This window comes from Mesorhizobium sp. WSM4821 (assembly GCF_055901555.1).
Genome location: NZ_CM148371.1, coordinates 1,811,497 through 1,924,376 on the forward strand (window position 1 = coordinate 1,811,497; position 112,880 = coordinate 1,924,376).

The window sequence follows — 112,880 nt, forward strand, 5'->3', positions numbered from 1 at the left end:
TCCTCGGGGCTGCTCACCTTGCCCGACTTCTTGCCGGCGAGAACCATGTTCGGCTTCAGAATGGTGCCTTCGAGGACGACGCGGGCCGCGTAGAGCTCGGTATAAAGTTTTGTCAGCGTCGCCTTGCTGATCTCGTAGCAGGCGCCGATGTCGTGGGCGCCGTCCATCAGCACTTCCGGCTCGACGATCGGCACGATGCCGGCCTCCTGGCAGAGCGCGGCATAGCGGGCGAGCGCATGGGCGTTCGAGTCGATCGACGTGGCGGACGGCACGCCCTTGGCGACGTCGATGTCGATCACCGCGCGCCATTTGGCGAAACGGGCGCCGAGCTTGTAATAGTCGGCCAGTCGCTCGCGCAGGCCGTCGAGGCCTTCGGTGATCGTATCGCCAGGGAATCCGGCCAGAGGCTTGGCGCCGGCATCGACCTTGATGCCGGGGATGGCGCCGGTCGCCTTGATGATGTCGACCAGCGGCGTGCCGTCGGCCGCCTTCTGGCGGATGGTCTCGTCGTAGAGGATGACGCCGGATATGTATCTGGTCATCGCCTCCTTGGCGCGGAACATCATCTCGCGATAGTCGCGGCGGCTGTCGGCGGTCGATTCGACGCCGATGACGTCGAAGCGCTTCTTGATGGTGCCGGAGCTTTCGTCGGCGGCCAAAAGGCCCTTGCCGTCGGCCACCATCGCGGCGGCAATGTCCTCGAGACGTTCGCTCATTGTGCTTCTCCTGGGCCGGTTTATCCGTCCTAGCAGACCACTTGAGCAAGGCAGGTTCAAGTCGAACCATTCCGAGCGGAAAGCTCGAATCGATTGAAATGCGCAAACGCCCTCGTTCGCCTTGTCGCCTCAGTGCTTCAGCACATCGACACCCGGCAGCGGCTTGCCTTCCATCCATTCCAGGAAGGCGCCGCCGGCGGTCGAAACATAGGTGAAGTCGTCGGCGACGCCGGCATGGTTGAGGGCGGCCACCGTGTCGCCGCCGCCGGCCACCGAGATCAATTTGCCGGCCTTGGTGCGGGCCGCGGCGTGCCTGGCCGCCGCCACCGTCGCGCGGTCGAACGGCTCGATCTCGAAAGCGCCAAGCGGACCGTTCCAGACCAGCGTCGCGGCGCGGTCGATCCAGTCGGCAACGGTCTTCACGGTCTCTTCGCCGACATCGAGGATCATGCTGTCGGCGGGCACCTCCGATATGGCGACGGTTTCGCTGGCGGCGCCCGCCTTGAATTCCCTGGCGACGACACCGTCGACCGGCAGGATGATGGCGCAGCCGGCTTCGGCCGCCTCGATCATGATCTGCTTGGCGGTGTTGGCGAGATCATGCTCGCACAGCGATTTTCCGACGTCGGTGCCACGCGCGGCGAGGAAGGTGTTGGCCATGCCGCCGCCGATGACCAGCGCGTCGACCTTCTTCACCAGGTTCATCAGCAGGTCGATCTTGGTCGAGACCTTGGCGCCGCCGACGATGGCGACGAGAGGGCGGGCGGGATTGCCGAGGCCCTTTTCCAGCGCGTCGAGCTCGGCCTGCATGGTGCGGCCGGCGAAGGCCGGCAGCAGATGTGCAAGCCCCTCCGTCGACGAATGCGCGCGGTGGGCGGCGGAAAAGGCGTCGTTGACGAAGATGTCGCCATTGGCGGCAAGCTTTTCGGTGAAGGCCGGGTCGTTCTTCTCCTCGGCCTTGTAGAAGCGGGTGTTTTCGAGCAGCAGCACGTCGCCGTTGTTCATGGCGGCGACGGCGCTCGCGGCCTTGTCGCCGATGCAGTCCGGCGCAAAGCCGACAGGGCGGACGAGCACGTCCGCGGTCGCCTTGGCGATCGGCTCGAGCGAGAATTCGGGCGACGGCCCATCCTTTGGCCGGCCGAAATGGGCAAGCAGGATGACCTTGGCGCCCTTGCCGGAAAGCTCGGCGATGGTCGGCGCGATGCGCTCGATGCGGGTGGCGTCGGTGACCTTGCCCTCAGTGACGGGAACATTGAGGTCGACGCGCACCAGCACGCGCTTGCCGTCTATATTGCCGATGTCGTCCAGTGTCTTGAAGCCGGCCATGCTGTTCCCTTTCGCGAAAAATCGCGGGGACCTTAACCCGCACCAACGACGATGCAAGACCTGCAATGGTGCTACGCGGGAAATATGACCACGGCCTGCAGCGAGAGCCGTCAGCCCTCGTCGATTGCCTTTTCCACCACCGGCTGTGAAGCCGGCTCCGGGTCCGCCGGCGCCTCGGCATTCTGCTTTTTGGTCCGCTTGCGCCAGTTGCGCGCAAAGGCGACGATGCGGTCGGCGATCTCGCCGGCACTCAGGAACACAGGGACCCGTGCCACCGGCGCCGTCGGCTCGAGGGAAAGACCGAGGCCAGTGATCTTGCCCTTGTCGTCGACGTCGCGGACGATCAGCTCGATCGGGCCAAGCAATACGCGGTCGGCATATTCGGCATGGCCGCCGAGACGCTCCGTCACCAGGTCGCCGACGGTCAGCTTGCGTTCCTCCTCGGTCAGGCCCGGCGCGTAAGCAGCTTCCAGTTCCGCGGCGGAGCGCGCCGGATCGACGGCGAAGGCGCCGAAGAAGTCCGCATCCTCGGGGTCGACCACGGCACGGCTGGCGAACAGCTTGTCGAGCAGGCCTGGGTAGCGATCCGGCACGAAGATGTAAACATGGTCGCCGGCGGCGAGCCTGCCCATGTCCTGGAAGCGCATCGAGCGCCCGTCGCGCAGCACCAGCGACGGCCGTGCCCAGCGTGGGATGCGTTCACCACGCGCCACCGGGCTGCCAGGTGCTACGCGGTAGGCGAGAAGCTCGTGATGGGCGGATCCCGGCAATTCGAGTTCGACCTTGTCCAGCGGGCCAAGGCGGGCAGGCACGATCAGGCCGAGGCGGCGCGCCAGCGGTCCGACGGTCCATCCCTGAACGACCAGCGATACCAGCACGACGATGAAGGCGGTGTTGAAGATGAGGCGGCCGTTCTCAAGACCGCCCAGCAGCGGCGTGATGGCGAGCAGGATCGACACGGCGCCACGCAGGCCCACCCATGAGACGAAGGCGACTTCCGGGCGCGGCAGGCGGAACGGCACCAGGCAGAGCCAGACGGCGATTGGCCGCGCCACGAATATCAGGAACAGGCCCAACAGCACCGCCGGCAGCATGATCGCCGGAAACTGCGAGGGTGTGGCGAACAGGCCGAGGATCAGGAACATGATGATCTGTGCCAGCCACGACATGCCGTCCTGGAAGCGCTTGAGGATGGTGACGGCGCGGATGTCGGAATTGCCTGATATCAGGCCGGCGAGATAGACCGCCAGAAAGCCGGAGCCGCCAATGGCGCCGGCGGCGGCGAACACCATCAGCGACAGTGTCAGCACGAAGATCGGGAGCAGCCCGTGGTCGAGATTGAGGCGCTCGACGAGGCGCACGATAGCTAGGCCGCCGAAAATACCGACGATGGCGCCAAGCCCCATGTTGAGAAGGAAGCCGAGGGCGAGGTCAGTAGCCAGCACCCTGGCTTCGGGATTGGCGTTGATGGCGATGATCTCGACCAGCGTGATGGTCAGGAAGATGGCGATCGGGTCATTGGTGCCGGATTCCACTTCGAGCGTGGAACGCACGCGCTCTCGCAGATTGATCTCGCCTGCGCGCAACAGGAAGAAAACCGCTGCCGCGTCGGTCGAGGCGACCGCGGCGCCGAGCAGGAGAGATTCCAGCCAGCTGAGATCGAGCAGATAGTAGGCGGCGGCGCCGAACAGGCCGGTGGTCAAAAGGACGCCGACGGTCGCCAGCGACAGCGCCGGTCCGGCCGCCTGGCGCAAGGCGCTGAGCGGCGTGCCGAATCCGGAATCGAACAGGATGACCGCCAGCGCCAGCGAGCCGACAAAATAAGCCAGCCGTGCATTGTCAAACTGGATGCCGAGGCCGTCGGCTCCCGTGGCCAGGCCGATGCAGAGAAACAGCAGCAAGAGAGGGGCGCCGAAGCGGAAGGCGATCAGGCTCGAAAACGCGGCGGCTACGATCAGAGCGGCGCCGACCAGCGTCACGAGATAGATCGTATGCTCCATCCGCCAATTGCCCCCTCGAATTCGTGTTCCTCTCGCTTTGCGGGAGAGTGAGGCGAAGACATGACCAGTGCAAGGCGGGAGGGTGGTTTTTTGCCTATGCCGCTGATTCCTGGGTGTTTTGACGCGCGCTACAGTCCCGCAGGTTCAAGGCGGTGGAGCGTATCTCGACATCCATGCGCCCAAGCCGCACAACGAAAAACGCCCGGACGAAGCCGGGCGTTTCGTATCACGAGAGGATGGTTGTTCTGCAATCAGGCGATGGTCTTGCCGAAGGCGACGGCGGTGTCGCCCATGCGGTTGGAAAAACCCCATTCGTTGTCGTACCAGGACAGCACTGAAACAAAGTTGCCGTCCATGACCTTGGTCTGGTCGAGCGCCATGATCGAGGAATGCGGATCGTGGTTGAAGTCGATCGACACGTTCGGATGATGGGTGACGGCGAGAATGCCCTTCAGCTTGCCGTTGGAGGCGGCGATCACAGCCTCGTTGATCTCCTGGACCGTGGTCGCGCGCTTGGCGATGAACTTGAAATCAACGACCGAGACGTTCGGGGTCGGCACGCGGATGGAGATGCCGTCGAGCTTGCCCTTGAGGTCGGGCAGCACCAGGCCGATCGCCTTGGCCGCACCGGTCGAGGTCGGGATCTGCGACAGCGCCGCAGCGCGGGCGCGGTAGAGATCTTTGTGCATGGTGTCCAGCGTCGGCTGGTCGCCGGTGTAGGAGTGGATCGTCGTCATCATGCCCTTTTCGATGCCGACTGCCTCATGCAGGACGGCTGCCAGCGGCGCCAGGCAGTTGGTGGTGCAGGAGGCGTTGGAGATGACGATGTGGTCCTTGGTCAGCTTGTCATGGTTGATGCCAAAGACGACGGTGAGGTCGGCGCCTTCCGCAGGCGCCGAGACCAGCACCCGCTTGGCGCCGGCGGTTAGGTGCGCGGCGGCCTTGTCGCGGGCGGTGAAGATGCCGGTGCATTCGAGCGCGATGTCGATGCCAAGTTCCTTCCACGGCAGCTGCGTCGGGTCCTTGATCGCGGTGACCTTGAATTTTTCGGTGCCGACGGTGATCTGGTCGCCGTCAACCGTCACCTCATGCGGGAAGCGGCCATGCACGCTGTCGTAACGCAGCAGATGCGCATTGGTTTCGACCGGGCCGAGGTCGTTGACCGCGACGACGTCGATATCCTTGCGGCCGGATTCGTGGATGGCGCGCAGGATGTTGCGGCCGATGCGGCCGAATCCGTTGATGGCAACTCTGACGGTCATTTGTCTCTCCCTGGGAGTTGGTGCCCGCAGTTTCATAGCGGCGGACACGAAAAGAATCCAGCCATCGGCGACTGGAGCTAAATCGATTAAGCCCGGACTAGCCCCGCGACATCATGTCCGCGGTTTCGCCGCCCGAGCAAAGGGATCACTCGCCGTGCAGGCGGGCTTCCGCAGCCTTCACCGTCGCTTCGGCGGTGATGCCGAAATGCGGATAGAGCTGTTCGATCGTACCGGAGGCGCCGAAACCAGTCATACCGATGAAGATGCCGTCGGTGCCGATGAAATGATCCCAGCCCTGGCGGATGCCGGCTTCGATGGCGATCTTGACCGGCGCGTTGCCGATCGTCTTCTTGCGATAGTCGGCGCTCTGCTTATCGAACAATTCGAAGCACGGCACAGAGACGACGCGGGTCGGATGCCCGTGCTTCTCCAGTGCTTCGCGCGCCGCCAGCGCGATCTCGACCTCGGAGCCCGAAGCGAAGATCGCCACCGCGGCGTCGCCATTGGCGGCAGCCAACTCATAGGCGCCCTGGCGGCTGAGGTTTTCCGCGACGAAGTCGTTGCGCACCATCGGCAGGTTCTGCCGGGTCAGCGCCAGCGTCGAAGGCGTCTTTTCCTGCTCGATGGCCAGTTGCCAGCATTCGGCGGTCTCGACCGCGTCGGCGGGGCGGAAGACATTGTGGTTCGGAATGGCGCGCAATGCGGCCAGATGCTCCACCGGTTGATGGGTCGGGCCGTCTTCGCCGAGACCGATGGAATCATGGGTCATGACGAAGATCGAGCGGATGCCCATCAACGAGGCAAGCCGCATCGACGGACGGGCGTAGTCGGAAAAGCACATGAACGTGCCGCCATAGGGGATGATGCCGCCATGCAGCGTCAGCCCGTTGAGCGCGGCCGCCATGCCGTGCTCGCGGATGCCGTAGTGAACGTAGCGCTGGCCGTAGTCGCCTGATGTGATGTTCTTGGTCTGGCTGGTCTTGGTGTTGTTGGAGCCGGTCAGGTCGGCCGAGCCGCCGACGGTTTCCGGCACGGCGCCGTTGATGATTTCGAGCGCCATTTCCGACGATTTGCGGGTGGCGACCTTCGGCTTGTCCTGGCTGAGCTTCTTCTTGTAGTCGGTGATGACGGCGTCGAAATTCGCCGGCAGCGTGCCACTGACGCGACGTTCGAACTCGCTGCGCAATTTGGCATCGGCCTTGGCGAGGCGACCTTCCCACTCGGTGCGCGCCTCGACGCTGGTCTTGCCGGCGGCGCGCCAGGCGTCGAGGATGTCGGCCGGAACCTCGAAGGGGGGCGAATCCCAACCGAAGAATTTTCTTGCCCCGGCGATTTCCTCGGCGCCGAGCGGCGAGCCGTGCGCCTTGTTTGTGCCTGCTTTGGTCGGGGCGCCGAAGCCGATGGTCGTCTTGCAGGCGATCATCGTCGGCTTGTCCGAATGGCGAGCCGCCTCGATGGCATAGGCGATCGCTTCCGGATCCTGGCCGTCGATGTGGCTGGCGTTCCAGCCGGAGGCCTGGAAGCGCGCGACCTGGTCGGTGTTGTCGGCCAGCGACACCGGCCCGTCGATCGAAATGTTGTTGTTGTCCCAGAAGACGATCAGCTTGTTCAGCTTGAGATGTCCCGCCAGCGCGATGGCTTCCTGGGAAACGCCCTCCATCAGGCAGCCGTCACCGGCCAGTACATAGGTGTAATGATCGACGAGGTCGTTGCCGAAGGCGGCGTTCATGATGCGCTCGCCGAGTGCGAAGCCGACCGAATTGGCAAGGCCCTGGCCGAGCGGGCCGGTCGTCGTCTCGATGCCGGCGGCATGGCCATATTCGGGATGACCCGCCGTCCTCGATCCCAACTGGCGGAAATGCTTGATCTGGTCGAGGGTGATGTCCTCGTAGCCGGTCAGATAGAGCAGCGAATAGAGCAGCATCGAACCGTGGCCGGCCGACAGGATGAAACGGTCGCGATCGGGCCAGTGCGGGTTCTTCGGATCGTATTTCAGGAAGCGCGTGAACAGCACCGTGGCGATGTCGGCGCAGCCCATGGGCAGGCCGGGGTGGCCGGACTGGGCCCTCTCGACGGCGTCCATGGAAAGAAAACGGATCGCATTGGCCATCCGGTCATGTTGTTCACGCGAGGTCATGCTTCCTCCAATGTGGGGGTTCGGGGCCTTGGGAGAGCCCTTGAAAAGGTGCGGGACACATAGCAGGCGCGGCTTTTTAGTCAATAAACCGGCGCGCTTTTGCCGGCCTCGTGATGGCGCCAGAGCGGGCCTTGAAAGCCCTACATTAGCGTTAGCGGGGGACAGTCGCGAGAGCTTTGTTGACGTCGGCTTCACACGGCGCGTAATCTTTCAAGGGTAACGCGTTATGAACGTGGATGATTCGGTGATGGGCAGGGCGCAGGACGAAAGCCATGACCGGGGAGACGACACTCAGGGAAGTCATCGCCAGGCTGGGCAAGGCCATCGAGGGGCTGGAGAATGCCGTCGCGGCCAAGCTTGAGCACGAGCGGGACTATACGGAAGCCGAGGCGGAGGTGCAGCGCATGAACGCCGACCGCTCGCGGCTGGCGCAGGAACTCGACAATTCCGAAGCGCGCGCCGAACGGCTGGAGGATGCCAACAAGGAAGTCTCGCGCCGGCTGGTGACCGCCATGGAAACCATCCGCGCCGTGTTGGACAGATAGGGGCTGGCCCAATGGCACAAGTCACGGTTTCCATCGACGGCAAGCAGTATCGCATGGCTTGCGACGAGGGCCAGGAAGAGCATCTGATCGACCTTGCCGAGCGCTTCGACCGCTATGTCTCGCATCTGAAGGATTCCTTCGGCGAGATCGGCGACCAGCGCCTGACCGTGATGGCCGGGATCATGGTCATGGACGAGCTTTCGGAACTGCAAAAACGCGTCAAGGGCATGGAAAGCGAAGTGCTGACGCTGCGCAAGACGCGTGACGACGCGCTGACCAAGGCCGACAAGAACGACAGCGTGCTGACCGACGCCCTGGGCGCGCTGGCGCAACGCATGGAAAATCTAGCGACGACGCTGGCAGTGAACAAAGCCTGAGCCAGCGCAGCGAGTTCCCGCCGCATTTGCCGAGAAGCAATGAACATTTTTCGCCGCCGACCTCAATGTCGGCGGCAACAGGCGTTTGAAGGATGACGCCGGAGTGGTAGAAAGGCCAAAGCAGCGCCAGTCAATGCCGGCTGCAATCACAGGGTAGGGACACGCCATGAGCCTTCGTATCAACGATATCGCGCCTGATTTCACGGCTGAAACCACGCAAGGGACGATCAGCTTCCACGAATGGATCGGTGACGGCTGGGCGGTGCTTTTCAGCCATCCGAAGAATTTCACGCCGGTCTGCACGACCGAACTCGGCACGATGGCCGGGCTGGAAGGCGAGTTCAACAAGCGCAACGTCAAGATCATCGGCATTTCCGTCGATCCGGTCGAAAGCCATGGAAAATGGCAGGACGATATCAAGACGGCGACCGGCCATTCGGTGAAATATCCGCTGATCGGCGACAAGGACCTCAAGGTCGCCAAGCTTTACGAGATGCTGCCGGCCGGTGCCGGCGAAACCTCGGAAGGCCGCACGCCCGCCGACAATGCGACGGTGCGTTCGGTCTACGTCATCGGTCCCGACAAGAAGATCAAGCTGGTTCTCACCTATCCGATGACGACCGGCCGCAACTTCGATGAGATCCTGCGCGCGGTCGATTCGATGCAGCTGACCGCCAAGCACCAGGTGGCGACGCCGGCGAACTGGAAGCAGGGCGAGGATGTCATCATCACCGCCGCGGTTTCCAACGAGGATGCGATCAAGCGTTTCGGCGCCTACGAGACGATCCTGCCCTATCTCAGGAAGACCAAGCAGCCTTCCACCTGAGCGGCAGGGCCAGCATAGGAGAATTTTCGGTTCTCGCGCCTGCGCGAGCATGCGGTGCTTGACGGTGCCGCATGCGCGGACGATCATGCTCTTCTTTCGTCACGGCAGAGAAAAACATTCCTGCCTCAATGCGAGTTGAGGAGCCCGGGATTGGACGCATCATCGGTCAAGCCGCAGGTCACAGGCTTTTACGACTCGCCGAGCGGGTCCATCCAATATGTCGTTGCCGATCCGCAGACGCGGCGATGCGCGATCATCGACCCGATCCTTGATTTCGACGAGAAGTCCGGCGCAACGGCAACGAAAAATGCCGACGCGGTACTGACCTTCATCAGGGAAAGCGGGCTGGAGATCGAATGGATCCTCGACACGCATCCCCATGCCGACCATTTCTCGGCGGCGCATCATCTCAGCAAAAGGACAGGGGCGCCCACGGCGATCGGCGAGAAGGTCGTTGACGTCCAGAAATTGTGGAAGGTGATCTACAACTGGCCGGATTTTCCCGCGGACGGTTCGCAATGGGACAGGCTGTTCGCCGATGGAGAGCGCTTTTCTGTCGGCAACATTCCGGCGAGGGTACTGTTTTCGCCCGGCCATACGCTGGCTTCGGTCACTTATGTGATCGGCGATGCGGCCTTCGTCCACGATACGCTGTTCATGCCGGACAGCGGCACGGCGAGAGCGGACTTTCCCGGCGGCAGTGCCGTGCGGCTCTGGCGCTCGATCCAGAATATCCTCGCGCTACCGGACGAGACCCGTCTTTTCGTCGGCCATGACTACCAGGCGGAAGGGCGCGAACCCTTGTGGGAGAGCACGGTTGCCGAACAGAAATCCAAAAACATCCATGTTGCCGCCTGCCGGACGGAGGCCGATTTCGTGGCGTTGCGGGAGGAGCGCGACAGGACGCTGCCGATGCCCAGGCTGATCCTGCACGCGCTGCAGGTCAACATGAATGGCGGGCGCCTGCCGGCGCCGGAATCCAACGGGCGCCGGTATCTCAAGTTTCCGTTGGATTGCCTTTGAGAGGCCGGTTTCGCGGCGAGTAGGCGCGCCATCGGTGAAGCTGCCGATCTCTCCCAACGCTGGAAGGCGGAAGAACGGCTCCGCAGCAATTTGCCAAACCCATAAAAACAAACGGCGGCGCCAGTTTCCCGGCGCCGCCGTCGCATATGCTACCGGAAGCCTTTACGCCGCCGGCTGCGCCTCGATGGTGCGCAGGGCCTGCATCTGGCGCTTGGCAGCGGCCTTGACCGCGTCCTGCACCTTCTCGAAGGCGCGCACCTCGATCTGGCGCACGCGCTCGCGGCTGATGTCGAACTCGGCCGACAGCTCTTCCAGCGTCAGCGGCTCATCGGCCAGGCGGCGCGCCTCGAAGATGCGCCGCTCGCGCTCGTTGAGCACGGCAAGAGCGCCGGACAGCATGCCGCGCCGGTTTTCCAACTCGTCCTGCTCGATCAGCATCTCTTCCTGGCTTTCATGGTCGTCAACCAGCCAGTCCTGCCATTCGCCGGACTCGCCTTCGCTCGCCCGGATCGGTGCGTTGAGCGAAGCGTCGCCCGACAGGCGGCGGTTCATCGACACCACTTCCGCTTCGGAGACGTTGAGGCGGGTGGCGATCTCGGCGATCTGGTCGGGCTTCAAGTCGCCGTCGTCGAGCGCCTGGATCTTGCCCTTCACCTTGCGCAGGTTGAAGAACAGGCGCTTCTGGTTGGCGGTCGTGCCCATCTTGACCAGGCTCCACGAGCGCAGGATGTATTCCTGGATCGAGGCCTTGATCCACCACATGGCATAGGTGGCGAGCCGGAAGCCGCGCTCCGGTTCGAATTTCTTGACGGCCTGCATCAGGCCGACATTGCCTTCCGAGATCACCTCGCCGATCGGCAGGCCGTAGCCGCGATAGCCCATGGCGATCTTGGCGACGAGCCTGAGGTGGCTGGTGACCAGCTTGTGCGCAGCCGTGGTGTCCTCATGCTCGGCGTAGCGCTTGGCGAGCATGTACTCTTCCTGCGGCTGAAGCATCGGAAAGCGACGGATTTCTTCCAGGTAGCGGCTGAGGCCGCCTTCGCCGGAAACGATACTGGGTAATGACTGGGCCATGATAGCGCCCCTCTCTTTGGAGTGGTGCCCCCGAAACGCGGCGGGCATACGAAGCGAACGCCAAAGGCTCGTTCGCGACAACCGGTGTATATAGGAACAAAACCAGAAAGGACAGCATTTGGTTCAACACGAAACAGTGTGTCACGTCAAAGTGAACAACGCCGGTCAGGTTTTTGCAGATCAGGTTTTGAATGGATGGAAGGCGGTTCAGAGTCTGCGAAAGCCGTCGACGAGTTCCTCCATATCACTCGGTATCGCTGCCTCGAAACTCATGGTTAGATGGGTGGTCGGATGCCGAAATTCAAGGAGGCGGGCATGCAGTGCCTGTCGCGGAAATGCCTTCACCCGGCCTTTCAGCGGCTCGGGCAGCCGGTTCGCCTTGGTGCGGAAGGCCTGGCCGTAATCGGGATCGCCGACGACTGGGTGGCCGATATGGGCCATGTGGACGCGGATCTGGTGCGTGCGGCCGGTCTCGAGCCGGCATTCGACCAGGCTGGCCGTGGCAAAGTCCTTCTGCTGTTCGCCGAAGCGCTCGATCACGGTGAAATGCGTGACGGCATGGCGGGCATCGTCGCGGCCCTCAGGCACCACGGCGCGGCGCACGCGGTCGGCGGCGCGGCCAAGCGGCTCGTCGACCGTGCCTGTCGGTCTCGTCGGTATGCCCCAGACCAGCGCCAGATAGGCGCGTTTGAGATCGCCGGCCAGGCCATGGTCGGCAAAGGCCTCCGACAATGATTTGTGGGCGTGGTCGGTCTTGGCGACGACCATGACGCCGCTGGTCTCCTTGTCCAGGCGGTGGACGATGCCCGGCCGCCGCACACCGCCGATGCCGGAGAGACTGTCGCCGCAATGGTGGATCAGCGCGTTGACCAGCGTGCCGGTCCAGTTGCCGGCGCCGGGATGGACGACAAGCCCCGGCGGCTTGTTGATGACGATCAATTCACTATCCTCATAGAGGACGTCGAGCGGGATGTTCTCGCCTTGCGGCTCCGCCGGCTCCGGCTCCGGCATGTCGACCGAGACGCGGTCGCCGGCCGCCATCTTGCGCTTGGTCTCGTTGACCGGCTGGCCGCCGACCTTGACGGCGCCCTGCCTGATCAGCATCTGCACCCGGCTGCGCGACATGTCCGGGCCGAGCTTGCCCGCCAGCCATTGGTCGAGGCGCTGGCCGGCCGCACCCGGACCCGCTTCCAGCATGAGCGATCCCCCGTTTGGCGATCCGCCTTCCATCAATCCATCCCCTGTCAAACCATCCTCTATCAATATGGGGGCCTGTTCGTTATGAGCGCTCATCGAAAAAAGTTCCGGAATTTCTGCCATGGCTGTTGCCGACGAAGACGAGGAAAAGCCGCTCGACCCCGAAGTCGAAAAGGTGCGCAGGAAGCTCGTCCGCTTCGTCGCCATCAATCTCGGCCTGCTGTTCCTCGCCCTTATGGTGGTGATCGCAGCCCTTGTCTACAAAACGCGCACCGCGCCGCCGCCGCCCGCCAACCCATCACTTGCCGGCGACATCCAGGTGCCATCAGGCGAGCCGCTGACCGGCGACATCGTGCTGCCGGTCGGCGCCAAGGTCGTGAGCCAGTCGCTCTCGGGCAACCGCCTCTCCATCGATGCCGAGCTTGCCGACGGCAGCCGCGCCATCTTTGTCTACGACATCACCGAGCGCCGTATCGTCGGGCGCTTCGCGATCCGCAACCAATGACTGCGTTTGCGGAAAATCGACGCGTCGCCACTGTTGCGCTCGTCGTTCGAAACTACGATGAGGCGATCTTCTGGTATGTCGACCGGCTGGGCTTTTCGCTCACCGAGGACGTCGATCTCGGCGGCGGCAAGCGCTGGGTCACGGTGGCGCCGGCGAACGGGCAAGGCGCGCGGCTGCTGCTGGCCGAAGCGGCCGGCGAGATGCAGGAATGCCGCATCGGCAACCAGACCGGCGGCCGGGTGTTTCTGTTCCTCGAAACCGACGACTTTGCCCGCGACCACGTGACGATGCTTGAGAAGGGCGTCGAGTTTCGCGAAGCACCCCGCGTCGAGCCCTACGGCACTGTGGCGGTTTTCGCCGATCTCCACGGCAATCTCTGGGACCTGATCGAGCCAAAACGATAGGCTTGCGACGGATATTTCTCCGGCAACATCGACTGCCTGAAGCCCAGTTGCTTTTTCCCAGCCGTCAGCCTATATCGCCGGTTCTTGAACGCGCCCATCGTCTAGCGGTCAGGACACCGCCCTCTCACGGCGGGAACAGGGGTTCGATTCCCCTTGGGCGTACCAAGGAAATCAATGACTTAGCGCGCTTGCGGTCTGTTGGATCGAATATGAACGGCCATGTACGGCCGCGAATGATGGCAGACCTGGAGGTCTGGAGGCGTTGCACGCATCCGTGAGCAATATCCATAGGCCCCCCGCGCGTGCGATAAATGTCCGAGACCCTTCTCGGAAGAATCCTATCCTTTGATCGAACATGACCATTTGAAAGGCTGACTTTCACTTTTTGTTGCATCTTTCGCAATTGGTGTGTATTTATACACATGAAAAATGCAGACGTGATCAGAGCCCTAAAGGCCGACGGTGGTACGAAGTCGCTCGTGGGCAGTCACGCACAATTCAAACACAAGAAGAAAACCGGCAGAGTCACGGTTCCGCACCCCAAAAGGGATATCCCTTTGGGGACTTTGCGGAGCATTGAACGTCAATCCGGTCTAAAGCTGAGGTAGAGACAATGAAGCAGTATATCGGATTGATCCATAAGGATGCCGATAGCGACTTCGGCGTGTCCTTTCCTGATTTTCCCGGCGTTGTCACCGCCGGCACCGATCTAGACGACGCTCGTGCTATGGCTGAGGAAGCCCTTGCCTTTCACATCGAAGGGCTTTTGGAAGATGGCAAGGCCATTCCAGAACCTTCCAGCTTGGAAGATGTCATGGCCGACGCCACTAATCGAGACGGCGTTGCAATCTTGGTTGCGATGAAGACCGAGGCCAAGAAGGCTGTCCGCGTGAACGTCACGCTCCCTGAAGATATTCTGAGCCAGATTGATGCCTTTGCCGAGGCGCACGGTTATACCCGGTCCGGCTTTCTCGCGAAGGCGGCTCAAAGGGCCATGGAGCTTGAGGCGCCTAAATGATCGCGAGACGCCAGCGCCTAGCTACCGCGCGCAAGCTTTGCGCGGCGAGGCATTTTTCAGCCTCAATGCGAACATCTTTGCCAAAGCCGCATTGCCCGCTTACCGCAATTGCGGCATCCTCTCTGCCATGAGAGTTCAGCGCGTTTTGGGCGAAACCTGGATAAACCAATATGGCAGCAGATAGACCGACCCAATGGGTCGAGCAACAGCAGGTCACGCCGCGGCGGGATTTATTTTCATTGCCGGGGGCCTTATCGTCGCGCTATTTTCGATACACGGCCATGACGCCTGGTGGGTCGATCCAATGGGCACCGGCATAGCCATCTGGTTGGGAAATATGGCCTACCATCGGGTAAACTTGTAGCCAAGTAAACGCTCGCAAAGCCGAAGGCTTGAGGAGTCTTCCGAAACAAGTGCTCCGCTTCGCCATTGCAGGGGCGGCTGTGGCCACTTCAGCCTGTCGGCGGGTCAATGCTCTTCCCAGAAATCCTGCAACGAGGCGTGCCGACTGTCGCCGCTGACTTCCCGCAAGTCGGCAGTGGCCTTTCGCCGCTTCTGGCGCAGCGCGGCCGATTGAATTAGCATCGCCTCATTAAGCCCTTGGGCCAGCCGAGTACATCCGGTGCCAATCAAGCTCGGTGGATGCGCAGTCGAACCGGTTCGGCATAGAGGCGGGAAACCTTGGGAGGCGGGAACCAATGCAAAAACTTCAATCGCAGGGCGTCCATCACATCACGCTGGTCGGCGCCGGGCGCCAGACCTCGATCGATTTCTGGGAAGGCGTGCTTGGCATGCCTTTCATCTTCGAGCAGCCCAATCTCGACAAGGCAAGCGAAAGCCATCTCTATTTCGATCCTGGCGATGGCCGGCTCATCACCGTCTTCACCGATGAGAGCCGTACGCCGGAGAAACGGCGCACGCCGACCGATATCGGCTGCGTGCACCACATCGCGTTTGCGGTGTCGCGCGTCACCTTCCTGCAGGCGGTTGCCAGGCTCGACGAGCGCGCCATCAAGCACAGCGGCGTCAAGGATCGCGGTTTTATGGATTCGATCTATTTCGAGGATCCGCTCGGCCTTTTGATCGAACTCGCCTCCTACCGTTTCGAGCCGCCGGCGGGCTTCAGCCATGCCGACGTGCTGATGGAAGCGCACAAGGTCCGCGTCGCGCGCGGAGACTACGCAATCGCCGAAGTGCATCTCGCCGACGCGATCCAGACGCTGGTCGAGCGCTCGCGTGCGACCTTGTCGGACGACCGGGCGCCCAAGAATCCATACTGACGACAACCGAGGGAAGACCACAATGGCAAAGACAACAACAAAGAGCGCGAAGAAGCCGGCTGCCAAGGCAGCCACGAAACCGGCGGCCAAGGCCGCGACAAAGCCTGCAGCAAGGGCCTCGAAAGCTGCCGCCAAGCCGACGATGAAAGCCGCCGCAAAACCCGCTGCCAAGGCATCGGCCAAGAAGTCCGCGCCGAAGGCCAAACCGGCGAAGGCCGGCAAAAGCGGGCTGAGTCTCAGCATGCTGAAGCCGAGCGTCAACAACATGACCGTCCGGGTGTTTGCCCGTGCGGCCGGGCTCGACCATTCCGAGGCCGACGTCTGGGGCCACACGCGCTCGCCCGAATACATGGCGCGAAACCCGGCCCATCTGACGCCGATGATCGAGGAGAAGGGCCTGCCGCGCGGCGTCCTGTGGGAAAGCTGCGCCATCATGCAGTATCTCTCCAACAAGCACGGGCTGGAGAAATTCTACCCGAAGGCGCCCGCCAAACGGGCGATGATCGACAGCGCCATGTTCTACCTAATCGGCACGCTCTACCCCTATGTCGCGCGCGCCACCTATCCCGCACTGAACTTTCCGCAATATGCCGGCGAGGTCGGCCATAGCGACGCTCACCCCGACAAGAAATCGGAAGCCCAGAAGGCCGCCATGGCCGCGATTGCCGAGCCGCTGGAGGTCTTTCACTCCTTCTTCAGGAACGGCAAGCCGTTCATCGGCGGCAAGAACCCGTCGATCGCCGATATCCGCCTGGCGGCTACGCTCGAATTCCTGGCCGTCATCGACTATGCGCTGCCCAATTGGGCAAAGGAGTACATGGCGGCGATGGAGAAGAAGCTTGGCAAGGCCTATGCCGAGCCGGCCGGCGACGTGCGCGGCTATATCGCCTATGTGAAATCGCAGGCCAAGGCGTGAGGCGTTTCGCGCCAACGGTTGCTTCCCCTTAGGCCGACTTGAAGCGAGGTCAAAGGCAGGGAACGGCGCCTTTCGCCCGACGCCCTGATCGGGTGGCTATATACTGGGGCGGCCGGGCGAGCGGCCGCTCCGGTGCTCGCGAAAACGTGACTGTCGCGGCGATGGCCATCATGATTGCTGGCGCTATCGTGGCATGAGCGCGCCAGGCCTGCCACGGGAGACAGCCATGCTCCGCCTATCCGCCGCCGTTCTGCTGTCCCTGGCTTTTTGGCCGCTCGCCGCTTCGGCCCAGGGCGAGCCGCCGCCGTCGAGATGCGTTGCGATCGCTGAAGCGCTGCCGTCGGCCACCTATGCCAGTTTCACGATGCCACAGGCGCGGATGCCTCTGCTGGCCGAGGCCGTCGCCGACGGCGACGTTACGATCACCTATGCCGGTCATTCGACCTACATCATCGAGACGCCCGCCGGCGTCAGGATCGCCACCGACTTTTCCGGCGTCTACGGCACTGACCCGCTGCCGCGCGTGGTGACCATGAACAAGGCTCATCGCACCCACTATTCGGACCTTCCGGATCCCGGCATCGAATATGTGCTGCGCGGTTGGAATCCGGACGGCGGTCCGGCGCGCCACGCCCTCGTCGTGGATGACGTCTACATCCGCAACGTGCCGACTGACATTCGCAATGGCGGCGATCTCGGCAAGGATGGCAATTCCATCTTCATCTTCGAAGTGGCGGGCCTCTGCATCGGCCATCTCGGCCATCTGCACCACCGGCTGGAGGACGCGCATTACGGCGCCATCGGCCGGCTCGACATCCTCATGGTGCCTATCGACGGCGGCATGACGCTGTCGCTAGACCGGATGACCGAAATCACTGCGCGGCTCTATTCCTCGATGATCCTGCCGATGCATCGCCATTCGACTCCAATCGCCGAATTCACAGGTAGGATGGGCGACGATTTCGCGGTGGAATTCCTCTCCGGCCGGTCGCTGACGGTCTCGCTGAAGACGCTGCCCGACCGGCCGACGATCGTCATCCTCGAAGGCGTTTGACCGCTTCGCCCGATCGTTCCGCCGCGCGCAAACTCTTCGTTCCACCTGACCGCGATCAGGCATATTCCGGAGGAGTATTATGCCAATGGTCGGAGACGATTTTGAAATCAAATGCAAGTTCTCGAATTGGCTACATGGCTCATCCGCTGCGAGCGCTGACAAGTTATTCTCATAATCAACTGCAAAGCGGCAGCCTCGACCAGCCCGCTGCTTTTTACTGGACGTAAGAATGTTTGATGCGCCGACGAAGAGGCGACGGTTGACCTGTCGGGCACCGGTCCCGATGATGACGCCTGCGCGGGTGGCGTCCATGGAAGGGACCGTATATGACCCGCAAACTGCCCTTATTCGCCGCGTCCGCCCTGGCGCTTGCTACCCTGGCGGCGTGTAGCCAAACTCAAACAGGAGGAACGCCGGCGACGACCGCCGGCCAGCTGCCGCCACCTCCAACCGATACGATGACGCCGGCTCAGACCGCCCCTGCTCAGTAGCGGATCGTAGTTTCAAAATATGGAACCCTCGCCCGGGGGCGCGGGTTCGCTTGATGTTGCGCCTTCGTTCAGGGACCGAACAGCACAAGCTCGGTGAACGTCAGATCTCCGAGCGAGGGTGGTCTGGGACCCTTGAAGTATTTCAGCCCCCTGTTGGGGCGGTACCACCCGTACAGACCTGCAATCGGCTCCTTGGCGTCGACGACGCAAAGCAGGATCCCGCGTCGCAAGAGAAAGCGCCCCAGAGCACCGGCGCACCGGGCCAAATTCGTGAGAGAGCGGCAATAGACGATCTGAAAGCATGGGATAAGGCCGCGCAGTGTTCGGCGCGGCATCAGCACCAAGGGAAACGCCTCGCCGTCGCAAATGCAGATCAATGACAGGCATCCCAGCGCGGCATGTTCCGAGAGGATGTATCTCTCACTGTCGGACAGCATCGCCATTTCCTCGAGATCGGGACGAACTTCGAGCACGCGACATGACCGCGGCGCCGAATTCAAAGCCGGCAGAAAGGCAAATTGTCCGGTGGAAAAGGGGCGAAAGCCGAGCGCCCAGTTGGCCTTTAACGTCGCGGGCGCCGGCGAAATGTTCGTGTAGGTCACATCCCTTCGCCTGAGAACCTTCGAAACCAACATGGCGGCATAGGGACGGAATTCCGCGTCGACGGACCAGCTTGAAAGGTTGCAGCGGATTTCGTCGCCGTCCTGCCCCCGGTAACGGCTGTAAAGGGTCAGCACGACGCCGACGATCCGATCGGCCTTCTCCAAAGCAAAGCCGTATCGTTGGAATTCGGCGACGGCGGGCCGCTGCGACAAACGGGTCAGCGCCTGTATCCAGTAACTCCGATCACGCTCCGGAAAGCCCCTGCGCAGGCAGTCGACCACTCCTTCCCAATCAGCTTCGCAAATTGGTCGACAGCGAAGATCGGAAGGCAGAGTGCCAAGTACGGCCATATCAACTCTAGGATTTTACTTAGACATGCTTCGTGCGCACACATATTGGTTGGCAACGATTAATAATCTGTACCGCTTTTGAAGACGACTTTCGCAGTCATCGGATCGCGTGATGCGTCGCCGATATGCTTCCCCGTCAGCTAAGGATTCGTTAACCAAATCCCTATCTACTGATCGGCAATTCACCTCCAACTCGCGACCACGGATGTACTGGCGCGGATGCCGAGGTGGAACGAAAGGTCGGCCATGTGCCGGCCTTTTCGCTTTCAGGGGCTGTTATGCCCCGGAAATCGCGGCCTGACTTCGCGTTGTCGTTGGGCATCGCCCTTTGCAAAACATATTGTCATCGCCGCCATTGTCCGTACCATATTATTGTGCGGGCAAGGCGGAAGGACGAGGAACTGCAATGAGACGCGCAGCGGGGCTGTCGGCGATTGCGGGCGCGATGTTGGCAGGCGCCACCTGTCAATCGAATGCCGCGACGCTCAACACCATGGACGATGTCGGGGCTGCGATCCAGGCGTGCTGGACCCCGCCGGAGGATGCCGGGAATTCCACCGTCACGTTGAGCTTCAGCTTCAAGCGCGACGGCACGCTGATCGGCCCGCCCAGGCCGACCGCCATCAATGTGACCGGCGACGCGAAGGCACGGCAATCCTTTGTCGATGCCGCGATCGCCGCCCTGGAAGACTGCTTGCCGCTGAGCTTTTCGCCGGCGCTTGCCAAAGGGATTGCAGGCAGCGTCTTCACCTTGCAATTCGGCTCGCCCAAACAATAGCTGGACGCTATCCCCAGGCAAAGTCCGCTCGGATGGCCGCCCAGCGTAGCCCGGCGGCGTCATCAAGCGATCGGACCGATCCCGGTTCACGAGACGTCAATGTTGCCCGCGCCTCGCATCGACATGGCGTGCCAGTTCCGGCGTCTCGAAGACGTAGTCGCTCCAGGCCGATTCCGGAATCTGGCCGGCCAGATAGCATTCCAGCAGAAGACTTTGCTCAGGACTGAGAGGCCTCGGCGCGCGCTCATGGTCCAGTCCAAGCGAGTGAAACAGATTTCTGGTCAGGTCCGAGACATTGAAGTGGATCGACATTTGCGGTGTCCTTTGACCATCCAGCGCACGATCCCGAAAATCGATTTCGATTTCTCGGAAAGCGCAAAATCAAACCTACCTTTGCGCATCCCGACGACGCACGGCGCTGTAATGGCCATTCAACGCCGAAGGCAGGATAAAGGTTTCAGCGTGGATCTGGCGGTAACGACGGATTGATCGATGGCGGCCGGTCGATCGAGCGATGCGCAGCAAAGGTTTTAGGACGGACCAATCGTCGTTTGAACGCCGGTTGGCCTATTCACAGACCATCCGGACCCGTTTTCCGGGTTGGCTGACGTTCTTGCAGGTGAGTGGTTTTGCCGGCTCGGACGACACAGGCGAATTGTTGGACGACCTCGTGATTCGTCTTCTCTGCGTGACAGGCGGTGTCGCTCTGCGGGCCGCCACTCCCTTCGGGACTTCGGGCGCCTCCGGAAAAACATCGGTCCACACCTGCGGCTGTTCGGCTTGCGCCTGCGGCGGCCGGTCCCAGACCCGCCGGACATCGAGCGGCCTTGGAATGATGACGGTGCCGTCGTAGCTGCGCGAGCAACCGCTCCCGAGCAGCAGCATCGGGCACAGGAAAAAAGGCAGGATCCGTCCCAACATCAGCAACACCTTGCATGATCTATAACGCGACTTCGGTTATGCCGACAACCGGCGGAACGCCGCGGGCAAGGCTAGCGCATGCCCCCGAAAATCGGAATCGATTTTCGCTGGGCATCATGCGCAAAATTCAAGCGCTGCGACGTCCGTTGTGTGTCTGAAAGGACGCGCGGCGCTGGCATGGGGCGAATCCGAATTCGTCCAGGTTTGGAGCGGTGCAACGGGCGAGTTCCAAGCCCACCGCACCAGTGCCGATCCGTTAAGGTTAGCGGAACGTTAATGCTTGTTGGGGCACATTCCGCCAGCGAACCGCGGAGGGAGGGGTTCGGCCTTTACTCTCGGGTTTGGACGGCATGGCGGAAGCGGACGGACCAGTTGGAAAACGCGGCAAGCGCGCTCCCCGCAAACGGGTTGCGCGCGGGGGCGACGCACCGTCGTCCGCCGGGTATCCCGGTTCGGCGGAAGCGCTTCGCGAACTGGTCGAGGCTGGCTCGGACTGGATCTGGGAGAGCGACGCCGAGCTGCGCTTTTCCTGGCTTTCGGAAAACTATCGTGCCGCAACCGGCATCGATCCGGCGAGCGTTCTCGGCCGGTTCCGCTTCGACTTCCTCAAGCAGGTTGTGAGCGGCAGCCGGAGTGCGGCCGCGCATCTGGAAGACCTGCAGGCACATCGACCGTTTCGCGATTTCGTCTACGAACTGAAGGGTGGCCGCCCCGGCTGCCGCTGGGTTTCGATCACCGGCTTTCCGCGCTTCGACGCCGAGGGAAGATTTGGCGGCTATCGCGGTATCGGTCGCAACGTCACGATGCTAGCCGGTGCGTTCGATGAATTGAGGCAGAGCGATCCATCGGCCGGCGGCGAGACCGCGCGAGATCTGGCCGATATCGAGCGAAAAACCTTCGACAACCTTCGCACGATGGTCGATTCGATGCCGATCGGTATCGTCGTCGTCGACGCCGAACTGCGCGCGGAAGTGATCAATCGCGCCTTCTACGATTTCTGGAGGATCGACCCCCGGCGGGCAGAGGTCGGCTGCCGTTTTCGCGACCTGATGGAAGCCAGCCGGGATGCCGACCCCTATGGTCGCGATGACGGGGCGTGGCAGCGGCACGTCGCCGAGCGCGAGGCGGAAATCAGGGCGGGTACGATTGGATCGAGGCAGCTGCCGCGCAACGATGGCCGGACGCTGATCGCATCCATGGCGCCGCTTGCCGGGGGCAAGCGGCTCATTTCCTATGTCGATGTCACCGCCATGAAGGACCGCGAGGCGGAACTTGCCGAAGCGCTGGAAAAATCGCGGCTGGCCGAGGCGGTGATCAACAACGTCAAGGATCCGATCTTCGTCAAGGACGACAATCTGCGCTTCGTGTTCGTCAACGAGGCGTTCGCCGCGCTGTACGGACGGCGACCGCGGGCAATGCTGGGCAAGCTCTGCGGCGATTTCGCCACGCCCGACGAGGCCATGCGCTTCGAAGAAAGCGAAAAGCAGGTTCTGGCAAGCGGCCGGCCCTACGAGGTGGAAGAAGACTTCGCCTTCTCCGGTATCGGCCGCTCCCGCATCGTCAGGAAAAACCGCGTCAGCATGGCAAGCGGCCGCAACTATGTTGCCGGTTTCATCTTCGACATTTCCGACATGAAGCGCCGCGAGACGGAAGCCGAGGATGCGCGCAGGCAACTCGTCACCGTGCTGGATTCGCTGCCAGCCGGCGTGATCATCTACGGCCGCGACGACAAATTCATCTTTGCCAATCGCAAGCTGCGCGACACGTTGCCGGCACTCAAGCCGGCATGGCAGGCCGGGCGCGCATTCCGCGAGGCGTTGGCGCTCGGCCACTCGGTCGGGTATTTCCGGCTCAGTGGCGATCCCCAACTCGACCGGCTCTACGACAGCGATCCCGAGCGCTGGCTCGACGGCATGCTGGCCCGCTACCGCTCGCCCAAGGCGCCCTACGAACGCGTCAATCCCGATGGCCGCTGGTACCAGGTCCACGACATGCGGACCGACGACGGCACGTTCATTGGCGTGCGCGTCGATATTTCCGAGATCAAGAGCCGTGAAAAGGCACTGCATGACAGCATGCGCGAAAACGAGGTGTTCCGCAGCCTCATCGATAACGTGCCGGTATCGATCTACGCAAAGCGATCCGACCTCAGGCTGTTTTACGTCAACAAGCGCTGGTGCGATCTCACCGGTTTCAGCAAGGAAGACGCGATCGGCAAGACCGACATCGAGATTTTCGGGGCGGATGGCGAAGCCTTCGTAAAAGGCGATCTTGCCGTGCTGCGCAGCGGCGAGACCCAGGAGATCGAGGAGACCGCAACCCTGGCCGACGGCAGCGTCCGCCATCAGTTCGCGCGCAAGGGCGCAATGGTCGCTTCCGACGGTTCGCTCTATCTGATCGGCTCGACCACCGACATCACCGAACTGAAGCAGCGCGAGGCCGAACTGCGCGAGGCGCGGCAGCGGGCCGTGCTCGCCGACCGCGCCAAGTCGGAATTCCTGGCCAATATGAGCCATGAGATCCGCACGCCGATGAACGGCGTGCTCGGCATGGCCGAACTCCTTGCCAAATCGGAGCTCGACCCGAAGCAGAAGACCTTCACCGACATCATCGTGAAATCGGGAAACGCGCTTCTCACCATCATCAACGACATCCTGGATTTCTCCAAGATCGATGCCGGCCAGCTTGTGCTCGACCCGGCGCCCTTCAACCTCCCCGAGGCGATCGAGGATGTGGCGACGCTGGTGTCGACACGCGCCAAGGAGAAGGATATCGAACTCATCGTGCGCATCGAGCCCGGCCTCGAAAGTCTGTTCGTCGGCGACGTCGGCCGTGTCAGGCAGATCGTCACCAATCTGCTCGGCAACGCGGTGAAGTTCACCGACGAAGGCTACGTTCTGGTCGACGTGACCGGCGAAAAGGGTCCGACGGGAACGAAGCTCACCATCTCGGTCACCGATACCGGCATCGGCATTCCGCAGGACAAGCTGCAGCTTGTCTTCGAGAAATTCAGCCAGGTCGACACGTCGTCGACGAGGCGGCATGAAGGCACCGGGCTCGGCCTCGCAATCACCTCGCGGCTCGTCGACCTCATGGGTGGCGAGATCGGCGTCGACAGCGCCGAAGGCAGGGGCTCGACCTTCTGGTTCACCGTGACGCTGCCAAGGGCTGCGCCGTCGACCAGGCAACGCATCACGCCTGTGGACGTGACCGGCGCCCGGGTGCTGATCGTCGACGACAATGCCGTCAACCGTTCGATCCTGACCGAGCAAATGACGTCATGGACCTTCGATTCCTGCGCGGCCGAAAGCGGCGCCGAGGGGTTGAAAGTGCTTATCGCCGCCGCTGCCTACGGCGTGCCGGTCGACTGCGTCGTGCTCGACTATCAGATGCCCGGCATGAACGGGGCTGAGATGGCCCGGATCGTGCGCAACACTGCCAGTCTCGCCGATACGCCGATCATCATGCTGACATCCGTCGATCAGTCGCTGGCCACCACCGGCCATCATGATCTCCAGGTCGACGCCCAACTGATCAAGCCAGCGCGCTCTTCGGTGCTGCTGGAAACACTGGTCGCCACCATCCAGCGGCACCGTCACAGCACGATGGGCACCGGCGCGCAGCCGGCGGCGGACGGCTCCAAGAGGGACATGTCGCGTTCCTCGCCGTTGCCGACATATGGAGCCGCATCCGGACGGACGCTGCTGCAGCCGCCACCGGTTCGTCCCCGCACCGGCGCGTTGGCCGGCGCCGGGTATCGGCTGGACGTCCTCGTGGCCGAGGACAACGAGGTGAACCAGATGGTTTTCACCCAGATTCTCGGCGAAACCAGCTACGGCTTCGAGATCGTCGGCAATGGCCGCAAGGCGCTTGATGCCTTCGGCAGGCTCAATCCGCGCATGATCCTGATGGATGTTTCGATGCCTGAGATGAACGGCCACGAAGCGACCGCCGCAATTCGCCGGCTGGAAGAGGAGACCGGCACGCATGTCCCGATCGTGGGCGTCACCGCGCACGCGCTGAAGGGCGATCGCGAACGGTGCCTGGAGGCGGGCATGGACGATTACCTGTCGAAGCCCATCAGCCCCAGGGCGTTGCTGGAAAAGGTCGAGCGCTGGCTCGGCGCCGACGGCGAAAACCAGCGTAACGCGGGATAGGGTTTCTCATCGGGCTGTGGCGTTCAGCCGAGATTCGGCAATGCGCTGCGGACAAGACTATGGCGCGATCGCACCATACCAAAGCGTGCGCCCGGTTGGGACAATAAGCGCATTCGAGTTCCGCTCTCCAGTTACGGGCGGGAGCAGCGACCGCCGGCAAGAAACAGGGTCAGATCTACCCCAACGGACCTGTTTCGGGCGATGGCGCGGCCTTGATATAGTCTGGCCGCATGCAACGCGCTCCCGCCCGGATTTTCTTTTCGACGCCAATTGCTCCGACTGTCGAGGGGAAATGCCGGCCGGAAATCGCGCAAGCTGCTGATTCCAGCGGCAAACCACGGCTCTGCCGACAGGGCCAGCGGTCATCCCTCTTCGCCTTGGCTGTGCGGCGTTACCGGGGTGACATGAAACTGTCATGTGACTGTAATAATCGGGGGCTATGGCCTCACCGGGCGCCAACAGACAATGGCGCCGAGAGACCATCTTCCGAACAGGAGCAGGCACATGAACAAATTCATCCTTACGGCGTCGGCCGCGGCGCTCGCGCTCGCCGCGTCGGCTGGTTACGCCGCCGCGCGCGACCAGATTCAAATCGTCGGTTCGTCCACAGTGTTCCCCTTCACGACGGCTGTCGCTGAGAAGCTCGGCCAGAGCGGAAAGATCAAGACCCCGGTCGTCGAATCGACCGGGACCGGTGGCGGCATGAAGCTGTTTTGCCAGGGCGTCGGCGAAAATACCGCTGACTTCACCAATGCCTCGCGCGCCATCAAGGACAGCGAACTTGAAACCTGCAAGGCAAATGGCGTGACGCCGGTCGAGATCAAGGTCGGCTTCGACGGGATCGTGCTCGCCAACTCGAAGGCAGGGGCTGTAGTCGATCTGACCAAGGACCAGGTTTTCAAGGCGCTCGCCAAGAACGTCGCCATCGACGGAAAGGTCGTCCCCAATCCCTACAAGAACTGGTCGGATGTCGATGCGTCGCTTCCCGCGACAAAGATCGAGGTGCTTGGCCCGCCGCCCACGTCCGGCACGCGCGACGCGTTCGTTGAGCTCGTCATGGACGCGGCCTGCCAGGAAGAAGTGAAGGCGGCAAATGAAAAGGGCTGCGGCGAAATCCGCGAAGACGGCGCTTTTGTCGAGGCCGGCGAAAACGACAATCTGATCGTCCAGAAGCTGGGAGCCAACCCCAATGCCTTCGGTGTCTTTGGCTTTTCGTTCCTTGACCAGAACGCCGACAAGCTGCAGGGCCACAAGGTCGATGGCGTCGAGCCGACCTTCGAGAACATCGCATCGGGCGACTATGGCGTTTCCCGCTCGCTCTTTATCTATGCCAAGAAAGAGCATGTCGGCGTCATTCCCGGCATGCAAGAGTTCATCGCCGAGTACACCTCGGAGGGCGCATGGGGTCCTGAGGGTTATCTGGCCGACAAGGGCCTGATACCGCTGCCGGATGCCGAGCGCGCTACGTGGGCCGAAAACGCCAAGGCCTTGAAGGGCATGGGCTCCTGATGTTTCGGGGTCCGGGCAAATATCCGCTCTGACCCTCATGCTCTAATGCCCAAAGCGCGGGACCAATGTCCCGTGCTTTGAGCCGGTGAATGACCGGCGGTCGAGGGGACGTCCTGAATCATGGTCGGTTATCTCGTTGTTCTGCTCTTGGTTTTGGCCGCCGCGGCCTATTGGATAGGCCGGACACGTGCTGTTGCCAGTGTCAATGGCGACGTCGCGCGGCTGCATTCGCTGCCTGGCCAGCATGGCATGTTTCTGGCGCTTTTTGCCGCCGGTCCCGCGCTGCTTGCAATCGTTTTGTGGTCGATGGTGACGCCGGGAATTGAATCGTCAATCATTGCCGACCGCTTCTCCGCCGAGTTGTCGGGAATGGGCATTCCGCAAGTCGAAGCTTTCATCCGCGACGCTCGCGCCATGGCCTTTGGCGGGCTTGTCGGCTTCGCCGATCCCACGAAAGAGGCGGCCGCTGCCGTCTACAAATCAATCCACGCGACCAGCACCTGGATCATCTGGGCCGTCGCGCTGATGCTTTCCGCGTCCGGATTTTACTGGGCCTATTCGCGTATCGCGCAGGCCTACCGGGCGCGCCATGTGGTCGAGCGCGTTCTTCGCGCATTCTTGATCGCCTGCTCGGTGGTCGCGATCCTGACGACGATCGGCATCGTCCTGTCGCTGATCTTTGAATCGCTGCGGTTCTTCCAACAGGTGCCGTTCTACAAGTTCCTGTTCGGTACGCACTGGTCGCCGCAGAGCGCCTTTACCGGCGCGGGAACGGAAGCCGGCGACGTCAACCAGGACATTTTTGGCGCGGTGCCGCTCTTTGCAGGCACGTTGCTCATCACCTTCATCGCCATGCTGGTGGCCGCGCCTATCGGGCTGATGGCTGCGATCTATCTTTCGGATTACGCTTCCAAAAGCGTCCGCGCGGTCGCAAAGCCGGTGCTGGAAATCCTCGCCGGCATTCCGACAGTCGTCTATGGCTTCTTCGCCGCACTGACGGTTGCACCCTACTTTCGCGGTATCGGCGAAAGTCTGGGTCTAAGCGTTGCGTCCGAATCCGCGCTCGCCGCAGGCGTGGTCATGGGCATCATGATCATTCCCTTCGTTTCCTCGCTTTCCGATGACGTGATCAACGCCGTTCCGCAATCCCTCAGAGACGGTTCCGCCGGCCTCGGCGCGACCAAGTCGGAAACCATCCGCAAGGTGATCCTTCCCGCCGCCCTTCCGGGCATCGTTTCGGCGATGCTGCTCGCCGTCAGCCGCGCCATCGGCGAAACAATGATCGTGGTCATGGCGGCGGGGCTGGCGGCAAACCTCACGGCCAACCCGCTCGAAGCGGTCACCACCGTGACGGTTCAGATCGTGACGCTGCTTGTGGGCGATCAGGAATTCGACAGCGCCAAGACGCTTGCAGCCTTCGCACTTGGCCTGGTGCTGTTCTGCATCACGCTCACCCTCAACATCGTCGCTTTGCGCGTCGTCCAGAAATACCGAGAGCAATATGACTGATGCGATCGCGTCATTTGGCGCCGGCGGACGGCCGGTCAGCATTCATACCGACGATGCCGCCAAGGCGCGGCTGAAGGGCCGTTACCGTGCGGAAGCGTGGTTCAAGTGGCTCGGCGCCGGAGCCGTCGCGTTGGCTGGGTTGTTCCTCGTGTTGCTCCTGTCGACCGTCGTCACGCAGGCGATTCCGGCGCTGCGGCTGAACTATCTGACGCTGCCGATCGATCTTTCGTCGGCTAAGGTCGACCCAGCGAAACTCGGTGACGTAAACTATGATTCCATCGCCCAGGAAGCGCTTGCGGCAAAATTTCCGGATGTGAAGAGCCGTCAGGACAAGCGCCTGTTGCGCGGGCTGATTTCCAGCGGCACGGGCGTCTTCCTGCGCAAGGATATTGCGGCTGATGCGGGGATGCTCGGAAGAACGGTGGACTATGCGGTTCCACTGGACGATTTTGCCGACCTCTATCTCAAGGGTTTGCTTGCTGACGTCGGTTCGGACGAACCCATTTCAACGAGCGTCACGCCTTCGGGAACCAGCGGCGACATCGACCTGACCTTCGGCGACGATGGCTTGCTGGCGCTGGCGCGCGGCCATGGTGCGACCGAGGGCGAAAACGGCATGCTGACGCTGACGAGCGGCGCATCGTCGCTGCTGGTCGTGTTCAACGGCGGTACGGTCAAGCTGACCGCGCTGTCGCCGGGGGGCAACGGGACGGCGATCGCAAAGGGCACGGTGATCGAGGCGCTGGACAGCACGGCGCCCGCCGCGAGCGGTCAGGCATCCCTGCGCGTCATCGATACGCCGGAAGCATCGCGAAAGATTTCGGACAAGGAAATCGTGTGGCTCGACACGTTGAAGAGCGACGGCTTGATCGAAAGCCGGTTCAACTCGATCTTCTTCTTCACCGGCGCCAGCCGCGAGCCGGAACTGGCCGGCGTCTGGGGCGCGGTCGTCGGATCGTTCCTGACCATGATCGTAACGCTCGCCATCGCCTTCCCGATCGGCGTTTCGGCGGCGATCTATCTTGAGGAATTTGCGCCCAAGAACCGGCTGACGACGATCATCGAAGTGAATATCAACAATCTGGCGGCGGTGCCTTCGATCGTCTTCGGCCTGCTTGGACTTGCCGTATTCCTGAATTTCTTCGGCCTGCCGCGCTCGGCCCCGGTGGTCGGCGGCATGGTGCTGGCGCTGATGACGCTGCCGATCATCATTATCGCCTCACGCGCTTCGCTACGCGCCGTGCCACCATCCATCCGCGAGGCGGCGCTTGGCATCGGAGCGTCCAAGGTCCAAACCGTATTCCATCACGTCCTGCCGCTGGCGATGCCGGGTATCATGACCGGCACCATCCTCGGAATGGCGCATGCGCTGGGCGAGACCGCGCCGTTGCTGATGATCGGCATGGTCGCCTTCATCGTCGACATCCCCGGCGGCTTCACCGATCCCGCGACGATCCTTCCCGTGCAGATATTCATGTGGGCCGATTTCCCGGAAGCCGGGTTCCAGCAGAAGACTTCGGCGGCGATTTTGATCTTGCTGCTGTTTTTGGTCATCATGAATGCCATTGCGGTGATACTGCGCAGGCGCTTCGAGCGGCGCTGGTAAGGAGTAGAGGATATGAACATCATGACGGAAGCCAGCGTCGAACAGAAACTGGGTAGCGGGACCAACGAACCTTCGATCAAGATGAAGGGCGCAAAGGTCTCCGTTCATTACGGCGAGAAGCGAGCCCTGTTCGACGTGGATCTCGATGTCCGTGAAAACCAGGTGACGGCGTTGATCGGCCCATCGGGCTGCGGCAAGTCGACCTTTCTGCGCTGCCTGAACCGGATGAACGACACGATCCCGATCGCCCGGGTCACCGGCAAGATCACGCTCGACAGCGAGGATATCTACGACCCGAAAATCGACGTCGTCGAACTCAGGGCTCGCGTCGGCATGGTGTTCCAGAAGCCGAACCCGTTTCCGAAGTCGATCTACGAAAACGTCGCCTACGGTCCACGCATTCACGGCCTGGCTAGGAGTAAGGCGGAGTTGGACGGCATCGTCGAATCGAGCCTGAAGAAGGCCGGCCTGTTCAACGAGGTCAAGGATCGCCTGCTCGAGTCGGGCACTGGTCTCTCCGGCGGACAGCAGCAGCGCCTGTGCATCGCGCGCGCCATCGCGGTGTCGCCGGAGGTGATCCTGATGGACGAGCCGTGTTCGGCGCTTGATCCGATCGCCACCGCCCGCGTCGAGGAACTGATCGACGAACTGCGCCAGAACTACACGATCGTCATCGTCACTCATTCGATGCAGCAGGCAGCGCGCGTGTCGCAGCGCACGGCCATGTTCCACCTCGGCTATCTGGTCGAGGAGGGCGCGACCGACAAGATGTTCACCAATCCCGACGACAAACGCACCCAGGACTACATCACCGGCCGGTTCGGTTGAGCGGCGGCGAATTTCGAACACGAGGACAGTATCATGGGTGAACACACCGTCGCATCTTTCGACGAGGAATTGGAGCACATCGACCGGCTGCTCCGCGACATGGACGAGCTAGCCGCCGCGATGGTCGCGGCGTCAATCCGCGCGTTGCTAGCTTCGGACAATGCGATGGCGCAGCGCGTCGTCTCGGACGACACGATCATGGATGCGCGGCAGCGCGAACTCGACGATAGCGCGATCACGCTGATCGCCAAGCGGCAGCCGATGGCGCAGGATCTGCGTGCCGTGGTCGGCGCAATCCGCATGGCGGGCGATCTCGAGCGGATCGGCGACCTGGCCAAGAACATAGCCAAGCGGGTCAGCGCCGTCGGACAGAGCGCCACGCCACGCAATCTCTCGCACGGTATCGACGCCATGGCGGATCTCGTTCTCGAGCAGCTCCGCGGCGTGGTCGAGCACTATGTCTCGCGCAACGCCGACGCGTTGAAGGAACTGCGCGCCGCCGACGAGAGGATCGACGTGAAATACACGGCGGTGTTTCGCGAGCTCCTGACCTACATGATGGAGGATCCGCGTAACATAACCGCCTGCACGCACCTTCTATTCTGCGCCAAGAATCTCGAGCGTATCGGTGATCATGTCACCAACGTTGCCGAAAACGCCTACTATGTCGTGACCGGGAATCAATTGCCGGCGGACCGCCCGAAGCTCGACGAGACGACAATGTCGGCGCCGGCGACATGACAGGGGTAACCGGCCGATGATCGCGCCGCGCATCATGGTGGTGGAGGATGAAGAGCCTCTAGGCGTCCTCCTCCGCTACAATCTCGAATCCGAAGGCTATCAAGTCGAGGTGGTGACACGCGGCGACGAGGCCGAGATCCGGCTGCAGGAGAACGTGCCCGATCTTCTGGTGCTGGACTGGATGGTGCCGGCGATTTCCGGCATCGAGCTTTGCCGGCGTCTTCGGGTGCGTCCCGAAACCGAGCGGCTGCCGATCATCATGCTGACCGCCCGCGGGGAGGAGAGCGACCGGGTGCGCGGCCTTTCCACCGGAGCGGACGACTATCTGGTCAAGCCCTTCTCGACACCGGAATTCATGGCCAGGGTCAAGGCGCTGCTGCGTCGCGCCAAGCCGGAAGTGCTGTCCAGCGTTCTCAAGGTCGGCGACATCGTGCTCGATCGCGAATCGCACCGGGTCTATCGCAAGAAGAGTGAGATCCGGCTCGGACCGACCGAGTTCCGGCTGCTCGAATTCATGATGCGGCATCCCGGCCGCGTGTTCTCGCGCAGCCAGCTGCTCGACAATGTCTGGGGCGAGACGATCTACATCGACGAACGCACGGTGGACGTCCATGTCGGCCGGCTGCGCAAGGCGGTCAACAATGGTCGCATGCCTGATGTCATCCGCACCATCCGCGGTGCCGGCTACGCGATCAGGGAAGACTAGCTCCACGGCGCGAAGGTTCTGACAGTCGGATGTGCTGCGTTGGCGGATCGCATGTCTTGGCGGCTATCGAAAACGCCCATTGCTTCGCCCAGGGATGACGAAGTTGGGCCTCCCGCGCTCTTCGGTCAAACTCAAGCCACGTTCTTCCCCGCTGAGCCTCCTCTCGCCTGCACGCCCGGCGCGAAAATCTCCTGGTCGACGAAGCTTAGCGCCCGCATGGCGCAGCCTTCGCGGATCAGCGGCAGCTCGTTCGGCTCGGTGTCGAAGGAAATCGAACCCGAATGCTGGCCGCCGGCGGTCTGGGCGATGGCTTCGCGCAGGGCCGGCTCGATCAGGTCGAAAGCGGCGGCACTGGCGCCGACCATGGCGACCGGCGCCGGATCGATCAGTGCGAACAGGCTGCCGAGCCCAAAGCCGAGCGCTTCGCCGGCCTTGCGGTAGGCTTCGCGCTCCGGTCCGTCCGTCTCGCGCGCCCGGGCGGCGAGCGCCCGCATGTCGGCATCGCTGACATCGGCGACCGGCTCGGTGTTTTCGCTCAACTGCCTAGCGTTGCGCCAGATGGCGTAGTTGCCGGCATAGGCCTCGACGCAGCCGCGCCGCCCGCAGCGGCAGAGCGCGCCGCCCGGGCGATGGATCATGTGGCCGAATTCGCCGCCCGAGGAATGAGTGCCGGTGAACAGTTCGCCTTTCAGCACCAGCCCCATACCGATGCCGTGCGAGAGCAGGATGGCGATAAAATCGTCGCGGTAACGATCCGGGTCGCGCCAGCGCAGCGCCACGGCCATCATGTTGCAGTCGTTCTCCATGGTGGCCGGGATGCCGAACTGGTCTTCCAGAATGTCGGCGAAAGCGATGTTCGTCTGCGGCGTGATCGGCGACCACAGCATGGCTCGCGCATGGGAATCGGTGATGCCCTGGATCGCCAGCGCGATGCGCGCGACGCTTTGGACATCGAGGTCGGGATCCTTGAGCCGGCGCCGGACGATGGCGACGCATTCGCCGATCAGTGCGTCGCGCGACATGGTCAGCGTGTCCAGCCGGCGCTGTTCCTCGGCGACCACTTGCCCGGCATAATCGATGACGGCGACCGAAAGGAAATTCAACGACAACACGACGGCCAATACCTTAGCCGCTTCCGGATTGAGGCTGAGGCCGACCTGCGGCCGGCCGCGTTTCAGCGAAACGGTCTCGCTTGCCCTGCTCTCGGCAAGGATGCCCTCGTGGATAAGGTCGGAAGAGATCGCCGATATCGTCGAATGGCTGAGGCCGGTAGTCGCCGCGATCTCAGTTCGCGACGGATGGCCGGCCCGGCGCACGGCCGAAATCACCATCCCCCGGTTGCGCCGGCGCAAATCGTCGTGGCGGATTCCGACCGACATGTCTTGCGTTCCTCCCGGTCGTCCTCGCGGCCTCTCGTGATGCGAAGGCCGTCGGCGACACCAGGCAAATATTGGCAGAAGCCGACAGCCCTGTCATTATTTATTCCGAGACTCGAAAAAACGCCGGGCAGGACATCAAAATCCATCAGAATTGATGTTGACAGCGCTTCGGCGTTCGACCAGTATTTTTTCGAGGCTCGAAAAAATAGAGCCTTTTGTGCCGGCCTTTGGGCCAGTTTGGTCGCGCCGTACGTGGCGCAGGGAGGAATACCATGAAGAGATTCACAGCCGTCATCCTGGCGGGGGTCGCCATGTCGCTGACGCTCGCGTCGGTCGCGCAGGCGAAGGACAAGGTCATTGGCGTTTCGTGGTCCAACTTCCAGGAAGAGCGTTGGAAGACCGACGAGGCCGCCATGAAGGCAGCGATCGAGGCCGCCGGCGACAAGTATATTTCCGCCGATGCGCAATCCAATCCCGGCAAGCAGTTGACCGATGTCGAGAGCCTGATCTCGCAAGGCGCCAACGCGCTGATCATCCTTGCGCAGGATGCCTCGGCCATCGGACCTGCGGTGCAGAAGGCGCTGGACGAAGGCATTCCGGTCGTCGGCTATGACCGGCTGATCGAGAACAAGGACGTCTTCTATCTGACCTTCGACAATCAGGAAGTCGGGCGCATGCAGGCCCGCGAAGTGTTCAAAGTGGCGCCGGAAGGCAATTACGTCTTCATCAAGGGCTCGGGCGCCGACCCGAATGCCGATTTTCTGTTCGCCGGCTCCATGGAAGTGCTCAAGGAGGCCATCGACAGCGGCAAGATCAAGAATGTCGGCGAAGCCTATACGGACGGCTGGCTTCCCGCCAACGCCCAGAAGAACATGGAACAGTTCCTGACCGCCAACGACAATAAGGTCGATGCGGTGGTTGCCGCCAATGACGGCACCGCCGGCGGCGTCGTCGCCGCGCTGACGGCGCAGGGCCTGGCCGGATCCGTCCCGGTGTCGGGCCAGGACGGCGATCACGCGGCGCTGAACCGCATCGCGCTCGGCACACAGACCGTATCGGTGTGGAAGGATGCGCGCGAACTCGGCAAGAACGCTGCCGAGATCGCCTCGCAACTTGCCGACGGCAAGCAGATGACCGACATTGCGGCCGCAAAGGACTTCACCACGCCGGGCGGCAATGCCGTCAAGTCGCTGTTCCTGACGCCGATTGCTATCACCAAGGACAATCTCAACGTCGTCATCGACGCCGGCTGGATCACCAAGGACGCGGTTTGCGCGGGCGTCGCCGCCGGCAGCGTGGCGGTCTGCAACTGATCTCGATCACTTCGCAAGGAAACGAACGCCGCGGCTGTCAGTCGCGGCGTTTTCAAAAGGGCTTTCCGCTTCAAATGGCTTCCGCTTCAAATGATTGGGGAAAGCCGGTGGCATCGTGTTCCGGCATCCGCGCCAGACGGCAACCCGGTGGGAGGACTTCATGACCGACACGGCATCCAACCCACCGGCCGCCAGAACGGCCGAAGACCGGGCGCGTGATTCCGAACTCAGCGCCGTCGGACGGTTCCTCAAGGCAACCGAGCTCGATATACGCATGCTCGGCATGGTCGGCGCGCTGCTGGTCATCTGGTTTGGAATCCACATCCTGTCGGGCGGGCTTTTCCTCACGCCGCGCAATCTCTGGAACCTGTCGGTGCAAACCTCCTCGGTCGCGATCATGGCGACCGGCATGGTGCTGGTCATCGTGATGCGCAACATCGATCTTTCAGTCGGCTCCGTCGAAGGCGTGATTGGCATGGTGATGGGCGTGGCGCAGGCCGAATTCCTCATCCGCGTCATGGGATTCCAGCTTGGAAGTCCCTGGATATGGGTCGTCGCACTGGCTGCCGGTGTGGCGCTCGGCCTCATGATCGGCGCGCTCCAGGGCTTCATCATCGCCTATCTCGAGGTTCCGGCCTTCATCGTGACACTGGGCGGGCTGCTGATCTGGCGCGGCATGGCGTGGCTGATGACGAGCGGGCGCACCGTCGCGCCGCTGGACGCCACCTTCCAGCTCATGGGTGGCGGGCCGCGTGGCTCGATCGGGGCGACCGCGAGCTGGATCGTCGGTGCTCTCGCCTGTGTGGCCGTCGCCTTCATGCTGCTCAACGGCCGGTCGCAGCGCAAACGGTTCAAATTTCCACTGCGCCCCATCTGGGCGGAAATCTTTCTCGGCGTGGTTGCTTGCGCCGCCATTCTTGGCGCCGTCCGGATCGCCAATTCCTATCCGTGGCCGGTCGGCATCGTGCGCCGCTACGCCCAGCAGAACGGCATCACCATCCCCGAAGGCGGCCTGTTCATCGCCCATGGCATCGCCATACCGGTACTGATGGCGGTCACCGTTGGCATCGTCATGACCTTCATCACCCGGCGCACCCGTTTCGGCCGTTACGTCTTTGCCATCGGCGGCAATCCGGAAGCGGCGGAACTCGCCGGCATCAACACGCGCTGGGTTACCATGAAGGTGTTCATGATCATGGGCGTGCTGGCCGCAATCAGCGCGGCGATTGCGTCGGCCCGCCTCAATGCGTCGACCAATGCACTCGGTACGCTGGACGAACTCTTGGTCATCGCGGCGGCGGTCATTGGCGGCACGTCGCTTGCCGGCGGCTCCGGCACGGTGCTCGGCGCCATGCTGGGCGCGCTCCTGATGCAGTCGCTGCAGTCCGGCATGGTGTTGCTCGGCATCGATTCACCGCTTCAGAGCGTGGTCGTCGGCGCTGTCCTGGTTGTCGCCGTCTGGCTCGACACCGTCTACCGCAAGCGGGTCTAGCATGGCCCCCAACCGAAGGCTCGCGTCGGCGAAAAGTGGATACCGGTATACGGACAATCAAGCCCAAGCAAAAACCATAGGGAGGAACGATCATGGCTGACACGACTGCTCCCACGCCACTGATCGATATGCGCAACATTTCGATTGCCTTCGGTGGCATTCGCGCCGTCGACGATGCGTCGATCGACCTTTTCCCGGGCGAGGTCGTGGCGCTGCTCGGCCACAACGGCGCTGGCAAGTCGACGCTGATCAAGATCCTGTCCGGCGCCTACAAGCGCGATGCGGGCCAGATCTTCGTCAACGGCGAAGAGGCTTCGATCTCCAATCCGCGCGACGCCAAGAAATACGGCATCGAGACGATCTACCAGACGCTGGCGCTCGCCGACAATGTCGACGCCGCCGCCAACCTCTTCCTTGGCCGCGAACTGATGACCGGCTGGGGCACGCTCGACGATGGCGCCATGGAGGCCGAGGCGCGCAAGGTGATGGGCAGGCTCAATCCCCGGTTCCAGCGCTTCAAGGAACCGGTGATCAAGCTTTCTGGCGGCCAGCGGCAGTCGGTGGCGATCGCGCGCGCCATCCTCTTCAACGCCCGCATCCTGATCATGGACGAGCCGACGGCGGCACTGGGGCCGCAGGAGACGGCGCAGGTCGGCGAATTGGTCATGCAGCTCAAGGCCGACGGCATCGGCATTTTCCTGATCAGCCACGATATCCATGATGTGTTCGAGCTTGCCGACCGCGTCTGCGTGATGAAGAACGGTCAGGTCGTCGGCACGGCGCGCACGAGCGACGTCACCCAGGACGAGGTGCTCGGCATGATCATCCTGGGCAAGTGCCCGCCTGGCGCCATTCCGGGACCAGGTGCACTGAAGATCGCCGCCTGAAGCTTTAAATAAGCCGGCTAAATAACAGCCAGGTGACCGGCCTTGTGATATGCCAGCCATCATGATGGTTTGGCCGCGCCATTGTGTTGACGCGGGGAGTTGCCCATAAAGGTTTGGAAACCGTTCACAGGCCGCGGCAGCAATTGAAGAAGTTTTTTCCGATCGTCGCTTTCATCGCCGTCGCGCTGATCAGCCTGACGATGGCGGGATTCGCCTATTTCGCCACGCAGGAAGCGGCGCGCATCAAGTTCGCGGCGACGGCGGACGACGCGCTCAACCGGATCGATAGCCGCATCGACCTGCATCTGTCGCTGCTGCGATCGACGCAGGCGCTGTTCAACGCCCGCAATGGCGGCATTTCGCGAAGCGAGTTCAAGGCATTCTTCAGCGCGCTCGATATCGACGGCAATTTCGCCGGCTTGCGCGGCATCGGCTTTCTCCGGCTGGTGAAAGCCGGCGACGAGGCAACGGTCGAGCGTGCCATCCTGCGCGACTATGGAGCCAGCCATGTGATCTATCCGGCTACGACGACGCTGCCGTGGCGCACGCCCATCGTGCAGTTCGAGCCGCTCGACACGTCGAGCCAATCCAGCATCGGCTACGACATGTTCACCGAACCGGTGCGGCGCGAGGCGATCGAAAAAGCGATGGCCGACGATCAGCAGCATGCGAGCGGGCGCGTGCAGCTTGGCCAGGAAACGGGAGCTGCGCAGACCTTCACCGGCTTCCTGGTCTTCGTGCGGCTCAACATCGATACCGCGCCGGACGGCATCAATGCATCCATGTCCTCGGCATCAGGCTTTCTCTATGCGGCCTTCCGCGCCCGCGACCTGTTCCAGACCGCGCTCAGCCGGACGCCGCTGCTGCCGGTCAACATTGAAATCTACGACGGCAAGGTGGATGCCGACAATCTCTTGTTCCGGTCGGAGACGCCGCCGGTGTCGACCTTCGGCGAAAGGCTGCTGGTTACCCGCGAGATCACCGTCGCCGGCCGTCCGTGGACCGTCTTGTTCAGGCCGACAAGTGCCTTCTCGCAACCCTCTTCGCGCGCCATTCCGGTGATGCTTGGCCTGTTCGGGCTTATGCTCGCGGGCGCCATTGCGCTGGTGGCGCGCTATCAGGAGCGGGCTTATGACGCGGTCTCCCTGCTTCACGAGACGACGGAAAAGAGCCTGCTCGAAAAAGACCTGATGCTGCAGGAGATGAAGCACCGCATCAAGAACTCGATCACGCGAGTGTTGGCGATCGCGCGCCAAACGGCGTCGCACGCCACCGACGTCCACGAGTTCTCATCGTCTTTTTCGGCCCGGCTGCAGGCGATGGCGGCTTCCCAGGACATGCTGACGCGCTCGCGCTGGCAGAAGGCCGATCTTGGCGACCTGTTGCGCATCGAGCTTGGCCAGGTGTTCGGCAAGGAGCTTCCCGATGGGATATTGTTGGGGCCGGAGGTGTTGCTCGACGAGACCACCACGCAAGCGCTCGGCCTGACCTTTCACGAGCTGGCGACGAACGCGCTGAAATATGGCGAAGCCGGCAATTCGGCCAATAACAAAAAGGGCGACTGGGCGCTCAAGGTCGACTGGTCGGTCGAAGGCCGCAGGCGCGACAAGACGCTGGTTCTCAACTGGCGCGAAGCAGGCCAGACAAAGCTCGAAGCACCTGTCAAAACCGGGTTTGGCACCAAGCTGATCGATTTGAACGTCACGCGCGAATTGCGCGGTACGATCAATCGCGATTTTCACAATGGCGGGTTGAACGTGGAAATCAGGATTCCACTATCGGACTGAAATGCTGCCGCGAACCGGCAGTTTTCGAATGCACTAAGCGGAGTCCAGACCAGCCGGTCCCCGCTTATATTGCTCCCCGCGTTTGACGGGAATCAGCAGCGAGCCGTATAGAGGCGGCCACGGTTGTCGCGGTACTGGCAATAGCCATTGCGCAGGTTGCGCACCAGCAGGCCGGAACCGGCACCGACGGCTGCCCCGACGAGCGCACCCCTGCCGCCGCCAATCAGGCCGCCGGCCAGAGCGCCGACACCGGCGCCGACGCCGACATCCTGCTCGGTAGTGCTGCAACCGCTGACCGCGACCACGGCAACCATCGCAATAATAATCTTCCGCATAAAGTTACTCCTCGCTTTTGTCCTCACTTGTAGTCCGATCATTTATCATGCGGAAAAGGGTTTTGCCTGTTCGATTTCACTGTTGGCTAAGAGAATCTTTAGCGCGCGCGCCGTTCGAGGCAACCACAAGATTGGAAATCTCCACGGAGGCGTCGAGCGTGCCCTCCGGACGCACATTCCAGACGATCCGGTCGTAGTCATCCTCCAGCGCCGGATCGACGGAAAGGCACTCGGCAATTACACGCGGAGCCTGACCTTGGACATCGCCCAAGGCGAACGGGCGTTCGGCGGTGCATTCCTGAGCGGTTTCGAAGACGCTCACCGATACGGGCAGTTCACGGCATTCGGTCATCGTGTTCGAACAGCCGATGACCAGCAACACGGCAGCAATGTGTTCCATGGCGACGATCCTTTCGCCGTAGGAACGGGCCACATCCGCCAAAGTTCCTGCGCCCAGGCTGGCGCGTGATCAATTGGAGAAACACGTCGACATGAAGCCAGCCGCAGGTCATTTTGGGTGCTCTAAAATTAGCTCAACTGGAGCGCGACGATCAGGGCTGTCAGCGCGACCAACGCAAAGGCGGCAAAGCGGAGGAACGGCTGAGAAGCAATATGCGACGGCATGGCGGATGCTTCGAGGTCCTGAAACCCGCCCATCGAAATACGTGCGGCCTGTTCCAGCCTGTTGATATCGGCGACTGTCAAAGCCATTCCCCCCGTACTGCGCAGCGAACTGCGACCGAAAACGTCATGTGGAGCGGTCTGGGAAAAACAGCATCGGACTTTATGGTGAACAGGTGGTTAAAGCCGGCGCGGCCGGTATCGATCCCGGACCCTTAAAGCGCGTCGCGTTTGAACGGATTCATGCGATGCGCTTTAAGTTCTTGTTTTTATGCGTGTCGTTATCCCAAAACCGCTGCGCACTTTTGGGCGACATGCATTAGTTCTCGGCTGTTGTCCGTTCAATCCGTCTCGAAATTGCCGCGAGGAACGACAAGGCGATACTCCACACGGCCCCCGGTGATTTCAAGTGTCGCCGTACCGTTCAACGACGCAGGCACCACGCGCTCGAGCGCGACACTGCCAAAACGCTTCTCGCTGGGCTGATTGTCGTTGGTTCCGATGGCTTCGGCCCAAACCAGTGACAGGGCGGTCTCGCCAGCGGAAGCGGCCGTGAGATCGGCCGTCACCTCGACGAATCCGTCGGCTCGCGACAGAGCGCCGTAGCTGACCGAATTGACGGCGAGCTCGTGCATGGCCAAGCCGATATGCAGGGCGGCATTGGGGTTGAGGTACGGATTTGCACCCCGGAAACGCAGGCTGCGCAGCGGATCGGCCCCATAGCGGCCGACCTGGCCGGACACCAGTTCGCGCAGTGCCGCTCCCCGCCAGTTGGACGAAGTCACCAAATCCTGGGACGAGGCAAGCGACTGCAGCCGGCCGCGAAAGCGTGTCAGGAAGTCGGTGAGCGTGTCCGAATAACGGCTGGTCTGGGTGGCGATGCTCTGGATGATGGCCAAAAGGTTCTTCGAACGGTGGCTGACCTCGCGCAGCAGCGCCTTCAGGGTCTGCTCGCGACGTTTCTGCTCGGTCGTTTCGACCATGGTGGTGACGATGCCCTGCACGGCGCCGCCGTCGTCGTGATCCGCGTCTACCCACACCTGGAACCAGCGAACGCCATCGTCGGCGGGAATGCTGAGCTCAAGATGTTCCGGATTGCCGGATGCGACGACGTTGCGTTTGGCCGTACCGATGCGCTCGGCCTGCGCCGGCGGCAAGATGCCGCTGTCGGCCGTGTCGGAAGCCCATGGCGGGCGCATGTTGCGGGCCCAGACGGTCTTCATCTCGCGATCCTGATACAGAACCGAAATGCCGGCATTGTGCAGCGCATGGAGAAGGGCCCGGCCAAGCTGCATTCCGCTCTCAGTGGAATGCGGGGCGATGATCTCATCGCTCCGTCCGCTGCCTTTCATGTCTCCAGCTTTGGATTGCATCGGTCACTTCACCCACCCAATCTAGGCTGAACGGCTGACGGAAAAATGGGTTCCCAAAAGAGGTCCGCCGAGCGACGTCCGTGGAGGGACATCGCCCGGCGGTAGCTGGAAACCGCTTGAGGGGTGCGGCTCCCAGTGTTCGATCGCACCTGGGTTCACGATGCCCGTTTGAACAGGCCAGCGATAAGTGAAATGACCAGGAAAGCGAGAAAGACGAAAAACAATATCTGCGCTATACCGGCCGAGGTGCCAGCAATGCCGCCGAAACCGAGAGCGCCGGCAATGATCGCTACGACGAGAAATACGAGCGCCCAGTAAAGCATGATCCATCTCCTTCAAATGGTACGGCAAAAACGCCGTTCGCTGCCGTTTGTTCCACCATTTGCCGAAAAAGACGATCCCTGGAAAGCTCTCCGACCCGAATTGAATCGTCACTCGCAGGGGCGCAAAGAGCGTGCGCCGGCCGCAAAGGACCAGCGTCATTCGTTCCATGGAAAACGGGCGATCCCCTGGAAGCGAGCGATCTGCGAAAACCGGGCGGCCGGTGAGGTTGGGCCTACCCCGGTTTGCCCGACCTCCGTTTGCTATGCAGCGGCTTTCGCATGCCGGTCGAAGAACAGCGCCTGGCTGATCAGAGCCTTGACCATGTCCGGATTGAACGGCTTGGTGACTAGAAAAGCCGGCTCCGGCCGTTCGCCGGTCAGAAGGCGCTCGGGAAAGGCAGTGATGAAGATCACCGGCACCGGCGTGGACGACAGGATCTCGTTCACGGCTTCGATGCCCGAACTGCCGTCGGCAAGCTGGATGTCGGCCAGCACCATCCTTGGGCGCGTCTTTGCGAACATCGCCACCGCCTCGGCGTGGGTGCGCGCAGTTCCGACGACACGATGGCCCAGGCTTTCGACCATCTGTTCGATGTCCATGGCGATCAGCGGCTCGTCCTCGATGACCAGGACATCGGTTGCCACCTGACGGGAAATCTCATTGCTGGCCTCGGCGAGAAGTTCGGAGAACTCCTGGTCGTCGACGTCGAGAATTTCCGCCGCCTCGCCTTCGCTGAAACCTTCGACGGCGACCAGCAGGAAGGCTTGGCGGGGGCGGGGTGAGATCGCGTTCAGGTTGGCGGCGGCGCGCTGTTCCCACGCCGACTGGGGTTGCTCTTGCGGAACGCGGATGGCGACCGAGGTGAACAGCCTGGCGAAGACCTTGTAGAGCGCGATGCGATCGTTCGACGCGTCCGGAAAGATGTCGACGTCGGCAATGATGGCTTCGAGCATCGCGGCGACCAACGCGTCGCCGCTCTCCTGCGATCCGGAAACGGCCCGCGAGAAGCGGCGCAGGAACGGCAGGTGCGGAGCGATGGTTGCGGATAGGCTCATGGTGGACGTCTCCCTCTGACGTGATTGGATGGATTGCTGACCAAGCCGATTGCTAGACCCGAAATAAACCCTGAAAACAAAAACGCCGGCTTTCCGAAAAAGTTCCGATGTCGTGGAACTAATATAAGGGGACGGCGTTTGAGGGTCGGGATGGGCAACCAGACGAGGGTGCCGCTTGCTTTGCGTCGTGTGTTGATGGGGCGGCAGGGGTGCTGGGAACAAAAGGGCGAAATGAAGACATGACGAAAGATAACACGGCTGGCGCTGTAAACGGGCGCCGGGCCGTTTCCGGCGACCCGCTCGGGCCAAACTCGGAAATCGGCCGCAAACTTAAACAATATTATGACGAGCTGGTCTCCGACAATGTGCCGGATCGCTTCGCCCAATTGCTCAGCCAGTTGGAACAGGCCCAACCTGCGCGGAAAAAGGACTGAGGCATGGCGGCCGTCTCCCAGAGCTTCAAGACCGATCTGCTCGCCTCGATTCCGAGCCTGCGGGCCTTTGCCGTGTCGTTGACGCAAAACGCCGACAAGGCTGACGATCTTGTGCAGGAAACGCTGGTCAAGGCCTGGGACAAGCATGAAAGTTTCGAGCCGGGGACCAATCTAAAGGCATGGCTGTTTACCATCCTGCGCAATGAATTCTATTCGCAAATGCGCAAGCGCGGCCGCGAGGTGCAGGATAGCGACGGCATCATGACGGCCAGGCTAGCCGTCCATCCGGCCCAGCACGGCCAGCTCGACCTCAAGGATTTTCGCGGCGCGCTCGAGCAATTACCCGAGGACCAGCGCGAGGCCATCATCCTCATCGGCGCTTCGGGCTTTTCCTACGAGGAAGCCGCCGAGATCTGCGGCTGCGCGGTCGGAACGATCAAGAGCCGCGTCAGCCGCGCCCGCACCCGGCTGCAGGAAATCCTGAAGATTTCCGGCGAAGACGAGTTTGGCCCGGACGCGATCTCGGCTCAGGTGACGGGCTCGAATGCCGCCTGAATACGGACCGGTTTCGGGACCTTAAACACCGGGTCCACGTCCGCACGCCGCCGCTACCGCCTCCACGAGATCGTCTCCCGAATAGGGCTTGGTGACCAATCTGATATTCGGAAAGGACACCTTGATTTCATCCATGTCCGAATAGCCCGAGGCGAAGACGAAAGGCACGCCCGATTCGTGCAAGCGCGAGGCGAAATCGAGCGTCGAAGCGCCGCCCAGCATGAGGTCGACTATGGCCGCATCGAATTGCGAGGCAACGCTCTTGCGATCGATCTCAGCCAGATCGCGGGCGATAACCACGTCGCCGGCGCCATAGTCGCGGCAAAGCTGCTCGACATCCATGGCGATCAGGAATTCATCCTCCAGAACAAGAATCCGCAATCCGTCAAGCAATCGGGGCACGTGGCAATGTCTCCTTGAAGCGCTGGGGGAAGCGCAGGGCATGGAGGAGTCATGATCTCTATTTAGCGTCCTGTCATTTAAAGTTATTTGGCATCCTGTCATTTAAAAAAGACATGCCCATCGCGGATGGCGGAACCTCGACGCCTGCAGGGCGTTTGCTATCGCCCGCCCGGGAGGGCAACGCTTTCGAAGAGGGGATCGAAATGCCTGGCCAGAACGGCCGTTCTTCTCCCAGTCGCCGATATTCATGCGGGGACTGTCCGTTGCGGCCGTTGCCGGCGTTCCGGGCGTTCGAGAAGCAGGAACTCGTCTTCGTCGACGCGTTCAAGAAAGGCGAACTGGCCGTCGACAAGGGGGCCACGGTTCTGGTGGAAGGGAACCACAGCGCACACCTCTATACGGTGCTGTCGGGTTGGGCTTTCCGCTACAAATTGCTATCCGACGGGCGCCGCCAAATTCTGAACTATTCCATGCCAGGCGATCTCATCGGTTTGCAAGGCAGCCTGATGGGCGAAATGCAACACTCGGTCGAAGCGCTGTCGCCGATGCTGCTCTGCGTCTTCGAGCGGGAGGCCCTTCCCGATCTCTACCGCAGCCATCCGGGCCTCGCCTATGACATCACCTGGATCGCTTCGCGTGAGGAGCGCATGCTGGACGAGAACCTGCTCAGTATCGGCAGACGCACCGCGCTCGAGCGTGCAGCCTATCTCATCGCCTTCATATCAAGCCGTGCCAAGGCGGTCCGGCTCAATGGCGGGACGCCTGTGCGGATTCCGATCACGCAGCAGCATATCGCCGATACGCTCGGCCTGTCGCTGGTCCACACCAACAAGACGATCCGGAAGCTGATGGACCGCAAGCTTATCTTCTGGCGCGACGGAGGCTGCGAGGTGGTCGACAACGAAAGGCTCAAGGAACTCGCCCGCTGGGAGGGGTTGAGAGAAGATCGCCGACCACTGATTTGAAAGCCCGGCCAAATACGTCCGCGCCGGGCTGGACTCGCCTGCGAAAACACCCTTTCATGGATCGTGTTCCGATTTAGGAACCTTGCCGTGTATCGGGCGTTTGAAATCAAGCAAACGCAAGGAGTTAAGCAATGGCGACTGCCGCAGGAAAGACCGCAAACGAAACCCGGGCGAATTCGGACCTCGAGGCCGACATAAGGCAATTGAAGGCCGATATCGAAAAGCTCACCAAGCAATTGGCCAAAACCGGTGAACATGGCTATGGGACGGCCCGCCGGGCCGCCGTTGAAGGCGTCGAGCAATTGCGCGCCCAGGGCGAAGCAGCCTTCGACACCGTGCGCAGCAACGCCAAGGATATCGAGGAGCAATTAGCGGCGAGCGTACGCGAGAAGCCGGTGACGTCGCTGGCGATTGCGGCCGGCGTCGGCTTTCTGTTCGCCCTTCTCGCGCGCCGCTAGCCCTAACCCAGATGGCAATGCTGGCATCGCTGATCTCGGGCCTGGCCTCGGGTGAAATTGTTGCAGCCGTGCACCGCGCGCGCACGGCAGCAATCGTTTATATGCTCGCGGCACTTGCAGCGCTGTGCGGCCTCGGTTTCCTCGTCGGAGCGGCCTATGTCTGGGTGGCGGGCCGCTATGGGCCGATGGCGGCCTGCATCGGTTTCGGGGTCGGCTTTCTTGTGATCGCAGGGGTCATTGTACTCATCCATCGCCTATCGGCCGGCGCGCGTGCGCGGCGCCGGGCGCAGTTGCGCAATGCCGACATCAAAGTAGCCGGCATCGCGGCCGCGTTCGCCGTGCTGCCGTTGCTGCTCAAGGGGAAAGGCGGCCTGGGCACCATCCTCGGCCCCGCGATTGCACTCGCCGCCTACGCCATTTACCGCGAGAACATGAAGCCCGGCGCCAACGTTCCGGATGACGGCGAAGCGAAGTAACTCGAAACTGTTCTTGATCTTGCCCGAAAATCCGGGCGCCACTTTTTGCTGCGCCTGAAGGCGTCATGCGACGCGCTTTAAGTTCCGGTCTCGATGCATACCCAAGACCGCTGCGCCGTCATTTCGACAGGTCCTCCAGCGGCATCGATATTTCGGCGAACACGCCTTCCGGCCGGAATTCATGGGTCACTTCGCTGGAGATGATCTTGGCCAGGCTGCGGCGGATCAGGATCGAGCCGAAGCCATAGCGTTCGGGCGAAGCAACTTCGGGCCCGCCGCTTTCGCGCCAGGTCAGCACCAGCCGCCGTGCGCCTTTCGGGCCCCGTGCCTTCCAGTCGAGATCGACCTTACCCGCAGCCGCCGACAGCGATCCGTATTGCAGCGCGTTGCTGGCCAGTTCATGCAGGATCAGCCCAAGCCCGACGGCCTGGTCGGGTGAAAGCAGGAGATCGGCGCCTGAGATCGTCATGCGCGGCTGTTCGGCGGTGTCGAACGGTCTGACCTCGACCTGCACCAGTTCGCGAATGCCGATGCCGCGCCACTCGCGGTCGGACAGCAGGCTGTGGGCGGCGCCCAGCGCCTGAAGCCTGGCGCTGAAGGCTTCGAGGAACTCGCTCGGTTGTCGAGCATGGCGAACGGTCTGCGTCGCCAGCGCCTGCACGGTCGCCAGCGTGTTCTTGACGCGATGGTTCAGCTCGCGCAGCAAGAGCCGTTGCCGCTCGTCGCCGAGCTTGCGTTCGGTGACGTCGTAATTGACGCCGAAGATCAGCGTCGGCTTGCCGTCGCCGTCACGCTCGATGACACGGCCGCGCGTAGCGACCCATCGCGGCGGGCTGAAGCCCTTGACGCGGTATTCGCCAAAATAGTCGTCGCCGCTGGCCAGCGCGTCGCGAAAGTGCGTCTCGGTCTGGTAGACATCGCGCGGGTCGATGGCGGCAAGAATATCGCGTGCCCTCAGCCGGTTCGAGCGCGGCAGGTCGAACAACTCGGACAACCGGACGTCGCATTCGATTATGTCGGTATGGATATCCCATGCCCAGCTGGCGAGCGAGGCGGCATCGAGCGCGATGCCGCGCCGCTTTTCCTCGCGCGCCAGCGCGGCAGCGGCGTTGGCGCCGTTGCGGGTGGCGTCCTTCAATGCGAACAGGCTGGCGGCGAGGCTGGCGAGCGCGGTCAACTGTCCGAGCTCGGCGGCAGACGGAGACGCGCGCGGCTTCCGATCGAAGACGCAGAGGGTGCCGATCCGGGCACCGGCCACCACAATCGCAGCACCCGCATAGAAACGGACATGGCGCTTGCCGGTGACCAGCGGGCTGGCGCTGAAACGTGAATCCGCGGCCGCGTCGGTCACCACCATCGGCTCGTCGCCGGCGGCAATGGCGTAGGCGCAGAAAGATGTATCGGCGGCGGCCTCGGTCTCATCCAGGCCGACACAGGATTTGAACCATTGCCGTTCGACGTCCAACAGCGTCACGAGCGCGATGGGCGCCTGCATGACCGCGGCGGCGAGCCCGCTGATATGGTCGAAGTCGGGATCGGCCGCCGTGTCGAGCGCATCGAGACCATGGAGTACGGCAAGCCGGTCCTGCGCCCTCAGCACGCTAAGGACATCGACCGGCAGGTTCGGCTTTTTCTCTACCCGGCTATCCACAAGGCCCCCAAATTCATCGGCTTGCAGCAATTCGCGCCAGGACGGCTGCCTGGCTCCGAAACCGGAACCTTCGCCTTGAGGAACCGTTACCCAACCATGTTTTGCCAGCCGCGCCCGCCGGCGCCAAACGACATGCCAGCGCTAAACGATATGGAGGCCGATCATGCCCAAGATCGTTCCTGAAGACAAAGCCCGCCAGGGACGGTGGGGGTGGCACACACTCCGTATCCTGATCGCAGCGCTGCTTTTGGCGTTTATCGCCTGGGGCATCGCGGAGATCTACGGCAATATGATAGACCAGACGCCGACCGAACAGGGCGAGCTCCCCAGGAACGAACAGGGTGAGCTTCCCCAAGGCTGAAGCCCGTCGATCGACCGTGCCGGGCCGCATCATGCGGCCTTCGCTTGGGCAGCGCGCGCCGGGACGAGAACATTCAGCGCGCCAGGATGGATTTCAACCGTCGTTTCGCGGTCAAGCCTGATCAGTTCGCCATCCAGGACGGCACGGAATCTCTTGGCTGCCGAGTGAATTTTCAAAACGACCCGGTCGGCCTGGTGGATTTCGACATGCCCGCTATCTCGCCATTTGCCGCGCGCCATATCGAAGAGGAACCGGATCAGTTCGCCACGCTGCCGCGCCACCGTGATATAGATGCCGAGCACGCCGCCGGCGGGATTGTCGGCATAGGGCAGGTGACCTTCACCGAAAAGATTGTTGGTGACGCCGATGCCGGGGGTGCGCGTCACAATTTCGGTTTCGCCGATTGTCAGCGTCACCTTCATTGCCGACGGGTTCTTGATCGCCGCCCAGGCAGCCCGCGCAGAGGCCCGCATCTTTCCCAGCCGCGAGCCAAACTCCATGTGCTGGCGAAGCTGCACCATCCTGGCATGCATGCCGATCGAAAACTGATGCACGAAGGGACGGCCGTTGGCGGTTGCCATATCGACTGCGATGATCTCGCCGTCGGCAAATGACTTCACCGCCGCGTCAAGAGTCTGCGGGATACCGAGCCCGCGCGCGAACAGGTTCATCGTGCCGGCCGGCAATATGGCAAGCGCTGTTTTCCTGCCCATCAACCGGGCCGCCGCGGCCGAAATGGTGCCGTCGCCACCGCCGGCCAGCACGATATCGATGCCAGGCTTCGAAGCGACGCTGTCCAGCGCTGCGACGATATCCCTGCCGGCAACGACATCGATGTCGATGGAGTGACCACCTGCCTCCAACGTCCGGCGCATCTGGTCCGAGAAGGCGAAAAGGTCAATTGTTCGCAAGGTGCCGCCCTCCTGGTTCAGCACCGCCGCAAATCGCATGCCCCCTCTCCGCTTTTTCGTGGCAACCATGGGCAACCATTACCCAGGACAGACCCAGCCACAGGCTGAAACGGGGCGGTTAAAAAAAGGTTCCGTAAGCTCTGACGAATACAGGAGCCCGATTTACCGGCGGAACGCATGCATAAGCGCGATTAACACGGATTTTTACGGCATTCGCCATGGTGTTTCGGAACAACGGCGTGGTCACAACGTTGTGACATGTGAAGACGCTGCGTCCGATCTTTCCATGGCTCAAATTAGGCGCGGCGTACACGAAATCACGAGGAGAGATGATCATGGTACGCACCCTTTTAGCCACGACCGCACTCACAATGCTGATTACAACAGGCGCTTATGCGCAGTCGCAGACAACCCCGGCGCCAGCGCCGCCTGCCGCTCAGGAAGCCGCACCAGTCGTGCAACGCGCCGAGGGTAGCCTTGTCACCAACATTATCGGTGAATCGGTCTATAATGGCACAAGCGACGATGCTGAGAACATCGGCGACGTCAGCGATGTGGTCTTCGACGAAAACGGCCAGGTGAAATCCGTCGTCATCGGCGTCGGCGGCTTTCTCGGTGTCGGTGCCAAGAATGTCGCTTTCGACTACAACCAGCTGGAGTGGGCCGAACGGAATGGCGACCGTTGGCTGATTGCCAAGACGACAAAGGATGAGTTGACGGCTCAGCCGGACTTCGACCGCAAACCTTTCGACCCGGCTCCTGCGGCCAATGACAGCGCGGCCACGGCTCCTGCCACCCCGTCTGGCTCGACCGATACGACCGCACAGAACGCTCCGGCGGCTCCGGCCGAACCAGTGAAGCGCGCCGACGGCAATCTCGCCACCAATATCATCGGTGAAACCGTCTACAACGGCACTGGGGACGACGCCGAGAACATCGGCGACGTGAACGACATCGTCCTGGCCAAGGATGGCAAGGCCGAGTCGTTGATCATTGGCGTCGGCGGCTTTCTCGACGTCGGCGAAAAGAACGTAGCCTATCAGTTCGACAAGGCTCAGTGGGCAGAGAGGGACGGCGATCGCTGGCTGGTGGCTGAGACCACGAAGGAAGATCTGGAGGCGTTGCCAGAGTTCAACCGCGAGGCCTATGATCCCGCCCCGGCGACCACCGCATCCAACGACGCCGCGGCGCCTCAGCCGGTGACGACAACCCCGGCTGTCACCCCGACGGATCAGAAGACGGCGGAGGCCCCCGCGGCAACGCCTGACACCGCTGCTCCGGCCCCAATGGACAAGACAGCCGAGGCTCCGGCTCCAGCGCCGGCGGATAAGACGGCGCAGGCTCCGGCGGCAATGCCCGATCCTGCTGCTCCGGCCCCAACGGACCAGACAGCCGAGGCTCCGGCTGCCGAAACGCCTGACGCCCCCGACCAGACGCAGACCGCGGCGATCGACAAATCGGCGCTGACCGAAGTGCCGGTCAACGAAATCCGGTCCGAGGATCTGGTTGGAACCACTGTCTATGGCGCCAATGATGTCAATGTCGGCGAGATTGGTGACGTCGTACTGACGGGCGACAAGAAGGTCGATGCCGTCATCATCGATGTCGGGGGTTTGCTCGGCGTTGGCGAGAAGGAAGTGGCGGTCGGCATGGATAATCTCAAGTTCATGACCGACAAGGACGGCAACCGCTACCTCTACACGAACTTCACCAAGGAGCAGCTCGAGGCGCAGGTCGCCTACGATAAGGGCAGCTATGCCGAAAAGCGCGACGAGCAGCGCATGATCATGCGCTAGTTCGCTCAACCGACGAAGAAAGGCCCGCGCCGGCAACGGCGCGGGCCTTTTTCACGTCAGGAAAGACGGCGGGCCTGCGGCATGGCCTGCGACACCGTCCTCGGTCAGTTCGGCAAGCGCCAGTGACTGGTCGAGATGTTCGGCACGCCAGGCAAGCAGCCTTTCGGCAAGCTCCAGCCGGACGCGCAGATAGGTCGGGTCTGCAGCGACATTGGTCAGTTCGTCTCGATCATTCTCAAGGTCGAAAAGCAGCGGCGGCAGGCCGCCGCCGAAATGGACATACTTGAATTCTTTCGTGCGGGTGACGGCGAGATTGCACTGGCGCGGACCGATGCCGAAATGGCGCTCGGCGTGACCGTCGGCGACCGAGCGGAAATCGAACTCCCAATGCGCGGCCTCGCGCCAGCTGTCCGGCTCCCTGGCGTCCAGGAACGGCTTCAGCGATTGTCCGTCAAGATGCGGCGGCGTTTCCTCGCCAAGCAAATCGAGCAGTGTCGGCGCTATGTCCACCGCTTCGGTGAAGCGGTCGACGCCGGCGCCGGCCGCTGTGAGGCGACGCGGGTCGCGGATGATCAGCGGGATATGAAAACTGCCGTCGAAGAAGCCGCCCTTGCCCAGCATGAAATGGTCGCCCATCATCTCGGCATGGTCGGAGGTCAGTACGACGATGGTGTCGTCCCAGGCATCGGCTGCCTTGACCGCTTGCCAGATGCGGCCAAGCTGCGCATCGACCTCCGAGATCATGCCGTAATAGAGCGCGCGGATGCGGCGAAGATCGTCGTCGCTCCAGTCGCGCACCTTGCCTTCGGCTCCCGGCCGGAATTTTGCCCGCTCCTGCTGGTCAAGATCATAGGCAAGGTAGGGGTGGCTCTCGGCCTCGGCCTGCCAGCTCACAGCGCGGCGGAAGGCCGTACCGTCGACCGGATCATACATTGTGTTGTAGGGCTCCGGCACGATGAAAGGCGGGTGCGGGCTGATGAAGGAGAGATGCGCGAACCATGGCAAGTCGCGCTCCTGTTCGCCAAGCCAGCGAACGAATTCGCCGGTCAGGAAAGCGGCGGGGGTTTCGTCCTTCGAATAGACGGGCGGCGCGGTGGTCACCGCGCTGTCGGTCCTGCCGCCAAACTCGCCCGCTGGACGATGGATGTCGGGAAAGCCGGCGCCGGTATCGACGCCGCGCGCCTTAAGCCAGGACAGCCATGGTCTCTGGTGCTCCGGCAGGAATTGGCGCACGGTGAAGCCGGGCAGCACGCCTTCGTAGCTTTTCAGCCGCGGGTCGCCTGGCGCCAAAGCGCGCGGATCGAGCGACACGTCGGTGTAGCCGAACAGCGTCGGATCATAGCCGAGGCCGCGCAACGAGAGCGCGATGTTGCCGTGGCGGGCGTCCAGTGGCGTGCCGTTGCGGCAAACGCGGTTGTTCATCTGGTAAAGGCCGGTATAGAGGCAGGCGCGCGCCGGCGAGCAGGGCGCCGCCCCGCCATAATGTTTTCTGAACAGTACGCCCTCCGCAGCGAGCGCGTCGACGTTCGGAGTCCGCACCACCGGATGACCGACAGCCGACAGGCAGTCGCCGCGCCACTGGTCGCACGTGATCAGGAGAATGTTCGGGCGTCTGCCTTTTCCAGCCAATCGCTGTATCCTTGATCTAGCGTGCCGCTCATGGAGCCGAATTTTTGCGGCGACGCAAGCCAGAGGGTTTTGCAAGTTGGTGAACAAAGGTCATTCTATCGTTCACCTATAGAGCACAGTCCATTCTGTGTTTGCGGCCTTTGCCGGCAATGGCTGTATCCTCATATTGGCGTGGACAGCGGCATGGGCCGCACAGGACAAGGAAGGAGCAGGAAATGCTCGACCAGATCAAAGGCTTGCATCACGTCACCTCGATGGCCAGGGATGCGCGCCAGAACGATGAATTTTTCACAAAAAAACTCGGCCTGCGCCGGGTCAAGAAAACCGTCAATTTCGACGCACCGGATGTCTACCATCTCTATTATGCCGACGAGATCGGCACGCCCGGTTCGGTGATGACCTATTTTCCGTTCCCCAACATCGGCAAGGGCCGCCACGGCGTTGGCGAAGTCGGCACCACGGTCTATTCGGTCCCCGAAGGCACGCTCGCCTATTGGGAAAAGCGTTTTGCCGATGAGGGCGTGGCCGGCCTCTCGCGCGAAGAGAGCTTCGGCGAGAAGCGTCTCGCCTTCTCCGGCCCCGACGGCGATGGTTTTGCGCTGGTCGAGGACAAGGCGGACACCAGAGCGCCATGGGCGAAGGGCGGCGTGCCCTCCGACGAGGCGATCCGTGGCTTTCATTCGGTATCGCTCAGATTGAGGGATGGCGGCGCTACGGAAGAGTTGCTGAAATTCATGGGCTATGAGGAAGCCGACACATCCGGCAATGTAAAACGGCTAGCGGTGAAGAACGGCAATGGCGCCGATGTCGTCGACATCGAATCGCTGCCGGGCGCTGCTTTTGCCGATCTAGGTGCCGGCTCCGTTCACCACGTCGCCTTCGCCGTCGAAAATCGCGCCAAGCAGCTCGAAGTGCGCAAGGCGCTGATGGAGACGGGTTATCAGGTGACGCCGGTGATCGACCGCGATTATTTCTGGGCGATCTATTTCCGCACACCGGGCGGCGTGCTGTTCGAAGTCGCCACCAACGAACCTGGCTTCGACCGCGACGAAGACACCGCCCATCTCGGCGAGGCGCTGAAGCTGCCGTCGCAGCACCAGCATCTCAGGCCCTATCTCGAACAGCATCTGCAGAAGCTGGAAGACTGAAAGCGCATCGCGTTTGATGAGATTGGGCGACGCGCTTCAGTTTACTTTTGTGCATATCGTTATCGCAACCGCTGCGCACTTTGGGCGGCGTGCATTAAGGATCAGGTCATGAGCAAGGACGCTTACATCCACAAGGTGCTGCCCGGTTCGCCGAGCGGCGCGCTGCTCTTCGTCTTCCACGGCACCGGGGCCGACGAGAGCCAGCTTCTGTCGCTCGGGCGCGATCTCGCGCCGCAAGCGACCATCGTCTCGCCGCGCGGCGATGTCTCGGAACACGGTGCCGCGCGCTTCTTCCGCCGCACCGGCGAGGGCGTCTACGATTTGGACGACCTGGCGCGCGCGACAGACAAGATGGTTGGCTTCGTCAAATCGCATGTCGAGGCGGCAAAGCCTTCGTCGGTGCTTGGCCTCGGCTATTCCAACGGTGCCAACATCCTGGCCTCGGTGGTGTTCGCGGCACCCGCGCTGTTCGACGCGGCGGTGCTGATGCACCCGCTGATCCCGTTCGAGCCGGAGATCGGGGGAAGTCTTGCCGGCCACCGCATCCTGGTCACAGCAGGCAGGCGCGATCCGATCTGCCCGCCCGACCTGACGTCGCGGCTGGAGGCCTATTTGCGTGCCGATGGTGCCGATGTCACAGTGGAGTGGCACGACGGCGGCCATGAGGTGCAGTCGAACGAGATCGAGGCAGCGCGGCGATTCCTGTCCGCCACGCCGGTAGAAGGAGCGTAAGCAATGCTTGACAGATTGCCGGAGATCGAACTGGAGGATCGCGGTTCAAAGGGCCGTTATCTCTTGCGTGGGCCCGACGGCGCCGAGGCGGAGATGACCTTCACCAAGATCGGCGAGCATCAGATCATCATCGACCACACCGAGGTGCCGGATGCGTTTCGCGGCCAGGGCGCGGGGCTTCGCCTCGTCACCCGCGCCGTCGAGGACGCGCGCGCGGCGGGCAAGAAGATCATCCCGCTCTGCCCGTTCGCCAACGCCCAGTTCCGTCGTCACCAGGAATGGGCCGACGTGCTGAAGCAATAGGGCTGGATCCTACCCACGTTCCTTGGCGCGATGACGGTTAGGGCGGCGGCCACAGAGATGCATCGCTGTCTTGCCTAGTGGGCATTGTCTTGCCTAAGTAGGTGTGTTGCCCGTAGCCGGCTCGCCATCGGCCGCCCCACCAATCGAACCGAATGATCCCCTGATGACCGAAACCGATCGCGTTCCCGTCTTCGACGGCCATAACGACACGCTGCTCAGGCTTTATCAGTCAAAAGACGCGGATGTCGAAAAGCTGTTCATCGAGGGAACGCCGGGTGGCCACATCGACCTGCCGCGGGCGAAAAAGGGTGGCTTTGCGGGCGGCATGTTCGCAGTTTTCCCGCCGCCGATCGAGAAATCCAGGCGCGGCGCGGTGCCACCGGCGCCAAGCGACAACGAGCCCTTGCCGTCCGAACTTGCCCGCACCGACGCGCTTCCCTCCACCATCGCCATGGCCTCGATCCTGTTCAGGCTGGAGCGAGCGTCGGCGCTCACCGTCTGCCGGAGCGCCGGCGACGTGCGCAACGCGATGGCGCAAGGGTCGATCGCGGCGGTGTTCCACATCGAAGGCGTCGAGGCGATCGATCCAGAGCTGACGATGCTCGACGTGCTGCACGCTGCGGGACTGCGCTCGCTTGGCATCGTCTGGAGTCGTCCGAATGTCTTCGGCCACGGCGTGCCGTTCCGCTTTCCGTCGACGCCCGACACCGGGCCGGGCCTGACCGACGCCGGCAAGGCACTGGTCAAGGCCTGCAACCGGCTCAGGATCATGATCGATCTTTCGCACCTCAACGAAAAGGGGTTCCGCGACGTCGCCGCAATCAGCGACGCGCCACTGGTCGCGACCCATTCCAATGTCCATGCGATCTGCGGGCATTCCCGCAATCTCACCGACTGGCAGCTCGGTGCGATCCGCGAGTCTGGTGGCATGGTCGGGTTGAATTTTGCCACTGGGTTCCTGCGCGAAGATGGCAGGATGAATGCCGATACCAGTCTCGACATCATGGTGCGGCATGTTGATTCCCTGCTGCAGGCACTGGGCGAAGACGGCGTCGGCCTCGGATCCGATTTCGACGGCGCCATGATCCCGGCCGTCATCGGCGATGTCGCCGGCCTGCCGAAGCTGCTCGATGCGTTAGCCAAGCGCGGCTTCGGTCGCGCGCTTATCGAGAAGATCGCCTATCGCAACTGGATCAGCATGCTGGAGAAATCGATCGGGTAGGCCTGTTGATATTCAGGTGAGGCCGGCCTGCAAACTATGGCTTCCTGCGCTTCCGGTGCTCACGTACTTAAGTGCGCTCCGCTCCGGTTCTCGGAAACCACCGTTTTCGACTCGGACTGACCTGAATCTCAACGGGACTAAGTGGAAATTACTGGAAGCCCATACGCCTCAGCCAGTCCTGGCCGACGCCGCGGTCACGGATGATCGGCAGCGGATTTTCCGAATCCAGCCTGGCGCATATACGGTAGACTTCCAACGCTTCGGCACCCATCTCGCCGCGCTTGTAGAAGAACATGGCGGCGGCGTAGCGCGTGCGACCCGACCATTTTTCGCCAAGCGGCGTGTTGATCAGTTCCCACTGTTCGATGGCCTCCCCATCGACGTCGGACCTATCCGTCTCGTCGGTCATGGTCAGAAATCCGCCGGTGGATTGGCGGTGCGGCGATCGAGCCTGATGAAGGGCCGCGGCACAACCTTGGCCCGCTTCATCAGCTTCTGGTACTGCAACTCGCGCATGGCGTAGATTTCGACCCAGAGATCGTCGAAGATCGTATCGCCGAACGGCCGCGCCAGCGAGGCGATGGCGATGTTGCGCTTGGCCATCGGCGACCACATGGCGGCGCTGATCAGCCCGACCTCCTGGTTCTTCCTATGGTAGACGATGGCATGCTCGGCGGGAATGTTGCCTTCGATTTCCAGCCCGACCAGCACATGCCGCAGCCTGCGCCTGGCGCGAGCTTCGATAATGGCGCGGCGGCCGTTGAAATGGCCCTTTTCGAGGTCGACCATGAAACCGAGACCGATCTCGTCCGGCATGCGCAAGCGGTCGGGCCGAACCGCATGCCCTGAGGTGATGAAGTCGGAATTGGCGACGATCAAGCCGGCTTCGAGCCGGGCGCGGTTCAGCGCGGTGTAGCCGATGGCACGGATGCCGCGCAATTCGCCAGCCGCCATCAGCCGGTCCCAGAGGCTCAGCGCCTGCTCGCACGGCACGAACAGCTCGTAACCGAGATCGCCGGTGAATCCGGTGCGCGAGATGGTGACTTGGCTGTTTCCCTGGGGGCCGCCATCATGTGGGAAGTCGGCGAGGTCGAGAACCTTCAGATTCTCGACGCCAGCAAAACCGGCATCGCGCAGCACGGCGAAGGCGGTCGGTCCTTGCAATGCCAGACCGGCGACAGCTTCGGTTTCTTCTTCGACCGTCACGTCGAAACCTATGGCGCTGTCGAGCAGCCAGGGCAGATGCCGTTCCTGCGAGCACAGCCGGAACCGAGTCGGCGACAGGCGGAACAGCGTGCCGTCGTCAAGGACGAAACCTTCGTCGTCGCACCAGGCCGTGTAGTGGACACGGCCCGACTTCAGCTTGGCCACGTCGCGCAGCGTAACGCGATTGAGGAAGGCCTCGGCATCCAGGCCCTCGATGCGGTACTTCGTCATCGGCGATATGTCGAACAGCGCAGCCTGGCTGCGGATGGCGAAATATTCGAGCTCCTCGTCCCAGAGCGAATGCGGCGCCCGGTAGCCGGCCCAATTGTACCAGTCGTTGGTCCTGGCCAGCGCATCGATGCGTGGCTGAAACGGCGTGCCGCGCCGCAAGGTGCGAAAGTGCGATTGCGCTGTGGTGCGGGCGGTGTCGATGCTCGGTTGAGGGGGAGCCTCGTAGCGCAGGGCCTTAGCTCTTTGGATCATCATATCATCCCTTCGTCGCGATGATGCGCCGCGCGGCATTCAGCCCTGGCGCGCCTGAGACACCACCGCCCGGATGCGAGCCGGCGCCGGCGAGGAAAAGCCCCTCAACCGGCGTGTCGTAGCCCGACCAGCCGGTGACAGGGCGCGACATCAGCATCTGGTCGGCCTGCAGTTCGCCGTGGTGCCAGTGGCCGCCCGGCATCCGATAGCGCGCCTCGATGTCGGCCGGTGTCAGCAATTCGGCATGGAGCACTGTCTTGCCGATCCCCGGCGCATAGGCCTCGAGCTGAGCCATGATCGCCTCGAGGAACTTCGGCTTGCCGTCGCTCCAGCCTTCCCTGAGTGCATAAGGCGCGTATTGCACCACCGCCGACAGCACACAGGCCCCGTCGGGTGCCAGCGACGGATCGGCAAGGCTGGGCAGCGTGATCTCCATTACCGGTTCGGGAGAGAACGCGCCGTACTTCGATGGATTGAAGGCGCGCTCGACATGATCGGGCGAGGGCGCGATGACCAGTCGCCCATTGTGGTCCGCGGCATCGACACTGGCGAATAGCGGTGGCCTGTCGAGCGCGAGATGCAACTTTGCCGCATCGCCCGTCATGCGGATATTCCCGACTTTACGCACGAAGCCGGTGTCGATCTCACGCGGCCCGACGAGGTCGAAAAAAGTGGTCGCCGGATTGATGGCGGAGACGAACGTTTTCGCCCGGATTTCTTCGCCGCTGTCGAGTGCGACGCCAACGGCGCGGCCTTTCTCGACGATTATCCTTGCCACTGGTGTCGACGTGCGGATGGCCACGCCGGCTTTTTCCGCCGCTGCGCGGATGGCTGAAATGACCGCGCCCATGCCGCCTTTCGGCAGCGTCTGGGCAGCAGCGACACCACCCGTTTCCCCGGCCAGCCGATAGTAGAGGCCGAGCAGCGAGGTCGGCGAACGCGGGCCGAGATGGCTGCCAAGTGTGGCATCGAAGGCGAGCAGGCCCTTCAGCCGGTCGTCGGCAAGCTGCTCATCGAGCAGGTCGGCGACGTTCATCAACAGGACGCGCAGGAAGTCGCGCATGTCCTCCTTGCCGAGCCTCTTCAACGCCAAAGCCGTCTGGGCGAGCGACGCCGTCTCAAGCAGCGACATGCCGCCAGGATCGGGCGGGCGGCGCGCGAGAAGCGGCTTCAGGAAGCCGGCGTAGCGCAGCAGCTGGGCGCGCAACCCCTTCCAAGCGGTCTGCTCGGAAGAGTTCGCACCGGTCAGCACCTCGCCATAGGCGCCGTGCAGGACAAGTGGCGGACCGTCTTTCGACAGCGCCACGGATGGCACGAGGCCGCTGCGCGCAATGTCCAGTCCGTGCTTTTCCAGCTCCAGCGTCTTCACTACATCGGGATGCAGGCGGTTCAGCACATGGGCGATGGATGAGACGCGAAAGCCCGGTGCGAACGCCTCGGTGCGCGCCGCGCCGCCGACATCGTCGGCGGCTTCCAGCACCAGCACCTTGCGGCCGCTCTTAGCCAGAACGGCGGCCGAGACGAGGCCATTGTGGCCTCCGCCAATGACGATTGCGTCAAATGACATCATGGGCCGGGCTCATATGGATGGTTGGCCTAGCGAGGTCGCGCAGGATTTCAGCTGCCGCATTGCGGCCAGGCGCCCCCATGACGCCACCGCCGGGATGGGTCGAGGAGCCGCACATATAAAGCCCATCGACCGGCGAACGATATTGCGCGTAGCCTGGCACCGGGCGATTGAACAGAAGCTGATCGAAGGTCAGTTCGCCCTGGAAGATATTGCCTTCGGTGAGACCGACTTCCGCCTCGATCTCGCGCGGCGTGCGCACCTCCATATGGACGATGCGATCGCGAAAGCCGGGCGAGTAATCTGAAATCTGCGCGACCACGCTTTCGGCGAAACCATCGCGGTCGGCGTCGGTCCACTCGCGGCCGTTCACCTTCGGCGGCGCATATTGCACGAAGCAGCTCATGAAGTGCTTGCCGGGCGGCGCCATGGTCGGGTCGAGCGTCGTCGGGATCACCATGTCGAGGAAAGGGTCGGCCGACCATTGCCCGGCCTTCCAGTCGTCATAGGCGCGCTCCATGCGTTCCATCGAGTCGGTGAAATGCATATCGCCGCGATAGACCGGCGAATCCTTCGACAGCCCCGGGAATTCGGGCAGCGAATCCAGCGCGATGTTGACCTTGCCCGACGAGCCGCGGATCTTAAAGTTCCTGACCCGGCGCAGGAAGATGTCGGGCAGTTCCTTTTCCTCGACCAGTTTGAGGAAGGTGCGTTTCACGTCGGCATTGGAAACGACGAGCTTTCCGGAAATCTCCTCGCCGCCGGCCAGCACCACACCCCTGGCTTTGCCGCGCCGGACCAGCACATGGTCGACCTCGGCGCCGGTGCGGATGGTTCCGCCGCAGGCCTGGAAGGACGCCGCCAGCGCCTTGGTGACGGCGCCCATGCCGCCGCGCGCATAGCCCCAGGCGCCGACCGAACCGTCGACCTCGCCCATATAGTGATGAAGCAGCACATAGGCGGTGCCCGGCGACATCGGGCCAAGCGCGGTGCCGATGATGCCGGACAGCGCGAAGTTCGCCTTAATGACGTCGGTCTCGAAGTACTCGTCGAGGAAGTCCGAGATCGACATGGTCCAGAAGCGCAGCGTCAGCGCCATTTCCTCGGCCGACAGCCCGGCGAATTTCTTGCCGAGATAGAGAAGCTCGCCAAGGTCGCGTGGCCGGAAACTGGTCGGGTCGGGTGCCGTGCGCATCAGCAGCGGCTGGATGAAGCGGCATTGCCGTGTCACATCGCGGGAATAGCGGTCATAGGCTTCGGCGTCGCGCCTGGAGAAGCGGGCGAATTCGCGCCGGTGGGCATCGTGATCGCGGTAGTTGGCGAGATAGTCGCCGCCGCGGGTGAACACCGCGCCGCCTTCATAGGAGATCACCTGCAGCCCGAAACGCGGCAGTTCGAGGTCGCGCATGATCTCGGGACGGAACAAGGAGCAGACGTAGGAGCAGTTGGAATAGAGGAAACCGGGCGTCAATTCCCTGCTGGTGGCAGCGCCGCCGACCCAGCCGTTCTTTTCGACGACCAGCACGTCGAGCCCGGCGCGCTGCAGGTAGCAGGCATTGACCAGCCCGTTATGCCCGCCGCCGATGACGATCGCATCCCATGTCTTCATTTTGGTCCAACCGTCGTTTCCGCCCGCCCCTCATTTGCGCGCGATCCGCCGCGAAGCGCATGAAATTTCGCATGGCAGCGGCCACCATGTCCAGTCATATTGAATGAATGTTCAACAAACGATGTTGCGTTTTCCCTGACATGCGCTAGGCTTTGCCGACATTCGGTATGGGCTTGAGAACTGAGGTCTGATGGTCGAAACAGCGGACGCCGAGCCGGAATATGACGACACCGCCATCCGCTTCCTCGAGGCGTTGTGGGGTGAAGGCTATCTGTCGCCCGGCGGGCCGGATGAGGTCGACCGGGTGGTCGAAGGGCTTGCGCTCAACGGCAAGACGATCCTCGATATAGGCTGCGGCTCCGGCGGCATCACGCTGCATCTGGTCGAGCGTCACGGTGCTGCCCACGCCACCGGCTTCGATGTCGAGCGACCGGTGATCGAGACGGCCAGGCAAAGGGCGGCCGCGCGCGGGCTTTCCGGTCGCGCGAACTTCGTCCAGTCGCCGCCGGGACCGCTGCCCTTCGCCGACAGCTCCTACGATGTCGTGTTCTCCAAGGATGCGCTGCTGCACGTGCCCGATAAGGATGCCTTGTTTGCCGAGATCTTCCGGGTGCTGAAGCCGGGCGGTGTCTTCGCTGCATCGAACTGGATGATCTCGCATGATGGCGAACCTTCACCTGACATGAAGGCCTATATCGCCGCCGAGGGCCTTTCCTTCGCCATGGCGTCGCCGGCGCGCTATACACAAGCAATGCGCCAGGCAGGTTTTGCCGACGTCACCGTGGGTGACCGCAATCCCTGGTATCGCGACGTCGCGCGGGAGGAATTGAGCCGCCTCAAAGGACCGCTCTATGCGACGGTCGCGGCTGCGGTCGGAGCGGCCTATGTCGACAAGAACATACGAACCTGGGAAGCCATGCAGAAGGTTCTTGACAGCGGCGAGCACCGTCCCACTCATCTTCGCGGTCGAAAGCCGGTTGGATAGCCGGCGATGCTGGAGACCATCACGCCCATGAAAGCAGAAGCCAGGGACGCCCTCTTTGAATCAAGGCGGAAAAACGAGCCCGAAAAACGCGGCCGCAAGGCGTCGAAGGAAGTCAGGCAGCTTCAGCTGATCGAGGCGACAATCGATTCGCTGGCCAAGCGCGGCTATTCGGAGACGACGATGGCCGATGTCGCCGATGGCGCCGGCCTGTCGCGCGGGATCGTCAATTTCCACTTCGAGAGCAAGGAGAAGCTGCTCGTCGCCACACTGCAATATATGGCCGATGAGTATGCCGCACACTGGCGCGCAGCACTTACCAAGGCTGGCGATGATCCCGCCCGCCAGTTGAGGGCTCTGGTCGCCGCCGATTTCGACCGTTCAATCTGCAACAAGCGCAAGCTGGCCGCCTGGTGCGCCTTCTGGGGCGAGGCCAAGTCGCGCCCGACCTATCAGGCGCTGTGCGGTGCGCGCGACGCGGCCTATCAGAACGTCTTCATCGACCTTTGCGCGACGCTCAAGCAAAGCGGCGGCTATGCCTTCGAGCCGCAAGTCATGGCGCTGGCGCTCTGTGCCTTGCTGGAGGGGCTGTGGCTGCGCCTGATGATGGGCACCGAGGACACCACTCGCGAGACTGCGCTGCAGGCGGCCAACGAATTCCTGTCGGCTGCATTTCCAAGGCATTATTCGTGAGCCAGCGGCCCCAAGACGGCATAAAACAACCAAAAAAAGAGGATGGAACAGCAATGAAGACCATGACCCGACGCCTGACATTGACATTGGCGCTGGCAGGAACGCTGGCGCCCTCAGTCGCAGCGCTTGCGGTTGCCGCGGACAAGGACCTGATCGTGTTCGACTGGTCCGGCTACGAGGACGCCGGTTTCCACCCGAAATACGTCGAGAAAAACGGCGACTCGCCGACCTTCACCTTCTTTGGCGACGAGGACGAGGCATTCGAAAAAGCCCGCTCAGGTTTCAAGGCCGATCTCGGACATCCCTGCTCGCAGAGCGTGGTGAAATGGCGCGAGGCGGGTCTGCTGCAGCCGCTCGACACCTCGAAAATCACCGGTTGGGGCGACCTCAATCCCGGCATTCTGGCAATGAAGGATCTCGCCACCACCGCTGACGGCAAGGCCTGGTTCATGCCCTGGGACTGGGGCAACACGCAGCTCACCTACAATTCCGACAAGGTCGACGAAAAGGACGTCCGTTCGCTGAAGGCCTTCGCCGATCCCAAGTTCGAGGGCAGGGTCTCCATCGGCGACAATGTCGACGACGCCTATGCGCTGGCCTCGCTGGCGATCGGGCTCAAGGACTGGACCAAGATGACGGACGACCAGTTCAAACAGGCGTCCGACTTCCTGCGCCAGGTGCACAAGAATGTCCGCGCCTACTGGACCGACAGCACCGACATCGTCCAGCAATTGGGCGGCGGCGAAGTCGACCTTGCCTGGGCATGGAACGACGCGACGGTGCAGTCGGTCGCCGCCGGCGTGCCGATCAAGGCCAAGAAGGACACCGACGAAGGCATTTCGACCTGGGTCTGCGGCTACGTGCTGTTCAAGGATGCGCCGGGTAATACCGACAAGGCCTATGATTATCTGAACGCAATCAACGATCCCGAAGTCGCCAAGGTCCTGGTTACGGACTGGGGCTACGGCCAGGCCAACGCCAAGGGCATGGCCGGTGTCGACCAGGCCGTGCTGAAGGAAAAGGGCTATGACGACGTGCAGAAATTCATCGACAAGACGCTGTTCCAGGCGCCGGTTCCCTCGGATCTCAAGCAGCGGATGATCGAGGAGTTCGAGAAGATCAAGGCCGGATATTGAAGGGCGGAATCGAAAGAACCGACGTCGTCATCATCGGAGCCGGCTTCACCGGCCTGTCGGCTGCGCATGAACTGAGCAAGGCCGGTATCGATTTCGTGCTGCTCGAAGCGCGCGATCGTGTCGGTGGGCGCGTGGAGTCCGGGCGGAACGGGCTCGGCGAACCGATCGACAGCGGCGGCCAGTTCCTGTGCGAGGACATGCCAGAACTGGTGGGGCTGCTGCAGGCGCGCGGCAAGACACTGGTCGAGACCTATGTCGAGGGGGAATTCGTCACCCAGCCGTGGATGAGCGCGCAGCAGGCCGAGCTTACCTACGACGCCTCCTTGGCGATCCGCGGTCGCATGAACGCGATTGCTCCGGACGATCCGGCCGTCGCCGGATTGACCGTCGCGGCCTGGCTCGATCGCCAGGCCGATCCTGACGAGGCCAAGGCTGCTTTCCGTTCGATGATCGAAGGCCTGTGGTGCCAAGGACTCGAAAAACTGCCGCTGTGGCACCTGATCGACAATGATCGCCGCATCACCAACGACGGGTCGGAGCTGCAATATTTCGTGCGCGAAACCATGCAGTCGCTGGCGGACGACCTGGCCAGCGATCTCGGCGATCGTGTGCAGCTGAGCACGCCGGTTGAGACCATCGAGCACCGGCCGGAAGGGGTTCGCCTGGTAACGGCGACGGGTTCGACCGAAGCACGGATGGCACTGGTCGCCGTGCCGCCGATGACGGCCTCGAAACTGGATTTTGCACCGCCGCTGCCGGCTGCCCTGGGAAGGGCGCTCCGTGCCTGGCAAAGCGGCGCGGTGATCAAGGCGCTGGCGCGTTATCCCAGCGCCTTCTGGCGCGGCAAGGGCCTGAGCGGCGTGGTGATGTGGCGCGATCTGCCAGGGCTGTTTGCCTGCGACGTGAGCAAGGACAGCGACCATGCCGCGCTGGTCGTCTTCGTCGGCGGGCCTCTGGCCTTGCGCTGGCGTGAGCTCGGCGACGCGGCGTTACGCGCTGAGGTGACGACGAGGCTGGAGGATGCGCTCGGTGCGGAGGCCGCCAACATGCTCGATTTCGGCTATAGTGACTGGACGCATGATCGCTGGAGCGGCGGCGGCTACAGCGATCTTATCGTCGATGCGACCGCGACCGACGCCGAACGCATCATCCTGGCCGGCGCACCGCCAGTGCATTTCGCCGCGTCCGAACTGTCGCCGTCATTCCCGGGCTACATCGAAGGCGCTGTTGTGGCTGGGCGCATCGCTGCACGAAAGATCATCCACGGATTTCAATCCGCCATCGCCACCAGCGCATCGGGATCGTAGGCGAGGCGGATCGAGGTGCCGACGGGGATGTCGTCGGCGCCGAAATCGTTGGTTTCGGTTACCGACAGCGGCTTTTCAAGCCCCGGTATCTCGACGATCAGATGGGTGATCTCGCCAAAATAATGGCGCTCGACCACCTTGCCGGCGACCTCGAATTTCGCTGTGGCGTTGTCCCACAACACGCGCAGACGCTCCGGACGGATGCCGAGCGTGGCGGCCCCGCCATTGCGGACGAAAGCCTTCGGCTTGTCGGTCTTGACGCGGCCGAAGCCCAGCGTGTCGACGACGAGCGAAGCGCCGTTCTCCTCGACGATCTCGGCCTTGACGAAATTCATGCCGCCGAGGAAGTCGGCCACCTGGCGGTTGACCGGCCGCTGGTAGATCTCCTTGGGCGAGGCGACCTGCGCGATCCTGCCGCCGAACATCACGGCGATGCGGTCCGACATCGCCAGTGCTTCATACTGGTCGTGCGTGACCAGGACGAAGGTGATGCCGACCGCCTGCTGCAGGCGGCGCAGCTCGACCTGCATCTGCTCGCGCAGCTTCTTGTCGAGCGCCGACAGCGGCTCATCGAGCAGAAGCACTTTGGGGCGCATCACGAGCGCGCGGGCCAGCGCCACGCGCTGCCGCTGGCCGCCGGAAAGCTCGGTGGCGAGGCGTTTACCAAGGCCGGTCAGCGAGACCTGGGCCAGCGCCTCCTCGACGCGGCGTTTTTCCTCCGATCCTGCCAGCTTCAGGCGCTTCAGCCCATAGGCCACATTCTGCTCGACATTGAGATGCGGGAATATGGCGTAGCTCTGGAATACCATGTTGGTCGGCCGGCGATTGGCCGGGATGCCCTGCATCGACTGGCCATCGACCGAGATGAAACCGCTGGTCGGATTGTCGAAGCCGGCGATCATGCGCAACAGCGTGGTCTTGCCGCATCCGGACGGGCCAAGCAGCGAAAAGAATTCGCCCTCCTTGATGGTGAGCGAGGTGTCGTCCAGCGCCTTGAATGAACCATAGCTGCGGGTGACGTTGCAGATCTCGATCATTGACCGTTCGAGTTGGGGCCGCTCGGATCGGGGCCGATCAGGCATGGAGGCTTCCCTCGTTCTGGGTGCGTCTGGCCGCGCGGCGGCGCAGGATTTCGGCGATGGTCAACAGCAGGAAAGAGGCAACCAGCAAGAGCGTGCCCAGCGCCAGCACGCCGGGCAGCTTCGAGGCGAAGCGCAATTGGCCCCAGATGTAGATCGGCAGCGTCGCGTCAGTGCCGGTCAGGAAGAAAGCGATGATGAATTCATCGAGCGAAATGGTGAAGCAGACGAGCAGGCTGGAAACGATCGCCGGCGCCACCATCGGCAGCGTCACGCGCCGAAAGGTGCCGAAGGCGCTCTCGCCGAGATCGGCGGAGGCCTCCTCGAGGCTGCGGTCGAAGCCCTCGAAGCCGGCGGTCAGCACGGTGATCGAATAGGGAATGCAGACCAGGACATGACCGAGCACGATGGTGAACAGCGACAGGCTTAAACCCAGTTGCAGTATCACCAGAAGCAGGGAGATGGCGACGATGATCTCGGGCAGCACCAGCGGCGCCATGATCAGGCCGTTGATGGCGCGGCGACCGGGGTAGCGGTAGCGGGTGATCGAGCGGGCGGCGAGGATGCCAAGCACGGTGGAGAGGATGGAGGCCGACACGCCGACGACCAGGCTGTTCCAGGTCGCGTCAAGCAGTGCCGGCGTGCGCGGCAGGTCCTCGTACCATTTGAGCGTGAAGCCGGAGAGCGGGAATTTCGGCGTCGCGGCGGTGTTGACCGAAAAGATCGGCAGGAAGACGACCGGCAGATAGAGGAATACGATATAGAGGAACGCATAGGCCGACAGCCAGCTGCTGGCCAGGAAGCGCCGCATCGCAATCATCGCGCCAGCCTCATCGCGCCAGCCTCTGTGCCGCGCGGATGATCACCACGGTGGCGCCAGCCATCAGCGTCACGATCAGCATGGTGGTGACGGAAAGTGCTGCACCCAGCGGCCAGTTCGAGGCCTTGCCGAACTGCGCCTGGATGGCATTGGCGATCATGACGCCGTCCTTGCCGCCGACAAGTTTCGGCGTGACATAGTCGCCGACCGTCGGGATCATGACGATCAGCGCCGCCGCAATTATGCCGGGCGCCGACAGCGGCAGGGTCACGCGCAGGAAGGAACGGATGGGACCGTCGCCGAGGTCCGTGGCCGCCTCGACCAGCGTGCGGTCGACCTTTTCCAGCGACACGAAGATCGGCAGGATGGCGAAGGCCGCCCAGGCATGGGTCAGGGTGATGATGACGGCGCTCGAATTGTAAAGCAGCGCCGTCGACGGCTCGTCGATCACGCCAAGGCCCATCAGGCCGGAATTGAGCACGCCGTTGTAGCCGAGGATGACCTTCCACGACATTACGCGCAGCAGGTAGCTGGTCCAGAACGGGATGGTGATCAGGAACAGCCACAGGCTCTTGTGGCGGCCGCCATGGAACGAAATGAAGTAGGCGATCGGATAGGCGAGGACCACGGTGAAGAAGCTCACCATCAGCGAGATGTAGAGCGAGCGCCAGAGCAGGTCGCGATAGATCGGCTCGGTCAGCGCGGCGCGGTAGTTTTCCAGCGTGAAGGTGCGATCGATGGTAAGGTAGTTCTGTGTCCAGAAGGAATGCGCGATGACCAACAGGATCGGCAGGACCAGAAGTATGAGCGCATAGAGAAAGGTCGGGCTGATCAGGGCAAAGCCTTGGACGGGTTCGGACTGCAGAAGGGCGTTTCGCCTGGCCCGCGTCATGCCGAACGCGGGCGACCCTTCCGCCGCCGCCGTCATTGCAGGCCCTCGGGCAGGGCTCCGGGCGTGGTCTCGGCTGCTGGCACGGATTGTCCTGCCATGCGACGTCCCATTGGCTAGCGCATCGGCCCGAAAAGCACGATGCGTAGATCAAAATGCCGGAGCGTACTTTGTGCGTCCAATTGGACGCACGTCGCTCCAGTGCCGGCGCTTGTTTCCGATTTCATGCCTGGAGTGCGATCCAACGCAAAGCCGATGATAACTTTGCCGATCGCTCTCCGTGCTTGCCAGCTTTCTTTCATCATGCGCGCATCAGCCGATTGAAATCAAGCGCTATTTCTGTAATATTGATTGAACGGACATTCAAAATGACGCGAAGAAAGCCAACTTTTCCGGTCTTTGGCGCCATGCTTCCTGTCCGATGAAATCTGATGCGAGGCGACGATGGCGGCTGCAAGAGATATGAGGGCGACTGAAGCGGCTGCGCTTGGCGATGCCGATGCCGTCGAGCTGGCCAAGCGCCACCTCGTTCAGCCCTGGCCGTTCGCCGGTTCGGTCGGCAACGAAGCGCGCACCCTGATCGGCGAAGGCGACGGCATCTACATCACGGATGGCACCGGCAAAAGGCTGATCGACGGGCCGGCCGGCATGTGGTGCATCAATATCGGCCACCGCCGCGAGGAGCTCGCGAAGGTGATGTACGACCAGTCGATGGCGCTGTCCTACAACACGCCGTGGTATACGATGAACGCGCCATCCGCGGAACTCGCCATGCGCATCGCCGGCCATGCGCCCGGTGACCTCAGCCATGTCTTCTTCACCACGGGCGGCTCCTCGGCCGTGGAGACAGCGCTGCGCTTCATGCAGTTCTACAACAATGTGCGCGGCCGTCCGGAGAAGAAGCTGATTGTGAGCAGGGGCGGCGCCTATCATGGCTCGACCTATCTGTCGGCCTCGCTCAACGGGCGTCCGCGCGATCGCGACTGGATGGACGGCGCCGACGATCTGGTGGTCAAGCTATCGTCGCCCGATCCGTTCCGCCGCCCGAAAGGCACGAGTATTGCCGCTTTCACCGATGCCCTGGTCGATCAATTCCGCGATACGGTCGCCCGCGTCGGCGCCGACAGGATCGGCGCCTTCGTCGGTGAGCCGGTGCAGGCGTCGGGAGGCGTCATCGTGCCCCCGGACGGCTACCTCAAGCGGATTCGCGAGGTCTGCCGCGACAACGACATTCTCTATATTTCCGACGAGGTGGTGACCGCCTTCGGCCGGCTCGGCCATGTCTTTGCTTCCGGCGATATGTTTGGCATCGAACCGGATATGATCACCTTCGCCAAGGGCGTCACGTCGGGCTATTTCCCGCTTGGCGGCGTCATCATTTCGGAACGGCTGCTCGAGGAGCTGCGCCGTTCCAATCATCCGGACGCCATGTTCGGCCACGGGCTGACCTACACCAGCCATCCGGTCGGCTGCGCGGTGGCGCTGAAGAATCTCGACATCCTGGAAGAAAGCGTGCTGACCCACACGCGCGAAGTCGCGCCCTATTTCCAGGCGCAACTGAAGACGCTGGAGGAACTGCCGCTGGTGGGCGAGGTGCGCGGCTTGGGGCTGATGGGCTGTATCGAATGCGTCGCCGATCGCGAAAGCAAGGACCCGCTGCAGCTCGACAAGGATGTCGGCAAGCGCATCGACGCGCATTGCCACGAGCTTGGCCTGCTGGTCCGGCCGCTGATCAACATGTGCGTGATGTCGCCGCCGCTGATCATCACGCGCGACCAGATCGACGACATGGTGTCGATCTTGCGCGAGGGCATTTCGCGGACGATGGACGATCTGAGGAGAGAGGGTGTGTGGCGGGGGTGAGACGGCGGCCGGTCTCCCCTTGAGGGAGGCCGGCAGCTTCGCCGTCTCGCATTACGACCTCGACCGCAGCGCGTCGTTCAGCGCCCACATGTCCTTTTCCTCCGGTGCCGTTTCTAACCCGAGCACGGGGATTTGCTTGCGCAAATGGTCGTGGTGGGTGCGTACGCCATATTCGAGGTCCGAGAGATAGAAACCCTCAAAGGCTTCGGACAGCATGGATTCGTTCGACCACACGGAAAGCTGCACGTCCTCGTTCATGGTTTCGCGATCGATACGGTAGGAGAGATAGCGTGCCGCCGCCTGCTCCCGGGTTTCGTCGCGATAGCGGTAAATGGCGCCGCGCAACAGCGTCTCGCCGGTCGACAGCGGGAACTCCTGATAGAACTGCACGGATTCCGGCATGACCGACAGCACGTTGTTCGGAAAAATGCCGTAGTAGATCCACGCCTTGCGCAGGTGCTGCGGCAGGTGCGCGGCCTCGGGCGCGATCTTGACGTACTGCCTGACGCTCCAGCGCCGACCGGCATGTGGGTTGTAGGTGGCGAAGGAGCGTGACACGCCGTTGACGAACGGCTCGTCGAAATAGGTCGCGCCGTAAAGATCCTGCAAGGCGGGATGCGCCATGGCGACGTGGTAGCCTTCATTGTCGACGTCGCGCACCGATTTCCAATTGACCGGGCTCTTCTGGGTCCAGACGCCCCAGGACGGCACCATCCCGGCGACACCATAATGGGCAATCTCGGCCTCGATCGGCTTCAAGAGCTCGGCCACCGACGGCTGCGGGCTGCCCTTGCGGAAGCGGATGAAGATGAGGCCCATCCAGAGTTCGAGATCGAGCGGCGTCAGGCCGAATTCGGTCTTGTCGAGATCGGGGAAGGAGCGTGGACGGGCAGCACCGCGAAGCGTGCCGTCGAGGTTGTAGACCCAGCCATGGAAAGGACAGACCAGAGCGTTCGTGCAGGTGCCCTGGATGCCGGCGACGACGCGGCTGCCGCGATGGCGGCACATGTTGTTGAAGGCGCGCACAACGCCGTCCTTGCCGCGTACGATCAGCGCCCGCTCGCCGACCACATCCATGGTCAGATAGTCGCCGGCATTCGGCAGGTCGGAAACATGGCCGGCGATCTGCCAGTGGTTGCGGAAGACGAATTCTTTCTCGAGTTCGAGCAAGGCGTCGGAATGATAACTCCAGCCCGGCAGACCCCGCCGGTCCCATTCGTTAGGGATCGCAACGTCACGGAAGTGCGGGTTCATGAGTCGTCTTCTCTTGTTGAATACTCATTCAATAAAGTCACATTTCCTATTTAAATGCAATGGCTTGTTGACGTATGAATGATTCTTTGAGCAAACTCGTCAAGCGCCTTTGGTCGGAGTCCAGGATGCTTAGGGCCTGAGAAATCCCCAAAAATTCCGTGTGTTAGCCAAGGTTCGCATTTGGCGTCTCATTTCGACTTGAGCCTTGGAAGGCTGCGTGGAAACAGAACTCTCAGGTGGAAAACAAACGCGGGCCGATGCGCGAGCCGGCCCGCTTTCCCCGTCACAGTCAGCGAGGCACGGTCGTCCCCTTGCCCGAATTGTGACCGGTTTTGACCGAGAGCTCCGCAAAAAGTCGGTTTCCTGCCTGTTACATGCCTGGATACGCAGCATCGCTGGCCTGTTACAAGGTGCGACTAAGTTCGTTTCAAGTGCAAAAGAAAGCGAACGAAGGGGACGGTGATGTATACAAAGACTCAGACTGCCTACAATGACCGCCGCCTGCAGGCGCCTGAGCGCAACGACCGGCGGCCGAGGCTGGCGCTGCGCCAGAGCGTAAACGACCATCCGATGGCGTTGTTCGTGGCGCTGGGTGCCGCCGCATTTGTCGGCATGGCATTCGCGCCGACGGTTGGTCCAGCTTTCGTTTCATTGAATCCGCCGGCCAACATCGTCGACGGCGCGCCGACCACGACCAAGACCGCGCGCCTGCCTATGCCGGAGATCGATTTTGTCTGCAAGGGCCAAGCCTGGGGCGCCGAGAGCGCGGAATGCCTGCGCGTCATCGCCGAGCAATCCGGCATTCACAAGGCTCGTGCGATCCGCACCATCGCCAACGCCGCACCGCTGACCGATACGCCGAACGTTTTTTGAGACTTTCCCGAGCGTCCTCCAGCGCTGGGTCAGGCTCCCGCCGCATCGTCGGTCGGGAGCCTTTTCTTTGGGCTCTACCCGCCCAACGCGACCTGGTCGGCAATGGCCGAGAGCACGCCGCGCACGTCCAACGTGCTGAACGGCTTTTCCAGGATCTGCGGCCGTTGCGGCGCGGGCAATGCCTCGATCTCGGCTTTCGCGCCGATCAGATCGCCGGTGACCAGCACGAAGCGCCGCGCCAGATCCGGCTTTTCGGCGAGCAGTTCGTGATAAATGGCGATGCCGCTGGTGCCGGGCATGCGCAGATCGGAAAAGACGATGTCCGGCGGCATGTGGCCGGTCAAGGTTGCTGCAGCCGATTCCCAAGCCGGCACGATCCGTGACTTGATGCCCATCAACTCCAAAATGTCGGAGAGTGACGCGGCAACATCCGGCTCATCGTCGATGATCAGCGCGTGACGCAATCCGCTCGAGCGTACCGGGCTGTCGCCGGCGGTGGCGGCGCCGGCAGGGATCGCCGGTAACTGGACGACGAAACGCGCGCCCCGCGGCAGAACCTCCTCGAACCAGACATTGCCGTTGTGCCGTTCGATGATCGATTTCGAGATCGACAGGCCGATGCCTGTGCCGACGCCAACCGGCTTAGTGGTGAAGTAGGACTCGAAGATGCGGGAGCGTATCGCTTCCGGCACGCCCGGCCCATTGTCCTCGACCGAGAATCCGGGGTTGCCCCGGTCGCTGCGAAACGTACGGACCTTGATCAGCCGGTCGCCGGCAACCCCGGCCAAGGCGTGCTGGCTGTTGATGAGGAAATTGGCGGCCACCTGCGTCACATGGTCGGCATCGGCCAGGGCCAGCAGCGGACCGCTGGCGAAATCGGTGTCGATGATGATACCGCTCGACCTGGCGCCGTAGGCGGTCACTTCGAGCGCCGCGCGGACCACGTGGTTGAGGTCGGTCTCGGCCTGCGTGGCGGGATGCAGGCGGACCATCGAGAGGAAGCTCTTGACGATGCGGCCGCAGCGCTCGGCTGCAGCGCGGACCTTTTCGGCGCGCACCTTGGTCTGCGGGTCGGAAGCGAATTCATGCAACAGCGTCGATTGAGCGACGACCACCGCAAGCGGGTTGTTGAGTTCATGTGACACGCCGGCGAGCAGCGAGCCCATAGCGGCCATCTTCTCGTTCTGGTGCAGCTTTTCGCGCTGGCGGCCGATCTCCTCTTCGGCGCGGAGCTTGTCGCGCAGGTCGCGGATCGAGCCGAAGATCAGGCGGCGGTCGGCGACCCGCATCTCGGTCGCCGTCAGTTCGATCGGAAAGACCTCGCCGGCCGCATTCTGGGTGACAGTCTCCAGCCTCTGGCCAACCATCGGCGCGCCGCGGCCCGACATGTATTCAGCACCGGACACATAGCCCTTGCGATAATATTCCGGAACGACGGTGTCGAGCAGGTCCTTGCCGAGGATGTCGCTGCGCTGGTAGCCGAACATCTTTTCGGCAGCGGGATTGAATTCGATGATCGAGCCTGTCTCGTCGATGACGATGATCGCATCGAGCGAAGCCTGCAGCATGGTGCGGCGAATGACTTCACTGGCATGGGCGTCGGAAAGCGATCGTTCGATAGCGTCGCCGATGGCCAGTGCCACGATGTGCAGGGTCGCCTCTTCCTCGTCGGTCCATTCACGCTCGTTCACGCAATCATTGACCGCCAACGTGCCCCACAGATGGCCATGCGCAAATACCGATACCGACAGGAACGACTTGATGTGCTGCTTTTCGAAGTCGGTTCTCAGGAAGCCTTCGAGGTCGCGCGTGTGTCCGGCGAAGATCTTGCCTTGCCGCTCGTCCTCCGCCAACCGTTCCAGCAGCGGATCCGAATTGACGACCGACTGCATGATGACCGTCGGCGATGCCAACTCGCCGCCAAATCTGGGGTCGATCCAGTGGGCCGCGACAGACTGGGCAAAGCCCTGACCGGCTAGCTCGCGTAGCCGAAACAGGATGCCGCGCTGGCAAGCCATGGCCCCGCAGAGCGTCTCAAGGATGCTCTCCATCTCGCGCTGCCAGTCGCCAGCTTGCCGGAGCTGGCGAACGATACGGACGGCCGCCATCGCCGCGCCCTGCCTGACGCTCTGCATATCGGTGGGTGTTGCTTCAGCCGTCATGATCACCGTTATTTCAGAGTCGTACCAAGCCAGAGTGACACCTGGACTGGGCCGATACCGGGCGGTCGCGCGGCTCAGTTACTTTCGCCGGTGGGCAGCGAGAAGATATAGCCTTCGCCGCGCACCGTGCGCAGGAATTTCGGATTGGCCGGGTCCGTCTCGATCTTCTTTCTCAGCCGCATGATGCGGATGTCGACGGCGCGCGACGATTCAGAGTCTTCCACGAAGCCGATCGCCTCGGAGATCGCCGTGCGCGTCAACAGCCGGTTGGCGCGCGTCAGGAAAACCTCCAGCACGTCGAATTCGCTCTTGGCCATGTCGACGACCGTCCCGTCGGCGCCGGTCACAAACCTGCCGTCGAGATCGGCGTGGAAGGAGCCGAAGCTCATGAAACGGCGCTTGGCAGTTTCGACCTTGGCGCCCTGCGGCTCGGTTGGCTGCGGAACGCGACGCAATACGCTGCGGACCCTCGCCAGCACCTCGCGCAATTCGTAAGGCTTGACGATGTAGTCGTCGGCGCCAAGCTCCAGCCCGACGATACGGTCGAGCGCGGTGCCGGCGGCCGTGGCATAGATGATGCCGATCGGCATTTTCGAGCGCAGCCAGCGGCCGAGCGACAGGCCGTCCTCGCCGGGCATCGCAATGTCGAGGATGGCCAAATGGAAGGACTGCGTTTCCAGCAAGGTTCGCGCGGCGGCGGCACTTTCGGCCGTCGCGACGTCGTAGCCGCTGGCACCGAGATACTCGGCGACCGCGTCCCTCAGATCGGGCTCGTCCTCGACGACGACAATTCGTGCCTGCACTATGCTCTCGCTCCCGCTTTCAGCGGAAAGTAGATTGGGTATAAACATCATGTCCAGCACTCATCTTGGGTTGCCGGTTGCAGGGGATGGAAAAGATGGCTGCACGATCCGTCATCGCGCTTATTTCGGTCGCCGAAGTGGTCGCGGCCGATCTCGCCGACCATCTCGAACGGCGCGGTCATGACGTGCGCGCGGTGCGACAGCCGTGGGAGGCCGAATCCCTGCTTTCCGAAAAGGGTATCGATGTCGTCGTCGTTGGCGATAGCCTCAGTCAGGCGGAAGGGCGTGACCTGCTCAGGCGCCATGGCGGCGAGGGTGGGCCAGATTTCATCCTGATCTGCCGGCCGGCAGATCTCGTCGACAAGGTGCTGGCGCTCGAACTCGGCGCCGCCGACGTCGTCGAGAGCCCGCTCAACGTCAGGGAACTCGCCGCCCGTATCGGCGGCCTGCTGACACGGCGCGGCAGGAATGCCGGGGAGTTGGTGGTGCTGGAGAATGCGACGGTCGACCTGCGGTCGGCCATGGTCATGCATCGCTCCGGTACGGAAGAACAGTTGTCGCCGGGCCAGGTGGCGCTGCTCAGATTGTTCCTGGCGAGTCCGCGAAAGGTCTTGACGCGCGACGACATCATCGCGGCCGCGCCCGCCGAAAATGCCGATGCCTTCGATCGCTCGATCGATTCGCGTATTGTGCGGCTGCGCCGCAAGCTCGACACCGAAACCATCACCACCATACGAGGTGCGGGCTATCGGTTCGATCCGCCGACGCAGTTCACCGACTGACGGCTGGGCCGTCACTGTACTGTCCACCTGCCCAGGCGCTCAACGCACCACGAGAAGCGATGGGCCTGACGGCATTTCGCTGGCCCCCATTTCGCTGGCCGTGACGAGTTCGCTTGCATGGGCACGGTCCCTGAGAAGCATGGTGGCGAGGCCGGCAAAGCCGAGCAAGCCCTGTGCGTAGAGCAGTGCGGTAAGCACCGAAGCTGCAAATTTCGTGTTCATCCGATCCGCTCCCCAAATTCAGATATGCTGCGTGTGGCCCGTTTTTGGGCATGGTCCTGTTCCGAAAACCAGTACCGACTTGTCGTTACGCGATGTTCCGGTTCGGGAGCATGTCCTCCAGGACACCCCCGAAGTGCCCGCGCCGCCAGCGGAGCCCCCCGTCGCGGCGCGGGCCTTCGGTCCTCTCGGCTGCAAGTTGCCGGAGGGGCCGCGCATCCTCTTCAGCCCAAAACCGACCCGCCAGAAGGTCTTGAACCGGTAGATGCGCAGGCTGGACACAATCCAGACCGTGGCGAAAAACAGTGCGGCATGCAGGGTCGAACCCTCGCTTGAAGTCATTCCCGCGAGCCTCGTCACCGGAGCGCCAGCGGCGGTGCGGACATCGCCAATGATCGCTGCGGTCATGCTTGCCCTGAGAAGCCAGCACGTCGAGCTCGATTGCATGTTCATCTTCGTTTGGTGCCGGCTGCTTTCGTTGGGTCAACTCTGCGATTGGCCTGTATCCAGAGCATGCCGCTAGGCCCAGCGCTTTGTTGCAGATTGGTTTCGAAGCAAAGCCAAATTCTTTCATATGCGGGACGATCGCACTTTCGTTTTGGACCATGGCTTGGGACTTTCGCCGGCCCTGTTCTGTAAGTTGACCCGTCATGTCTTGGTCTTGCCCCGAGGTTCCGCCCGGGACGCCTTCCCCGGTTGTTAACTGGAGGAAACGGGTTCGAAACGAAAGCGCGCTCTCTGCGAAATACATTCGAAACATGACGCAACGATAAGCAGGCCATCGCGTTGGAGCCGGCCATATCCGGCAGACAGGGGGATCACAATGTACACTGCCATTTCCACCAAGCTCATCAACATCGCTGCCGCCGCCCTCACGGGTGCGGTGGTTCTGTTCTGCCTCGACAATGGTGCCGCTCATGCCGGCAATCAGATCGTGGCGCGGGTTTCGCTCTCGCAGCAGACCATGGAAGTTCTGGTCGACGGGCGACCGACCTTCGCGTGGAAGGTCTCGACCGGCGGCAAGGGGCATGTCACCCCGACCGGCTCGTTCAAGCCGACCCGCATGCATCAAATGTGGTATTCGAGGAAGTACGACAACGCGCCGATGCCGCATTCGGTGTTCTTCAAGGGCGGCTACGCCGTGCATGCTACCAATTTCGTCAAGCGCCTCGGCCGGCCGGCCTCGCATGGCTGCGTGCGGCTGCATCCGGACAATGCCGCCGATTTCTACCAGCTTGTCGAGATTTTCGGCCCCGCCAACACCAGGATCGTTATCGTCAAATAGGTCACCAAAGACGATCCGCCTGCCGAATATGAATACATTCCGGGGTCTGATATCACCGCCCAAGAAAAAGGCCGGAAATTTCCGGCCTTTTTCTCGATCAATCGGTCGGCACCGGCATTAGCTTCGGATCCGGCTTCTCGGCATGATGCGGCAGGTCTTTGCTGGCGATGAAGGTGTAGAACATCGGCACCACGAACAGGGTGAACATGGTTCCCACCAGAATGCCGGTGAAGATCACCAGGCCCATCGAATAGCGTGCCGCGGCACCCGCGCCGCTGGAGATGATCAGCGGCACCACGCCGAGCGCCATCGCCGCCGTAGTCATCAGGATCGGCCGCAGCCGCACCCTGGCCGAGGCGACGATCGCATCGCGCCGCCGCATCCCGTGGAGCTCGCGCTGCTGGTTGGCGAATTCGACCAGAAGGATGCCGTGCTTGGTGATCAGACCGATCAGTGTGATCAGGCCGACCTGCGTGTAGATGTTGAGCGTTCCCAACCCCAGATTGAGCGGCACGATCGCGCCGAAGATCGACAGCGGCACCGACATCATAATGATCAGCGGATCGCGGAAGCTTTCGAACTGCGCCGCCAGCACCAGATAGATGACGAGAACGGCTGCCGCGAAGGCGATGATGATCGTGTAGCCCTGTTCCTTCTCTTGCCTGGACTGGCCGGTATAGTCGATGAAGAATGTGTCGGGCAGGCTTTCCCTGGCGATATCCTCGATGGTCTTCAGCCCGTCGCCGGTGGTGACGGTGGGCAATGGCAGAGCGGAAATCGTGGCGGAGTTCAACTGGTTGAACTGCTCGATCGCCGCCGGCGAGGCATTGGTCGAGATATTCACCACCGCCGAGAGCGGCACCATCTCTCCCGATGCGCTACGCACGAAATACTCGGCCAGCTTTTCAGGGTTGTCGCGGAAGTTCTGCGGCACCTGCGGGATGATGTCGTAGCTGTTGGATTCACGGTCGAATTGCGCCACTTTGGCGTCGCCGACCAACAGGGTCAGTGTCCGGCCGATATCGGCGATCGGCAGGTTGAGCGCTGCGGCGCGGTCGCGGTCGATCGTCACCGTCACTTGCGGCGCGTCGAAGGACATCGAATTCTGCACGGCGAGGAAGCGACCGGAGGCCTGCGCCTTGTTCTTGATGTCCTCGGCCGCCTCGTAAACCTGGGAGGCGTCGCCGGTCGAGCGCACGACCATCGTGATCGGCAGGCCGCCGCCGGAGCCGGGCAGCGTCGGTGGGGCGAAGACGAAAGCCTCGACGCCCGCCACCTTGGCAAGGCGGGCGGTGATGTCCTCCTGAAGTTCCTTCGAGCTGCGCTCGCGCTCGGCCCAGTCCTTGAATGCGAAACCGACGAAGGCGTTGTTCGTCGGGCCTTGGAACGCGACGGCGGAGAACCGCGCCCTGGTTTCGGGGATATCATTCACCAGCCCGAGAATCTGGTTCACATAGGTCTCGGTGTAGTCCGACGTTGCGTAGCGCGGCGCGTTCACAATAGACAGCAAGAAGCCCTGGTCTTCTTCGGGCGCCAGTTCGCTCGCGGTCTTGGTGAACATGAAACCGGTCGTGGCGACCAGTGCGATGACGATCATCAGCGTCACCGGGCGATATTTCAACGAGCCGCTGACCAGCCGCTCATAGGTGTTTTCGACGCGCCCGAACGTGTTGTCGACGATGCGCTGGAAGCGACTGTGCGAGCCGGCCCTCAGGATGCGTGCCGACATCATCGGCGTGATGGTGAGGGCGACGACACCCGAAAGCACCACCGAGCCGGCAAGCGTCACCGCGAACTCGCGAAACAGCGCGCCGGTCAGGCCGCCGGTGAAGGCCAGCGGCGCGAACACGGCGGCCAGCGTTATCGTCATGGCGACGACGGCGGACGAGATCTCCCGCATGCCGTTGAAGGCCGCCTGCATCGGCGACAGACCGTCTTCCTCCATGTGGCGGTGAATGTTTTCTACCACCACGATAGCGTCGTCAACGACGAGGCCGATCGCCAGCACCATGGCCAGCAACGACAGAAGGTTGATCGAATAGCCCAGCGAAAACAGCAGGAAACAGACGCCGATAAGCGACAGCGGGATGGTCACGATCGGCATCAGCACCGAGCGGAACGAGCCGAGGAAGAGCAGGATGACGACGATGACGATGGCGACAGCCTCACCGATGGTCTTGAACACCTCCTCGATCGACGCGCTGATCTGCTCGGTCGAATCGTAGACGATCTCGATCGTCATGCCGAGCGGCAGCGTCTCCTGGATCGTCGGCACGATTTCGTGGATCGCCTGCGCTGTCGTCAGCGGATTAGCGGCGGGCGTCGGGAAGATGGCGAGAAAGATGCCGGGCTTGCCGTTGAAGGTGACCCTGGTGTCGGTGTTCGCCGCGCCGAGCTCGACGCGCGCCACGTCGCGCAGTCTCACCACATTTCCGTCCTTCGAACGGAGTGGAAGGGCGGCGAAAGCCTCCGGCGTCTGCAACGTCGAGCGAACGGTGATCGAGGAAACCACATATTCGTTTTCGGTATTGCCCGGCGCGGAGAGGAAATTCGACTCGTTGATGGCGGTCAGCACTTCCGCCGCCGTCACGCCGCGCGCCGCCAGCTTGATCGGGTCGATCCAGACGCGCATCGAATATTCGGCGGCGCCGAAGATCTGAACGTCGGCGACACCCTCGACCGTCGACATGCGCGGCCGCACGACGCGCTCGATATACTCGGTGAGCTGTTCCGGCGTCATGTTCGGATTCTGCATCGAGATATACATCATCGCGAACTGCTCGCCGGTGCCCTTGACGATCACTGGGTCTTCGGCCTCGCTCGGCAGGTCGCCGCGCACGCCTTGCACCTTCGACAAGACTTCGTTCAGCGCGACGTCGGGGTTGGAGCCGAGTTTCATCTGCACCGTTACGGTGCTGGATGACGGCCGGCTCGCCGACGTGACATAATCGATGTTTTCGGTCGAAGCGACGGCACGGGCGATCGGCGCGGAAATGAACCCCTGGATCAGGTCGGCGCTGGCGCCGGGATAGGCCGTGGTGATCGTGATGGCGGTTTCTTCAACCTCCGGATACTGCCGGATCGAAAGGTTGAAGATGCCCTGGAAACCCAGAAGCAGGATCATCAAGGCGAGCACGGTCGAAAGGACCGGACGGCGGATGAAAATGTCGGAAAAGCTCATTTCTGGGCTGCCTGCTGGTTCGCCGGCTTGGTCGGGTCGATCGTGTTGTCGACGGCAACGGACATGCCGTTGGAGAGCCGGTTTTGGCCTGCGGTAACGACTTCGTCGCCGGGTGCGAGGCCTTCCAGGATCTCAACCAGGCCGCCGTTGCGGCGGCCGGGCTTGACGAAAACCTGGGCGAGCACGAGTTGCGGCTTCTGCTCTTCCGCCCTCGGTTGGGCCGGGGCGGGGGCCGGCTTTTCCTCGGATTTTGCCGCGGTCGCTTCGGCCGCGGTATCCGTGGCTGGCTTTTCTTCCGGCTTCGCTCCAGCATCGGGGGCCGCGCCCTTGGCGGCGGCAGGCTTCGCCGGACGCACCACAAAGACGAAGTCGCCGTACAGGCTGGAGGTCAGCGCGGTCTGCGGTACCGTCAGTACGTTGTTTTCCTCGGGCAATTCGACGCGCACCTGCACGAACTGGCCAGGGGTCAGCTTGCCTTCGGGGTTGGCGAGCTCGGCCCTGACCGTCACCAGCCGGCTGGTCGGGTCGATCTTCGGGTCGATACCGCGGATGGTGCCCGAGAACGGCAGCTCGCCGTCTCCAACGCCCAGCCGCACCTTCTGGTCGATCTTCAGCAGCGGAAGCTGCTGTTCGGGCACCGAGAAATCAACCCGCATCGTGTCCAGATCCTGCAGGGTCGCCACGGAAGTGCCGGGTGTCAGATACTGGCCGAGATCGATCCTCGGGATCCCCACGGTGCCGCCGAAGGGTGCCGTCAGTAGCTTCTGATCGAGCACTGCCTGCAGCCTGTTGACCCGTGAGGTGGAAGCCGATGCGGTTGCCCGCGCCGTGTCAAGCGTCGATTCAGAGCCGACACCGCGTTTCTGCAATTCAAGGGCGCGTGTCAACGCCGTCTGGTCGAGCGCTGCTTGCGCCTTCGTTGCAGCTAGATCGGCGCGCTCGGCGGCATCGTCGAGCTGAAGGAGAACTGCGTTGGCTTCAACCTTCTGATTGGCGTGAAACAGGATGTCCTTGACGATGCCGGCGGTCTCGACGGTCAGGTCGACGCCGCGTACCGCGCTGACCGTGCCGATCGCCTCGATGCCCGGCGTCCAGTCCGTCGGCTTGACGATCGTCGTCGACACGGTCGCCGCCGGCGGCTTCATGGTGGCGAAAAACTGCTGCATCGCATTGTCGCGAAACAGATTGAAGCCGACGATGCCGCCGCACACCAGTACGAGCAGAATGAAGGCGATGATGAAGCGCTTGATCACGAACAATCCCCTCGGCCGGCAATCGGCATAACGGTTGGATATCGGGACTCATATCGATGGCAGGTCCCGATTTCAAATGGCGGCGGTCTTACTGTACCGTCTGGACGGTCTTGTCAATTGTGCCTAGGCTAATGTAATGGGAGGGATTGATGAAAGCTCGCAGGGCAAATTCGCGCGACAGGATACTCGCGGCCGCCGCCGACGTGGCGCGCGAGACGGGTCCCGGCAGCCTGTCGCTGGACGCCGTCGCCAGCCGCGCCGGCGTGTCTAAAGGCGGCTTGTTGTACAATTTCCCGACCAAGGCGAAACTGATGCAGGCGCTGGTGGAGGATTACCTGCGCGCCTTCGAGCAGGCTTTGGAGTCCGCCCGCACGGCCGGCGCCAGCGGCGAAAGCCCGCTTGCGACCTATATCAAGCTTTCCGCCGAACATGCCGAGGAATCGAAACCGTCGGCCTCCTGGATATTTTCGGCGATCGCCGAGGATCCCGATTTCCTGACACCGATAAAATCGTTCAGGCGGGAGGTTTTCGAGCGGCTCAAGGAAGAGACGCCGGACCTAAAGGCGCTGCTTGTCTGCTATCTCGCCATCGAAGGGCTTCGCAGTATGAACCTCTTCGACTCGGACGTCCTTTCACAGGACGAACGTCGGTTGCTGGTATCCTCCTTGCTAGAGATTGCGGGATAGATTGCCGCGAGCGCCTGGGCCGGCGCTTCAGGCCGGCCAAGGCGCGCTTTCGTTGACCTGCTGGTGGCGGCAGGTGTACGAAAGCGCGTAGCTCCATCCGGCCTGATTGCCACGACTGGCCGGCCATCGGGTTGAGCGGTTGCCCAAGGCGCCGCTCAGGGAACTTTTGTCCGGCTGGCGCTTTTGGATGTATAGTGGGAATCTGAATGGCCAGGAGGGGTTGCATATGACGAGAAAAAGCTTCGCGATCCGCGCCCTTGTTTTCGGGGTGGTCTTGAGCATGTCCGCGTCGGCTTTCGCTGGAAGTCGCGACGACAAGGCCCAATCCGAACGCTATGTTCCTGCCGATGGCGATATCATCGACATCCTGTTCGGCGGACCGCGCTACTATGACCAGCAATTGGTCACCACGGCCGCGGGAGCCTGCTCCTACCACAGGGTCGGGCCTGACGCGAACGCGTTGAACAAGATCAACGATCATCATTGCGGCAAATAGGGGCTAGACTGAGCGCCTGCGAGCCTCCTTCATCCGCGCGATGATCTCGGCCATCAGGGCGAGGTCGCGGCGAGAGTCCGCGAGGTCCGTCAGCGGCTTCGTGCCGTCGGTGATGTGGCGGTGGAAGGTTGCGAGTTCATTCGAGAAGGCATCGCCATAGAGCGGCCCGAAGGTCCTGGTTGCCGGGCCGAGCGGTCCGGCTTCCGTCACTTCGAGCCGTGTCGGCAGGCTGCGGATGTAGGGCGTATCATAGATGATGCGGACGCGTTTGGTGTTCGAGCGCACCTCGATCATGGCGTCGAACAGGCCGAGATCGTCGACGACCGCGTCGTAGCAGCAGGCGAAATGGCCATAGTCGAAGGTCACGCTGGTGTTGGCGCCGCCATTGGTGCGGTGCGCGGCTAGCACGCGGACCGGTTCGCCGATGAGCCCTCGCATCGCTGAGATGTGGTGCGACGACAGCGCGGTCAGGCCACGATAGGCGCGCACGAGGTCGGCCGGCGCATCGGCGCCGACGACCTCGCGGATGAGCGCGTCGCGCTCGCTGGCGCCGCGCTCCAGCAGCGCCGGGTCAATGTCGGTAGGATAAAGGATGTTCTGGCTTTTCTTCAGGAAATGCCGGCCCTCGGAGATCAGGTCGAAGATGCGCACATGGGTGATGTCGGCAGCATCGGGCAGTTCGTCCCTGGCCGCCAGATAGGCCGGCGCATAGCGGCGCATGTAGCCGACGAAGATCGTCCTGGCGTAGTTCGTCGTCAGCGCCAGCAATTCGTCGATCTCGCGCACCGTCAGGCAAGCGGGCTTCTCCAGCAGGATGTGCTTGTTGGCTGCCACGGCGGCGCGGACGAATCGGCTGTGGGTGTCGTCGGACGACAGCACGAAGACCGCGTCGATGTCGGGCGAATTGATCAGCGCCTCGGCCGTGTCGAAGGCCCTGGCGGTTGGATATTCGGAGGTGCAGAGCGCCACCAGGCTTGGCGAGACGTCATGGACGCCCGCTATCACCCAGCGGTCACGCTGGTCGGCCAAGACAGGCAGATGGATCGACTGCGCGACCTCGCCAAGGCCCACAAGTCCGACACGGATTACCGCCACGGCATACTCCTTCGCAACTTCATCATTTCATGCTGCACCGGTGACAAGCGCGACGAGCTCGTTGCCCGATGTCTCCGACGAACGCACTGTCGCCACCATCCGTCCAGCCCGCATGACCCAGATCTGGTCGGACAGGCGCCGCACCTGATCGAAATTGTGGCTGACCAGGATGACGCTAACCGCCTGCTCGCGCAGGCGCCGGATCAGCGCCTCGACATTGGCGGTTTCCTGTACGCCGAGCGCCGCGGTTGGCTCGTCCATCACCACCAGCTTGGCGCCGGAGCCAGCGGCGCGGCAGATCGAGATCGCCTGCCGCTGTCCGCCCGAGAGGCGGCGCACGCGCTGGTTGACCGAGGGCATGTTGATCGACAGACGCGACAGCATGGCGCGCGCCTGCTCTCGCATCGCCTTGCGGTCGAGCAAGGCGATCGGGCCGATCCGGCGCACGATCTCGCGGTTGAGGAACAGGTTCTGCGCCACGGTCAGTTCGTCGATCAACGCCAAGTTCTGGTGCACCGTCTCGATGCCGGCCTTGCGCGCCTCGTCGGGATTGGCGAAGGGGCGCGGCCGGCCGTCGAAGAAGATCTCGCCGCTATCCGGCACATGCACGCCGACCAGGCAGCGGATCAGCGTCGACTTGCCGGCGCCGTTGTCGCCGATGACCGCGGTGACCTCGCCGCGGCGGGCCTGGAAGGCGACGTCGGTAAAGGCGCGGATGCCGCCGAAATGCTTGCTCAATCCTTCGCAGGCGAGGATCGCATCCGACGACGGGATGTGATGAACGGCGCTCATTTCTGGTACCGCATGATCAAGGCGGCCAGCACCACGATGGCGCCCACGGCGAGCGGTTGGTAGAAGGCCGAAACACTGAGCAACGTCAGCCCGTTGACGAGAGCGGTGAGCATCAGCGCCCCGATCGCCGGGCCGAGAATGCTGGCACGTCCGCCGAACAGGCTGACGCCTCCCAGGACCACCGCCGCCACCGAATTCAGCAGAAGGCTGGTGTTGATCTGCGGTTCGGCCGAGCCGATGCGCGCCACCAGAAGCACCGAGGCGATGCCGGCGCAGAAGCCTGAAATCGTATAGGCGGCGATCTTGACCCGGTTGGTGCGGATGCCAAGCGCGCCGGCGCTTTCGACCTGGCCGCCGGTGGCCAGCAGATGCACACCGAAGCGGGTGTGGTAGAGCGCGATATGGGCGACGATGACGGCCGCGATCGCCACCCAGACGGGATAGCCGAACGGTCCGAAGGAGCCGGACGCGAGCCGCAGCAGGAAGGTCGAGCCAACCATCGTCGGCTCGCCGCCCGACAGGATGAGGCCAAGCCCGGTGATGCCCGAAAGCGTGCCGAGCGTCACCACGAAGTCTGGAATTTTCCCGGCGGTGATGAGGACGCCGTTGAGAAAGCCCACCGCGCTGGTGGCAAGAACAGCCAAGACACAGGCGAGGAAGGTGCCATAGCCGGCGGCGTTGACGAGGCCGAGGATGATCGCACCGAGCATGACCGCGGCAGCCAGCGAGAGATCGATCCCGGCGGTCGCCACGACGAAGGTTTGGCCGATCGACAGCACGACCAGGATCGCTGCCGCCAGGAGCAGGGCCTGCAAATTGGCGACGCTGAGAAAGACCGGCTGGGCGATGCCGAAGACGATGACGAGGCCGACCAGGCCGACGACCGATGCCCAGTCGGCCCAGAAGGAAGGATCCAGGAGGAGAGCCGACAGGGAGGGGCGGCTCTCCTCCGCCGCGCCCGCGGTATGCACGGGCGCGTTTTGTTCAGGAGTGCTCACTTCAACATCTCGCGGAAGGGGTCGGGATAGTCGCCGCCCGGGCGCGGGAAGTTCTTCAGCGAGGCTTCGGCATTGTCCTTGTTGATCAGAAGCACCGGCGCCGGCACGTTGGCCGGCAGTTCCTTGCCCATGGCCGCTGCCTTGCAGGCCTCCACGCCCATGGCGCCGACGACATAGGGATATTGGGCGACGGTGGCGGAGAGTTCGCCGGCCGCGACCGATTTCAGCGCGTCGACGATGCCGTCGAGGCCGATCACCTTGACGTCCTTGCCCGAGGTCTGCACGGCGCGCTGGATGCCGAGCGCCATGATGTCGTTGGCGGCGAAGAAGCCGGCGAGATCGGGATGCGCGGCCAGGATATCGGTGGCCGCGGTCAGGGCCTTCTCGCGGTCCCAGTCGGCGCTGACCATCACCACGACGTCGAGCTTGCCTTCGACCGCCTGCTTGAAGCCCTTGATGCGGGCATTGCTGCCGACATCGCCGACGATGCCGGCCACCAGGGCGACCTTGGAGCCGTTCGGCACCAGCTTCAGCATCTCCTCGCCGGCCAGCACGCCGGCGGCGACATTGTCGGTACCGATATAGGTCGAGATGGCGAAGCCCGCCGCCTTGGCCTGCTCGGCGTCGATGGTGCTGTCGATGTTGACGATCGGCTTGCTCTTCTGCGCGACAGGCACCAGTGCCTGCACGAGATTGCTGACGCTGATCGGATTGACCAGATAGCAATCGAAATCCTGCATGGCCATGGCGGTCAGACGGTCTGCCTGCCCGGTCGCATCGCCCATATTGGCTGCTGCCTGGACGGTAACGCCGACGCCATCGGCCTTGGCCTGCTCTTCGATGCCCTTCTGCATGTATTGAAAGAAGGGGTTGTCGAGGCCCTTGACGATGGCAGCGACCTTCGCCGCGTCTTCGGCATGGGCCGGCATTGAAATCGCGGTTGCAAACAGTCCTGCGCCAAGCGACAGGCAATTGAACATGCGCATGCTTCGTCCTCCTCCTAATTGTTGGTTATGTCGCAATTGATCCGTTTTTCGGCGAACGGAATTGTGCCGACGTTGGCCAGCCCGCCGCTTGCGATGACAGGCTGCCGACCGGTTGGCGATTGCCATGCGGCTCGCCGGTTCAGGACCCGTTCCGGGCCATACCTCGTGTCAGGCATTTCTCCTCCCAGAGCGCTGACCGATGCCTGTCAGCATTTCCGCATGTTTTATAAAAATTTGACACGCGTCAAGATTTAAAATGGTATGCAGCGAGTTTTGATGTGCTGCGGGGTGCGGTGGCAAGACAAAGGGGGCGCTGTCCAGCCAACGTCTCTCAAATGTCGGGAAACTCAGTCGGAAGTCAGCCGCATCAGCGCCGGGCCATCGGTGCGAAACAGGTGGCAAGCCGAGGGAGAGATGTCGAGCGCGACCGGGCTGTGCAACGGCGTCCTGTCGCCGCCTTCGGCCTGGACGACCAGCGTGATGTCGGGGGCGATCTCGACATGCAGGATGGTCAGGCTGCCCAGCCGTTCCGCCAACACGGCTTGCCCCCTGAACCGTCCGCCGGCCGAGATGTGGAGATGCTCCGGCCGCATGCCGAGCAGCAGCTCGTCGCCGGCTCTGGTTGCGCCCGCTGCGACTGGCACCGTCAGCGCCTGGCCGTTCGGCAAGATGACGGAAACGCCATCGGAGCTTGCGGACTCTACCTTCAGCGTCAGCAGGTTCATCTTCGGCGAGCCGATGAAGCCGGCGACGAAGATGTTTGCCGGCCTGTTGTAGAGTTCAAGCGGCGAGCCGACCTGCTCGATCGAGCCGCTGTTCAGCACCACGATCTTGTCGGCCATGATCATGGCCTCGGTCTGGTCGTGGGTGACATAGATCATGGTCGCATTGAGATGTTCGTGCAAGCGCATCAGCTCGAGCCGCATGCTGACCCGCAAGGCGGCGTCGAGATTGGACAAGGGCTCGTCGAACAGGAAGACCTTGGGATTGCGCACGATGGCGCGGCCGATGGCGACACGCTGGCGCTGGCCGCCCGAAAGCGCCTTCGGCCGCCGGTCGAGAAGATGCGAAAGCTGCAGCACCTCGGCGGCTTCTCGCACCTTGCGTTCCTTTTGCGCGGTGGAAACGCCGGCGATCTTCAGGGCAAATCCCATGTTCTCGGCCACCGTCATGTGCGGATAGAGCGCGTAGGACTGGAACACCATGGCGAGCCCACGCTCGGACGGATCGATGTCGTTGGCGCGCACGCCATCGATCAGAAGGTCGCCGGCGGTGATCTTTTCCAGCCCGGCGATCATGCGCAGCAGCGTGGATTTGCCGCAGCCGGACGGGCCGACGAAGACCACGAATTCGCGATCCGCGACGTCGAGATCGATCCCCTTGATGATCTCGACGGATCCGTAGGACTTGCGCGCACCGCGCAGCTTGAGCTCAGCCATGACCTACTTTCCCCTGGCATCGGCGCGCTCAGTCGCGCCGTTGTCTTCGTCTTGCGCCATCGCCAGCGGCGCGCCCGGTTCGCCTTCCCACAGGATCAGACTTGCCGCGCCGACCAGTCCGGCCCGGTCGCCGAGTTGTGCCTGAACGATCGGTACGTCGCGGTAGGCCGCCATCGCCCGCTGCTCGACGGTGGCCCTGATCCCTGGTGCCAGGAGGTCGAAGCCGTTGGCGAGGCCGCCGCCCATGACGATCAGGTCCGGCGAATAGAGGTGAAGCAGGTTGGTGAAGCCGATGCCGAGCCACTTCGCCTCGGCGTCGACCAGTTCGAGTGCGTTGACGTCACCGGCACGCGCGGCTTCGATGACGTGCCTGGCCGAAACGTCGCGGCCGCCGGAATGGCGCCTGAGCAGCGAGCCGTCGCCCGGTGCGGTCAGCCGCGTGGCGCGACGTCCGAGTGCGGTGCCCGAGGCGACGGCCTCGAAGCAGCCGACGGCGCCGCAGAAACAGCGGTCGCCTTCACCAGTGATGGTCATGTGGCCGATCTCGGCCGCCAGCCCGCGTCGGCCGTGATAGATATGGCCGTCGGCGACCACGCCGCCGCCAATGCCGGTCGAGACGGTGACGAACACCAGCGAGCCGCTGCCACGGCCGGCGCCGAAACGCCATTCGCCGAGAGCAGCCGCGTTGGCGTCGTTCTCCAGCCGTACCGGCAGACCGAATTGCCGGCTGAGAATGTCGATCAACGGCACGTCGTGCCAGCCGGCGAGCGTCGGCGGACCGATGACGATCCCGGCTTTGGGATCGAGCGGTCCCGGCGCGCACATGCCGATGCCGGCGACCTTTGCCTGCGGGCGCTGTGTCAGAAGAGCTCCAGCCAGTGCGATGATCTGGCCGATCACCGCATCCGATCCTGCTATCGCCATCGTGGGCGCCGAAACCTGAGCAACAACGCGGCCGCCGCGCTCGACCAGCGCGCCGCGCAGCTCCGTGCCGCCAAGATCGAAGGCGAGGGCCAGTCTTGTCATCAGGCGGCGACCTTCAGCCCATGCAGCCAGGCCATCCGCTGGGCGAGCTCGGGGTCGCCGAAGGCCAGCGACCCAAGCACCACCGTCTCGGCCCCGGCGGCACGCAAGCGCGGCACCGTCCCGTGACGGATGCCGCCATCGGCAGCCAGGATGATGTCGGCCTCGCGCCCCGCCTTTCTCATCAGCGCGCGTGCCTCGATCAGGCGCGGGCAAGCCTGGTCGGAAAGGCTCTGACCCTTGACGCCGATGGATGTGCCGAGAAGTGTCACGAACGCCACTTGCGACAGGAAAGGTGTGACTGCGGCGACCGGCGTTTCCAGCCTCAGCACGACGCCGGCCTCGGCGCCAAGCGCATGCGCCAATCGCACGGCTCGCAGTCCGGCTTCGCCGTTTTCGGCATGGACGCTGACCAGGTCGGCGCCGGCCTCGATGAACTGCCGTGTCTGCTCCTCGACGATCTCGGCTTCGACCATCAGATGGACATGGATCGGCCTTGCCGTCAGCTTGGCGATCCGCGCCACCAGATCCGGAAAAAACAGAAAGCCGGGGGTGAAGCGGGCATCGGCGACGTCGATGTGATGCAGGTCGACATAAGCGTCTATGCGCTTCAGGTCGCGCTCCATATTGGCAAGGTCCGCCGACCAGAGTGAAAATTCACCGAGCAACCGGTTGCGCGGCAGGGCGGCGATGGCGGCAGGGCCGGACGGCGATTTGGTCGTCATGACGGAATGAGGCTCCGGAAATTGGCGTGGGCGTGAAGGAAATCGGTGATCGCGGCCTGCAGCTCGGCGAAATGCCTGGCGCTGTCGAGCGCCTTGGGAGTGATTTCTACAAAGGCCGCGCCGGGAATAGTGGCGGCTAATTTGTGGGCGACCGACAAGGGATGCACCGCATCCACGGCGTTGCCGACGACCAGCGTGGGAACGTTGAGGCCAGCGGCGTCGCTTTCGGAAATGCCGGAGCCATCGGCGGCGATGTCGGCAAGAACTTGCGCGAAAGCGGCGGCATCGGGCCGGTCGAGATAGCCGAGCAGCGAACTGAGATTGTCGGGCGCCTCGTCCAGGAGCCGCGCGGCGGTCCCCGATTGCGCGAAGACCGCCCTGGCCTTGTCAGGGCCGTGGTCGAGGATGAGGCCGGCGACCTCGGCGATCGGTTGCATGTTTACCGGCGCGCCGTGGAAAATCCAGGCTGGACGCACGAGAAGCAGACCGGCCACGCGGTCCGGGTGGCGGCAGGCGAGGCGCAAGGCGATCGCGGCGCCCATCGAAATACCGCCGGCGATGAAACGGTCGAGGCCGGCCTGATCGGCGGCGGCCAGGACATCGTCGGCGAACATTTTCAGGGAAAACGGCCGGCTGCTGCCGAGCCCTGAAGCGCCGTGCCCACGGCCTTCCAGCGTGATGCGCCGACAGCCTGCGTCGGCAGGGAAGGCCTGGACGACCTGCGCCTCGCTGCCGCCCAACCCGTGCTGAAAGACGACCGCCAGCCCATCGCCCATATCGGAAACGCATAGCGTGGCGTCATTACGGAGCAAGGTTGTCGGGCGTGCCATCAAGCCAACCCCTTCAGGAAACGGGCAACCCCGGGCGCTTCTTCAGCCGAAAGTCCGTGCGTCACCAGCGGCCCGTCAAAGCCTGACGCTTTGAGGCTGGCGACGAAATCCGGAAAGTCGACGACGCCATGGCCGGCGGTGGCGAAACGGCCGTCGGCAAAGCGGTCCTTGGCGTGCGCCATGGCGACATGGCCCGCCGTGCGTTCGACCGCGGCAGCCACGATTGCGCGGGCTTGCGCCTCGCTCGCCTGCTCGAACAGGTTGGCCGGATCGAGCACGACGCGCAGCCGCTTCGACTCCATTTCGGCAATCAGGCGCATCGCGTCATCAGCCGAGGTGACAATGTTGGCCTGCTCGGGTTCGATGCCGAGGTCGACGCCGTGGCGCTCGGCGAGATCGAGCGCCTTTCCCATCTCGGCCGCCATGTCGGCCCATGCCGAGGGGTCTGCATTGTCGGGGTGGTGCGCCCACTGGTCGTCGCGGTTGCGCGTTCCCGTGCACAGCGTGACCTGCGGAACGGAAAGATCCGCCGCGGCTTCGATGATGACGGCAAGCCGGCGCAGGCCGTCGTCGCGCACCGCTTTGTCGGGGTGCGCCATATTGTAGGTGCCGGAGAGCGCCACCAAGGTGACGCCGGTGGCATCGGATGCGGCCGCGATGGAGCGGATGGCGTCACCGGGCACCGCATTCGGCATCGATGGCAGGCCGGCGCAGGCCAGGTTGAACTGGGTGACGGCAAATCCGGCGGCGCGGACCGCTGCCAGCACGCCGCCCGGCTCGCTGCCCGGAAAGGTCTTGGCGAACACCCCGACCTGCATCAGACCGCTCCCGTCGCGCTGGCGATCTCGATGCGCTCGCCGCTCTCGACCGAGCGGGCGATCGCCACCATGGCGCGGATCGAGGCAAGGCCGTCCTCGACGTTGGCGCCGCGCATCGGCTTGCCGTCGAGGATTGTCTCAGCCAGGCCTTCGAGCTGGCGTCTGAAGAAATGGCCGTCAGCGCCAAGCGGCTTGCGCGACGTCGCGTCCTTCTCATGGAAAATGTCGACCTCGCTCGCGCGGAAATACCAGGGGTTGAAGGTCTTGGCGATCACCGAGCCGTTCTCGCCATAGAGCTGGAAGCCCTCGTGCCAGTCCATGCGGACAGCCACGGTGAGGTCGAGATGGCCAAGCGCCCCGTTGGCGAATTCGGTTTCGACGAACCAGCAATAGGCGCCGAAACGCTCGTTGAGCCGGGCGCGCACCGCAACGATCTCGCCGCACAGGAAACGCGCGGTATCGACCAAATGCGAGCCATGCGCGAGCATGAAATACTGCCTGAGATTGGCCTTCGGATTGCCGGCGGGCTTTCTCGCCAGCTTGCTGGTGACGGGCAGCGGCTGTACCGCGTCGGTGTTGGTGTAGCGGTGGGTGGAGTCGCAATACCAGGCCTTCAGCGCCAGTATTTCGCCCATCTCGTCGCGGACAAAATCGCGCGTCGCTTCCAGTGCTGGATCGAAGCGCTTCATATGGCCGACTTGCAGCACCTTGCCGGAGCGCCTGACCGCATCGGCGAGTTTTTGGCCCTCTTCGACCGAGACGCCGATCGGCTTTTCGCACAGCACGTGCTTGCCGGCTTCCAGTGCTCTGATCGACATCGGTACGTGATAGGCGTCCGAGGTTGCGACGATCACCGCCTCCAGTTGCTGGTCGGCGAGCATATCATCGTAGTCGCCATACATCTTTTCCGGCTCATAGGTGGCGCCCATGCGCGCCAAAAGGTCAGGGGCGGCATCGCAGATCGCATATAGATCGGCATTCTTGGCCTTCACGCAGGATTCGAGATGCGCGAATTGCGCGATCGGCCCGCAGCCGAGTACGCCGACACGAAGGCGACGGTCTTGCTTCCGGATCATGGTTTCTTCCTCACGCGCCGTGGCCGCGCATCGTCTGGCGGTTGGTCTTGACCGCTGCGGCCGGATCGGCGGCGGCGGTCTCGGATTCCTCCTCCAGCACCAGCCAGCCGTTGAAATGCGGCGCGGCGCTGGCGATCTCGATCACCTTAGCCGTATCGCATACACCCCTACCGAGCATCGCCCAGGTGCCGCCGGCATCGACGTCCTTCAGATGCACATAGCGGATGCGGTCGCGGTAGGTGGTGAGCGTGTCCGCCATGTCCTTATGGCCGCGCAGGATGTGGCCGGTGTCCGGCACCCAGCCCACCAGCGACGGATCGAGCAGTCCGAAGATCCGGTCGTAGTCGGCGCGGTCGAAGAGCAGCGTGTTGTGGTGCGAGCTCGGATGAACCGCGACCTGGACGCCTGCCTGGCGGCCGAGTTCGCCGGCCTTGTTGTAGACCTCTGCGGCGACGGCGAACTTGTCGTCGCGCGGTCCGTCGGAGACGACGGTTGCCGATCCCATCGACACCAACGCGCCTGGAAAGGCGGCGGCGAAATCGATCCAGCGCTGCGCCGTTTCGAGGTCGGCGCCGATCTGATCCTTGAGGGTAAAGCCGCTCTTCGAGCCGAAGGCGAAGGAGACGAGCGTCAGCCCGGACGACTTCAGCGCGGTGGCGAATTCCGCCGGCTTGCCGGCATAGCGGCCGATCATCGTGTCGGTGATCTCGATGCCGGCATAGCCGCCGTCGGCGATCGCCTTCAGGAGTTCGTCGGGACCGCCGGTAAAACGGTCTCCCAGCATTTCCCAGGTAAAGGTCTGGCAACCGACTTTCAGGTCTTTCACGATCGTCCTTTCATTCCTTAATGCCACCCTGGGTCAGCCCTTCGATGATGTGCCGCTGGAAGAACAGCACCAGCACGATCAAAGGGACGGTGACGACGGCCGACGCCGCGGCGATGTCGCCCCAGGGCACGTAATATTGGTTGGTGAAATTGGCGATACCGACGGGGATCGTCTGGCGATCGATGTTGGAGGTGAAGGCGAGGGCGAAGAGGAATTCGTTCCAGGCGGTGATGAAGGCGAGCAGGCCTGTGGTCACCAGGCTCGGCAGCGACATCGGCAGGATGATGTGCCAGAGCAGGCCGGGAACGCTGACGCCGTCCATACGCGCCGCCTCGTCGATCTCGCGCGGCAGCGTCTCGAAATAGCCGAACAGCACCCAGGTGACGAGCGGCAGCCCGAGCGCCAGATAGGTGATGATCAGCGCCGTGTAGGTATCGAGCAGGCCGAGATTGGTTGCCACCAGATAGAGCGGCCCGACCAGCGCGATCTGCGGAAACATCGACACCGAAAGGATGACCATCAGGATGCCGAAGCGGCCCTTGACGTTGAGCCGCGACAGCGCGAAGGCGGCCAGCGACCCGACGAACAGGCACAGGAACGTCGTCGCCAGCGAGACCACGAGCGAATTCCAGACATATCGGTGCAGATCTTTCTCGATGAAGGCGTTGTAGTAGTGCTCGAGGGTGAAGGGCGCGGGGATCAGCGACGGCGAGCCCGATGTCAGCGCCCTGTCGAGCTGGAACGAGGTCGAGAATTGCCAGATGAACGGGCCGCCGGACCAGACGAGGATCAGCAGCGCGCCAAGATAGATCGCGATGGTCTGCAGCGGCGAGCGCGTGTCCTTCATTGCGCCCTCCTGATTTGCCTGATGAGATAGAGGCAGAAGACAATAGCGATGATGCCTTCGGTGACGAACATGGCCGTCGAGACGGCCGAGCCGTAGCCGAATTGCAGCGTCGAGAAGAGCACCTTGTAGGAGAGCGTCGACAACGTCTCGGTCGAATCGGCCGGACCGCCGCCGGTCAGCACATAGACGAGGTCGAAGACGCGAAAGGCGTCGAGCGCACGAAACAGGCCGGCGATCAGCAAGGTCGGCATCAACAGCGGCAGGCGGATATACCAGAAGGTGATCCAGCCTTTCGCGCCATCCATGCGCGCCGCCTCGATCAGCGAATTGGGCACCGTCTGCAGCCCGGTCAAAAGCAATAGCGCCATGAAGGGCGTGGTCTTCCAGACGTCGGCGATGATGATGGTCGTCATCGCCGTATCGGGCGAGCCGTACCAGTTGACGTTCTGGTCGATCAGCCCGGCATGCAGCAGGATGTAGTTGATTATGCCGTTCTGGCCATCGAACAGCCAACCGAACATCTTGGAGGTGACGACGGTGGGCATCGCCCAGGGAACCAGCATGGCGGCGCGAACCAGGCCGCGTCCCTTGAACGCTTCGCACAGGATGAGGGCCATGCCGAGCCCAATGACCGTCTCCAGTATCGTGGATGCCGTGGTGAACCACATCGTGTGCCACCAGGCATTCCAGAACTGTGCGTCACGCCATAGCTGCACATAGTTGGATAAGCCCGAGAACTCGTTTTCCTGGGTGATCAGCGATGTGTTGGTGAGCGACAGATACAATCCGTTGACGATCGGGTAGAAGGAAACCGACGCCAGAGACACGAAGGCCGGCGCCAGCAGGAGCAAGGCCCAGACGGCGCCGGGAAGCGCCTTGCCAAGCCGCGGCCGGCCAATGCCAGAAACAGTGGCCGCCGCGGTCATGGTTCAGCCGACGATCTGGTCGATTTGCGCAGCCAGCGCGTCCATCTCGGCCTGCACGTTGCCCGACACCAGCGCCTTGGAGATGCCCGACTGCAAGGCCAGCGTCACCTTCGCATATTCGGGCGTGATCGGCCGGGCGGTGGCGCCGGTGAACACGTTCTCGAGGCTCGCCATGAACGGCTGTTCGGCCTTGATCTTCTCGTCCTGGAACAATGCAGGGCGCGTCGGCGCCAGGCCGAAGTTCAAGGCGATGCGATGCTGGGTTTCGGTCGACGACAGCCAGGTCAGCAGCTCGATCGCGGCTTCGCGCTGCTTCGAGTTGGCGTTGACGCCGAGCTGGTAGCCGCCGAGACAGGCTGAACTCTTGCCACCGGGGAAGGACGGCAGCGGCGCGACACCGACCTTGTCCACCACCTGGGAGGCCTTGGCATCCTGGGCGATCGGGTAGACGTAGGACCAGTTGCGCATGAACATCGCCTTGCCCGAGGTGAAGGGCTGGCGCGACGGCTCCTCGTCCCAGGACAGGACGTCCTGCGGGCTGATCTTGGTCGCGTTGATGGTGTCGTGCAGGAACTGGATCGCATCGACCGCCGCCTTCTGGTTGATCAGCGACGTCTTGCCGTCAGGCGCAAGGATCGCGCCGTTGTTGGAGGTGATGATCTCGACCGCGTCGCAGACCAGAACCTCGGCCTGCTTGCCCTGCCAGAGATAGCCGAAATCGACATCGCCGGCCTTCTGCGCGGTTGCGGCGATGGTCGCCATGTCGGCCCAGTTTCCCGGCACCTTGCCGCCATGCTTTTCCAGCACGTCCTTGCGGTAATAGAACATGCCCGAATCCATGAACCAAGGAAGGGCGGTCAGCTTGCCGTCATAGGTACAGGCATTGAGGGTTCCGGAGAAGTAGGCGCTGCGCTTGTCCGCCGGAAAATACTCGTCGAGCGGCAGCGCCCAGCCGGCGGCGGCAAAGCCGGCGATCCAGATCACGTCCTGGCTGAAAACGTCGGGCGTTCCGGTGCGTCGGGCGAGCTGCTGGACGAGGCCCTGGTAGACCTCGGTCGAGGAACTCGGCGGCGGCAGCTCGATATTCTTGACCAGAACGCGATCCTGCGATTCGTTGAAGGCCTTGATCAGATCGCCGAAGGTCTCCTTGCCGAAGAAGGCAGCGCTGGCGAAGCTGATTTCGGCCCGCGATTGCGCGCGCGCCCGGCGAACGCCCAGTCCCGTGCCGAGGCCAAGTGTCGCCGCGCCCAGAAGTCCGGCGCTGCCGACGAGAAACTGCCTGCGGTCAGCGATCGTCACATGCGCAACAGGTTTCGAGCCGGAGACCGGCCCTTTTTTGATGTCAGTCATTTTCTCCTCCTTGGGCCGGCGGCCTCCCGATGTTGCGCCAGCATTTCCGCATGTTCCATAAAAATTTTACGCGCGTCAATATTTAAAATCCTGTATTGCGGCTTTCAAGTATGATCCGTTGCTGGTGCAAGGGTTCAGCCAGGACGTTGCGGCGTTGGGAGGCGAAATAGGAAATGCAAGGAAAAACAGGCGCTAAGCTTGGCATCGGCGTTATCGGGTGCGGCAACATCTCGATGACCTATTTGCGCAACGCGGCTCTGTTCGGGGAGGTGGAGCTTCGCGCCTGCGCCGACATTTCGGCCGACATGGCGGACCTGCGCGCCAGCGAATATGGCATCCGGGCGGTCAGCGTCGATGCGCTTCTGGCCGATCCTGAGATCGACCTTGTCCTCAACCTGACCATCCCGGCGGCGCATTTCGAGATTTCGCTTTCAGCGCTTTCGGCGGGAAAGCACGTCTTCACCGAAAAGCCGCTGGCGACCTCGGCCAGGGACGGCCGCCGCCTCGTCGCCGAGGCTGCGGAGCGAAGGCTGCTGCTGGGCTCGGCCCCGGACACCTTCCTCGGCGCCGCCGGACGGCGTGCGCGCCGCCTCATGGACGAGGGCGCGATCGGCCGCGCGGTGACGGGCACAGCCTTCATGATGGGGCGCGGCATGGAGCATTGGCATCCCAATCCGCAATTCTACTATCAGCCGGGCGGCGGCCCTGTCTTCGACATGGGCCCATACTATCTGACGATGCTCGTCAATTTGCTCGGGCCGGTCGCCCGCGTGATGGCGATGGCGACGCGGGGCCAGGAAGAACGGCTGATCACCGCCGAAGGTCCTTATAGGAACACCAGTTTCAAGGTCGGCACGCCGACCAATATCCTGTCGCTGCTGGAGTTCCGCTCGGGCGCAACCGTCACTTTCGGTGCCTCCTGGGACGTCTTCAGACATTCCAACCACCCGATCGAGCTGCATGGCACCGAAGGCTCGCTCAGGCTGCCCGATCCGGACACGTTCGGTGGCACCGTCTCGCTTTCGGAGCGGGGCGCCGACTGGGCCGACTTCCCCAGCGAGAGCGAACTCTACGGCGCGCGCAACTGGCCCTTTGCCGCGCCCGACCGCGCGAATTACCGCATGCTCGGCGTCGCCGATCTTTCGCGCTCGCTGATATCAGGAAGAAAGCCGCGTGCCTCCGGCGAGCTTGCGCTTCATGTGCTGGAGATCATGGAGGCGATCCTCGCTTCGGGAGAAGGCTACGAGTCGGTTGCCGTCAACGGGACAGTTGACCAACCGCCGCTTCTTGGCGAAGACGAGGCGGCAAGCCTGCTTGCCTGACAGGCACGAGGGTACTTCCACGATGATATCGCTTTCACCCTTGCTCGACCGGGAAGCCCGGCACGTACTCGACCTTGGCCGGGAGGCGGCAGCCCCGCCATTCGAGACCGGCACGCCTGCAGAAGCGCGCCGCGCCTATGAAGAGGGCTTTCCGGCACTGCAAGGCGAGCGCGAACCGGTCGGCTTACTGACCGAGCGCGCCATCGCCGGTCCCGGTGGTCCGCTGACGCTCAGAGTCTATCGCGGACAGGGCGCAGGCGGGGCCGATGCCCCGGCGCTGCTCTATCTGCATGGCGGCGGCTGGGTGATCGGCAATCTCGACTCCCATGATGAGATCTGCCGGTGGCTCGCCAACATGGCGGGCTGTGTGGTCGTCTGTCCCGACTACCGGCTAGCGCCGGAGCACAAGTTTCCGGCGGCGATCGGGGACTGCCTTGCTGTGCTTTCCTTCATGCACGACGATGCGAGCGATCTCGGCATCGACGCGAGGCGGATTGCCGTTGCGGGCGACAGTGCCGGCGGCAATCTCGCTGCCGTCCTTTGTCTGCTTGCGCGCCGCGACAAGAACCCGCCGATCGCGCAGCTTCTGTTCTATCCGAACACCGACGCCTCCCAGGCGGCGGACAGCTATAGCCGCTTTGCCGACGGTTATGGTCTCAGCGCGGCGACCATGGCCTGGTTCCGGGACCACTACATCCGCGATGTCAGTGACATCGGCGACTGGCGCGTTTCGCCGCTCAAGGCCGCGAACCTTGCAGGTGTGGCGCCGGCCTTTGTCGCTATCGCCGGTCATGACATCCTCGTCGACGAAGGCGAGGCCTACGCGAAACGTCTCCAAGATGACGGCGTGCCGGTCGTCCTGCGGCGCTGGCCCGGCCAGATCCACGGCTTCGTCTCGATGGGACGCCATGCCCCGGCGGCGCGGCAGGCGGTTGCTGCTGCGGTTGCCGCATGGCGCGGCTTCGATCATGGCTTTGGAGACGCTCAGGCCGACTGACGCATGACCAGCGTTGCGTCGAGATTGACCTTGGAGGCAACCGATGCGTCGTCCTCGTCCAGCAAGGCCAACAGCGTCTCCACGCTGCGTCCCGCCATCGAAGCGAAGTCCTGCGCCATGGTGGTGAGGGCAGGGCAGGTGTAGCGGCTCAGCGGATGATCGTCGTGGGCCGCGACGCGCAGGTCGCAATCAGCCTTGCGGCCGACCTTGCGGCCTTGCGAGTAGGCGGCAGCCATCACGCCGAAGGCGAGACGGTCGTTGGCGCACAGAATGGTCTTGCCCGGCAGGCCGCCATTGCCGAGCATCGCTTCCATCTGCTCGTAGCCGATCCGTTCGAAATCCCAGGTGTAGTCATCGGTATCGCCGATAACCACGGGCTCATGCCCGAGCCGCTGCATGGCGCCGACATAGCTGTTCAGGCGTTCGCGCGAATTGTGGTTGACGTGCGGGATGTCGAAATAGACCGGGGCATCGCCGGAGCGGCAGAGATAGTCGACGATGGTCGAGACGCTCTGGCTGTTGTTGTTGCCGACGAACGGCGTATCACCCTCCAGATAGGTGTCGAAATAGACGACCGGTATGGCCTGCGTCAGCTTCTCAAGCGCGCGACAGTCGGAGCGCAGGCCGAGCGGCGCGATCAGCGCGCCGGAGACTTTCAGCGAAAGGATGGTTCGCGTCGCTTCCACTTCGAGCTCGCGCGAGCCGTGCGAGGAGATCACGATCGGCCAGTAGCCTTCGTCGCGCAGCCTGAGTTCGATGCGGCTGACCATCTCGGAATAGAAGGGATCGGCGACCGTCGGCACCACGATGCCGATGCTGCGGGTCCGCTTGCGGTTCAGGTTGCGCGCAAAGAGATTGGGCTGGTAGTCGGACGAGCGCAGCGCCACTTCGATCCGCTGTCGTGTCGCCGGCTTGACGCTGGTGGGATCGTCGAAATATTTCGACAGTGTCGGCCTGGAGACGCCGCAAGAGCGGGCGAAATCCTCCATCGTCTTGTGCGTCATCGGCATTGAATCCCTCGCGCTGTTTCTTAGCGCTGCCCGGTTCCCTACATACGGTGCGCGAGCGTGCAGCTGCAAGGCAAAATTTTACAGATAATTTTGACAGTTTTCATGCGTAAATTTATTAATTGACGCGAAAAAGCACAAGCCGTAATCACTTCCAGTGGGCGAAATCGAAATTCGTATCCCCCGGAAAAATGCTCGCGCGGTTGATCCGAAGCGAGGCCGGGGCGCAACGCCGGGAGGGATTGCGCGAGATGAAGAAACTGGTCAGCGCCGGCGAGATCCTGGTCGAGATCATGGCCGAACGGATCGGCCAGAGTTTTCTTGAGCCTGGTCCGCTGCTTGGGCCCTACCCGTCAGGAGCGCCCGCCATCTTCATCGGCCAGGCGGCGGCGCTCGGCCAGCCGGCCGGCCTCATCGGCGCCGTCGGCGATGACGATTTCGGCAGGCTGAACATCGAGCGGCTGCGAGCGCTGGGCGCCGACGTGTCGGCGATCGCAGTTCACAAGGACCATGCGACGGGCACGGCCTTCGTCACCTACCGAGCCGACGCCAGCCGGTACTTCGTCTTCAATATCCGCAACAGCGCCTCCGGCCTGATCGAGACCGACGCGGCGGCGACAAAGCTGTTGGCCGGTGCCGATCACGTCCATGTCATGGGCTCGTCGCTGTTTTCCAACCGCGCCATCGCGGTGGCGCTGTCGGCGATCGAGACTGTCAAGGCCAAAGGCGGAACCGTCTCCTTCGATCCGAATATCCGCCGGGAGATCATGCAGGCGTCCGGCATGCGCGCGGCGCTCGATTGCGTGCTGTCGCGAGCCGACATCTTCCTGCCGAGTGGCGAAGAACTCTTCCTGTTCTCATCCGCGAAGGACGAGAAGAGCGCGGTCGAGGAATTGCTAGCCCGTGGCCTGTCCTGCATCGTCCTGAAGAAGGGCGCCGCAGGCGCCGCCTATCATGACCGCCACGGTGCGGTAGCCTCGTCGGCCTTTGCCGTCGACGAGGTCGATCCGACTGGCGCGGGTGATTGTTTCGGTGCTGCTTTCGTCTCGTTCTGGCTGCGCGGGGCGGCGCCCGCGCAGGCGCTGCGGATCGCCAATGCCTGCGGTGCGCTTGCCGTCACCCGCAAGGGTCCTATGGAGGGCATTTTCCCGCTTGCCGCGGTCGAGGCCTTCATTGCCACAGGGAAGAACGCGCAGTGAGTGCCGCGACGCGGAGGTTTGCGAACATTGCGGCCAGGCGTGCCGCAGGCGAGAGAGGCGGCATCACTTCGGTCTGCTCTGCGCATCCGCTGGTCATCGAGGCCGCCCTGCGCCACGGCGTGGCGCGAAATGCAGATGTGCTGATCGAGGCCACCTGCAATCAGGTGAACCATGAGGGCGGCTATACCGGGATGACGCCCGCCGACTTCCGCGACTTCGTAGAGGCACGTGCGCAGAAAGTCGGATTCCCCGTCGATCGCCTGATCCTCGGCGGCGATCATCTCGGGCCTAATCCGTGGAAGCACATGGCGGCTACCGCCGCCATGAAGAACGCTGTGGCGATGATCGATGCCTATGCGAGCGCCGGCTTCAACAAGATGCATCTGGATACGAGCATCGCCTGCGCCGACGATCCAGCCGTGCTTGCCGATGAAACCATCGCCGCGCGCGCTGCCGAACTTGCGGCAGTCGCCGAGGCGGCGGTCGAGCGGGCCGGCGGCGAGAAACCGGTCTACGTCATCGGCACCGAGGTGCCAGTGCCGGGCGGTGCGCTGGAGGGATTGGAACATTTGCATGTGACGGCGCCCGACGATGCACAGCACACCGTGGAGATTCACGCCCGAGCCTTTTCCCGGGTCCGCCTCGAAGCCGCTTTTGCCCGTGTAGTGGGCGTCGTCGTCCAGCCGGGTGTGGAGTTCGGCAACACCGAGGTCGTCTCCTATGCGCCGGACAAGGCGGCGGGGCTGGTGGCGGTGCTCGACCGCATGCCAGAGGTCGTTTTTGAAGCGCATTCGACGGATTACCAAACGGCCGAGGCGCTCAATGCTCTCGTTCGCGATGGTTTTGCCATCCTCAAGGTCGGCCCCTGGCTGACCTTCGCACTTCGCGAGGCATTGTACGGGCTTAGCCACATCGCCGATGTGCTCGCGCCGGACCCTTCGCGCGAAAGCCTGCCTGTCGCGATGGAGCGCATCATGCTGGCGTCGCCGGACAATTGGCAGAAATACTATCCAGGCAGGCCGGACGAGCAGCGCGTGCAGCGGCATTTCTCCTTCAGCGACCGCATCCGCTACTACTGGCCGACGCCGGAGGCGCAGCACGCAACACGGAACCTGCTGAAGGTGCTGGGCGACAAGGACCTCCCTGGCCCCCTGATCAGCCAACATCTGGGGCAGTTCGATACCGAAATTGCGGCAGGCCGGGTCAAGCCCCTCGCGCATGACCTTCTGATCGGCAGCGTCACCCGTGTTCTCGATATCTACGCGGATGCGACGGGGCAATAGGGGTCGCGCTGCCGGAGATATGGCACTCGTTCGCCTCGCAAATGTCCGTTGCCATCGCCGTTTTGAAAAAAGCATCCGCTGCAATTTACAGCTAACATGTTAGTGTGTTAGTACTGCGCGCAAATTGATGTTGGAGAGCATGGCATTGGCTTCGCGTTTTGGTCTTTCGGTCGCCCTCACCACGCCTTTTGATGCGTCCGGACAAATCGCCATCTCTCCGATGGTCGCGCAGGCCCAGGCTTGCCTGGGCACCGGCTGCAGCAGCGCAACGCTCTTCGGAACCACCGGGGAAGGCGCCTCCGTGGGCACGGGAGAGCGGCGGATCGTCACCGAAGCCATGCTGGCCGCCGGCATTCCGGCACATCAGCTCGTCGCCGGCGTGCTGGTCGATGCGGCAGAAGACGCCGCCGAACAGGCGCGACATGCCTTGCAGTGCGGCGTCCGCAATATCCTGCTGGCTCCGCCGAGCTACTTCAAAAATGTCGGCGAGGACGGGCTGTTCGGATGGTTTTCCGCTGTCTTCGCGGCACTCGGCCCGCTGGCTCGCGGCGTCCTCCTTTACAATATCCCCTCTGTCACCATGGTGCCGCTCCCGCTTGCCCTGATTGGCCGGCTGCGTGCCGCCTTTCCCGCGGTGGTCGCCGGTGTCAAGGATTCAGGTGGCGACTGGAGCTATAGCGAGGCGCTGCTAAGAGCCCATGGCGACCTGGTGATCCTGATAGGCGACGAGCGGCATTTGGCGAGAAGCGTGCGCCAGGGCGGGCAGGGCGCCATCTCCGGCATGGCCAATTTCGTCACCAGCGAAATCCGCGCCATGGCCGAGGACGGGCGCGACGATGCCCGCGTCGAGGGCTTCGTGCTCGAATTGCTCAAATATCCGGTCACTCCAGCGGTGAAGGTCATGGTGGCGCGCAAGACCGGCGACGAGTGCTGGCTGGCGGTCCGCCCACCGCTGGAGCCGATCGCTGCGCAGGGGCGACAACAGCTTGCCGCCGCCTATGACAGGCTGTTTGTGACAGAGCCGGCCTGACCGGCAAGGGAAGCGCGCTGAAATGGACGACAGCACCGGACCGGCAACCCTCAGGGAAAAAGCTTATGCCAGCTTCACGCGGCATTTGCTGGCCCGCGATCTGCGGCCGGGACAGTTCGTGTCGCAGCGTGAACTGGTAGCCTTTACCGGGCTGCCGCTAGGCGCCATCCGCGAGATCGTGCCGCGTCTCGAAGCCGAGGGGCTTTTGACGACGATCCCGCAGCGCGGCATGCAGATCGCCCATATCGACATCAGCCTGATTCGCGAGGCCTTCCAGTTTCGCCTGTTCATGGAGCGCGAAGCGGTGGCGCTGTTCACCGTCAATGCGTCCGACGCCGAACTCGCCCGCCTGCGGCGCGAACATGAGGATATGCTGGCTCAAGCATTGTTGCAGGCGCCGACGCCGGAAATGGAAGCCAAGGCCCAGAACATCGATTGGTCGATGCACGACACGTTCATCGATGCGCTGGGCAATGAAATCATCGCCAAGGCCTATCTGGTCAATTCTGTAAAGATCCGCTTGATCCATCAGGAACGTTTCCGCATCGACGGGCGTGTCGTGCCGGTGATGCACGAGCACCTGGCTGTGATCGAAGCGCTGGAAAGCCGCGACCCGCAAAAGGCGGTCGAGGCGATCAGCCGGCATATCGACAATGCGCGCCGGTTGGCGCTCCAGATCTGAGGACGTAGGGTTCGCGGCCACCGCGACGCAAAGCATAACGACAGTAAACCCAAGGGAGGAAGAAATGTCGTCCAATCCGTTCAAGCCAACAAGAAGGCAGGTTCTTGCAGGGACCACGGCGTTCGCCGCAGCGGGCCTGGCCGGCCTTCGCCCGAGTTTTTCCGCCGGCGTCGACTGGAAGCGCTTTGCCGGCACGACGCTCGACGTCAATCTGGTGAAAAGCCCGCGCAGCGACACCATCCTGAAATATATCGCCGAGTTCGAGGAATTGACCGGCATCAAGGTCAATGCCGAGGCGACGCCGGAACAACAGCAACGGCAGAAGACGGTGATCGAGTTGAGCTCCGGCAGGCCGAGCTTCGATGTCGTGCATCTGAGCTACCATGTGCAGAAGCGCCAGTTCGAAAAAGGTGGCTGGCTGGCCGACATATCAGGTTATCTCGCCGACCCGACGCTGACCGATCCTGGGCTGGTCGAAGGCGATTTCGCCGAGGCCGGCATGCTTTTCGCCAAGGACAGCCAGGGCGTGCTGCGCTCACTGCCTTTCTCGGTGGACTACTGGATCGTCTACTGGAACAAGGAGCTGTTCGAGGCCAAGGGCCTCAAATACCCTGAAACGTTCGAACAGTTGGTGGCCGCCGCAGAAGCGCTGACCGACCCATCGACCAACACTTTCGGCTTCGTCGCCCGCGGCCTCAAGAATGCCAACACCCCGGTGTGGACATCGTTGATGCTCGGTTACGACATGACGCCGCTCGACGACCAGGGAAAGCTGCGCACCGAAACGCCCGAAGCGATCGAGGCCGCCGCCCTCTATCAGAGGCTGATGACCAAGTCCGCCCCTCCGGGCGTCACCGGCTTCAATTGGGCTGAAGCGCAGTCCGCCTTCCTGCAAGGCAAGATCGGCATGTGGTTCGATGGCGTGGGTTTTGCCCCGCCGATGGAAAATCCCGAAAAGTCGCGCGTGGTCGGCAAGGTCGGCTATGGCGTCATGCCCAAGGGGCCCAAGGCGCACGCCTCCGGGACGTTTGGCGACGGGCTCGGCGTGACCGCCTCCAGCGAAAAGAAGGAAGCCGCCTATCTGTTCTGTCAGTGGGCGGTGTCCCCGGCCATGGGCGCGCGCCTGCTCCAGGCCGGCGCCGGCGTGCCTTTCCGCAAGTCGGTGCTGGAAGACCCCAAGGTGCGCGAAGGCGTCACCATGCCGGCAAGCTGGCTCGATGCCGTGGTTCAGTCCGGCGATATCAGCAGGCTGGCGTTGCCGGTGATCATTCCCGTCACAGAGTTCCGCGACGTCTATGGTGTGGCGCTGACCAACATGATTGCCGGTGCCGATCCTGCCGAAGAACTGAAGAAGGCCACCGCGCAATTCCAGCCGGTTCTCGACAGGAGCGAGCAAGGCTGATGTCCACCATCGCCCCCGAACGCGCCGGGGTGACGACAGATCGCACCGCGGTGACGATGCAGGCCATAGAGGAGAGCCAGACAATCCGGCTGGCTCCCAATTACTGGCCTTTCGTCGTTCCGGCGCTCGTCGTCGTTGGCGCCGTGATCGTCTTTCCCTGGGCTTTCACGCTCTGGATGAGCGTCAACCGCTGGACGCTCGGCCAGTCGCGGAGCTTCGCCGGGATGGAAAACTATCTCCGTCTGGCCAGCGACCCGCGGTTTTGGGAATCCCTTGTTCATACGTTGACCTACACCTCCCTGTCGGTGGCGGCGCCGATGCTCTTCGGCACTGTCGCCGCCCTGATCTTCGACGCCAGGTTTCCGCTGCGCGGCCTGCTGCGCGGCGTCTTCGTGATGCCGATGATGGCGACGCCCGTGGCCGTAGCGCTGGTCTGGACCATGATGTTCCATCCCCAGCTCGGCGTGCTCAACTACCTTCTGTCGCTGATCGGCATCCCGGCGCAGGAATGGATATTCAACCCCAAAACGGTCATCCCTTCGCTGGTTGCGGTCGAGACCTGGCAGTGGACGCCGCTGGTGATGCTGATCGTGCTGGGCGGGCTGGCCTCGGTACCGCGCGAGCCGTTCGAGAGCGCCGAGATCGACGGCGCCAATGCCTGGCAGCAATTCCGCTACCTCACCTTGCCGATGATCGCGCCGTTCCTGATGATCGCGTTGATCATCCGCACCATCGATGCGCTGAAGAGCTTCGACATCATCTATGCGATGACCCAGGGCGGGCCGGGCACGGCGTCCGAAACCATCAACATCTACCTCTACAACACCGCCTTCTCCTACTACGACATCGGCTACGGCTCGGCGATGGCCGTGGTGTTCTTCATCGTCATCGTGGCGCTGTCCTTCATCTTGCTGATGCTGCGCCAGCGCTCCCAGTGGATCGACGCGGAGGGCAAATAAATGAGCTCACGTCTGCTCAACCAGATCGGCCTGTTTTTCGCGGCCCTGGTCATCGTCTCGCCGGCGATCCTGTTCTTCCTCTGGATGATCTCGCTTTCGCTGAAATTCGAGATCGACAACGGCGCCTATCCGCCGATCCTGATCCCCGAGAATTTCGCCTGGTCGAACTATGTAAAGGTGTTCGAAGAGAACAACTTCCTGCTCTATCTCTGGAATTCGGTTCTGGTGACCGGCACGGCAACATTGTTGGCGCTGCTGATCGGCGTACCGGCCGGTTATGGCATAGCGCGGCTCAAGGCTGAAAGATCGGCGGTCGTCATCATGATCGCCCGCATGACGCCCGGGCTGTCCTATCTCATCCCGCTGTTTTTGCTGTTCCAATGGATCGGGATCCTCGGCACGCTCTGGCCGCAGATCATCATCCATCTGGTGGTGACGGTGCCAATCGTGGTCTGGGTGATGATCGGCTATTTCGAGACCACGCCGATGGAGCTGGAAGAGGCGGCCAACATCGACGGCGCCAGCTCCTGGCAGGTGTTCCGGCTGGTCGCCCTGCCCATAGCCAAGCCGGGCATCGTTGTGGCCTTCATCCTGTCCGTCATCTTTTCGTGGAACAATTTCGTCTTCGGCGTGGTGCTCGCCAGCCGCGAGACGCGCACGCTGCCGGTCGCCGTCTACAACATGCTTTCCTATGAGCAGGTGAGCTGGGGGCCGCTCGCCGCCGCGGCACTTGTGGTGACGCTGCCGGTGCTGGTCCTGACCATGTTCGCGCAAAAGCAGATCGTCGCCGGGCTGACCGCAGGCGCGGTCAAGGGCGGCTGAAGTCGCCTAGCTGGACATCACTCTTTTCTCCTGGAGAAATCCAATGGCATCGGTAACAATCAACAACGTGCAGAAGGCTTTCGGAGCCACCAAGATCATTCACGACGTCAGCGTCGATATTGCCGACGGCGAGTTCGTCATCCTGGTCGGCCCCTCGGGATGCGGAAAATCGACGCTGCTGCGCATGATTGCGGGGCTCGAAACGATCTCGGGCGGGAAGATCGCCATCGGCGAGCGTATGGTCAACAATCTGCGGGCGCGAGACCGGAACATCGCCATGGTGTTCCAAAACTACGCGCTCTATCCGCATATGACGGTGGCCGACAATATGGGCTTTGCGCTGAAGATCAAGAAAGCCGATCCAGCCGACACCGCGGGCCGCGTCAGGAATGCCGCTAACATCCTCGGCCTGGAAAAGCTGCTTGAGCGCTATCCGCGTCAGCTCTCCGGCGGCCAGCGCCAACGCGTCGCGATGGGCCGCGCCATCGTGCGCGACCCGCAGGTCTTCCTGTTCGACGAGCCGCTTTCCAATCTCGACGCCAAGCTGCGCGTCCAGATGCGCGGCGAGATCAAGGCGCTGCACCAGCGGCTGGGCACCACCACCATCTATGTCACTCATGACCAGATCGAGGCCATGACCATGGCCGACAAGATCGTCGTGCTGCATGACGGCCTGGTCGAGCAGATCGGCGCGCCGCTCGACCTCTACGACCATCCGGCCAATCTCTTCGTTGCCGGCTTCATCGGCTCGCCCGCGATGAACTTCATTGCCGGCCGCATCGAGGAGGGCGTGTTCCGCAGCGCCGGCGGGCTGATCCTGCCGCTGCCGGAGGATGCCCGCCCGGCTGACGCCGCTGGACGCGAACTTGTCTACGGCATTCGCCCCGAACATATCCGCGCGACTGCCCAGGGCATGCCAGGCACGGTCACGCTTCTGGAAGCCACGGGTTCGGAAATCTTCGCCAAGGTCGACTGCGCCGGCGAGGAAATCTCCTGCCTTTTCCGCGAGCGGCTTCCGCTCAGGCAGGGCGCGCAGGTACGGATCGAGGTCGATCGCGCCTGCGCCCACCTGTTCGACGCGAAAACCGGCCGGCGTATCTGATCGGTGCGGCGGCAACCGCGCAAGAGCGGCTGCAATATTCCTCACGCGCTACAATGACGTGGCCTGGAACGGTTCGTTAAAGCGCGATGCGCAGTTCAATTTGAACGCATCCCGCTCCAGGAGTTGACAACCCAGCCATCGCGCGCCAGTTCGACCCTTGCCGTTTAATACGACTGCCGGTTGATCGCCATGAACGATACGTCTCCTATGCGCGTGCCCTCCACCGAACTTGCCGCGTCGGCCATCTCCGCCCGTGGCCTGGTCAAGACGTTCGGCACGCTGCGTGCCGTCGATGGTGTCGATCTCGATGTGCCGCGCGGCATGATTTTCGCCATTCTGGGTCCGAACGGCGCCGGCAAGACAACGCTGATGCGGATGCTGGCGACGCTGTCGCGCCCCGACGCCGGCTCCGCGACAGTGATGGGCCACGATCTCATGCAGGCCCCGCATGAAGTCCGTGCGGCAATCGCGATGACCGGGCAGTTCGCTTCGCTCGACGAGGACCTGACGGGCCGCGAGAACCTCGTCCTGCTCGCCCGACTCTGGGGTTTTCGCGGTCGCGCCGCGAAAGCCCGCGCGGATGACCTGCTCGCGGCTTTCGGCTTGTCCGAAGCGGCGACGAAGCAGGTGAAGGACTATTCGGGCGGCATGCGAAGGAGGCTCGATATAGCTGCCTCGCTGATCGTTACTCCGGGCGTGCTGTTCCTCGACGAGCCGACCACAGGCCTCGATCCGAATGCCCGCAAGGATGTCTGGGCCATGATCCGCGGCCTGGCCGAGGCTGGCGTCACCATCCTGCTCACCACGCAATATCTCGAGGAGGCCGATCAACTCGCGGCGCGCATCGCCGTCATCGACCACGGCAGGAAAATCGCCGAGGGCACCAGCCGCGAATTGAAGGCGGCCACCGGCTCCGGCTTTCTCCATGTCGCGCTCGCCGACGTTGCGCGCTTGGACGAAGCGGCGACCATGCTGGAACGACGGCTGGAACATCCCGTCCAACGCAGCACCGAGGGCGCCGAACTCTCCGTCCTTGCCGGCACGGCGAGGGCCGCCAACGAGGCGCTGGCCGATCTGGTCGCCGGCGGCATCGAGCTGTCGGATTTCTCCATGGGGCAGCCCAGCCTCGAAGAGGTCTTCTTCGCGCTGACGGGCCAGCCGGGCCCGGGTGAAAGCCGAAAGGACGACAAGCCATGATCGACACGACATCCCTGCAGCGGTTGCAAAGGGTCGCCCGGCCCGGCACCCCATCAGCCCTGTCCAACGCGCTCGTCTTCGGGTGGCGCGCGGTGCTGAAATTCAAGCATGTGCCGGAGCAGCTCTTCGATCTGGTGATGACGCCGATCATGTTCACACTGCTCTTCACCTTCGTCTTCGGCGGCGCGCTAGCCGGCTCGCCTCGGGAATACCTGCAGTTCTTCCTACCTGGCATCCTGGTTCAGACCGTGGTGTTCAACGCGGTCTATTCGGGCATGGGATTGTCGACCGACCTCGGCAAGGGCTTGTTCGACCGCTTCCGGTCGCTGCCGATCTGGTCGCTCTCTCCGTTCGCCGGCCTGATGGTGGGTGACATCCTGCGCCATTTGATTGCCGCCTCGATCATCCTCACGATCGGGCTGATCCTGGGCTACCGGCCTGAAGCGGGCATCCTCGGCGTGCTTGCAGCCTTCGCCATGCTGATCGCCATCGGGTTCGGCATGGGCTGGGTATTCATCGTGCTCGGCCTGCTGATCCGCACGCCAACCACGGTGATGACGCTCGGCTTTACCTTCCTGTTTCCCCTCGTCTTTGCCTCCAACATCATGGTCGACCCCGGCACCATGCCGGACTGGCTACGAGCCTTCGTCGACGTCAATCCGGTGTCGCTGATGACGACGGCGCTGCGCGGTCTGATGGGTGACGGGGCGACGCTCGGTCAGATCGTCCTCGCGCTGATCGCGCCGGTGGCGCTGACCGCGATTCTGGCGCCGACGACGCTATGGCTGTATCTCAGAAGGTGAGCGGAGCCAGGACGGATCGAGATCCTTGCTGATCGCCCGAGCGTCCGCGGACCAGGGCCGAATAGCGTAGCGGCCGTCGATGCCGCGCTGGCCGGAAGTCGACGGCGGCTATGCGGAGTAAGCGTTGTTGCCGAACTCGGTGCTGATGCCGGCCACTGCCACATACCGCGCCCTTGATACACCAGAGGCATCCTCTACTTTCCTGCGTGGGCGTGTTGATCGTGAGTTTGCCTGGGGGCAGCGGCGGTTGCGCCGTTCGGACCGCATGCCGCGGAAAGACGGTTAGACCGACGTACTTATGGAGGTTGCCGTGCGTCAATCCCCTGGATCCAGCTGGGTACGTTTCGCATTCGCGTGTTCGATCGCGGTAGCTTGCGCAGGAGCTGCAGCCGGCGCCCAGGGCGGCGGAGGGCATGGCGCTGGCGGCCAGAACGGCGGAGGCCATGGCGCTGGCAGCGATAAGGGCGGAGGCCATGGCGCTGGCGGCCAGCGCGGCAAAGGCGGCGCGCACAAAGGAGCTGGCGACGACGGGACCAGCACTTCGGCCGCCACTGCCGTCAGTGTCGTCCCGTCCGTAGAGGCCGGACAGTCGCCGGGCCTCCCGCCCGCGCTCCAGCCTCCTGGGAACAGTCCGTCAACTGTCAGCCCAATCAAAGCGCTGCCGGGCGTCCCGGATGAGGTCGTTCGCGCCTGCCGCGATGCGATCGAGGTGGCCGCCGCCCCGTTTGGCGCGACCAGTGTGCGCGTCAGCAGCGCAGGTTTCTTACGTCAGGTGAGCCCAGATATGATCTCGGCTCCCATCAAGGTCAGCATCGACTATGGACGGCAAGGCAATGTGGAGACGCGGCAGGCGCCGATCAAATGCGAATTGAATGCGAAAGGCAGCGTGATCGGGCTGACATAGCAGATCGCGCAAACTCCTCCGACGAGAGCAGGAGGAATTCGAATGGGTGGTTCATCCCGGCCTAACGCGCGTCGCGTTTGAACGGATTCATGCGACGCGCTTAGGCTCCTGTTTTTATGCATATCGTTATCGCAAAACCGCTGCACACTTTTGCGCGACATGCATTAATGCCTTGTTTTGCCCGAAGTGACCGCGGCGCCGTGATCTCCTCTTGCCTTAGCTCTGTATTGCGAGAGGGTGCGAGGCAATGATCTCAAGGAACATGAGCGTTCGACAGGAGGATTGCGCAGCCGTTCACTCCAACGTCGCGTATCTTGGCCTGAGGGAATAGGGAAGCGGGATGGAACCTACTCGGGCAACCCGCGTCGGGTTGCGAACCTTGCTGCGTGCAGTCTTCTGGCTGGCAACCTTCATCCGGCCGGTAGCGGCTGCAGCGCGGCCAGAGCGCGGCTTCCGCGGCGTCTCAATCTGCGCGCTGCGACGCTCAGCCCTGAGCCTGTCATTGTCCGCGCGCGCGGCGGCCAACTCGCGGGCAAGAGAAACAGTGGCTTCACGTTGCTTGTCCAGAGCCTTCTCCAGGCTGGCGACCTCTATCAAAAGTGCTCGGGCGGCGTCGCGCTCGAGGCGAGCTTTGTTGAGGTCCTCATGGGCCGAGACTGCTGCAGCGCGTTCTCGTGCCAGAGCCTGCGCCGTCTCGGTTGCAGTCTGCTCGGCACGCTTTCTCGCTATGACTGCTCTGGCTTGTTCCCGTTCAGCCGTGTCGCGCTCGAGGCGAGCTTTTTTCAGCTCGTCACGAGCCGACGCTGCTGCAGCGCGTTCTCGCGCCTGCGCCCGCTCCGTCCCGGCTGTGGTCTGCTCCACGCGCTTTCTCGCTATGACTGCTCTGGCTTGTTCCCGTTCAGCCGCGTCCGCGCGCTCCACGAGCGCGGCATTGGCAAGTTTCATTTCGGCGAGATCGCGACGAAGGTCCTCTGACTTCCGGCGTTCGTCGTCGAGCATTCCGCCCGTTTGCGCCAGCGAAGCTTCGGCCTTGACCCGTTCCCGTTCAGCCGCGTCGCGCTCGAGGAGCGCTTTTCTCAGCTCGTCACGAGTCGACGCTGCCGCAGCGCGTTCCTGGGCCAGTGCCCACTCCGTCCCGGCTGTGGTCTGCTCCAGGCGTTCTCTCGCGGTCCGTTCCTGCTCGGCCGCGTCCGCGCGCTCCACCAGCGCGGCATTGGCCAGTTTCATTTCCGCGCGATCGCGACGAAGGTCCTCCGACTTTCGGCGCTCGTCATCGAGCATTCCGCTCGCTTGCGCCAGCGAAGCCTTGGCCTTGGCGCGATCCTTGGCGGCCTCTGCCTCAAGCTGCTCAATTTGTGCCCGCGCTCGCGATAGATCGCCTATCAGCCGGTCGGCTCGCTGACGTTGCAGATAAGCAGCGGGCATCTCCGCAAAGACATAGTTGGTGGCTTCGCGCAGCAGCGTGCGGGCATCTCCCGCAATGCGCCGCAACGCGTCAAGCGTGCGGGCTGCGTCGAGTTCGTTGCGCAATCGCTCCTCGCGTGACTTGTCGGCGGCTGCCATGCTGGTCCTCAGCGCATCGATCTGCTTGCGCGACTCGAGGAGCGCCCTCTGCAGAGCGGCGCTCCTCGCGCGCTCGTCTTCCGTCGCCCGGTGCTCCAGGCTGGCCAATTCCCTCTCACCAACTGCCTGAGCACCGGCTATCCCCAATTGCACCCGGGAAGCCGTGAGATCCGGGCTGAGCAATTCGACATTCGTGCGCCCGCCTTCCGTCGCCCGGTGCTCCAGGGCGGCCAATTCCCTCTCACCAACTGCCTGAGCACCGGCTGTCCCCAATTGCACCCGGGAAGCCGTGAGATCCGGGCTGAGCAATTCGACATTCGTGCGCCCGCTTCCGTGGGCTGGTCTGTCCAATGCAGCACTCGCCTGAAGCTCGAAGAGTCGCGAAAGGCCCCGATGAGCGTAGTCTTGAGCCTGCGAAATGGCAGGGGCGATTTCGACCCAGTTTTGTCTTGTCATCGCATAGCCAAGCGGCACGGCCAGACAGATTGCGGCGACGCCCAAGCGGGACACAAGGCCGATCGGCCTGCCAGCCGCCACCTGCCTATAAGCATAGTCAGCGATTTCTCTGATCGATGTCGCAAGCGGGCCGGGTTGCGGTATCTTCCTCGCGGAAGCGACAGCGTCGGTCTGCGCCGCCGGCGAGCTCTCGCAAGGTTCGGAGATTACGTCGAAATACTCGATTCGCACCCCGAACCGGAGGTAATTGGCATGCTGAGGCCGAACATCCGGATCTACCGTGTCTGAGGCCACGGCAACCTGAGAAGAAGACGCTGGCTCGGTA

At 62.9% G+C, this 112,880-nt stretch carries 107 protein-coding genes and 1 tRNA gene (1 of these 108 running past the window's edge); 59 read left to right on the forward strand and 49 right to left on the reverse strand.

Going from position 1 to position 112,880, the window contains the following annotated elements:
* The 5 genes from AC0NID_RS08690 to tkt all read right to left on the reverse strand — a co-directional run.
* Nucleotides 1–716 carry the 5' portion of a class I fructose-bisphosphate aldolase gene (locus AC0NID_RS08690; protein ID WP_473456101.1) on the reverse strand. 310 nt of this gene lie to the left of the window's left edge, so 716 of the gene's 1,026 nt are visible here — the first part of the coding sequence; its start codon is at nt 714–716; its stop codon lies off the left edge, out of view.
* A 129-nt stretch (nt 717–845) separates the two neighbouring features.
* A complete protein-coding gene (locus AC0NID_RS08695; RefSeq protein WP_473456102.1) occupies nt 846–2,042 on the reverse strand; it encodes a phosphoglycerate kinase in 1,197 nt (398 codons plus the stop codon).
* 110 nt (nt 2,043–2,152) lie between these two features.
* The gene (locus AC0NID_RS08700) at nt 2,153–4,042 is read right to left on the reverse strand and encodes a potassium/proton antiporter (RefSeq protein ID WP_473456103.1); all 1,890 of its coding nucleotides are present in this window, start codon (nt 4,040–4,042) and stop codon (nt 2,153–2,155) included.
* A gap of 251 nt (nt 4,043–4,293) precedes the next feature.
* Nucleotides 4,294–5,304, reverse strand: coding sequence for a type I glyceraldehyde-3-phosphate dehydrogenase (gap, locus tag AC0NID_RS08705; RefSeq protein WP_473456104.1), 1,011 nt, complete (start codon nt 5,302–5,304; stop codon nt 4,294–4,296).
* Between the two features lie 145 nt (nt 5,305–5,449).
* A complete protein-coding gene (gene tkt / locus AC0NID_RS08710; protein ID WP_473456105.1) occupies nt 5,450–7,441 on the reverse strand; it encodes a transketolase in 1,992 nt (663 codons plus the stop codon).
* A gap of 272 nt (nt 7,442–7,713) precedes the next feature.
* Between tkt and AC0NID_RS08715 the strand changes: the two genes are divergently transcribed.
* From AC0NID_RS08715 to AC0NID_RS08730, 4 genes are all read left to right on the forward strand, one after another.
* Nucleotides 7,714–7,986: a DUF4164 domain-containing protein gene (locus AC0NID_RS08715; RefSeq protein ID WP_473456106.1), complete on the forward strand. Its 273-nt coding sequence runs from the start codon at nt 7,714–7,716 to the stop codon at nt 7,984–7,986.
* A gap of 11 nt (nt 7,987–7,997) precedes the next feature.
* A complete protein-coding gene (locus AC0NID_RS08720; RefSeq protein ID WP_473456107.1) occupies nt 7,998–8,363 on the forward strand; it encodes a cell division protein ZapA in 366 nt (121 codons plus the stop codon).
* A 166-nt stretch (nt 8,364–8,529) separates the two neighbouring features.
* On the forward strand, nt 8,530–9,189 hold the full coding sequence (locus AC0NID_RS08725) for a peroxiredoxin (RefSeq protein ID WP_473456108.1): 660 nt from the start codon (nt 8,530–8,532) through the stop codon (nt 9,187–9,189).
* 150 nt (nt 9,190–9,339) lie between these two features.
* Complete coding sequence (locus tag AC0NID_RS08730; protein WP_473456109.1) at nt 9,340–10,212, forward strand: MBL fold metallo-hydrolase; 873 nt, start codon at nt 9,340–9,342, stop codon at nt 10,210–10,212.
* Between the two features lie 162 nt (nt 10,213–10,374).
* On the opposite strand, the gene rpoH is transcribed toward AC0NID_RS08730, so the two are convergent.
* Both rpoH and AC0NID_RS08740 read right to left on the reverse strand, forming a co-directional pair.
* Entirely contained in the window at nt 10,375–11,286 is a 912-nt protein-coding gene (gene rpoH, locus AC0NID_RS08735; protein ID WP_126035283.1) for an RNA polymerase sigma factor RpoH, read from the reverse strand.
* Between the two features lie 207 nt (nt 11,287–11,493).
* Nucleotides 11,494–12,579 carry an RluA family pseudouridine synthase gene (locus tag AC0NID_RS08740; RefSeq protein WP_473456110.1) on the reverse strand — a complete coding sequence of 362 codons (1,086 nt, stop codon included), beginning with the start codon at nt 12,577–12,579 and terminating at the stop codon, nt 11,494–11,496.
* Nucleotides 12,580–12,604: 25 nt separating this feature from the next.
* Between AC0NID_RS08740 and AC0NID_RS08745 the strand changes: the two genes are divergently transcribed.
* From AC0NID_RS08745 to AC0NID_RS08780, 8 genes are all read left to right on the forward strand, one after another.
* Nucleotides 12,605–12,988 carry a fimbrial protein gene (locus AC0NID_RS08745; RefSeq protein WP_473456111.1) on the forward strand — a complete coding sequence of 128 codons (384 nt, stop codon included), beginning with the start codon at nt 12,605–12,607 and terminating at the stop codon, nt 12,986–12,988.
* Complete coding sequence (locus AC0NID_RS08750) at nt 12,985–13,392, forward strand: VOC family protein (protein WP_473456112.1); 408 nt, start codon at nt 12,985–12,987, stop codon at nt 13,390–13,392. Before AC0NID_RS08745 ends, AC0NID_RS08750 begins: the two co-directional genes overlap by 4 nt.
* Before the next feature lie 90 nt (nt 13,393–13,482).
* Nucleotides 13,483–13,557: transfer RNA gene (locus tag AC0NID_RS08755), tRNA-Glu, on the forward strand.
* A 257-nt stretch (nt 13,558–13,814) separates the two neighbouring features.
* On the forward strand, nt 13,815–14,000 hold the full coding sequence (locus AC0NID_RS08760; protein ID WP_473456113.1) for a type II toxin-antitoxin system HicA family toxin: 186 nt from the start codon (nt 13,815–13,817) through the stop codon (nt 13,998–14,000).
* A 5-nt stretch (nt 14,001–14,005) separates the two neighbouring features.
* Nucleotides 14,006–14,410: a type II toxin-antitoxin system HicB family antitoxin gene (locus AC0NID_RS08765; protein ID WP_473456114.1), complete on the forward strand. Its 405-nt coding sequence runs from the start codon at nt 14,006–14,008 to the stop codon at nt 14,408–14,410.
* Between the two features lie 698 nt (nt 14,411–15,108).
* Complete coding sequence (locus tag AC0NID_RS08770) at nt 15,109–15,690, forward strand: VOC family protein (protein WP_473456115.1); 582 nt, start codon at nt 15,109–15,111, stop codon at nt 15,688–15,690.
* A 22-nt stretch (nt 15,691–15,712) separates the two neighbouring features.
* A complete protein-coding gene (locus AC0NID_RS08775) occupies nt 15,713–16,606 on the forward strand; it encodes a glutathione S-transferase family protein (RefSeq protein ID WP_473456116.1) in 894 nt (297 codons plus the stop codon).
* A 226-nt stretch (nt 16,607–16,832) separates the two neighbouring features.
* A complete protein-coding gene (locus tag AC0NID_RS08780) occupies nt 16,833–17,660 on the forward strand; it encodes an MBL fold metallo-hydrolase (RefSeq protein WP_473456117.1) in 828 nt (275 codons plus the stop codon).
* A gap of 559 nt (nt 17,661–18,219) precedes the next feature.
* On the opposite strand, the gene AC0NID_RS08785 is transcribed toward AC0NID_RS08780, so the two are convergent.
* Nucleotides 18,220–19,035: a hypothetical protein gene (locus tag AC0NID_RS08785; RefSeq protein ID WP_473456118.1), complete on the reverse strand. Its 816-nt coding sequence runs from the start codon at nt 19,033–19,035 to the stop codon at nt 18,220–18,222.
* 475 nt (nt 19,036–19,510) lie between these two features.
* Between AC0NID_RS08785 and AC0NID_RS08790 the strand changes: the two genes are divergently transcribed.
* Nucleotides 19,511–19,882, forward strand: a complete 372-nt coding sequence (locus AC0NID_RS08790) for a hypothetical protein (protein ID WP_473456119.1) — start codon at nt 19,511–19,513, stop codon at nt 19,880–19,882.
* Nucleotides 19,883–19,978: 96 nt separating this feature from the next.
* Here AC0NID_RS08790 and AC0NID_RS08795 read toward each other — a convergent pair whose 3' ends face one another.
* Nucleotides 19,979–20,194: a hypothetical protein gene (locus AC0NID_RS08795; RefSeq protein ID WP_473456120.1), complete on the reverse strand. Its 216-nt coding sequence runs from the start codon at nt 20,192–20,194 to the stop codon at nt 19,979–19,981.
* 959 nt (nt 20,195–21,153) lie between these two features.
* Between AC0NID_RS08795 and AC0NID_RS08800 the strand changes: the two genes are divergently transcribed.
* From AC0NID_RS08800 to phoB, 7 genes are all read left to right on the forward strand, one after another.
* Complete coding sequence (locus AC0NID_RS08800; RefSeq protein ID WP_473456122.1) at nt 21,154–24,960, forward strand: PAS domain-containing protein; 3,807 nt, start codon at nt 21,154–21,156, stop codon at nt 24,958–24,960.
* A 504-nt stretch (nt 24,961–25,464) separates the two neighbouring features.
* Nucleotides 25,465–26,469, forward strand: a complete 1,005-nt coding sequence (locus AC0NID_RS08805; RefSeq protein WP_473456123.1) for a PstS family phosphate ABC transporter substrate-binding protein — start codon at nt 25,465–25,467, stop codon at nt 26,467–26,469.
* A 120-nt stretch (nt 26,470–26,589) separates the two neighbouring features.
* Nucleotides 26,590–27,978 (forward strand): phosphate ABC transporter permease subunit PstC, encoded by a 1,389-nt coding sequence (pstC, locus tag AC0NID_RS08810; RefSeq protein ID WP_473456124.1) that lies wholly within the window; start codon nt 26,590–26,592, stop codon nt 27,976–27,978.
* Entirely contained in the window at nt 27,971–29,584 is a 1,614-nt protein-coding gene (gene pstA, locus AC0NID_RS08815) for a phosphate ABC transporter permease PstA (protein WP_473456125.1), read from the forward strand. The genes pstC and pstA overlap by 8 nt, the downstream gene beginning before the upstream one ends.
* A 12-nt stretch (nt 29,585–29,596) precedes the next feature.
* Complete coding sequence (gene pstB, locus AC0NID_RS08820; protein ID WP_473456126.1) at nt 29,597–30,412, forward strand: phosphate ABC transporter ATP-binding protein PstB; 816 nt, start codon at nt 29,597–29,599, stop codon at nt 30,410–30,412.
* A 33-nt stretch (nt 30,413–30,445) separates the two neighbouring features.
* Complete coding sequence (gene phoU / locus AC0NID_RS08825) at nt 30,446–31,153, forward strand: phosphate signaling complex protein PhoU (RefSeq protein ID WP_473456127.1); 708 nt, start codon at nt 30,446–30,448, stop codon at nt 31,151–31,153.
* Nucleotides 31,154–31,169: 16 nt separating this feature from the next.
* Complete coding sequence (gene phoB, locus AC0NID_RS08830) at nt 31,170–31,859, forward strand: phosphate regulon transcriptional regulator PhoB (RefSeq protein ID WP_126035251.1); 690 nt, start codon at nt 31,170–31,172, stop codon at nt 31,857–31,859.
* A gap of 131 nt (nt 31,860–31,990) precedes the next feature.
* On the opposite strand, the gene AC0NID_RS08835 is transcribed toward phoB, so the two are convergent.
* Nucleotides 31,991–33,238 (reverse strand): ROK family protein, encoded by a 1,248-nt coding sequence (locus AC0NID_RS08835; RefSeq protein ID WP_473456128.1) that lies wholly within the window; start codon nt 33,236–33,238, stop codon nt 31,991–31,993.
* Between the two features lie 272 nt (nt 33,239–33,510).
* On the opposite strand from AC0NID_RS08835, the gene xylF reads away from it, so the two are divergent.
* The 4 genes from xylF (at nt 33,511) to AC0NID_RS08855 (ending at nt 38,717) form a co-directional block, all read left to right on the forward strand.
* The gene (gene xylF / locus AC0NID_RS08840; protein ID WP_473456129.1) at nt 33,511–34,551 is read left to right on the forward strand and encodes a D-xylose ABC transporter substrate-binding protein; all 1,041 of its coding nucleotides are present in this window, start codon (nt 33,511–33,513) and stop codon (nt 34,549–34,551) included.
* A gap of 160 nt (nt 34,552–34,711) precedes the next feature.
* A complete protein-coding gene (locus tag AC0NID_RS08845; protein ID WP_473456130.1) occupies nt 34,712–36,043 on the forward strand; it encodes a sugar ABC transporter permease in 1,332 nt (443 codons plus the stop codon).
* 92 nt (nt 36,044–36,135) lie between these two features.
* Nucleotides 36,136–36,930, forward strand: a complete 795-nt coding sequence (locus tag AC0NID_RS08850; protein ID WP_473456131.1) for an ATP-binding cassette domain-containing protein — start codon at nt 36,136–36,138, stop codon at nt 36,928–36,930.
* 143 nt (nt 36,931–37,073) lie between these two features.
* The gene (locus tag AC0NID_RS08855; RefSeq protein WP_473456132.1) at nt 37,074–38,717 is read left to right on the forward strand and encodes a CHASE domain-containing protein; all 1,644 of its coding nucleotides are present in this window, start codon (nt 37,074–37,076) and stop codon (nt 38,715–38,717) included.
* 92 nt (nt 38,718–38,809) lie between these two features.
* Here AC0NID_RS08855 and AC0NID_RS08860 read toward each other — a convergent pair whose 3' ends face one another.
* The 6 genes from AC0NID_RS08860 to AC0NID_RS08885 all read right to left on the reverse strand — a co-directional run bounded on the left by AC0NID_RS08860 (nt 38,810) and on the right by AC0NID_RS08885 (nt 42,425).
* Entirely contained in the window at nt 38,810–39,052 is a 243-nt protein-coding gene (locus tag AC0NID_RS08860; protein WP_473456133.1) for a YMGG-like glycine zipper-containing protein, read from the reverse strand.
* Between the two features lie 76 nt (nt 39,053–39,128).
* Complete coding sequence (locus AC0NID_RS08865; RefSeq protein WP_473456134.1) at nt 39,129–39,452, reverse strand: hypothetical protein; 324 nt, start codon at nt 39,450–39,452, stop codon at nt 39,129–39,131.
* Nucleotides 39,453–39,580: 128 nt separating this feature from the next.
* On the reverse strand, nt 39,581–39,763 hold the full coding sequence (locus AC0NID_RS08870; RefSeq protein WP_473456135.1) for a hypothetical protein: 183 nt from the start codon (nt 39,761–39,763) through the stop codon (nt 39,581–39,583).
* Between the two features lie 251 nt (nt 39,764–40,014).
* Nucleotides 40,015–41,046, reverse strand: a complete 1,032-nt coding sequence (locus tag AC0NID_RS08875; RefSeq protein WP_473456136.1) for a sensor histidine kinase — start codon at nt 41,044–41,046, stop codon at nt 40,015–40,017.
* Nucleotides 41,047–41,201: 155 nt separating this feature from the next.
* A complete protein-coding gene (locus tag AC0NID_RS08880) occupies nt 41,202–41,369 on the reverse strand; it encodes a DUF1328 domain-containing protein (RefSeq protein WP_126035236.1) in 168 nt (55 codons plus the stop codon).
* A 261-nt stretch (nt 41,370–41,630) separates the two neighbouring features.
* Nucleotides 41,631–42,425: a response regulator gene (locus AC0NID_RS08885; RefSeq protein ID WP_473456138.1), complete on the reverse strand. Its 795-nt coding sequence runs from the start codon at nt 42,423–42,425 to the stop codon at nt 41,631–41,633.
* Nucleotides 42,426–42,664: 239 nt separating this feature from the next.
* Here AC0NID_RS08885 and AC0NID_RS08890 point away from each other — a divergent pair, with 239 nt between their 5' ends.
* A complete protein-coding gene (locus AC0NID_RS08890) occupies nt 42,665–42,859 on the forward strand; it encodes a NepR family anti-sigma factor (RefSeq protein ID WP_473456209.1) in 195 nt (64 codons plus the stop codon).
* A gap of 3 nt (nt 42,860–42,862) precedes the next feature.
* A complete protein-coding gene (locus AC0NID_RS08895; RefSeq protein WP_126035230.1) occupies nt 42,863–43,414 on the forward strand; it encodes an RNA polymerase sigma factor in 552 nt (183 codons plus the stop codon).
* Between the two features lie 21 nt (nt 43,415–43,435).
* Here the strand turns inward: AC0NID_RS08895 and AC0NID_RS08900 are convergent, their stop codons facing one another.
* A complete protein-coding gene (locus AC0NID_RS08900; RefSeq protein ID WP_474033469.1) occupies nt 43,436–43,756 on the reverse strand; it encodes a response regulator in 321 nt (106 codons plus the stop codon).
* A 263-nt stretch (nt 43,757–44,019) separates the two neighbouring features.
* Here AC0NID_RS08900 and AC0NID_RS08905 point away from each other — a divergent pair, with 263 nt between their 5' ends.
* From AC0NID_RS08905 to AC0NID_RS08915, 3 genes are all read left to right on the forward strand, one after another.
* Entirely contained in the window at nt 44,020–44,781 is a 762-nt protein-coding gene (locus tag AC0NID_RS08905) for a Crp/Fnr family transcriptional regulator (RefSeq protein WP_473456210.1), read from the forward strand.
* Between the two features lie 131 nt (nt 44,782–44,912).
* A complete protein-coding gene (locus tag AC0NID_RS08910; protein WP_473456140.1) occupies nt 44,913–45,239 on the forward strand; it encodes an ElaB/YgaM/YqjD family protein in 327 nt (108 codons plus the stop codon).
* 11 nt (nt 45,240–45,250) lie between these two features.
* Nucleotides 45,251–45,715 (forward strand): hypothetical protein, encoded by a 465-nt coding sequence (locus AC0NID_RS08915; RefSeq protein WP_473456141.1) that lies wholly within the window; start codon nt 45,251–45,253, stop codon nt 45,713–45,715.
* A 118-nt stretch (nt 45,716–45,833) separates the two neighbouring features.
* Here the strand turns inward: AC0NID_RS08915 and AC0NID_RS08920 are convergent, their stop codons facing one another.
* Nucleotides 45,834–47,366 (reverse strand): sensor histidine kinase, encoded by a 1,533-nt coding sequence (locus AC0NID_RS08920; protein ID WP_473456142.1) that lies wholly within the window; start codon nt 47,364–47,366, stop codon nt 45,834–45,836.
* 163 nt (nt 47,367–47,529) lie between these two features.
* On the opposite strand from AC0NID_RS08920, the gene AC0NID_RS08925 reads away from it, so the two are divergent.
* Nucleotides 47,530–47,727 carry a hypothetical protein gene (locus tag AC0NID_RS08925; RefSeq protein WP_473456143.1) on the forward strand — a complete coding sequence of 66 codons (198 nt, stop codon included), beginning with the start codon at nt 47,530–47,532 and terminating at the stop codon, nt 47,725–47,727.
* Between the two features lie 29 nt (nt 47,728–47,756).
* Here AC0NID_RS08925 and AC0NID_RS08930 read toward each other — a convergent pair whose 3' ends face one another.
* The gene (locus AC0NID_RS08930) at nt 47,757–48,677 is read right to left on the reverse strand and encodes a diacylglycerol/lipid kinase family protein (protein ID WP_473456144.1); all 921 of its coding nucleotides are present in this window, start codon (nt 48,675–48,677) and stop codon (nt 47,757–47,759) included.
* A gap of 296 nt (nt 48,678–48,973) precedes the next feature.
* On the opposite strand from AC0NID_RS08930, the gene AC0NID_RS08935 reads away from it, so the two are divergent.
* A complete protein-coding gene (locus tag AC0NID_RS08935) occupies nt 48,974–50,434 on the forward strand; it encodes a PRC-barrel domain-containing protein (protein ID WP_473456145.1) in 1,461 nt (486 codons plus the stop codon).
* A gap of 51 nt (nt 50,435–50,485) precedes the next feature.
* Here AC0NID_RS08935 and AC0NID_RS08940 read toward each other — a convergent pair whose 3' ends face one another.
* Nucleotides 50,486–52,063 (reverse strand): alkaline phosphatase family protein, encoded by a 1,578-nt coding sequence (locus AC0NID_RS08940; protein WP_473456146.1) that lies wholly within the window; start codon nt 52,061–52,063, stop codon nt 50,486–50,488.
* 215 nt (nt 52,064–52,278) lie between these two features.
* Between AC0NID_RS08940 and AC0NID_RS08945 the strand changes: the two genes are divergently transcribed.
* From AC0NID_RS08945 to AC0NID_RS08960, 4 genes are all read left to right on the forward strand, one after another.
* Nucleotides 52,279–53,211: a VOC family protein gene (locus tag AC0NID_RS08945; protein ID WP_473456147.1), complete on the forward strand. Its 933-nt coding sequence runs from the start codon at nt 52,279–52,281 to the stop codon at nt 53,209–53,211.
* A gap of 108 nt (nt 53,212–53,319) precedes the next feature.
* Nucleotides 53,320–53,943, forward strand: a complete 624-nt coding sequence (locus AC0NID_RS08950) for an alpha/beta hydrolase (RefSeq protein ID WP_473456148.1) — start codon at nt 53,320–53,322, stop codon at nt 53,941–53,943.
* 3 nt (nt 53,944–53,946) lie between these two features.
* Complete coding sequence (locus AC0NID_RS08955) at nt 53,947–54,246, forward strand: GNAT family N-acetyltransferase (RefSeq protein WP_473456150.1); 300 nt, start codon at nt 53,947–53,949, stop codon at nt 54,244–54,246.
* 163 nt (nt 54,247–54,409) lie between these two features.
* Nucleotides 54,410–55,468, forward strand: coding sequence for a dipeptidase (locus AC0NID_RS08960; protein ID WP_473456151.1), 1,059 nt, complete (start codon nt 54,410–54,412; stop codon nt 55,466–55,468).
* A 148-nt stretch (nt 55,469–55,616) separates the two neighbouring features.
* Here AC0NID_RS08960 and AC0NID_RS08965 read toward each other — a convergent pair whose 3' ends face one another.
* The 4 genes from AC0NID_RS08965 to AC0NID_RS08980 are packed head-to-tail and all read right to left on the reverse strand — an operon-like array spanning nt 55,617 to nt 60,333.
* A complete protein-coding gene (locus AC0NID_RS08965; RefSeq protein WP_473456152.1) occupies nt 55,617–55,877 on the reverse strand; it encodes a hypothetical protein in 261 nt (86 codons plus the stop codon).
* 2 nt (nt 55,878–55,879) lie between these two features.
* Nucleotides 55,880–57,157, reverse strand: coding sequence for an aminomethyl transferase family protein (locus AC0NID_RS08970; protein ID WP_473456153.1), 1,278 nt, complete (start codon nt 57,155–57,157; stop codon nt 55,880–55,882).
* Nucleotides 57,158–57,161: 4 nt separating this feature from the next.
* Complete coding sequence (locus AC0NID_RS08975) at nt 57,162–58,727, reverse strand: phytoene desaturase family protein (protein WP_473456155.1); 1,566 nt, start codon at nt 58,725–58,727, stop codon at nt 57,162–57,164.
* A complete protein-coding gene (locus AC0NID_RS08980; RefSeq protein ID WP_473456156.1) occupies nt 58,714–60,333 on the reverse strand; it encodes a phytoene desaturase family protein in 1,620 nt (539 codons plus the stop codon). The genes AC0NID_RS08975 and AC0NID_RS08980 overlap by 14 nt, the downstream gene beginning before the upstream one ends.
* A 190-nt stretch (nt 60,334–60,523) precedes the next feature.
* On the opposite strand from AC0NID_RS08980, the gene AC0NID_RS08985 reads away from it, so the two are divergent.
* The 4 genes from AC0NID_RS08985 to AC0NID_RS09000 are packed head-to-tail and all read left to right on the forward strand — an operon-like array spanning nt 60,524 to nt 64,451.
* Entirely contained in the window at nt 60,524–61,318 is a 795-nt protein-coding gene (locus AC0NID_RS08985) for a class I SAM-dependent methyltransferase (RefSeq protein WP_473456157.1), read from the forward strand.
* Nucleotides 61,319–61,324: 6 nt separating this feature from the next.
* Nucleotides 61,325–62,008 carry a transcriptional regulator BetI gene (gene betI / locus AC0NID_RS08990; protein WP_473456158.1) on the forward strand — a complete coding sequence of 228 codons (684 nt, stop codon included), beginning with the start codon at nt 61,325–61,327 and terminating at the stop codon, nt 62,006–62,008.
* A 53-nt stretch (nt 62,009–62,061) separates the two neighbouring features.
* Entirely contained in the window at nt 62,062–63,144 is a 1,083-nt protein-coding gene (locus AC0NID_RS08995) for an ABC transporter substrate-binding protein (protein WP_473456159.1), read from the forward strand.
* Complete coding sequence (locus AC0NID_RS09000) at nt 63,141–64,451, forward strand: flavin monoamine oxidase family protein (RefSeq protein ID WP_473456160.1); 1,311 nt, start codon at nt 63,141–63,143, stop codon at nt 64,449–64,451. The genes AC0NID_RS08995 and AC0NID_RS09000 overlap by 4 nt, the downstream gene beginning before the upstream one ends.
* Here AC0NID_RS09000 and AC0NID_RS09005 read toward each other — a convergent pair.
* Genes AC0NID_RS09005 through AC0NID_RS09015 form a run of 3 tightly spaced genes read right to left on the reverse strand, consistent with a single transcriptional unit; the run spans nt 64,415 to nt 67,278 of the window.
* On the reverse strand, nt 64,415–65,488 hold the full coding sequence (locus AC0NID_RS09005; RefSeq protein WP_473456211.1) for an ABC transporter ATP-binding protein: 1,074 nt from the start codon (nt 65,486–65,488) through the stop codon (nt 64,415–64,417). The genes AC0NID_RS09000 and AC0NID_RS09005 overlap by 37 nt on opposite strands.
* Nucleotides 65,489–65,525: 37 nt before the next feature.
* A complete protein-coding gene (locus AC0NID_RS09010; protein WP_473456161.1) occupies nt 65,526–66,350 on the reverse strand; it encodes an ABC transporter permease in 825 nt (274 codons plus the stop codon).
* Nucleotides 66,351–66,360: 10 nt separating this feature from the next.
* Nucleotides 66,361–67,278 (reverse strand): ABC transporter permease, encoded by a 918-nt coding sequence (locus tag AC0NID_RS09015; protein ID WP_473456162.1) that lies wholly within the window; start codon nt 67,276–67,278, stop codon nt 66,361–66,363.
* A 405-nt stretch (nt 67,279–67,683) separates the two neighbouring features.
* Here AC0NID_RS09015 and AC0NID_RS09020 point away from each other — a divergent pair, with 405 nt between their 5' ends.
* Complete coding sequence (locus AC0NID_RS09020; protein WP_473456163.1) at nt 67,684–69,102, forward strand: aminotransferase; 1,419 nt, start codon at nt 67,684–67,686, stop codon at nt 69,100–69,102.
* A 51-nt stretch (nt 69,103–69,153) separates the two neighbouring features.
* On the opposite strand, the gene AC0NID_RS09025 is transcribed toward AC0NID_RS09020, so the two are convergent.
* Nucleotides 69,154–70,356: an aromatic ring-hydroxylating oxygenase subunit alpha gene (locus AC0NID_RS09025; protein WP_473456164.1), complete on the reverse strand. Its 1,203-nt coding sequence runs from the start codon at nt 70,354–70,356 to the stop codon at nt 69,154–69,156.
* 462 nt (nt 70,357–70,818) lie between these two features.
* Between AC0NID_RS09025 and AC0NID_RS09030 the strand changes: the two genes are divergently transcribed.
* Entirely contained in the window at nt 70,819–71,229 is a 411-nt protein-coding gene (locus AC0NID_RS09030) for a hypothetical protein (protein ID WP_473456165.1), read from the forward strand.
* A gap of 74 nt (nt 71,230–71,303) precedes the next feature.
* On the opposite strand, the gene AC0NID_RS09035 is transcribed toward AC0NID_RS09030, so the two are convergent.
* Nucleotides 71,304–73,391 (reverse strand): GAF domain-containing sensor histidine kinase, encoded by a 2,088-nt coding sequence (locus AC0NID_RS09035; RefSeq protein WP_473456166.1) that lies wholly within the window; start codon nt 73,389–73,391, stop codon nt 71,304–71,306.
* Between the two features lie 74 nt (nt 73,392–73,465).
* Complete coding sequence (locus AC0NID_RS09040) at nt 73,466–74,194, reverse strand: response regulator (RefSeq protein WP_473456167.1); 729 nt, start codon at nt 74,192–74,194, stop codon at nt 73,466–73,468.
* 95 nt (nt 74,195–74,289) lie between these two features.
* On the opposite strand from AC0NID_RS09040, the gene AC0NID_RS09045 reads away from it, so the two are divergent.
* Nucleotides 74,290–74,976, forward strand: coding sequence for a winged helix-turn-helix domain-containing protein (locus AC0NID_RS09045; protein ID WP_473456168.1), 687 nt, complete (start codon nt 74,290–74,292; stop codon nt 74,974–74,976).
* 39 nt (nt 74,977–75,015) lie between these two features.
* On the opposite strand, the gene AC0NID_RS09050 is transcribed toward AC0NID_RS09045, so the two are convergent.
* Nucleotides 75,016–75,198, reverse strand: coding sequence for a hypothetical protein (locus AC0NID_RS09050; protein WP_473456169.1), 183 nt, complete (start codon nt 75,196–75,198; stop codon nt 75,016–75,018).
* 820 nt (nt 75,199–76,018) lie between these two features.
* On the opposite strand from AC0NID_RS09050, the gene AC0NID_RS09055 reads away from it, so the two are divergent.
* Nucleotides 76,019–76,480, forward strand: coding sequence for a L,D-transpeptidase (locus tag AC0NID_RS09055; protein WP_473456170.1), 462 nt, complete (start codon nt 76,019–76,021; stop codon nt 76,478–76,480).
* A gap of 97 nt (nt 76,481–76,577) precedes the next feature.
* Here AC0NID_RS09055 and AC0NID_RS09060 read toward each other — a convergent pair whose 3' ends face one another.
* Both AC0NID_RS09060 and AC0NID_RS09065 read right to left on the reverse strand, forming a co-directional pair.
* On the reverse strand, nt 76,578–79,661 hold the full coding sequence (locus AC0NID_RS09060) for an efflux RND transporter permease subunit (RefSeq protein ID WP_473456171.1): 3,084 nt from the start codon (nt 79,659–79,661) through the stop codon (nt 76,578–76,580).
* On the reverse strand, nt 79,658–80,914 hold the full coding sequence (locus AC0NID_RS09065; protein ID WP_473456172.1) for an efflux RND transporter periplasmic adaptor subunit: 1,257 nt from the start codon (nt 80,912–80,914) through the stop codon (nt 79,658–79,660). Before AC0NID_RS09065 ends, AC0NID_RS09060 begins: the two co-directional genes overlap by 4 nt.
* Before the next feature lie 149 nt (nt 80,915–81,063).
* Between AC0NID_RS09065 and AC0NID_RS09070 the strand changes: the two genes are divergently transcribed.
* Together AC0NID_RS09070 and AC0NID_RS09075 are read left to right on the forward strand one after the other, a co-directional pair.
* Complete coding sequence (locus AC0NID_RS09070) at nt 81,064–81,600, forward strand: TetR/AcrR family transcriptional regulator (RefSeq protein ID WP_473456173.1); 537 nt, start codon at nt 81,064–81,066, stop codon at nt 81,598–81,600.
* Nucleotides 81,601–81,826: 226 nt separating this feature from the next.
* A complete protein-coding gene (locus tag AC0NID_RS09075) occupies nt 81,827–82,096 on the forward strand; it encodes a hypothetical protein (protein ID WP_473456174.1) in 270 nt (89 codons plus the stop codon).
* A 3-nt stretch (nt 82,097–82,099) separates the two neighbouring features.
* On the opposite strand, the gene AC0NID_RS09080 is transcribed toward AC0NID_RS09075, so the two are convergent.
* The 14 genes from AC0NID_RS09080 to AC0NID_RS09145 form a co-directional block, all read right to left on the reverse strand.
* Nucleotides 82,100–83,191, reverse strand: coding sequence for a Gfo/Idh/MocA family protein (locus AC0NID_RS09080; RefSeq protein WP_473456175.1), 1,092 nt, complete (start codon nt 83,189–83,191; stop codon nt 82,100–82,102).
* A 27-nt stretch (nt 83,192–83,218) separates the two neighbouring features.
* Nucleotides 83,219–83,983: an ATP-binding cassette domain-containing protein gene (locus AC0NID_RS09085; RefSeq protein ID WP_473456176.1), complete on the reverse strand. Its 765-nt coding sequence runs from the start codon at nt 83,981–83,983 to the stop codon at nt 83,219–83,221.
* A complete protein-coding gene (locus tag AC0NID_RS09090) occupies nt 83,980–84,981 on the reverse strand; it encodes an ABC transporter permease (protein ID WP_473456177.1) in 1,002 nt (333 codons plus the stop codon). Before AC0NID_RS09090 ends, AC0NID_RS09085 begins: the two co-directional genes overlap by 4 nt.
* The gene (locus AC0NID_RS09095) at nt 84,978–85,967 is read right to left on the reverse strand and encodes a sugar ABC transporter substrate-binding protein (RefSeq protein ID WP_473456178.1); all 990 of its coding nucleotides are present in this window, start codon (nt 85,965–85,967) and stop codon (nt 84,978–84,980) included. The genes AC0NID_RS09090 and AC0NID_RS09095 overlap by 4 nt, the downstream gene beginning before the upstream one ends.
* A gap of 347 nt (nt 85,968–86,314) precedes the next feature.
* Nucleotides 86,315–87,406, reverse strand: a complete 1,092-nt coding sequence (locus tag AC0NID_RS09100; RefSeq protein WP_473456179.1) for an ABC transporter ATP-binding protein — start codon at nt 87,404–87,406, stop codon at nt 86,315–86,317.
* Nucleotides 87,407–87,409: 3 nt separating this feature from the next.
* Entirely contained in the window at nt 87,410–88,432 is a 1,023-nt protein-coding gene (locus AC0NID_RS09105; protein WP_473456180.1) for an ROK family protein, read from the reverse strand.
* Nucleotides 88,432–89,154: a ribulose-phosphate 3-epimerase gene (locus AC0NID_RS09110; protein WP_473456182.1), complete on the reverse strand. Its 723-nt coding sequence runs from the start codon at nt 89,152–89,154 to the stop codon at nt 88,432–88,434. The genes AC0NID_RS09105 and AC0NID_RS09110 overlap by 1 nt, the downstream gene beginning before the upstream one ends.
* A complete protein-coding gene (locus AC0NID_RS09115; protein ID WP_473456183.1) occupies nt 89,151–89,984 on the reverse strand; it encodes an alpha/beta fold hydrolase in 834 nt (277 codons plus the stop codon). The genes AC0NID_RS09110 and AC0NID_RS09115 overlap by 4 nt, the downstream gene beginning before the upstream one ends.
* Nucleotides 89,984–90,802, reverse strand: a complete 819-nt coding sequence (locus AC0NID_RS09120) for a sugar phosphate isomerase/epimerase family protein (protein WP_473456184.1) — start codon at nt 90,800–90,802, stop codon at nt 89,984–89,986. Before AC0NID_RS09120 ends, AC0NID_RS09115 begins: the two co-directional genes overlap by 1 nt.
* Nucleotides 90,802–91,878 (reverse strand): Gfo/Idh/MocA family protein, encoded by a 1,077-nt coding sequence (locus AC0NID_RS09125; protein ID WP_473456185.1) that lies wholly within the window; start codon nt 91,876–91,878, stop codon nt 90,802–90,804. The genes AC0NID_RS09120 and AC0NID_RS09125 overlap by 1 nt, the downstream gene beginning before the upstream one ends.
* 10 nt (nt 91,879–91,888) lie before the next feature.
* Complete coding sequence (locus tag AC0NID_RS09130) at nt 91,889–92,662, reverse strand: sugar phosphate isomerase/epimerase family protein (protein ID WP_473456212.1); 774 nt, start codon at nt 92,660–92,662, stop codon at nt 91,889–91,891.
* A gap of 52 nt (nt 92,663–92,714) precedes the next feature.
* Nucleotides 92,715–93,551 (reverse strand): carbohydrate ABC transporter permease, encoded by an 837-nt coding sequence (locus AC0NID_RS09135; protein WP_473456186.1) that lies wholly within the window; start codon nt 93,549–93,551, stop codon nt 92,715–92,717.
* A complete protein-coding gene (locus tag AC0NID_RS09140; protein ID WP_473456187.1) occupies nt 93,548–94,477 on the reverse strand; it encodes a carbohydrate ABC transporter permease in 930 nt (309 codons plus the stop codon). The genes AC0NID_RS09135 and AC0NID_RS09140 overlap by 4 nt, the downstream gene beginning before the upstream one ends.
* A gap of 3 nt (nt 94,478–94,480) precedes the next feature.
* A complete protein-coding gene (locus AC0NID_RS09145; RefSeq protein ID WP_473456188.1) occupies nt 94,481–95,827 on the reverse strand; it encodes an ABC transporter substrate-binding protein in 1,347 nt (448 codons plus the stop codon).
* A 173-nt stretch (nt 95,828–96,000) separates the two neighbouring features.
* On the opposite strand from AC0NID_RS09145, the gene AC0NID_RS09150 reads away from it, so the two are divergent.
* Both AC0NID_RS09150 and AC0NID_RS09155 read left to right on the forward strand, forming a co-directional pair.
* The gene (locus AC0NID_RS09150; protein WP_473456189.1) at nt 96,001–97,149 is read left to right on the forward strand and encodes a Gfo/Idh/MocA family protein; all 1,149 of its coding nucleotides are present in this window, start codon (nt 96,001–96,003) and stop codon (nt 97,147–97,149) included.
* A 22-nt stretch (nt 97,150–97,171) separates the two neighbouring features.
* On the forward strand, nt 97,172–98,146 hold the full coding sequence (locus AC0NID_RS09155; RefSeq protein WP_473456190.1) for an alpha/beta hydrolase: 975 nt from the start codon (nt 97,172–97,174) through the stop codon (nt 98,144–98,146).
* On the opposite strand, the gene AC0NID_RS09160 is transcribed toward AC0NID_RS09155, so the two are convergent.
* Entirely contained in the window at nt 98,134–99,156 is a 1,023-nt protein-coding gene (locus tag AC0NID_RS09160) for a LacI family DNA-binding transcriptional regulator (RefSeq protein WP_473456191.1), read from the reverse strand. The two genes, AC0NID_RS09155 and AC0NID_RS09160, sit on opposite strands and share 13 nt — an antisense overlap.
* A gap of 248 nt (nt 99,157–99,404) precedes the next feature.
* On the opposite strand from AC0NID_RS09160, the gene AC0NID_RS09165 reads away from it, so the two are divergent.
* From AC0NID_RS09165 to AC0NID_RS09220, 12 genes are all read left to right on the forward strand, one after another.
* Entirely contained in the window at nt 99,405–100,352 is a 948-nt protein-coding gene (locus AC0NID_RS09165) for a sugar kinase (protein ID WP_473456192.1), read from the forward strand.
* A complete protein-coding gene (locus AC0NID_RS09170) occupies nt 100,349–101,635 on the forward strand; it encodes a D-tagatose-bisphosphate aldolase, class II, non-catalytic subunit (RefSeq protein WP_473456193.1) in 1,287 nt (428 codons plus the stop codon). The genes AC0NID_RS09165 and AC0NID_RS09170 overlap by 4 nt, the downstream gene beginning before the upstream one ends.
* A gap of 145 nt (nt 101,636–101,780) precedes the next feature.
* Complete coding sequence (locus AC0NID_RS09175) at nt 101,781–102,665, forward strand: dihydrodipicolinate synthase family protein (protein WP_473456213.1); 885 nt, start codon at nt 101,781–101,783, stop codon at nt 102,663–102,665.
* Nucleotides 102,666–102,687: 22 nt separating this feature from the next.
* Nucleotides 102,688–103,347, forward strand: coding sequence for a GntR family transcriptional regulator (locus tag AC0NID_RS09180; RefSeq protein WP_473456194.1), 660 nt, complete (start codon nt 102,688–102,690; stop codon nt 103,345–103,347).
* A 64-nt stretch (nt 103,348–103,411) separates the two neighbouring features.
* The gene (locus tag AC0NID_RS09185; RefSeq protein WP_473456195.1) at nt 103,412–104,749 is read left to right on the forward strand and encodes an ABC transporter substrate-binding protein; all 1,338 of its coding nucleotides are present in this window, start codon (nt 103,412–103,414) and stop codon (nt 104,747–104,749) included.
* A gap of 56 nt (nt 104,750–104,805) precedes the next feature.
* Nucleotides 104,806–105,708: a carbohydrate ABC transporter permease gene (locus AC0NID_RS09190; protein WP_473456214.1), complete on the forward strand. Its 903-nt coding sequence runs from the start codon at nt 104,806–104,808 to the stop codon at nt 105,706–105,708.
* Nucleotides 105,709–106,530, forward strand: a complete 822-nt coding sequence (locus AC0NID_RS09195) for a carbohydrate ABC transporter permease (protein WP_473456196.1) — start codon at nt 105,709–105,711, stop codon at nt 106,528–106,530.
* Nucleotides 106,531–106,573: 43 nt separating this feature from the next.
* Complete coding sequence (locus AC0NID_RS09200) at nt 106,574–107,632, forward strand: ABC transporter ATP-binding protein (RefSeq protein ID WP_473456198.1); 1,059 nt, start codon at nt 106,574–106,576, stop codon at nt 107,630–107,632.
* A gap of 189 nt (nt 107,633–107,821) precedes the next feature.
* A complete protein-coding gene (locus tag AC0NID_RS09205) occupies nt 107,822–108,829 on the forward strand; it encodes an ATP-binding cassette domain-containing protein (RefSeq protein ID WP_473456199.1) in 1,008 nt (335 codons plus the stop codon).
* Nucleotides 108,826–109,632 carry an ABC transporter permease gene (locus AC0NID_RS09210; protein WP_473456200.1) on the forward strand — a complete coding sequence of 269 codons (807 nt, stop codon included), beginning with the start codon at nt 108,826–108,828 and terminating at the stop codon, nt 109,630–109,632. The genes AC0NID_RS09205 and AC0NID_RS09210 overlap by 4 nt, the downstream gene beginning before the upstream one ends.
* 413 nt (nt 109,633–110,045) lie before the next feature.
* Nucleotides 110,046–110,210 (forward strand): hypothetical protein, encoded by a 165-nt coding sequence (locus AC0NID_RS09215; RefSeq protein WP_473456201.1) that lies wholly within the window; start codon nt 110,046–110,048, stop codon nt 110,208–110,210.
* Between the two features lie 131 nt (nt 110,211–110,341).
* Nucleotides 110,342–110,536, forward strand: a complete 195-nt coding sequence (locus AC0NID_RS09220; RefSeq protein WP_473456202.1) for a hypothetical protein — start codon at nt 110,342–110,344, stop codon at nt 110,534–110,536.
* Nucleotides 110,537–110,830: 294 nt separating this feature from the next.
* Here AC0NID_RS09220 and AC0NID_RS09225 read toward each other — a convergent pair whose 3' ends face one another.
* The gene (locus AC0NID_RS09225) at nt 110,831–112,600 is read right to left on the reverse strand and encodes a hypothetical protein (RefSeq protein ID WP_473456203.1); all 1,770 of its coding nucleotides are present in this window, start codon (nt 112,598–112,600) and stop codon (nt 110,831–110,833) included.
* Nucleotides 112,601–112,880 lie beyond the last annotated feature (280 nt).

Bases quoted from the DNA above. Each gene is read 5' to 3' on its own strand.
- phoB (WP_126035251.1), top strand. From the start codon at position 31,170: ATGATCGCGCCGCGCATCATGGTGGTGGAGGATGAAGAGCCTCTAGGC.
- AC0NID_RS09030 (WP_473456165.1), top strand. From the start codon at position 70,819: ATGTATACAAAGACTCAGACTGCCTACAATGACCGCCGCCTGCAGGCG.
- AC0NID_RS09125 (WP_473456185.1), bottom strand. From the start codon at position 91,878: ATGATCCGGAAGCAAGACCGTCGCCTTCGTGTCGGCGTACTCGGCTGC.
- AC0NID_RS08870 (WP_473456135.1), bottom strand. From the start codon at position 39,763: ATGGCTTTGACAGTCGCCGATATCAACAGGCTGGAACAGGCCGCACGT.
- AC0NID_RS08800 (WP_473456122.1), top strand. From the start codon at position 21,154: ATGGCGGAAGCGGACGGACCAGTTGGAAAACGCGGCAAGCGCGCTCCC.
- pstB (WP_473456126.1), top strand. From the start codon at position 29,597: ATGAACATCATGACGGAAGCCAGCGTCGAACAGAAACTGGGTAGCGGG.
- AC0NID_RS09020 (WP_473456163.1), top strand. From the start codon at position 67,684: ATGGCGGCTGCAAGAGATATGAGGGCGACTGAAGCGGCTGCGCTTGGC.
- AC0NID_RS09115 (WP_473456183.1), bottom strand. From the start codon at position 89,984: ATGGCACGCCCGACAACCTTGCTCCGTAATGACGCCACGCTATGCGTT.
- AC0NID_RS08835 (WP_473456128.1), bottom strand. From the start codon at position 33,238: ATGTCGGTCGGAATCCGCCACGACGATTTGCGCCGGCGCAACCGGGGG.
- AC0NID_RS09075 (WP_473456174.1), top strand. From the start codon at position 81,827: ATGACGAGAAAAAGCTTCGCGATCCGCGCCCTTGTTTTCGGGGTGGTC.
- AC0NID_RS09015 (WP_473456162.1), bottom strand. From the start codon at position 67,278: ATGACGGCGGCGGCGGAAGGGTCGCCCGCGTTCGGCATGACGCGGGCC.
- AC0NID_RS08725 (WP_473456108.1), top strand. From the start codon at position 8,530: ATGAGCCTTCGTATCAACGATATCGCGCCTGATTTCACGGCTGAAACC.
- AC0NID_RS08865 (WP_473456134.1), bottom strand. From the start codon at position 39,452: ATGGAACACATTGCTGCCGTGTTGCTGGTCATCGGCTGTTCGAACACG.
- AC0NID_RS08745 (WP_473456111.1), top strand. From the start codon at position 12,605: ATGGCTGTTGCCGACGAAGACGAGGAAAAGCCGCTCGACCCCGAAGTC.
- AC0NID_RS08880 (WP_126035236.1), bottom strand. From the start codon at position 41,369: ATGCTTTACTGGGCGCTCGTATTTCTCGTCGTAGCGATCATTGCCGGC.
- AC0NID_RS09195 (WP_473456196.1), top strand. From the start codon at position 105,709: ATGAGCTCACGTCTGCTCAACCAGATCGGCCTGTTTTTCGCGGCCCTG.
- AC0NID_RS09160 (WP_473456191.1), bottom strand. From the start codon at position 99,156: ATGCCGATGACGCACAAGACGATGGAGGATTTCGCCCGCTCTTGCGGC.
- AC0NID_RS09110 (WP_473456182.1), bottom strand. From the start codon at position 89,154: ATGACGACCAAATCGCCGTCCGGCCCTGCCGCCATCGCCGCCCTGCCG.
- AC0NID_RS09045 (WP_473456168.1), top strand. From the start codon at position 74,290: ATGGCTGCACGATCCGTCATCGCGCTTATTTCGGTCGCCGAAGTGGTC.
- AC0NID_RS09155 (WP_473456190.1), top strand. From the start codon at position 97,172: ATGATATCGCTTTCACCCTTGCTCGACCGGGAAGCCCGGCACGTACTC.
- AC0NID_RS08875 (WP_473456136.1), bottom strand. From the start codon at position 41,046: ATGCAATCCAAAGCTGGAGACATGAAAGGCAGCGGACGGAGCGATGAG.
- AC0NID_RS08960 (WP_473456151.1), top strand. From the start codon at position 54,410: ATGACCGAAACCGATCGCGTTCCCGTCTTCGACGGCCATAACGACACG.
- AC0NID_RS08955 (WP_473456150.1), top strand. From the start codon at position 53,947: ATGCTTGACAGATTGCCGGAGATCGAACTGGAGGATCGCGGTTCAAAG.
- betI (WP_473456158.1), top strand. From the start codon at position 61,325: ATGCTGGAGACCATCACGCCCATGAAAGCAGAAGCCAGGGACGCCCTC.
- AC0NID_RS08750 (WP_473456112.1), top strand. From the start codon at position 12,985: ATGACTGCGTTTGCGGAAAATCGACGCGTCGCCACTGTTGCGCTCGTC.
- AC0NID_RS09205 (WP_473456199.1), top strand. From the start codon at position 107,822: ATGAACGATACGTCTCCTATGCGCGTGCCCTCCACCGAACTTGCCGCG.
- AC0NID_RS08945 (WP_473456147.1), top strand. From the start codon at position 52,279: ATGCTCGACCAGATCAAAGGCTTGCATCACGTCACCTCGATGGCCAGG.
- AC0NID_RS08695 (WP_473456102.1), bottom strand. From the start codon at position 2,042: ATGGCCGGCTTCAAGACACTGGACGACATCGGCAATATAGACGGCAAG.
- AC0NID_RS09050 (WP_473456169.1), bottom strand. From the start codon at position 75,198: ATGAACACGAAATTTGCAGCTTCGGTGCTTACCGCACTGCTCTACGCA.
- AC0NID_RS08795 (WP_473456120.1), bottom strand. From the start codon at position 20,194: ATGTCGATCCACTTCAATGTCTCGGACCTGACCAGAAATCTGTTTCAC.
- AC0NID_RS08985 (WP_473456157.1), top strand. From the start codon at position 60,524: ATGGTCGAAACAGCGGACGCCGAGCCGGAATATGACGACACCGCCATC.
- AC0NID_RS08895 (WP_126035230.1), top strand. From the start codon at position 42,863: ATGGCGGCCGTCTCCCAGAGCTTCAAGACCGATCTGCTCGCCTCGATT.
- AC0NID_RS08905 (WP_473456210.1), top strand. From the start codon at position 44,020: ATGCCTGGCCAGAACGGCCGTTCTTCTCCCAGTCGCCGATATTCATGC.
- AC0NID_RS08740 (WP_473456110.1), bottom strand. From the start codon at position 12,579: ATGAGCGCTCATAACGAACAGGCCCCCATATTGATAGAGGATGGTTTG.
- AC0NID_RS09150 (WP_473456189.1), top strand. From the start codon at position 96,001: ATGCAAGGAAAAACAGGCGCTAAGCTTGGCATCGGCGTTATCGGGTGC.
- pstC (WP_473456124.1), top strand. From the start codon at position 26,590: ATGGTCGGTTATCTCGTTGTTCTGCTCTTGGTTTTGGCCGCCGCGGCC.
- AC0NID_RS08780 (WP_473456117.1), top strand. From the start codon at position 16,833: ATGCTCCGCCTATCCGCCGCCGTTCTGCTGTCCCTGGCTTTTTGGCCG.
- AC0NID_RS08765 (WP_473456114.1), top strand. From the start codon at position 14,006: ATGAAGCAGTATATCGGATTGATCCATAAGGATGCCGATAGCGACTTC.
- AC0NID_RS08995 (WP_473456159.1), top strand. From the start codon at position 62,062: ATGAAGACCATGACCCGACGCCTGACATTGACATTGGCGCTGGCAGGA.
- AC0NID_RS08700 (WP_473456103.1), bottom strand. From the start codon at position 4,042: ATGGAGCATACGATCTATCTCGTGACGCTGGTCGGCGCCGCTCTGATC.
- AC0NID_RS09140 (WP_473456187.1), bottom strand. From the start codon at position 94,477: ATGACCGCGGCGGCCACTGTTTCTGGCATTGGCCGGCCGCGGCTTGGC.
- AC0NID_RS08950 (WP_473456148.1), top strand. From the start codon at position 53,320: ATGAGCAAGGACGCTTACATCCACAAGGTGCTGCCCGGTTCGCCGAGC.
- rpoH (WP_126035283.1), bottom strand. From the start codon at position 11,286: ATGGCCCAGTCATTACCCAGTATCGTTTCCGGCGAAGGCGGCCTCAGC.
- AC0NID_RS08915 (WP_473456141.1), top strand. From the start codon at position 45,251: ATGGCAATGCTGGCATCGCTGATCTCGGGCCTGGCCTCGGGTGAAATT.
- AC0NID_RS09100 (WP_473456179.1), bottom strand. From the start codon at position 87,406: ATGGCTGAGCTCAAGCTGCGCGGTGCGCGCAAGTCCTACGGATCCGTC.
- AC0NID_RS09070 (WP_473456173.1), top strand. From the start codon at position 81,064: ATGAAAGCTCGCAGGGCAAATTCGCGCGACAGGATACTCGCGGCCGCC.
- AC0NID_RS09215 (WP_473456201.1), top strand. From the start codon at position 110,046: ATGGCGCTGGCGGCCAGAACGGCGGAGGCCATGGCGCTGGCAGCGATA.
- AC0NID_RS08930 (WP_473456144.1), bottom strand. From the start codon at position 48,677: ATGCGATTTGCGGCGGTGCTGAACCAGGAGGGCGGCACCTTGCGAACA.
- AC0NID_RS08935 (WP_473456145.1), top strand. From the start codon at position 48,974: ATGGTACGCACCCTTTTAGCCACGACCGCACTCACAATGCTGATTACA.
- AC0NID_RS08965 (WP_473456152.1), bottom strand. From the start codon at position 55,877: ATGACCGACGAGACGGATAGGTCCGACGTCGATGGGGAGGCCATCGAA.
- AC0NID_RS09165 (WP_473456192.1), top strand. From the start codon at position 99,405: ATGAAGAAACTGGTCAGCGCCGGCGAGATCCTGGTCGAGATCATGGCC.
- AC0NID_RS08900 (WP_474033469.1), bottom strand. From the start codon at position 43,756: ATGGATGTCGAGCAGCTTTGCCGCGACTATGGCGCCGGCGACGTGGTT.
- pstA (WP_473456125.1), top strand. From the start codon at position 27,971: ATGACTGATGCGATCGCGTCATTTGGCGCCGGCGGACGGCCGGTCAGC.
- AC0NID_RS08925 (WP_473456143.1), top strand. From the start codon at position 47,530: ATGCCCAAGATCGTTCCTGAAGACAAAGCCCGCCAGGGACGGTGGGGG.
- AC0NID_RS08845 (WP_473456130.1), top strand. From the start codon at position 34,712: ATGACCGACACGGCATCCAACCCACCGGCCGCCAGAACGGCCGAAGAC.
- AC0NID_RS09055 (WP_473456170.1), top strand. From the start codon at position 76,019: ATGTACACTGCCATTTCCACCAAGCTCATCAACATCGCTGCCGCCGCC.
- AC0NID_RS09200 (WP_473456198.1), top strand. From the start codon at position 106,574: ATGGCATCGGTAACAATCAACAACGTGCAGAAGGCTTTCGGAGCCACC.
- AC0NID_RS09210 (WP_473456200.1), top strand. From the start codon at position 108,826: ATGATCGACACGACATCCCTGCAGCGGTTGCAAAGGGTCGCCCGGCCC.
- AC0NID_RS08885 (WP_473456138.1), bottom strand. From the start codon at position 42,425: ATGAGCCTATCCGCAACCATCGCTCCGCACCTGCCGTTCCTGCGCCGC.
- AC0NID_RS09190 (WP_473456214.1), top strand. From the start codon at position 104,806: ATGCAGGCCATAGAGGAGAGCCAGACAATCCGGCTGGCTCCCAATTAC.
- AC0NID_RS09135 (WP_473456186.1), bottom strand. From the start codon at position 93,551: ATGAAGGACACGCGCTCGCCGCTGCAGACCATCGCGATCTATCTTGGC.
- AC0NID_RS09145 (WP_473456188.1), bottom strand. From the start codon at position 95,827: ATGACTGACATCAAAAAAGGGCCGGTCTCCGGCTCGAAACCTGTTGCG.
- AC0NID_RS08970 (WP_473456153.1), bottom strand. From the start codon at position 57,157: ATGATCCAAAGAGCTAAGGCCCTGCGCTACGAGGCTCCCCCTCAACCG.
- AC0NID_RS08720 (WP_473456107.1), top strand. From the start codon at position 7,998: ATGGCACAAGTCACGGTTTCCATCGACGGCAAGCAGTATCGCATGGCT.
- tkt (WP_473456105.1), bottom strand. From the start codon at position 7,441: ATGACCTCGCGTGAACAACATGACCGGATGGCCAATGCGATCCGTTTT.
- AC0NID_RS09025 (WP_473456164.1), bottom strand. From the start codon at position 70,356: ATGAACCCGCACTTCCGTGACGTTGCGATCCCTAACGAATGGGACCGG.
- phoU (WP_473456127.1), top strand. From the start codon at position 30,446: ATGGGTGAACACACCGTCGCATCTTTCGACGAGGAATTGGAGCACATC.
- gap (WP_473456104.1), bottom strand. From the start codon at position 5,304: ATGACCGTCAGAGTTGCCATCAACGGATTCGGCCGCATCGGCCGCAAC.
- AC0NID_RS08860 (WP_473456133.1), bottom strand. From the start codon at position 39,052: ATGCGGAAGATTATTATTGCGATGGTTGCCGTGGTCGCGGTCAGCGGT.
- AC0NID_RS09105 (WP_473456180.1), bottom strand. From the start codon at position 88,432: ATGACAAGACTGGCCCTCGCCTTCGATCTTGGCGGCACGGAGCTGCGC.
- AC0NID_RS09185 (WP_473456195.1), top strand. From the start codon at position 103,412: ATGTCGTCCAATCCGTTCAAGCCAACAAGAAGGCAGGTTCTTGCAGGG.
- AC0NID_RS08850 (WP_473456131.1), top strand. From the start codon at position 36,136: ATGGCTGACACGACTGCTCCCACGCCACTGATCGATATGCGCAACATT.
- AC0NID_RS08775 (WP_473456116.1), top strand. From the start codon at position 15,713: ATGGCAAAGACAACAACAAAGAGCGCGAAGAAGCCGGCTGCCAAGGCA.
- AC0NID_RS08805 (WP_473456123.1), top strand. From the start codon at position 25,465: ATGAACAAATTCATCCTTACGGCGTCGGCCGCGGCGCTCGCGCTCGCC.
- AC0NID_RS09095 (WP_473456178.1), bottom strand. From the start codon at position 85,967: ATGCGCATGTTCAATTGCCTGTCGCTTGGCGCAGGACTGTTTGCAACC.
- AC0NID_RS08910 (WP_473456140.1), top strand. From the start codon at position 44,913: ATGGCGACTGCCGCAGGAAAGACCGCAAACGAAACCCGGGCGAATTCG.
- AC0NID_RS08975 (WP_473456155.1), bottom strand. From the start codon at position 58,727: ATGATGTCATTTGACGCAATCGTCATTGGCGGAGGCCACAATGGCCTC.
- AC0NID_RS09010 (WP_473456161.1), bottom strand. From the start codon at position 66,350: ATGATTGCGATGCGGCGCTTCCTGGCCAGCAGCTGGCTGTCGGCCTAT.
- AC0NID_RS08980 (WP_473456156.1), bottom strand. From the start codon at position 60,333: ATGAAGACATGGGATGCGATCGTCATCGGCGGCGGGCATAACGGGCTG.
- AC0NID_RS08760 (WP_473456113.1), top strand. From the start codon at position 13,815: ATGAAAAATGCAGACGTGATCAGAGCCCTAAAGGCCGACGGTGGTACG.
- AC0NID_RS08770 (WP_473456115.1), top strand. From the start codon at position 15,109: ATGCAAAAACTTCAATCGCAGGGCGTCCATCACATCACGCTGGTCGGC.
- AC0NID_RS09120 (WP_473456184.1), bottom strand. From the start codon at position 90,802: ATGCAGGTCGGGGTGTTCGCCAAGACCTTTCCGGGCAGCGAGCCGGGC.
- AC0NID_RS09180 (WP_473456194.1), top strand. From the start codon at position 102,688: ATGGACGACAGCACCGGACCGGCAACCCTCAGGGAAAAAGCTTATGCC.
- xylF (WP_473456129.1), top strand. From the start codon at position 33,511: ATGAAGAGATTCACAGCCGTCATCCTGGCGGGGGTCGCCATGTCGCTG.
- AC0NID_RS09130 (WP_473456212.1), bottom strand. From the start codon at position 92,662: ATGCTGGGAGACCGTTTTACCGGCGGTCCCGACGAACTCCTGAAGGCG.
- AC0NID_RS08890 (WP_473456209.1), top strand. From the start codon at position 42,665: ATGACGAAAGATAACACGGCTGGCGCTGTAAACGGGCGCCGGGCCGTT.
- AC0NID_RS09085 (WP_473456176.1), bottom strand. From the start codon at position 83,983: ATGAGCGCCGTTCATCACATCCCGTCGTCGGATGCGATCCTCGCCTGC.
- AC0NID_RS09060 (WP_473456171.1), bottom strand. From the start codon at position 79,661: ATGAGCTTTTCCGACATTTTCATCCGCCGTCCGGTCCTTTCGACCGTG.
- AC0NID_RS08715 (WP_473456106.1), top strand. From the start codon at position 7,714: ATGACCGGGGAGACGACACTCAGGGAAGTCATCGCCAGGCTGGGCAAG.
- AC0NID_RS09005 (WP_473456211.1), bottom strand. From the start codon at position 65,488: ATGATCGAGATCTGCAACGTCACCCGCAGCTATGGTTCATTCAAGGCG.
- AC0NID_RS08790 (WP_473456119.1), top strand. From the start codon at position 19,511: ATGAGACGCGCAGCGGGGCTGTCGGCGATTGCGGGCGCGATGTTGGCA.
- AC0NID_RS09035 (WP_473456166.1), bottom strand. From the start codon at position 73,391: ATGACGGCTGAAGCAACACCCACCGATATGCAGAGCGTCAGGCAGGGC.